This is a genomic window from Streptomyces sp. NPDC001536 (assembly GCF_042894505.1).
Lineage (GTDB): Bacteria > Actinomycetota > Actinomycetes > Streptomycetales > Streptomycetaceae > Streptomyces.
Genome location: NZ_JBIAVQ010000002.1, coordinates 629,169 through 742,692, shown reverse-complemented (window position 1 = coordinate 742,692; position 113,524 = coordinate 629,169). Strand labels below are relative to the sequence as shown.

General features: G+C 71.6%; 97 protein-coding genes, 3 pseudogenes and 1 riboswitch (2 of these 101 only partly in view). Of the genes and pseudogenes, 63 read left to right on the top strand and 37 right to left on the bottom strand.

Annotation, left to right across the window (positions count from 1 at the left end):
- The 9 genes from ACFY0U_RS08400 to ACFY0U_RS08360 form a co-directional block, all read left to right on the top strand.
- A protein-coding gene (locus ACFY0U_RS08400) for a GNAT family N-acetyltransferase (protein ID WP_388632085.1) crosses the window boundary here: on the top strand, window positions 1–2,783 show its 3' portion. It extends 28 nt beyond the left edge of the window; the window shows 2,783 of its 2,811 coding nt (coding positions 29–2,811); its start codon lies beyond the left edge, outside the window; the stop codon is at window positions 2,781–2,783.
- Between the two features lie 53 nt (window positions 2,784–2,836).
- On the top strand, window positions 2,837–3,424 hold the full coding sequence (locus ACFY0U_RS08395) for a DUF5998 family protein (RefSeq protein WP_388632082.1): 588 nt from the start codon (window positions 2,837–2,839) through the stop codon (window positions 3,422–3,424).
- A complete protein-coding gene (locus ACFY0U_RS08390) occupies window positions 3,424–4,617 on the top strand; it encodes an alkaline phosphatase family protein (RefSeq protein ID WP_388632079.1) in 1,194 nt (397 codons plus the stop codon). The genes ACFY0U_RS08395 and ACFY0U_RS08390 overlap by 1 nt, the downstream gene beginning before the upstream one ends.
- Window positions 4,618–4,660: 43 nt before the next feature.
- Complete coding sequence (locus ACFY0U_RS08385) at window positions 4,661–5,308, top strand: thymidine kinase (RefSeq protein ID WP_361482970.1); 648 nt, start codon at window positions 4,661–4,663, stop codon at window positions 5,306–5,308.
- 469 nt (window positions 5,309–5,777) lie between these two features.
- Window positions 5,778–7,091, top strand: coding sequence for a tetratricopeptide repeat protein (locus tag ACFY0U_RS08380; protein ID WP_388632075.1), 1,314 nt, complete (start codon window positions 5,778–5,780; stop codon window positions 7,089–7,091).
- Window positions 7,088–9,181 (top strand): M3 family metallopeptidase, encoded by a 2,094-nt coding sequence (locus ACFY0U_RS08375; protein ID WP_388632073.1) that lies wholly within the window; start codon window positions 7,088–7,090, stop codon window positions 9,179–9,181. Before ACFY0U_RS08380 ends, ACFY0U_RS08375 begins: the two co-directional genes overlap by 4 nt.
- Window positions 9,178–10,425, top strand: a complete 1,248-nt coding sequence (locus ACFY0U_RS08370; RefSeq protein ID WP_388632070.1) for an aKG-HExxH-type peptide beta-hydroxylase — start codon at window positions 9,178–9,180, stop codon at window positions 10,423–10,425. Before ACFY0U_RS08375 ends, ACFY0U_RS08370 begins: the two co-directional genes overlap by 4 nt.
- On the top strand, window positions 10,422–11,630 hold the full coding sequence (locus ACFY0U_RS08365) for an MFS transporter (RefSeq protein WP_388632067.1): 1,209 nt from the start codon (window positions 10,422–10,424) through the stop codon (window positions 11,628–11,630). Before ACFY0U_RS08370 ends, ACFY0U_RS08365 begins: the two co-directional genes overlap by 4 nt.
- Window positions 11,627–12,148, top strand: coding sequence for a flavin reductase family protein (locus ACFY0U_RS08360; protein ID WP_388632064.1), 522 nt, complete (start codon window positions 11,627–11,629; stop codon window positions 12,146–12,148). Before ACFY0U_RS08365 ends, ACFY0U_RS08360 begins: the two co-directional genes overlap by 4 nt.
- 45 nt (window positions 12,149–12,193) lie before the next feature.
- On the opposite strand, the gene ACFY0U_RS08355 is transcribed toward ACFY0U_RS08360, so the two are convergent.
- Window positions 12,194–12,961, bottom strand: a complete 768-nt coding sequence (locus tag ACFY0U_RS08355) for a VOC family protein (protein WP_388632062.1) — start codon at window positions 12,959–12,961, stop codon at window positions 12,194–12,196.
- A gap of 297 nt (window positions 12,962–13,258) precedes the next feature.
- Here ACFY0U_RS08355 and ACFY0U_RS08350 point away from each other — a divergent pair, with 297 nt between their 5' ends.
- The gene (locus ACFY0U_RS08350; protein WP_388632059.1) at window positions 13,259–14,116 is read left to right on the top strand and encodes a sulfurtransferase; all 858 of its coding nucleotides are present in this window, start codon (window positions 13,259–13,261) and stop codon (window positions 14,114–14,116) included.
- 171 nt (window positions 14,117–14,287) lie between these two features.
- Here the strand turns inward: ACFY0U_RS08350 and sepH are convergent, their stop codons facing one another.
- The 3 genes from sepH to ACFY0U_RS08335 form a co-directional block, all read right to left on the bottom strand.
- Window positions 14,288–15,325 (bottom strand): septation protein SepH, encoded by a 1,038-nt coding sequence (gene sepH / locus ACFY0U_RS08345; RefSeq protein ID WP_388632056.1) that lies wholly within the window; start codon window positions 15,323–15,325, stop codon window positions 14,288–14,290.
- A 595-nt stretch (window positions 15,326–15,920) separates the two neighbouring features.
- Window positions 15,921–17,240, bottom strand: coding sequence for a D-arabinono-1,4-lactone oxidase (locus tag ACFY0U_RS08340; protein ID WP_388632053.1), 1,320 nt, complete (start codon window positions 17,238–17,240; stop codon window positions 15,921–15,923).
- Window positions 17,200–18,441 (bottom strand): MFS transporter, encoded by a 1,242-nt coding sequence (locus ACFY0U_RS08335; RefSeq protein WP_388632051.1) that lies wholly within the window; start codon window positions 18,439–18,441, stop codon window positions 17,200–17,202. The genes ACFY0U_RS08340 and ACFY0U_RS08335 overlap by 41 nt, the downstream gene beginning before the upstream one ends.
- Window positions 18,442–18,605: 164 nt before the next feature.
- Here ACFY0U_RS08335 and ACFY0U_RS08330 point away from each other — a divergent pair, with 164 nt between their 5' ends.
- Both ACFY0U_RS08330 and ACFY0U_RS08325 read left to right on the top strand, forming a co-directional pair.
- Entirely contained in the window at window positions 18,606–19,733 is a 1,128-nt protein-coding gene (locus tag ACFY0U_RS08330; protein WP_388632049.1) for a ferrochelatase, read from the top strand.
- Between the two features lie 8 nt (window positions 19,734–19,741).
- Complete coding sequence (locus ACFY0U_RS08325; protein WP_388632047.1) at window positions 19,742–20,557, top strand: inositol monophosphatase family protein; 816 nt, start codon at window positions 19,742–19,744, stop codon at window positions 20,555–20,557.
- 82 nt (window positions 20,558–20,639) lie between these two features.
- On the opposite strand, the gene ACFY0U_RS08320 is transcribed toward ACFY0U_RS08325, so the two are convergent.
- Window positions 20,640–20,804: a hypothetical protein gene (locus ACFY0U_RS08320; protein ID WP_199924513.1), complete on the bottom strand. Its 165-nt coding sequence runs from the start codon at window positions 20,802–20,804 to the stop codon at window positions 20,640–20,642.
- 441 nt (window positions 20,805–21,245) lie between these two features.
- On the opposite strand from ACFY0U_RS08320, the gene ACFY0U_RS08315 reads away from it, so the two are divergent.
- From ACFY0U_RS08315 to ACFY0U_RS08300, 4 genes are all read left to right on the top strand, one after another.
- Entirely contained in the window at window positions 21,246–21,899 is a 654-nt protein-coding gene (locus ACFY0U_RS08315) for a response regulator transcription factor (RefSeq protein WP_007385219.1), read from the top strand.
- Window positions 21,900–21,905: 6 nt separating this feature from the next.
- A complete protein-coding gene (locus ACFY0U_RS08310; RefSeq protein WP_388632044.1) occupies window positions 21,906–23,144 on the top strand; it encodes a sensor histidine kinase in 1,239 nt (412 codons plus the stop codon).
- 393 nt (window positions 23,145–23,537) lie between these two features.
- Window positions 23,538–23,834 carry a DUF4193 domain-containing protein gene (locus ACFY0U_RS08305; protein WP_005481602.1) on the top strand — a complete coding sequence of 99 codons (297 nt, stop codon included), beginning with the start codon at window positions 23,538–23,540 and terminating at the stop codon, window positions 23,832–23,834.
- Between the two features lie 13 nt (window positions 23,835–23,847).
- Complete coding sequence (locus tag ACFY0U_RS08300; protein ID WP_388632041.1) at window positions 23,848–24,783, top strand: hypothetical protein; 936 nt, start codon at window positions 23,848–23,850, stop codon at window positions 24,781–24,783.
- Window positions 24,784–24,853: 70 nt separating this feature from the next.
- Here ACFY0U_RS08300 and ACFY0U_RS08295 read toward each other — a convergent pair whose 3' ends face one another.
- The gene (locus tag ACFY0U_RS08295; RefSeq protein WP_388632038.1) at window positions 24,854–25,315 is read right to left on the bottom strand and encodes a DUF3093 domain-containing protein; all 462 of its coding nucleotides are present in this window, start codon (window positions 25,313–25,315) and stop codon (window positions 24,854–24,856) included.
- Window positions 25,316–25,373: 58 nt separating this feature from the next.
- Here ACFY0U_RS08295 and ACFY0U_RS08290 point away from each other — a divergent pair, with 58 nt between their 5' ends.
- From ACFY0U_RS08290 to ACFY0U_RS08250, 9 genes are all read left to right on the top strand, one after another.
- Window positions 25,374–25,958: a PaaI family thioesterase gene (locus tag ACFY0U_RS08290; protein WP_388632036.1), complete on the top strand. Its 585-nt coding sequence runs from the start codon at window positions 25,374–25,376 to the stop codon at window positions 25,956–25,958.
- Window positions 25,955–26,506 carry a dUTP diphosphatase gene (dut, locus tag ACFY0U_RS08285; protein WP_388632033.1) on the top strand — a complete coding sequence of 184 codons (552 nt, stop codon included), beginning with the start codon at window positions 25,955–25,957 and terminating at the stop codon, window positions 26,504–26,506. Before ACFY0U_RS08290 ends, dut begins: the two co-directional genes overlap by 4 nt.
- A gap of 1 nt (window position 26,507) precedes the next feature.
- Window positions 26,508–27,275 carry a DUF3710 domain-containing protein gene (locus ACFY0U_RS08280; RefSeq protein ID WP_388632030.1) on the top strand — a complete coding sequence of 256 codons (768 nt, stop codon included), beginning with the start codon at window positions 26,508–26,510 and terminating at the stop codon, window positions 27,273–27,275.
- A gap of 160 nt (window positions 27,276–27,435) precedes the next feature.
- Window positions 27,436–28,602, top strand: coding sequence for an alginate lyase family protein (locus ACFY0U_RS08275; protein WP_388632028.1), 1,167 nt, complete (start codon window positions 27,436–27,438; stop codon window positions 28,600–28,602).
- 70 nt (window positions 28,603–28,672) lie between these two features.
- Complete coding sequence (locus ACFY0U_RS08270) at window positions 28,673–29,365, top strand: ABC transporter ATP-binding protein (protein ID WP_388632025.1); 693 nt, start codon at window positions 28,673–28,675, stop codon at window positions 29,363–29,365.
- Window positions 29,366–29,533: 168 nt separating this feature from the next.
- The gene (locus tag ACFY0U_RS08265) at window positions 29,534–32,077 is read left to right on the top strand and encodes an ATP-binding protein (RefSeq protein ID WP_388632023.1); all 2,544 of its coding nucleotides are present in this window, start codon (window positions 29,534–29,536) and stop codon (window positions 32,075–32,077) included.
- Window positions 32,074–32,760, top strand: coding sequence for a response regulator (locus ACFY0U_RS08260; protein ID WP_388632020.1), 687 nt, complete (start codon window positions 32,074–32,076; stop codon window positions 32,758–32,760). Before ACFY0U_RS08265 ends, ACFY0U_RS08260 begins: the two co-directional genes overlap by 4 nt.
- 45 nt (window positions 32,761–32,805) lie before the next feature.
- Complete coding sequence (locus ACFY0U_RS08255; RefSeq protein ID WP_046257102.1) at window positions 32,806–33,204, top strand: OB-fold nucleic acid binding domain-containing protein; 399 nt, start codon at window positions 32,806–32,808, stop codon at window positions 33,202–33,204.
- Between the two features lie 3 nt (window positions 33,205–33,207).
- Window positions 33,208–33,969 carry a DUF3159 domain-containing protein gene (locus ACFY0U_RS08250; RefSeq protein ID WP_388632017.1) on the top strand — a complete coding sequence of 254 codons (762 nt, stop codon included), beginning with the start codon at window positions 33,208–33,210 and terminating at the stop codon, window positions 33,967–33,969.
- Between the two features lie 97 nt (window positions 33,970–34,066).
- Here the strand turns inward: ACFY0U_RS08250 and ACFY0U_RS08245 are convergent, their stop codons facing one another.
- Entirely contained in the window at window positions 34,067–34,744 is a 678-nt protein-coding gene (locus tag ACFY0U_RS08245; RefSeq protein ID WP_266821273.1) for a TrkA family potassium uptake protein, read from the bottom strand.
- On the bottom strand, window positions 34,744–35,415 hold the full coding sequence (locus tag ACFY0U_RS08240; RefSeq protein ID WP_171140693.1) for a TrkA family potassium uptake protein: 672 nt from the start codon (window positions 35,413–35,415) through the stop codon (window positions 34,744–34,746). Before ACFY0U_RS08240 ends, ACFY0U_RS08245 begins: the two co-directional genes overlap by 1 nt.
- A gap of 383 nt (window positions 35,416–35,798) precedes the next feature.
- Between ACFY0U_RS08240 and ACFY0U_RS08235 the strand changes: the two genes are divergently transcribed.
- Together ACFY0U_RS08235 and ACFY0U_RS08230 are read left to right on the top strand one after the other, a co-directional pair.
- The gene (locus tag ACFY0U_RS08235) at window positions 35,799–37,847 is read left to right on the top strand and encodes an APC family permease (protein WP_388632012.1); all 2,049 of its coding nucleotides are present in this window, start codon (window positions 35,799–35,801) and stop codon (window positions 37,845–37,847) included.
- An 80-nt stretch (window positions 37,848–37,927) separates the two neighbouring features.
- The gene (locus ACFY0U_RS08230) at window positions 37,928–39,256 is read left to right on the top strand and encodes a class I SAM-dependent RNA methyltransferase (RefSeq protein WP_388632009.1); all 1,329 of its coding nucleotides are present in this window, start codon (window positions 37,928–37,930) and stop codon (window positions 39,254–39,256) included.
- A gap of 149 nt (window positions 39,257–39,405) precedes the next feature.
- On the opposite strand, the gene ACFY0U_RS08225 is transcribed toward ACFY0U_RS08230, so the two are convergent.
- The 4 genes from ACFY0U_RS08225 to ACFY0U_RS08210 all read right to left on the bottom strand — a co-directional run bounded on the left by ACFY0U_RS08225 (window position 39,406) and on the right by ACFY0U_RS08210 (window position 43,697).
- Window positions 39,406–40,965, bottom strand: a complete 1,560-nt coding sequence (locus tag ACFY0U_RS08225; protein ID WP_388632006.1) for an MFS transporter — start codon at window positions 40,963–40,965, stop codon at window positions 39,406–39,408.
- 12 nt (window positions 40,966–40,977) lie between these two features.
- Complete coding sequence (locus tag ACFY0U_RS08220) at window positions 40,978–42,027, bottom strand: amidohydrolase family protein (protein ID WP_388632003.1); 1,050 nt, start codon at window positions 42,025–42,027, stop codon at window positions 40,978–40,980.
- A 252-nt stretch (window positions 42,028–42,279) separates the two neighbouring features.
- Window positions 42,280–43,068 carry a 2-keto-4-pentenoate hydratase gene (locus ACFY0U_RS08215; protein WP_388632000.1) on the bottom strand — a complete coding sequence of 263 codons (789 nt, stop codon included), beginning with the start codon at window positions 43,066–43,068 and terminating at the stop codon, window positions 42,280–42,282.
- Window positions 43,065–43,697, bottom strand: coding sequence for a TetR/AcrR family transcriptional regulator (locus ACFY0U_RS08210; protein ID WP_388631997.1), 633 nt, complete (start codon window positions 43,695–43,697; stop codon window positions 43,065–43,067). Before ACFY0U_RS08210 ends, ACFY0U_RS08215 begins: the two co-directional genes overlap by 4 nt.
- 142 nt (window positions 43,698–43,839) lie before the next feature.
- Between ACFY0U_RS08210 and ACFY0U_RS08205 the strand changes: the two genes are divergently transcribed.
- The 4 genes from ACFY0U_RS08205 to ACFY0U_RS08190 all read left to right on the top strand — a co-directional run bounded on the left by ACFY0U_RS08205 (window position 43,840) and on the right by ACFY0U_RS08190 (window position 47,868).
- Window positions 43,840–45,471 (top strand): bifunctional 3-(3-hydroxy-phenyl)propionate/3-hydroxycinnamic acid hydroxylase, encoded by a 1,632-nt coding sequence (locus tag ACFY0U_RS08205; RefSeq protein ID WP_388631994.1) that lies wholly within the window; start codon window positions 43,840–43,842, stop codon window positions 45,469–45,471.
- Window positions 45,468–46,343 carry an alpha/beta fold hydrolase gene (locus ACFY0U_RS08200; RefSeq protein WP_388631991.1) on the top strand — a complete coding sequence of 292 codons (876 nt, stop codon included), beginning with the start codon at window positions 45,468–45,470 and terminating at the stop codon, window positions 46,341–46,343. Before ACFY0U_RS08205 ends, ACFY0U_RS08200 begins: the two co-directional genes overlap by 4 nt.
- Complete coding sequence (locus ACFY0U_RS08195; RefSeq protein ID WP_388631988.1) at window positions 46,340–47,359, top strand: VOC family protein; 1,020 nt, start codon at window positions 46,340–46,342, stop codon at window positions 47,357–47,359. Before ACFY0U_RS08200 ends, ACFY0U_RS08195 begins: the two co-directional genes overlap by 4 nt.
- A gap of 287 nt (window positions 47,360–47,646) precedes the next feature.
- Complete coding sequence (locus ACFY0U_RS08190; RefSeq protein ID WP_388631986.1) at window positions 47,647–47,868, top strand: hypothetical protein; 222 nt, start codon at window positions 47,647–47,649, stop codon at window positions 47,866–47,868.
- A gap of 270 nt (window positions 47,869–48,138) precedes the next feature.
- Here the strand turns inward: ACFY0U_RS08190 and ACFY0U_RS08185 are convergent.
- A pseudogene (locus ACFY0U_RS08185) lies at window positions 48,139–48,858 on the bottom strand (IclR family transcriptional regulator); the annotation flags it as partial.
- A gap of 184 nt (window positions 48,859–49,042) precedes the next feature.
- Between ACFY0U_RS08185 and ACFY0U_RS08180 the strand changes: the two are divergent.
- From ACFY0U_RS08180 to ACFY0U_RS08150, 7 genes are all read left to right on the top strand, one after another.
- A complete protein-coding gene (locus tag ACFY0U_RS08180) occupies window positions 49,043–49,858 on the top strand; it encodes a 2-keto-4-pentenoate hydratase (protein WP_388631984.1) in 816 nt (271 codons plus the stop codon).
- On the top strand, window positions 49,855–50,802 hold the full coding sequence (locus ACFY0U_RS08175) for an acetaldehyde dehydrogenase (acetylating) (protein WP_388631981.1): 948 nt from the start codon (window positions 49,855–49,857) through the stop codon (window positions 50,800–50,802). Before ACFY0U_RS08180 ends, ACFY0U_RS08175 begins: the two co-directional genes overlap by 4 nt.
- On the top strand, window positions 50,799–51,830 hold the full coding sequence (gene dmpG / locus ACFY0U_RS08170; RefSeq protein WP_388631978.1) for a 4-hydroxy-2-oxovalerate aldolase: 1,032 nt from the start codon (window positions 50,799–50,801) through the stop codon (window positions 51,828–51,830). Before ACFY0U_RS08175 ends, dmpG begins: the two co-directional genes overlap by 4 nt.
- Window positions 51,831–52,518: 688 nt before the next feature.
- Entirely contained in the window at window positions 52,519–53,985 is a 1,467-nt protein-coding gene (locus ACFY0U_RS08165; RefSeq protein WP_388631975.1) for a WGR domain-containing protein, read from the top strand.
- 103 nt (window positions 53,986–54,088) lie between these two features.
- Window positions 54,089–55,231 (top strand): hypothetical protein, encoded by a 1,143-nt coding sequence (locus ACFY0U_RS08160; protein ID WP_388631972.1) that lies wholly within the window; start codon window positions 54,089–54,091, stop codon window positions 55,229–55,231.
- A gap of 56 nt (window positions 55,232–55,287) precedes the next feature.
- Window positions 55,288–55,872, top strand: a complete 585-nt coding sequence (locus ACFY0U_RS08155) for a hypothetical protein (RefSeq protein ID WP_388631969.1) — start codon at window positions 55,288–55,290, stop codon at window positions 55,870–55,872.
- A 40-nt stretch (window positions 55,873–55,912) separates the two neighbouring features.
- On the top strand, window positions 55,913–56,623 hold the full coding sequence (locus tag ACFY0U_RS08150; protein WP_388631966.1) for a YcnI family protein: 711 nt from the start codon (window positions 55,913–55,915) through the stop codon (window positions 56,621–56,623).
- A gap of 111 nt (window positions 56,624–56,734) precedes the next feature.
- Here ACFY0U_RS08150 and ACFY0U_RS08145 read toward each other — a convergent pair whose 3' ends face one another.
- Genes ACFY0U_RS08145 through ACFY0U_RS08130 form a run of 4 tightly spaced genes read right to left on the bottom strand, consistent with a single transcriptional unit; the run spans window position 56,735 to window position 59,386 of the window.
- Window positions 56,735–57,580: an energy-coupling factor ABC transporter ATP-binding protein gene (locus ACFY0U_RS08145; protein ID WP_388631965.1), complete on the bottom strand. Its 846-nt coding sequence runs from the start codon at window positions 57,578–57,580 to the stop codon at window positions 56,735–56,737.
- On the bottom strand, window positions 57,577–58,326 hold the full coding sequence (gene cbiQ / locus ACFY0U_RS08140) for a cobalt ECF transporter T component CbiQ (RefSeq protein WP_388631962.1): 750 nt from the start codon (window positions 58,324–58,326) through the stop codon (window positions 57,577–57,579). The genes ACFY0U_RS08145 and cbiQ overlap by 4 nt, the downstream gene beginning before the upstream one ends.
- Window positions 58,327–58,331: 5 nt before the next feature.
- On the bottom strand, window positions 58,332–58,691 hold the full coding sequence (locus ACFY0U_RS08135; protein WP_388631960.1) for an energy-coupling factor ABC transporter substrate-binding protein: 360 nt from the start codon (window positions 58,689–58,691) through the stop codon (window positions 58,332–58,334).
- Window positions 58,688–59,386 carry an energy-coupling factor ABC transporter permease gene (locus tag ACFY0U_RS08130; protein ID WP_388631957.1) on the bottom strand — a complete coding sequence of 233 codons (699 nt, stop codon included), beginning with the start codon at window positions 59,384–59,386 and terminating at the stop codon, window positions 58,688–58,690. Before ACFY0U_RS08130 ends, ACFY0U_RS08135 begins: the two co-directional genes overlap by 4 nt.
- Before the next feature lie 29 nt (window positions 59,387–59,415).
- A riboswitch (cobalamin riboswitch) is annotated at window positions 59,416–59,600 on the bottom strand.
- Window positions 59,601–59,944: 344 nt separating this feature from the next.
- On the opposite strand from ACFY0U_RS08130, the gene ACFY0U_RS08125 reads away from it, so the two are divergent.
- From ACFY0U_RS08125 to ACFY0U_RS08100, 6 genes are all read left to right on the top strand, one after another.
- Window positions 59,945–65,428 (top strand): glutamate synthase-related protein, encoded by a 5,484-nt coding sequence (locus ACFY0U_RS08125; protein ID WP_388631954.1) that lies wholly within the window; start codon window positions 59,945–59,947, stop codon window positions 65,426–65,428.
- Window positions 65,425–67,143 carry a sulfite reductase flavoprotein subunit alpha gene (locus ACFY0U_RS08120; protein ID WP_388631952.1) on the top strand — a complete coding sequence of 573 codons (1,719 nt, stop codon included), beginning with the start codon at window positions 65,425–65,427 and terminating at the stop codon, window positions 67,141–67,143. Before ACFY0U_RS08125 ends, ACFY0U_RS08120 begins: the two co-directional genes overlap by 4 nt.
- A 2-nt stretch (window positions 67,144–67,145) precedes the next feature.
- Complete coding sequence (locus ACFY0U_RS08115; protein ID WP_388631949.1) at window positions 67,146–68,039, top strand: hypothetical protein; 894 nt, start codon at window positions 67,146–67,148, stop codon at window positions 68,037–68,039.
- An 87-nt stretch (window positions 68,040–68,126) separates the two neighbouring features.
- Window positions 68,127–68,531 carry a hypothetical protein gene (locus ACFY0U_RS08110; RefSeq protein WP_388631946.1) on the top strand — a complete coding sequence of 135 codons (405 nt, stop codon included), beginning with the start codon at window positions 68,127–68,129 and terminating at the stop codon, window positions 68,529–68,531.
- 113 nt (window positions 68,532–68,644) lie between these two features.
- Window positions 68,645–69,820 carry a pyridoxal phosphate-dependent aminotransferase gene (locus ACFY0U_RS08105; protein ID WP_388631944.1) on the top strand — a complete coding sequence of 392 codons (1,176 nt, stop codon included), beginning with the start codon at window positions 68,645–68,647 and terminating at the stop codon, window positions 69,818–69,820.
- Between the two features lie 138 nt (window positions 69,821–69,958).
- On the top strand, window positions 69,959–71,065 hold the full coding sequence (locus tag ACFY0U_RS08100) for an NAD(P)/FAD-dependent oxidoreductase (RefSeq protein WP_388631941.1): 1,107 nt from the start codon (window positions 69,959–69,961) through the stop codon (window positions 71,063–71,065).
- Window positions 71,066–71,212: 147 nt separating this feature from the next.
- Here the strand turns inward: ACFY0U_RS08100 and katG are convergent, their stop codons facing one another.
- Together katG and ACFY0U_RS08090 are read right to left on the bottom strand one after the other, a co-directional pair.
- Complete coding sequence (katG, locus tag ACFY0U_RS08095) at window positions 71,213–73,402, bottom strand: catalase/peroxidase HPI (RefSeq protein ID WP_388631938.1); 2,190 nt, start codon at window positions 73,400–73,402, stop codon at window positions 71,213–71,215.
- Window positions 73,403–73,429: 27 nt separating this feature from the next.
- Window positions 73,430–73,867, bottom strand: coding sequence for a Fur family transcriptional regulator (locus ACFY0U_RS08090; protein WP_388631935.1), 438 nt, complete (start codon window positions 73,865–73,867; stop codon window positions 73,430–73,432).
- 181 nt (window positions 73,868–74,048) lie between these two features.
- Here ACFY0U_RS08090 and ACFY0U_RS08085 point away from each other — a divergent pair, with 181 nt between their 5' ends.
- Window positions 74,049–74,672 carry a hypothetical protein gene (locus tag ACFY0U_RS08085; RefSeq protein WP_388631933.1) on the top strand — a complete coding sequence of 208 codons (624 nt, stop codon included), beginning with the start codon at window positions 74,049–74,051 and terminating at the stop codon, window positions 74,670–74,672.
- A 164-nt stretch (window positions 74,673–74,836) separates the two neighbouring features.
- Window positions 74,837–75,469 carry a sigma-70 family RNA polymerase sigma factor gene (locus tag ACFY0U_RS08080; protein WP_388631931.1) on the top strand — a complete coding sequence of 211 codons (633 nt, stop codon included), beginning with the start codon at window positions 74,837–74,839 and terminating at the stop codon, window positions 75,467–75,469.
- Window positions 75,470–75,535: 66 nt separating this feature from the next.
- Here the strand turns inward: ACFY0U_RS08080 and ACFY0U_RS08075 are convergent, their stop codons facing one another.
- A complete protein-coding gene (locus ACFY0U_RS08075; RefSeq protein WP_388631928.1) occupies window positions 75,536–76,018 on the bottom strand; it encodes a MarR family winged helix-turn-helix transcriptional regulator in 483 nt (160 codons plus the stop codon).
- A 136-nt stretch (window positions 76,019–76,154) separates the two neighbouring features.
- Here ACFY0U_RS08075 and ACFY0U_RS08070 point away from each other — a divergent pair, with 136 nt between their 5' ends.
- Window positions 76,155–76,670 carry a YceI family protein gene (locus ACFY0U_RS08070; protein ID WP_388631926.1) on the top strand — a complete coding sequence of 172 codons (516 nt, stop codon included), beginning with the start codon at window positions 76,155–76,157 and terminating at the stop codon, window positions 76,668–76,670.
- Here the strand turns inward: ACFY0U_RS08070 and ACFY0U_RS08065 are convergent.
- Entirely contained in the window at window positions 76,651–78,351 is a 1,701-nt protein-coding gene (locus tag ACFY0U_RS08065) for a hypothetical protein (RefSeq protein ID WP_388632388.1), read from the bottom strand. The genes ACFY0U_RS08070 and ACFY0U_RS08065 overlap by 20 nt on opposite strands.
- A 101-nt stretch (window positions 78,352–78,452) precedes the next feature.
- Window positions 78,453–82,502, bottom strand: coding sequence for a molybdopterin-dependent oxidoreductase (locus ACFY0U_RS08060; protein ID WP_388631923.1), 4,050 nt, complete (start codon window positions 82,500–82,502; stop codon window positions 78,453–78,455).
- 229 nt (window positions 82,503–82,731) lie between these two features.
- On the opposite strand from ACFY0U_RS08060, the gene ACFY0U_RS08055 reads away from it, so the two are divergent.
- The 4 genes from ACFY0U_RS08055 to ACFY0U_RS08040 all read left to right on the top strand — a co-directional run bounded on the left by ACFY0U_RS08055 (window position 82,732) and on the right by ACFY0U_RS08040 (window position 85,480).
- Window positions 82,732–83,121 (top strand): cell division protein SepF, encoded by a 390-nt coding sequence (locus tag ACFY0U_RS08055; RefSeq protein ID WP_046263090.1) that lies wholly within the window; start codon window positions 82,732–82,734, stop codon window positions 83,119–83,121.
- A gap of 74 nt (window positions 83,122–83,195) precedes the next feature.
- The gene (locus ACFY0U_RS08050) at window positions 83,196–84,515 is read left to right on the top strand and encodes an AAA family ATPase (protein ID WP_388631920.1); all 1,320 of its coding nucleotides are present in this window, start codon (window positions 83,196–83,198) and stop codon (window positions 84,513–84,515) included.
- Window positions 84,512–84,838 carry a nucleotide pyrophosphohydrolase gene (locus tag ACFY0U_RS08045; protein ID WP_388631917.1) on the top strand — a complete coding sequence of 109 codons (327 nt, stop codon included), beginning with the start codon at window positions 84,512–84,514 and terminating at the stop codon, window positions 84,836–84,838. The genes ACFY0U_RS08050 and ACFY0U_RS08045 overlap by 4 nt, the downstream gene beginning before the upstream one ends.
- 171 nt (window positions 84,839–85,009) lie before the next feature.
- Window positions 85,010–85,480: a DUF6099 family protein gene (locus ACFY0U_RS08040; protein WP_171147006.1), complete on the top strand. Its 471-nt coding sequence runs from the start codon at window positions 85,010–85,012 to the stop codon at window positions 85,478–85,480.
- Window positions 85,481–85,603: 123 nt separating this feature from the next.
- On the opposite strand, the gene ACFY0U_RS08035 is transcribed toward ACFY0U_RS08040, so the two are convergent.
- Complete coding sequence (locus ACFY0U_RS08035; protein WP_388631914.1) at window positions 85,604–85,771, bottom strand: hypothetical protein; 168 nt, start codon at window positions 85,769–85,771, stop codon at window positions 85,604–85,606.
- Window positions 85,772–86,009: 238 nt separating this feature from the next.
- Between ACFY0U_RS08035 and ACFY0U_RS08030 the strand changes: the two genes are divergently transcribed.
- Entirely contained in the window at window positions 86,010–86,933 is a 924-nt protein-coding gene (locus ACFY0U_RS08030) for an LLM class F420-dependent oxidoreductase (RefSeq protein ID WP_388631912.1), read from the top strand.
- A 64-nt stretch (window positions 86,934–86,997) separates the two neighbouring features.
- Here the strand turns inward: ACFY0U_RS08030 and ACFY0U_RS08025 are convergent, their stop codons facing one another.
- Together ACFY0U_RS08025 and ACFY0U_RS08020 are read right to left on the bottom strand one after the other, a co-directional pair.
- Complete coding sequence (locus ACFY0U_RS08025; protein WP_388631910.1) at window positions 86,998–87,777, bottom strand: SAM-dependent methyltransferase; 780 nt, start codon at window positions 87,775–87,777, stop codon at window positions 86,998–87,000.
- Window positions 87,778–87,816: 39 nt separating this feature from the next.
- Window positions 87,817–88,644: an NAD(P)H-binding protein gene (locus ACFY0U_RS08020; RefSeq protein WP_388631907.1), complete on the bottom strand. Its 828-nt coding sequence runs from the start codon at window positions 88,642–88,644 to the stop codon at window positions 87,817–87,819.
- Between the two features lie 73 nt (window positions 88,645–88,717).
- Between ACFY0U_RS08020 and ACFY0U_RS08015 the strand changes: the two genes are divergently transcribed.
- From ACFY0U_RS08015 to ACFY0U_RS08005, 3 genes are all read left to right on the top strand, one after another.
- Window positions 88,718–89,143, top strand: coding sequence for a winged helix-turn-helix transcriptional regulator (locus tag ACFY0U_RS08015; RefSeq protein ID WP_388631904.1), 426 nt, complete (start codon window positions 88,718–88,720; stop codon window positions 89,141–89,143).
- 127 nt (window positions 89,144–89,270) lie between these two features.
- Entirely contained in the window at window positions 89,271–90,734 is a 1,464-nt protein-coding gene (locus tag ACFY0U_RS08010; RefSeq protein ID WP_388631901.1) for a 3' terminal RNA ribose 2'-O-methyltransferase Hen1, read from the top strand.
- Complete coding sequence (locus ACFY0U_RS08005) at window positions 90,731–93,310, top strand: polynucleotide kinase-phosphatase (RefSeq protein WP_388631899.1); 2,580 nt, start codon at window positions 90,731–90,733, stop codon at window positions 93,308–93,310. Before ACFY0U_RS08010 ends, ACFY0U_RS08005 begins: the two co-directional genes overlap by 4 nt.
- A gap of 3 nt (window positions 93,311–93,313) precedes the next feature.
- Here ACFY0U_RS08005 and ACFY0U_RS08000 read toward each other — a convergent pair whose 3' ends face one another.
- A complete protein-coding gene (locus tag ACFY0U_RS08000) occupies window positions 93,314–94,204 on the bottom strand; it encodes a hypothetical protein (RefSeq protein ID WP_388631897.1) in 891 nt (296 codons plus the stop codon).
- Complete coding sequence (locus ACFY0U_RS07995; RefSeq protein ID WP_388631894.1) at window positions 94,201–95,208, bottom strand: SPFH domain-containing protein; 1,008 nt, start codon at window positions 95,206–95,208, stop codon at window positions 94,201–94,203. Before ACFY0U_RS07995 ends, ACFY0U_RS08000 begins: the two co-directional genes overlap by 4 nt.
- A gap of 118 nt (window positions 95,209–95,326) precedes the next feature.
- Here ACFY0U_RS07995 and ACFY0U_RS07990 point away from each other — a divergent pair, with 118 nt between their 5' ends.
- Together ACFY0U_RS07990 and argF are read left to right on the top strand one after the other, a co-directional pair.
- Window positions 95,327–96,550, top strand: coding sequence for an arginine deiminase (locus ACFY0U_RS07990; RefSeq protein WP_388631892.1), 1,224 nt, complete (start codon window positions 95,327–95,329; stop codon window positions 96,548–96,550).
- A gap of 82 nt (window positions 96,551–96,632) precedes the next feature.
- The gene (gene argF, locus ACFY0U_RS07985; protein WP_388631890.1) at window positions 96,633–97,640 is read left to right on the top strand and encodes an ornithine carbamoyltransferase; all 1,008 of its coding nucleotides are present in this window, start codon (window positions 96,633–96,635) and stop codon (window positions 97,638–97,640) included.
- A 3-nt stretch (window positions 97,641–97,643) separates the two neighbouring features.
- Here the strand turns inward: argF and ACFY0U_RS07980 are convergent, their stop codons facing one another.
- Complete coding sequence (locus ACFY0U_RS07980; RefSeq protein ID WP_388631887.1) at window positions 97,644–98,096, bottom strand: ATP-binding protein; 453 nt, start codon at window positions 98,094–98,096, stop codon at window positions 97,644–97,646.
- Window positions 98,097–98,383: 287 nt separating this feature from the next.
- Between ACFY0U_RS07980 and ACFY0U_RS07975 the strand changes: the two genes are divergently transcribed.
- The gene (locus tag ACFY0U_RS07975; RefSeq protein ID WP_388631884.1) at window positions 98,384–99,211 is read left to right on the top strand and encodes an enoyl-CoA hydratase family protein; all 828 of its coding nucleotides are present in this window, start codon (window positions 98,384–98,386) and stop codon (window positions 99,209–99,211) included.
- A complete protein-coding gene (locus ACFY0U_RS07970; protein WP_388631881.1) occupies window positions 99,196–101,553 on the top strand; it encodes a bifunctional salicylyl-CoA 5-hydroxylase/oxidoreductase in 2,358 nt (785 codons plus the stop codon). Before ACFY0U_RS07975 ends, ACFY0U_RS07970 begins: the two co-directional genes overlap by 16 nt.
- A 29-nt stretch (window positions 101,554–101,582) precedes the next feature.
- On the opposite strand, the pseudogene ACFY0U_RS07965 reads toward ACFY0U_RS07970, so the two are convergent.
- From ACFY0U_RS07965 to ACFY0U_RS07950, 4 genes and pseudogenes are all read right to left on the bottom strand, one after another.
- Window positions 101,583–102,004: pseudogene (locus ACFY0U_RS07965) on the bottom strand (hypothetical protein); the annotation flags it as partial.
- Window positions 101,992–102,345 (bottom strand): annotated as a pseudogene (locus ACFY0U_RS07960) (adenylyl-sulfate kinase); the annotation flags it as partial. The pseudogenes ACFY0U_RS07960 and ACFY0U_RS07965, both read right to left, overlap by 13 nt.
- Window positions 102,346–102,430: 85 nt before the next feature.
- A complete protein-coding gene (locus ACFY0U_RS07955; RefSeq protein ID WP_388631878.1) occupies window positions 102,431–103,243 on the bottom strand; it encodes a PaaX family transcriptional regulator C-terminal domain-containing protein in 813 nt (270 codons plus the stop codon).
- Between the two features lie 15 nt (window positions 103,244–103,258).
- Window positions 103,259–104,851, bottom strand: a complete 1,593-nt coding sequence (locus ACFY0U_RS07950; RefSeq protein ID WP_388631875.1) for an AMP-binding protein — start codon at window positions 104,849–104,851, stop codon at window positions 103,259–103,261.
- A gap of 323 nt (window positions 104,852–105,174) precedes the next feature.
- Here ACFY0U_RS07950 and ACFY0U_RS07945 point away from each other — a divergent pair, with 323 nt between their 5' ends.
- Together ACFY0U_RS07945 and ACFY0U_RS07940 are read left to right on the top strand one after the other, a co-directional pair.
- Complete coding sequence (locus ACFY0U_RS07945; protein WP_388631872.1) at window positions 105,175–106,401, top strand: acyl-CoA dehydrogenase family protein; 1,227 nt, start codon at window positions 105,175–105,177, stop codon at window positions 106,399–106,401.
- Window positions 106,398–106,796: a RidA family protein gene (locus tag ACFY0U_RS07940; RefSeq protein WP_384166916.1), complete on the top strand. Its 399-nt coding sequence runs from the start codon at window positions 106,398–106,400 to the stop codon at window positions 106,794–106,796. Before ACFY0U_RS07945 ends, ACFY0U_RS07940 begins: the two co-directional genes overlap by 4 nt.
- Window positions 106,797–106,806: 10 nt before the next feature.
- Here ACFY0U_RS07940 and ACFY0U_RS07935 read toward each other — a convergent pair whose 3' ends face one another.
- Window positions 106,807–106,989, bottom strand: coding sequence for a DUF5999 family protein (locus ACFY0U_RS07935; RefSeq protein ID WP_388631868.1), 183 nt, complete (start codon window positions 106,987–106,989; stop codon window positions 106,807–106,809).
- Between the two features lie 237 nt (window positions 106,990–107,226).
- Between ACFY0U_RS07935 and ACFY0U_RS07930 the strand changes: the two genes are divergently transcribed.
- The gene (locus ACFY0U_RS07930) at window positions 107,227–107,649 is read left to right on the top strand and encodes a DUF6299 family protein (protein ID WP_388631865.1); all 423 of its coding nucleotides are present in this window, start codon (window positions 107,227–107,229) and stop codon (window positions 107,647–107,649) included.
- A gap of 231 nt (window positions 107,650–107,880) precedes the next feature.
- Here the strand turns inward: ACFY0U_RS07930 and ACFY0U_RS07925 are convergent, their stop codons facing one another.
- From ACFY0U_RS07925 to ACFY0U_RS07910, 4 genes are all read right to left on the bottom strand, one after another.
- Complete coding sequence (locus ACFY0U_RS07925; protein WP_388631862.1) at window positions 107,881–108,867, bottom strand: Lrp/AsnC family transcriptional regulator; 987 nt, start codon at window positions 108,865–108,867, stop codon at window positions 107,881–107,883.
- Between the two features lie 89 nt (window positions 108,868–108,956).
- On the bottom strand, window positions 108,957–110,342 hold the full coding sequence (locus tag ACFY0U_RS07920) for an aldehyde dehydrogenase family protein (RefSeq protein WP_388631859.1): 1,386 nt from the start codon (window positions 110,340–110,342) through the stop codon (window positions 108,957–108,959).
- Window positions 110,342–111,496, bottom strand: a complete 1,155-nt coding sequence (locus tag ACFY0U_RS07915) for a phenazine antibiotic biosynthesis protein (protein WP_388631856.1) — start codon at window positions 111,494–111,496, stop codon at window positions 110,342–110,344. Before ACFY0U_RS07915 ends, ACFY0U_RS07920 begins: the two co-directional genes overlap by 1 nt.
- Window positions 111,497–111,504: 8 nt before the next feature.
- A complete protein-coding gene (locus tag ACFY0U_RS07910) occupies window positions 111,505–112,527 on the bottom strand; it encodes an MDR family NADP-dependent oxidoreductase (RefSeq protein WP_388631853.1) in 1,023 nt (340 codons plus the stop codon).
- A 391-nt stretch (window positions 112,528–112,918) separates the two neighbouring features.
- Here ACFY0U_RS07910 and ACFY0U_RS07905 point away from each other — a divergent pair, with 391 nt between their 5' ends.
- Window positions 112,919–113,524, top strand: the start of a protein-coding gene (locus tag ACFY0U_RS07905) for an MFS transporter (RefSeq protein WP_388631851.1). The gene runs 846 nt beyond the window's last position; the window shows 606 of its 1,452 coding nt (coding positions 1–606); the start codon lies at window positions 112,919–112,921; the stop codon falls past the right edge of the window.

The window sequence follows — 113,524 nt, the reverse complement described above, 5'->3', positions numbered from 1 at the left end:
ACCCCGCTCACTGGGAAGCCGACGTGGTGCTGCGCGACGGCGGCACCGCGCGCATCCGCCCCATCACCGTTGATGACGCCGAGCGCCTGGTCAGCTTCTACGAGCAGGTGTCGGACGAGTCGAAGTACTACCGCTTCTTCGCGCCCTACCCTCGTCTGTCCGCCAAGGACGTCCACCGCTTCACGCACCACGACTTTGTGGACCGGGTGGGACTCGCCGCCACGGTCGGCGGTGAGTTCATCGCCACCGTACGCTACGACCGCATCGGCACCGACGGACTGCCCGCGTCCGCACCGGCCGACGAGGCCGAGGTCGCCTTCCTCGTACAGGACGCCCACCAGGGCCGCGGCGTCGCCTCCGCCCTCCTGGAACACATCGGCGCCGTCGCCCGCGAGCGCGACATCCGCCGCTTCGCCGCCGAGGTGCTGCCCGCCAACAACAAGATGATCAAGGTGTTCACGGACGCCGGATACACCCAGAAGCGCAGCTTCGAGGACGGCGTCGTCCGCCTGGAGTTCGACCTCGAACCCACCGACCGCTCCCTGGCCGTGCAGTACGCGCGCGAGCAGCGCGCCGAGGCAAGGTCGGTGCAGCGGCTGCTGACCCCCGGCTCGGTCGCCGTGATCGGCGTCGGCCGCACCCCCGGAGGCGTCGGCCGCAGCATCTTCGACAACATCCGCGACGCCGGCTTCACGGGCCGGCTGTACGCCGTGAACAGCGCCTTCCCCGACAAGGAGCTCGACGGGATCCCCGCGTACCGCTCGGTGCGCGACATCGAGGGACCCGTCGACCTCGCGGTCGTCGCCGTGCCCGCCGAACACGTCCCCCAGGTCGTCACCGAGTGCGGCGAACACGGCGTCCAGGGACTCGTGGTGATCTCCGCCGGGTACGCCGAGAGCGGCCCCGAGGGACGCGAACGCCAGCGCGAACTCGTACGGCACGCGCGCGCGTACGGCATGCGGATCATCGGGCCCAACGCCTTCGGCATCATCAACACCAACCCCGGCGTACGGCTGAACGCCTCGCTGGCCAACGAGACGCCCCGCCCCGGCCGTATCGGCCTGTTCGCCCAGTCCGGCGCCATCGGCATCGCCCTGCTGTCCCGGCTGCACCGGCGCGGCGGCGGGGTCACCGGGGTCACCGGCGTGTCCACCTTCGTCTCCTCCGGCAACCGCGCGGACGTGTCCGGCAACGACGTCCTCCAGTACTGGTACGACGACCCGGACACCGACGTCGCCCTCATGTACCTGGAGTCCATCGGCAACCCCCGCAAGTTCACCCGCCTCGCCCGCCGCACCGCGGCCGTCAAGCCGCTGGTCGTCGTCCAGAGCGCCGGCGCCGCCCCCCAGGGCCATGCCGTACAGGCCACCCGGCTGCCGCACTCGACGGTGTCCGCCCTGCTCGGGCAGGCCGGCGTGATCCGTGTGAACACGATCACCGAGCTCGTCGACACCGGCCTGCTGCTCGCCCGGCAGCCCCTTCCGGACGGCGCGCGCGTGGCGATCCTCGGCAACTCCGAGTCACTGGGCCTGCTGACCTACGACGCCTGCCTGTCCGAGGGGCTCAGGCCGCTGACCCCGCTGGACCTGACGACGGCCGCCTCCCCGGCGGACTTCCACAGGGCCCTGTCCCGCGCGCTGGCGGACGACACTTGCGACGCCGTGGTCGTGACCGCGATACCCGCCGTGGGGGAGGGCTCCGCCGGGGACGCGGCGCTCGCCGAGGCGCTCAGCTCGGCGGCCGAGCAGGTGCCGGGCAAGCCGGTGCTGGTGGTCCATGTCGAGCTGGGCGGACTCGCGGAGGCACTGTCCGCCGCGACCAGCACGGCACCGCAGGCCGCCGTGCCGAGCGCCTCCCACCCCTTCCGCGCCCTGGACCGCCTCGCCGCCAAGGCCCCCGAAGAGGCACCCCGGAACTGCTCCCGCCTCATCCCCGCCTACCCCGCCGCCGAACGTGCCGTCCGCGCCCTCGGCGAAGCCGTGAAGTACGCGCAATGGCGACGCGACGCCGCCGAGCCCGGCAAGGTGCCCGAGTACGAGGACATCGACGAGAGGGGCGCCGCCGAACTGATCGACGGCCTCCTCTCACGCGGCCAGGGCCTGACCCTCGGCACCGACGAGACCTGTGAACTCCTCGGCAAGTACGGCGTCCAGGTGCACCGCGCCCTGCCCGCACCCACCCCCGACGGCGCGGTCGCGGCCGCCCACGCCCTCGGCTACCCCGTCGCCCTCAAGGCCACCGCCCCGCACCTCAGACACCGCGCCGACCTGGGCGGCGTACGCCTCGACCTCGCGGACGAGGAACAACTGCGGCGGGCGTACGCCGAGTTGACCGAGCTGTTCGGCGCGCCCGAGGAGCTGCGTCCGGTCGTCCAGAGGATGGCGCCACGCGGCGTGGACACCGTCGTACGGGCCGTCATCGACCCCGCGGCCGGCGCCGTGCTCTCCTTCGGGCTCGCCGGCGCCGCCTCACAGCTGCTCGGAGATGTCGCGCACCGGCTCATTCCGGTCACCGACCGCGAGGCGACCTCTCTGGTCCGCTCCATCCGGACGGCACCCCTCCTGTTCGGCTGGAGAGGCTCGGCGCCGGTCGACACGGCGGCCCTGGAGGAACTGCTGCTGAGGGTGTCCCGCCTTGTCGACGACCACCCCGAGGTCGTCGCGGTGACCCTGGAACCGGTCGTCGTCGCCCCGCACGGCCTGAGCGTCCTCGGCGCGTCCGTACGCCTCGCACCCCCGCCCGCTCGCGACGACCTCGGCCCGCGGACGCTGCCCGCGTACTGAGAACACCTCTGAGCGGTGCCTCGCAGTCAGTGGTCCCCCGTAGGATGGGGCTCATGGCCAAGACCAGTACGACGACCCAGGGGCTGCGAGCGGCGATCGAACGCAGCGGCTACTACCCGGCCCTCGTGGCCGAGGCGGTGGAGGCCGCCGTGGGCGGCGACTCCATCCGGTCGTACCTGGTCCACCAGGAGACGACGTTCGACCAGAACGAGGTGCGGCGGCACGTGACCGTGCTCGTCCTCACCGGCAACCGCTTCATCGTCAGCCACACCGACGAGCAGGCCGCCGACAGCACCTCCCCGACGCCGTACGCCACGACGTCCACGGAGTCCGTGAAGCTCGGCCGGATCTCGTCGGTCGTGCTCAGCCGGGTGGTCGCCAACCCGGAGCAGTACCAGCCGGGCACCCTGCCCCGCGAGGTCGTGCTGACCATCGGCTGGGGTGCCGTCTCCCGGATCGACCTGGAGCCGGCCGCCTGCGGCGACCCCAACTGCGAGGCCGACCACGGCTACACGGGCAACTCCACCGCCGACGACCTCAGCCTGCGCGTCAGCGAGGCCGGCGACGGCCCCGAGACGGTCCGCCAGACCCTCGCCTTCGCCCAGTCCCTCTCCGAGGCGACCGCGGACATCACCCGCTGATGGCTCAGTCCACCGCCTGGGAGCCTTACCCCGAACCACTGGCCGTCGACTCCGCACCGCTGCCCGAATACGGCAGCGGCTCCCTCGCCGACCTCCTGCCCACCCTGGCCGCCGGCATGGACGTACCCGGCACGACCGCCACCATCACCGAGCTGACCCCGGCCGACCGGAACTGCGTGTTCCTGATCGACGGTCTGGGCTGGGAGCAGCTGAAGGCGCACCCGGACGAGGCGCCCTTCCTGGCCTCGCTGCTCACGAGCTCACGCGGCGGCACCGGCCGCCCGCTGACCACCGGCTACCCGGCGACCACCGCGACCTCCCTCGCCTCCGTCGGCACCGGCCTGCCCCCGGGCGCCCACGGACTGCCCGGCTACACCGTGCGCAACCCCGACACCGGCGAACTGATGAACCAGCTGCGCTGGCAGCCGTGGACGCAGCCGCGCGTGTGGCAGCCGTACCCCACGGTCTTCCAGCTCGCCCATGACGCGGGCGTGCACGCGGCGCAGGTGTCCTCACCGACCTTCGAGAACACCCCGCTGACCAAGGTCGCGCTGAGCGGCGGCACGTTCCTCGGCCGCCTGCCCGGCGAGGACCGTATGGACCTCGCCGCCGAGCAACTGGCCGCCGGTGACCGCTCGCTCGTCTACACGTACTACGCCGAACTCGACGGCGCGGGCCACCGCTTCGGCGTCGACTCCGACACCTGGCGCGGCCAGCTCATGCACGTGGACCGGCTGGTGCAGCGCCTCGCGGAACAACTCCCGCCGCGCAGCGCGCTCTACGTCACCGCGGACCACGGCATGGTCGACATCCCCTTCGACGAGCAGCACCGCATCGACTTCGACGAGGACTGGGAGCTGCGCGCCGGGGTCGCCCTGCTGGGCGGCGAGGGCCGGGCCCGCCATGTCTACGCGGTGCCGGGCGCCGAGAACGACGTCCTGACCTGCTGGCGCGAGGTGCTCGGCGAGCAGTTCTGGGTGGCCTCCCGGGACGAGGCGATCGCGGCGGGCTGGTTCGGCCCGCAGATCGACGACCGGGTGTACGCGCGCCTCGGCGACGTGGTCGCGGCCGCGCGGGACGACGTCCTGATCATCGCGTCCGAGCGGGAGCCCAAGGAGTCGGCGATGGTCGGCAACCACGGTTCGATGACCCCTGCGGAGCAGCTGGTCCCGCTGCTCGAAGTACGCTCCTGAAGCCGTCTGCCGTCCTCTCTTGCCGAAAGGTGCTCAACTCCCCATGCCCGAGCTGGTGTTCTTCTCCGGAACCATGGACTGCGGGAAGTCGACCCTGGCTCTCCAGATCGAGCACAACCGCTCCGCGCGCGGCCTCCAGGGCATGATCTTCACCCGGGACGACCGCGCGGGCGAGGGCAAACTCTCCTCCCGCCTCGGCCTGGTCACCGACGCGGTGGAGGTCGAGGACGGCCAGGACCTGTACGCCTATCTGGTCGACCACCTCTCCCAGGGCGGCCGCGCGGACTACGTCATCGCCGACGAGGCCCAGTTCCTGGCGCCCGGGCAGATCGACCAGCTCGCCCGTGTCGTCGACGACCTGGGCCTGGACGTCTACGCCTTCGGCATCACCACGGACTTCCGTTCCAAGCTGTTCCCGGGCTCCCAGCGCCTGGTCGAACTGGCCGACCGCGTAGAGGTGTTGCAGGTCGAGGCCCTTTGCTGGTGCGGCGCCCGCGCCACGCACAACGCCCGCACGATAGGGGGCGAGATGGTCGTGGAAGGCGCCCAGGTGGTCGTGGGGGACGTCAACCAGGCGGAGGCGATCGGCTACGAGGTCCTGTGCCGTCGCCACCACCGCCGCCGGATGACGGCGGCCACGGCACGGGCGGCGGCGCTGTCCCCCGACGTGCTGCCGGTCACCACCGGCTGAGGGCCTCGCAGGGCCGTCACCTCCTCGTCCGTCCCGGCCCCCGCATGCCCTGACCGTCCCTCGAGTCGATCTCCAGCGATGCTCGCCGGATCTTCGAGAAGCCCCTCCTACGTTTGACCTGTCCCCGAAAACCCCAGGGGCCACAGTCGACAACAGGAGGTTCAGAGATGAACGCCGAGCAGATCACCGAGGTCGAGGTCGAGACGGACGAGCTGGCCGAGGAGTTCGGCCTCACGGTCTCGGGTGTGGCCTACTACGCCCCGGCCGTCTGATCTCCGACATCAGGCGACCTGCCCTCCTGGCGACCAGGCGGGCTCGCGATGGCCGCAAAGGGCGAACTCCCTTTGCGGCCATCACGCTTCGTGGCGCACACCCAGCGGATCACGACGGCCGACCACGACGGCCGATCGACGACAGCTGATCAACGACACCCGATCGACCACAGAGGACCACGACGGAGGAGCCGGCGGTGGAGAAGTTTCTGCGGACCAAGGGAAGCGTCGGCCACCTGCCCCCGATGCAGGAGCCGCCGAGGGGAACCTTCGAACCGGAACCGGTCCCTCGGTCGCGCGAACTCCTCGCCTCCTACTTCGACCTGGAGAGCCCCGGCGGCCCCCTCCACGCCCGGTGCACCGCCGACGTGGGCCGCCGCCTCGCACAGGACCTGCCCGTCCCCGTCCACCAGATCGCCTCGCTCGGACTGCTGAGGCAGGCCCTGAGGACCGAGGAGCCCGGCCGGCCCAACCCGGACGACCCCCGCGACCTGCCCGTACCCCTGCGGTCGGCCCGCTGGCAGCACCTGTGCACCCTGACCGAGAACTGGGACGGACTGTCCACCCGCGACCGGTCCCGCCTGGTGACCGCGCTGGCCAAACTCGGCTTCTGGAAGACCGTCGCGGACCTCGTCCCCGCCGACCCGACCGGCCGCGACCTGGACGCCCTGCGGCTGGCCTACTTCCGGCACAACGCCGACGCACAGCTCGCCGGGGACGCCCGGAGCGCGGCCGCCGCGTTCGTGCGGGCCCGCGGTGTCATGGAGGCCATCGCCCGCACCGAGGAGTTCGACCCGGCCGTACGGTACGGGGCCGCCGCCCACATGATCGTGCTGTGCGCCAAGGGCGAGAAGCAGAGGGCGCTGGCCGACATGCGGTACTGGCTGGCCGCCGCCGACGAGGTGGCCGACCGGGCCGGCGTCGAGATGGAGCCGCTGCACACCTCCATCTACTGGCGCGGAGTGGCCTTCATCCCCTTCTTCGAGGGCGACCACGCCGAGGTCGACCGGCAGCTGCAACTGGCCGAGAAATACGCCCTGGAGGCCGTGGCGCTCGCGGACGCCGACACCCGGCTCCTGGCGCTGGAGAACGTCCACCCCGTCCTGGAGACCTCCGGGCGCTCGGCCAAGGCCCGCGGGGACGTCGAGGGGGCGGAGCGGTTCTACCGACGGATGGCCGAGTGGGACCCGCTCGATCCCAAGGCACACGTACGGCTGGCCGACTTCCTCATGGGGGAGAACCGGGTCGCCGAGGCGCGCGAGGCGTACCGCACCGCCGCCGGGCTGGGCGCGCCGTACGCCTCCTACGCCCACTGCCAGGCCGCCCGCTGCTCCCTGCGCCTTGAGCAGCCGGACCGGGCCCACGGTGCCCTGGTGGCATCGGCCTCCCTCGACCGGCAGGCGCTGTCCCCGCTGATCCTGCTGCGCGACCTCTGCGCCGACGGCGGGCCCGCCCCGCTGCGCCAGTGGGCCGTGGACGAACTGGCCGTGCGGATGCGGGCGGCCCGATGAGTGCGAACCCGCTCCTGGAGCCGCCCGCCGCGCACGGGATGCAGCCCTTCGCCGACATCCGCCCCGCGCACTACCGGCCCGCGCTGGAGCGGGCCGTCGCCGAGCGCGAGGCCCGGGTCGAGGCCATCGCCGCCGACCCGGCGCCGCCGGACTTCGCCAACACCGTCGAGGCGCTGGAGTTCTCCGGCACCCGGGTCCAGTACATCCACGACGCGTTCACCCACCAGGTGACCGCGGGCGGCGACCCGGCACTGACCGACCTGGAGCAGGACATCGCCGTCCTGCTCTCCCGCCACGAGGGGCGCATCGTCCGCAACCGGCGCCTGGTCGCCCGTATCGACGCGGTGCACGCCGGACGCGACAAGATCGCCGACCCCCAGTCCCGGGCCCTGACCGTGCACTGGTGGCGCCGCCTGCGACGGGTGGGCGCCATGCTGCCCGCCGAAGCCGCCCGCGAACTCGGCGAGGTCAACCGCGAGCTCTCCCGGGAGTGCGCCGCCTACCGGCAGACCCTGATCGACGACACCCACCGCCGGGCCCTGGCGGTACCCGGCCCCGACGCCCTGCGCGGTCTGCCCGCCGACCGGCTCGCGGCCACGGCCGAGGAGGCCGCGCGGCGAGGCAGGGGAGAGCCCTGGCACGTCGTGCCGCTCGCCTCGCCCACCAGCCAGCCGGCGCTCGTCCAGCTGCGTGACCGGGACACCCGGAGAACACTGTTCGAACGCTCGCTCGGGAGAGGCGCGGACAACGAGGAACGGGCCGCCCGGATCGCCCGGTTACGCGCCCGCCAGGCCCGCATCCTGGGCTACCCGTCGTACGCCGCATGGGCCACCGAGGACCAGACGACGGGCACCCCGCAGGCCGTGGAGGCGATGTTCCAACGGCTGGCCGAGCCGCTCCTGCACGCGGCACACACCGAACGCCGCGCCCTGCGTGCCAGGGCCGGCCACCGGATCCGCGCCTGGGACTGGACCCACCACGCGGCAGCGGCACCTGCGGGCGACGGCGACGAAGGGCCCACCGCGGACGAACTCCGCGCCCACTTCGAACTGGACGCGGTCATCACCCGCGGCCTCTTCCACAGCGCCCGCCTCCTGTACGGCCTCGAGTTCACCGAACGCCACGACCTCACCGCCCACCACCCCGAGGCCCGCGTCTTCCAGGTCACCGACGAACACGCCGGCACGGTGGGCCTCTTCCTGATCGACGTCTTCGCCCGGCCCGGCAAACGAGGCGGCGCGTGGACGGGCATCCTGCGCCCCCAGGCCCACACCACCGCGACCCGGCCCGTCGTGGTGAACACCTTCAACCTCACCCCGCCCGGCACCGGGCGCCCCTGCCTCCTCGACATGTCCGAAGTCGTCACCCTCTTCCACGAGTTCGGCCACGCCCTGCACGCGCTGCTCTCCGACGTCCGCTACCCGGCGCACTCCGCCCCCGGCGTCCCCCGTGACTTCTCCGAGGCTCCCGCCCAGGTCCACGAGACCTGGGCGTTCGACGAGCGACTCCTTGAGCACTACGCCCGGCACCACCGCACCGGACAGCCGCTGCCCCCGGAGTGGATCAAACAGGTGAGCGAGCGGCACAGCACCGGTGGCGTGCATCTGCTGGTGGAGATCCTGGGCGCGGCCGCGGTGGACTGGTCCTGGCACACGCTTCCTGACGCACCCGGCGCACCCGGCGCACCCGAGGACCAGGGCGGGGACGCGGACTGGGACGCCGCGCGGGTCGAGGCGCGGGGCGCCGCTCGCTGGGGGCTGGACACGGTGCCCGAGATCCCGCCGCGGTACCGCTCCGGCTACTTCGACCACGTCTTCCACGGACCCTACGGCGCGGGCTTCTACGCCTATCTGTGGTCCGAGATCATCGCCGCCAACCTGGTCGAGGCGCTGGAGCGGCGCGGCGGCCTCACCCGCGCGAGCGGCGAGGCGCTGCGCCCCATGCTCGCAGCCGGCGGATCCCGCGCCGCGATGGCCATGTTCCACGAGCTCACCGGCCTGGACCAGCCGCGCATCGAGCCCTTCCTGCGTCGCCGCGGCCTGCCGGACATCGCACCGACGTCACCCTCTTCGAACAGGACCTCATCATGACCAGCACCGACTTCCTCGGCGGCCATCTCGCTCTCGCCGCAGACCACGATCCCGTCCTGCCCGCCTACGTGGCCAAGCTCCGCGCCTCCGTCCCGCGGGTGACCAGGCGGCTGGGGCAGCTCGCGGGCGATCGGACCGAGGCCGAACTGACCCTGTGGGGCCAGCGGTTCGCGGCGCTGGACGACGACGCCGCCCACCTGCTCCTGTCCCATCCGGTCTTCCCTTACCTGTGGCGGCAGTTGATGCTCGCGGCCCAGCGCAAGGACGCCGACTTCGTCCGCACCTGGTCCACGCACTTCGCGCGGTTCGTCGCCCTGGCCCACGCCACCGGCCCCGACGCGGACCCGGCGGGCACCGAAGTGCCCCTGGCCGCGCCCGCCACCGAGGTGCGGTTCCCCCAGACCCGCCATCACCTGGTCTTCGACACCCCCGTCCACCGACTCGTGATCCGCGAGAACGGCGACGGCACTGTCCGCGACGGCGCCGCGGCCGTACCCGCCCCCTACATCCACGGTGCGGGCGACCCCCGGCTGGGGAACGCCCGGCGCGTACGACGACCGGTCATCGCCGGCACCGACATCGAGATCGACAACGCCGGACCCTTCATCGCGCGCCACTTCGCCTCGATGAACTCCCATGAGCCGCAGCCCGGTTACCCCCGCTCCGACCTCGCCGTACGGGACATCGGCGAGGACGACATCACCGACATCTCCCGGGCCTTCGCCCTCATCGAGGACGTGTGGCCCGAACTCGCCGCCGAGATCCGCGCCTACACCCGGCTGGTCGTGCCCTACGCCTCCGAGTTCCACTCCTCGTTCACCGAGGCGATCCTGATGGGCGCCGTGTTCCTGTCGGAGGCGGCCCACCCGTTCAGCGCCACCCACTACACCGCCGAGCACCTGCTGCACGAGAGTTCACACCTTCGGCTGATGCTGCTCCTGGAACTCGACCCGCTGGTGACCGTCGCGGAAGGAGCCACCTTCAACTCCCCGGTACGCAAGGACCCGCGCCCCCTGTGGGGCATGCTCATGGCCGTCCACGCGTTCGCCCGCATCACCGCGTTCCACCGCCGGGCGTACGACCGCACCGGTCTGGAGATCCACCGCGAACTGACGTGGCAGAACGCGGATCTGCTCGCCAAGGGCCTGGACGAGATCGAGGGCGAGCCCACGGCGGAGTTCACCGAGGCCGGCAAGGTGCTGTGGGCGCAGATGCGCGCGGAGACGGAACCGGCCCTGCGATGACGACGACCATTCAGGCGCCCCAGGCGGGCTTCAGGGACCTCATCGGGGACCGGACGGTCCGTGTCCTGGCACTCTGCTCGCTGATCAACTCCTGTGCCTTCTTCGGCATGATGCCGTTCCTGGCGCTCTACCTCGCCGACATCACCTCGCTGCCGCCGGCCGCGATCGGCGCCTTCACCGGCTCCGTCGCCCTGGTCGGCGCGGTGGGGGCGCTGGCGGGCGGAGCCGTCACCGACCGGGCCGGAGCCGGGAGCCTGCTGCGCGCGGGCCTCGCCCTCTACGCGCTGCTGGCCGCGGCCCTCGCCACGGTCACCGCACCGGTACTGGTGCTGCCTCTGATCGTGTGCCTGGGCGGCGCGCTGACGCTGGTCGGGCCGTCCTTGAAGAAGCTGATGAGCCTCGCCGCGGGCGAGGGCGGCGAACTGGTCTTCCGCATACGGTTCATGACGGTGTCGGCCGGCGCCGCGCTCGGCCCGCTCGCGGGCGCCGCGGCCTACAGCGTCTCCCACCGGGCCCTCTTCGCCGTCTCGGCGGCGCTGTTCGCCTGCTGCGTGCTGCTGGTCCACGCGCGACGCGACTCCCTGCGGGGGCTGGACGTCCGCGTCCCGGCCGCCCGTCAGGGGCGCTGGACATGGACGCACTCCCTGCGCGACGGGCGGTTCCGGCTGGTCCTGGTCTCGGCCGTCCTGATCACTCTGGTCTTCGCCCAGCTCGAATCGATGATCCCGCTGTACCTCAAGGGGGAGTCCGGCGACCGCGCCCCGACACTGTTCGCGGTGGTCTTCGCCGTGCACGCCGTCCTGGGCTTCGCCTACCAGTGGCCGGCGGCATGGCTGGCCCGGCGCACCACCCTCCCGGCACAGGCAGGGGTGGGCTGCACCGGCTTCGCCGTCTCCTTCCTGTGCTGGGGAACCTCGGACGGCCGGCTGTGGGTCCTGCTGGCCGGGGTGCTCGCCTGGACCGTCGGGGAGGCGCTCCTGATGCCGATGGCCGACCTCATCACCCACCGTCTCGCGCCGGACGCGGAGAAGGGGGCGTTCTTCGGTGCGCTGGAACTCCGCTACCTGGGCTTCTTCGCCGGGCCGATCCTCGGCGGCGCCCTTCTCGACAGCGGCACCTGGCTCTACTTCGGTGCGATGGCGGCCCTGTCCTTCGCGGCCTGGCCGGTGCTGCGCTCCCGCTCCCTGGGTCTGGAGGACCGATGACCGTCGTCAAGCCGATCATCAACCCCGCCCTCCTGCGGTCGGTCGCCGGTCGGTTCCCCACGGGCGTCACGGTCATCACCACCACGACGCCGGCCGGCCCGGCGGGATTCACCTGCCAGTCCTTCACCTCGCTGTCCCTGGACCCGGCGCTGATCTCCTTCAACGTCTCCCGCTCCTCCGACACCTGGCCGCTGGTCCGCGAAGCCGGCGTCTTCTGCGTGAACGTCCTCGCCGCCGACCAGCAGGAAACCGCCCGCGCCTTCGCCCGCCGCCACACCGACCGCTTCGCCGGCATCCCCCACTCCTGCCACCTGGGCAACGGCACCCCACGCCTGTCCGGCGCAACGGCCTGGCTGGAGGCCACGGTTGAGGGCACCCATGCCGGAGGCGACCACCTGATCGTCATCGGCCGCGTCACGGCTGCCGCAGCGGGAGACCGCGAAGAGACACTGCTGTTCCACCGAGGTGCCTATGGATCGACCGGCTCCGAGGCGGAACGACTGAGGAGTGCGGGGTGACGGTGAGGGGCGGCCCGTTCGCCTACGCCGTCGGCCCCCCGAGCCTCAGCGAGGTCCCTGTACCACCGAGAACCGTGCCCCCTCCGGATCCGCCACCGTCGCCACGCGGCCGTGCGGGCTTTCGTGGGCCGACCGCAGGACGTGGCCGCCGAGGGCGGTGACATGGGAGACGGTCTCGTCGGTGTCGGCCACCTCGAAGTACGTCATCCAGTGCGGGCCCCGGTCGCGCGGGAGGGAGTTGCCGACGCCGTGGACGCCGGCGACCGGACGGCCGGCGACGTGGAGGGTGACGTAGTCGAAGTCGGCGGAGACCACCGGCTCCTCCTCGTAGCCGAAGACCGTTTCGTAGAACTTGGTGACGCTCGCCGTCTCGAAGGTGATCAGCTCGTGCCAGGCCGGTGTGCCGGGGACGCCCGAGATGCCCGTGCCGCGGTGCGCTCCCGCCTGCCAGATGCCGAAGACCGCGCCGGCCGGGTCGGAGCCGATCGCCAGCCGGCCCGCGTCCTCCGCGTCCAGGGGGCCGACCCCGATCGTGCCGCCGCACAGCCGTACCGTCTCCGCGGTCAGGTCGACGTCGTCCGAGGCGAGGTAGGGCGTCCAGGCGACCGGGAGGTGGCGGTCGGGCGGAAGTTGGCCGATTCCGGCGACCTCTTCGCCGTCCAGCAGGGCCCGGACGTAGGGGCCGAGCTGCTTGGGACCGGGTTGGAATTCCCAACCGAACAGTTCGCCGTAGAAGTCCTGGGTCGTGGTCAGTCCGTGCACCATCAGGCTCACCCAGCAGGGCGTGCCGGGGGTGTGCGTCTCGCCGGTCATCGTCACTCTCTCCTCGACCCCTTGCGGCGGCCGTGTCACCGCCGCACTCCGGAACCCCGTGCCGATGCTCGCACCACCGTGGCGCGGCGCGCTCCGGGCGCGCCGCCGCTGTGTGGCCCTTGTTCCGCAGAATGCCCGGTGTGCGGTTTCCCGTCCGTTTCTGCGCGATTGCCCACAGGTGTCGATCGGCTGTACAGCATGTGCCCGATCCCGTACGCCTGGTGATCGGGCCTGCCCGGCGGAGCAGAGTAGCCCGACATGGACGATGCGGCCACCCCGTACGCAAGGATGGTGGCCATGAACGCCATCATCTCCGCATCCGAACTCGCGAGCGAAATGACGGGTGAGAACCCGCCGGTACTGCTCGACGTCCGCTGGCAGTTGAGCGTGGCCAAGGCGGCCGGGGAGCCGCCCTTCGACGGCCGGGCCGAGTACGCGGCCGGGCACATCCCGGGCGCGGTCTTCATCGACCTGGACAGGGAACTTGCCTCCGCCGCCGGTGCGCGCGGCCGGCATCCGCTGCCCGATGTCGCGGAGTTCGGCGCCGCGATGCGCCGGGCGGGTGTGTCGGCCGCGGCGCCGGTGGTCGTGTACGACGGGGGACAGGGCTGGGCGGCCGCCCGCGCGTGGTGGTTGCTGCGCTGGACGGGTCACCCGGACGTGCGGGTCCTCGACGGCGGGTTGCCGACGTGGGAGGGGCCCCTCCAGTCGTCGGTGCCCGGTCCCGCGCTCGCCGAGGGCGACTTCGAACCGGTGCCGGGAGCCGCGGGGCTGCTCGACGCGGACGCGGCGGCGGCGCTGGCGCGGTCCGGGGTGCTGTTCGACGCGCGGGCGGGGGAGCGGTACCGGGGCGAGGTCGAGCCGATCGACCGCGTCGGCGGGCACATCCCGGGCGCGGTGTCCGCGCCGACGAACGAGAACGTGGGGGCGGACGGACGCTTCCTGCCCGCGGAGGAGCTGAGCGCGCGCTTCAAGGCCCTCGGGGCGGGCGACGGCTCCGAGGTCGGCGTGTACTGCGGCTCGGGCGTCTCCGGGGCGCACGAGGTGCTGGCCCTGGCGGTCGCGGGGATTCCGGCGGCGCTGTACGTCGGTTCGTGGTCGGAGTGGTCCTCGGATCCGTCCCGGCCGGTCGCCGTGGGCCCGGACCCTCAGTGACCCGGCGCGCGGACCGGCGCTGACGGGGTGCCACCTTCTCCGGAGGCGGACGCCGTCCCGTGCGGCTGACGGTCGGCTCGCCCGAAGCCGCGCCGCCAAGGATGAGGGCCCGCTGCCGAACGGCAGCGGGCCCTCATCCTCGTACGGCCGTCTTCACAGCCGTACGACCGACTACTCCTGCTTCTTCCGACGCGTGCCGAACACGATCTCGTCCCAGCTCGGGACCGCCGCGCGGCGGCCGGGGCGGACGCCGTCGGCCTCTGCCTGGCGGTCGGTGGAGCCGATGAGGCGGTCGCGGTGGCTGCCGACGGAGCGGGGCATGAGGACGTCCGCGTAGGCCGAGCCGGCGGAGGCCGCCGGGGCGGGGGGCTCCTCCGCCTCGGGTTCGGCGGGGGGTTCCTCCACGGGCGGGGCGGGCTCCGACGGGCGCTCCGGGACCACCAGGTCGCCCCGGAAGCTGGGGACCGCCTCCAGCAGGCTGGTCAGCGAGTCCCGTTCGGCCGTGGCCTCCTCGACCGGCTCGGGCGCCGGCACGGGCAGGCTCGGCCCTCGTTCGAGGGCACGGTCCAGCGGACGGTCGCGCGGCAGCCGCGCGATCCGCGGGACGAACGGAAAGCTGGGCTCCGGCACGGCGAGGTCGTCGGACTCGCCGATCAGCGAGCGCGCCTCCTCGTCGACGGCCTGGACGAGCCGCCGGGGCGGGTCGTACGTCCAGCTCGCCGAGTGCGGTTCGCCCGCGACGCGGTAGACCAGCAGCACTTCCCAGGTGCCGTCGTCGCGGCGCCACGAGTCCCACTGGACGGTGTCCTTCTCGACGCCGCGCAGCAGCAGTCGCTCCTGGACGGCCTCGCCGAGCTGGGGACCCGCGTTCTCGCCGGGGCGGCGGACGGGTGTCTTGCGTGCCCGCTCGGCCATGAACGCGCGCTCCGCGAGCACGGGGCCCTCGAAACGGCGTACGCGGTCCACGGGGATGCCGGCCATCTGCGCGACCTCTTCGGCCGTCGCACCGGCGCGTATACGTGCCTGAATGTCGCGGGGGCGGAGATGGCTCTCCACCTCGATCTCGATCTGGCCGAGGCGGGGACGGTCGCCGCGTACCGCGGCGCGCAGACGCTCGTCAATCGGAAGCGTGTACTCCGTGCTGTCCGCAGCCTTCAGCACCAGCCGTGTGCCGTCATTCGAGACGGCCACGACACGCAGTTCGGGCATGGGGACCTCCCGGGTGGTGCCTGCCGACGTCACGTGCGTCGCTGCTTCCGCTAGTCGAGTGTGGCCTGCCCGGGTGCAGCCTGCCACAACCTTGCCGAGTTGCCCGGCGTGTCGGGCACGGGCCCTGGATCGCCGTTATGGCACGGTTACCTATTCGCAACGCTAAGTGACCAACTCCGTCACCCTGTGCAACTAGCCCCCTCCTGGCGGTCCTTGGAGCCGCGGACGCCCTGGCGGGAGACCGGATCCAGGGCTCGCAACAGTACTCCATTTGGACCACGTGCGTGGATTGGCGCGCCGCCCAACTTCTGGCAACGGACGGGACTTGGCGGCCTCTCGCGCGAATTTGCGGATCTTGAACGTGGCGCACTTCACGGAATCACCAGAAACGGAACTATTGGTTTCGTGCGTACGTCCTTTTCTCGTGCAGTTGGTTGGTCAAGTACGGGAAAGGCGGGCAAGGTGACTACATGCGCGGAAGGCCCGATATCGGCGAAAAGGGTCCCCGCCAAGGCCGTTAGGGACCAAGACGTCGCGCCTCCGGGGTCACCATGGGCGGCACCACGGTCAGCGGCGCCGTCACCGGCCGACAGCGCTACGAGCCCAGCACCCGCCGCAAGTAGTCGTTCTGGAACCGGCGATCAGGATCAAGCCGATCCCGCAGCGCGGTGAACTCGCCGAAGCGCGGGTAGACCCCGGCGAAGTACTCGGCGTCGCGCGTGTGCACCTTGCCCCAGTGCGGACGCCCCTCGTGCGCGGTGAAGATGCGCTCGGCGGCGGTGAAGTACGCCTGGTACGGCGTGCCCTTGACCATGTGCACGGCGATGTAGGCGCTGTCGCGGCCCGACGCGGTGGACAGGGTGATGTCGTCGGCCGGCGCGGTGCGCACCTCGATCGGGAAGCTGATCCGGAGGCCGGAGCGCTCGACCATGGTCCTCAGTTCGCGCAGCGTCTCGGTGACGGCCTCGCGCGGGACGGCGTACTCCATCTCCACGAAGCGCACCCGGCGCGGTGATGTGAAGACCTTGTAGGGGATGTCCGTGTAGGTCCGCGAGGACAGGGCCTTGCTGGAGACGCGGGCGATGGTCGGGATCGTCCCCGGCGCCGCGCGGCCGACCCACTGGGCGACCTGGAAGACGCCGTTGGAGAGGAACTCGTCCTCGATCCAGCCCTGGAGCTGCGGCACCGGCTTCTCCGGGCCCGCGCTGCGGTTGTTGCGCTTGGTGTTGGTGCTGCCGGTGTGCGGGAACCAGTAGAACTCGAAGTGCTCGTTCTCGGCCCAGAGTTCGTCGAAGTCGGCGAGCACCTTGTCGAAGGGCATCGGCTCTTCGCGTGCCGTCAGCAGGAAGATCGGCTCCACGGCGAAGGTGATCGCGGTGACGACGCCGAGCGCGCCGAGGCCGATGCGGGCGGCCGCGAAGACCTCGGGGTTCTCCTTCTCGGAGCAGCTGAGCACCGAACCGTCGGCCGTCACCAGCTCAAGGCCCTTGATCTGGGTGGCGATCGAACCGGACTCGCGGCCGGTGCCGTGCGTGCCCGTGCTGGTGGCGCCGGAGACGGTCTGCTCCATGATGTCGCCCATGTTCGTGAGCGACAGGCCCTCCCGCGCGAGAGCCATGTTGAGCCTCTTGAGCGGGGTGCCGGCCTCGACCGTGACCGTCATGGCGTCGCGATCGATGTCGCGGATGCCGGTCAACAGTTGAGGGCGGATCAACACACCGTCGGTGGCGGCTATGGACGTGAAGGAGTGCCCGGTGCCGACGGCCTTCACCTGCAGGCCGTCCGCGGCAGCCTTCCGTACGGCGTCCGCGAGCTCCTCGACCGAGGCGGGAGTGACCTCCCGCGCGGGACGGGCGGCGACGTTTCCACCCCAGTTACGCCACGTGCCGTTCTTCCCGCTCGCTGTGCTGCTCAACGGTGCCTCCCCGACGCGGAGCCGGCCCCTTGAGCCGGCGGTACCCCAGAAAACCGACCGCGACCGCGACGGCCCCGGACACCGCCGGAACCCCGTACCCGGCGCGCGCCCCGGCCGCGTCGATGACCCAGCCGGCCGCGGAGGAGCCGAGCGCGACCCCGACCGCGAGCCCGGTACTGATCCAGGTCATGCCCTCGGTCAGCTGCGCGCGTGGTACGTGCTGCTCGATGAGGGACATCGTGGTGATCATCGTGGGAGCGATGGCCAGGCCCGCAACGAACAGCGCCACAGCCAGAAACGGCAAGTTTCCGACCAGTAGGAGGGGGATCATACTCACGGCCATCGCGCATATGCCCAGCAGCCAGCGAGGTTCGGGCGCCCCCTTGAAGTGCAGCAGTCCGAAGACGAGGCCGGCCACACAGGAGCCCGCCGCGTACAGGGCGAGCACGATGCTCGCGGCGCCCTTGTGGCCCTGCTCGTCGGCGAAGGCCACGGTGACCACGTCGACGGCCCCGAAGATGGCGCCGGTCGCCACGAACGTGGCCACCAGGACCTGGAGCCCGGGGGAGCGCAGGGCGCTGCCGCCGTCGCCGTGCTTCTCGCGCGGGTGCGGTGCGGGCTCGGTGGCGCGCTGAGCGGTCAGCCAGAAGACACCGACCGCCAGGAAGCAGGCGGCGAGCAGCGGCCCCGCCTCCGGGAACCACGCCGTGGACAGCCCGATCGAGATGATCGGCCCGAAGATGAAGCAGACCTCGTCGATCACCGACTCGAACGAGTACGCGGTGTGCAGCTGCGGCGTCCCGCCGTACAGCGCGGCCCACCGCGCGCGGATCATCGCGCCGATGCTCGGCACGCACCCGATGCCCGCGCTGAACACGTACAGCGTCCAGTCGGGCCACCTGTAGTGCGCGGCGAACAGCAGCCCGGCCGCCGAGACCAGGGCGATCAGCGTCGCCGGTCGCAGCACCCGCCGCTGCCCGTGCTGGTCCACCAGCCGCGAGACCTGGGGGCCCGCCACCGCCGCGGCCAGCGCCATGGTGGCCGACAGCGCGCCGGCGAGCCCGTACCGCCCGGTGAGCTGCGACACCATGGTCACCACGCCGATGCCCATCATCGACAACGGCATCCGGCCGAGGAACCCCGCGGCGGAGAAGCCCTTGCTGCCGGGGGCGGCGAACAGGGCGAGGTAGGGGCTCGGCACGGGGGGCTCCGGTCAGGAAGGGGTGGCTCGGCCGGTAAGGCGCGAACGCGGCGGATACAGCTTACGAGTTAGGTGACCCTAATGCACCTGGCGGGCCGGTACCGGAACTCCGTCCGGCACCCCGCCGTTTCCCGGCTGTCAGTACCGGATGACAGGATCGACCCATGCGAGACGCGCTCGATGCCACCCCCTACGACGCCCTGCTCCTGCTCTCGTTCGGCGGCCCGGAGGGCCCGGACGACGTCGTCCCGTTCCTGGAGAACGTGACGCGAGGGCGCGGCATCCCCAAGGAACGCCTGAAGGAAGTCGGGCAGCACTACTTCCTGTTCGGCGGGGTCAGCCCCATCAACGACCAGAACCGCGCCCTGCTGGACGCCCTGCGCAAGGACTTCGCCGACCACGGCCTGGGCCTGCCGATCTACTGGGGCAACCGCAACTGGGCCCCGTACCTGACGGACACCCTGCGCGAGATGGTCGCCGACGGCCACCGCCGCATCCTGGTCCTCGCCACCAGCGCGTACGCCTCCTACTCGGGCTGCCGCCAGTACCGGGAGAACCTCGCCGACTCGCTCGCGGCGCTGGAGGCCGAGGGCGTCGAGCTTCCGAAGATCGACAAGCTGCGGCACTACTTCAACCACGAGGGCTTCCTGGAGCCCATGATCGAGGGCGTCCTGACATCCCTCGCCGACCTCCCCGAGGACGTCCGGGACGGCGCGCACCTCGCCTTCTCGACCCACTCCATCCCGAACGCGTCGGCGGACACCTCAGGGCCGGTCGAGGACCACGGCGACGGCGGCGCGTACGTGGAGCAGCACCTGGAGGTCGCGCGGCTGATCGCCGAGGCGGTCCACGAGCGCACCGGCGTTGACCACCCCTGGCAGCTCGTCTACCAGTCCCGCTCGGGCGCCCCGCACATCCCGTGGCTGGAGCCGGACATCTGCGACCACCTGGAGGAGCGCCACGCCTCCGGCGCCCCCGCGGTCGTGATCGCCCCCATCGGCTTCGTCTCCGACCACATGGAGGTCCTGTACGACCTCGACACCGAGGCCAAGGCCAAGGCGGAGGAACTGGACCTGCCGATGCGCCGCTCGGCCACGGTCGGCGCCGACCCGCGGTTCGCCGCCGCGATCCGCGACCTGGTCCTGGAGCGGGCCGCCGTCGAGCGCGGCCAGGAGGTCACGCCCTGCGCCCTCGGCGCACTCGGCGCGAGCCACAACCTCTGCCCGGTCGGCTGCTGCCCGTCCCGCGCCCCCCGCCCCGCCGCCGCGGGCGCCGACAGCCCCTACGCGTGAGGAACCCCGTGACCGCCCCCCTGCACACGGAACTGCTCCGACTCGCCCAGGCGGCCGCCCACAAGGCCGGTGCCCTCCTCAGGGACGGCCGCCCGGCCGACCTGGCGGTGGCCGCCACCAAGTCGAGCCCCATCGACGTGGTCACCGAGATGGACATCGCGGCGGAGAAACTGATCACCGACCTGATCTCCTCCCACCGCCCCGACGACGGCTTCCTCGGCGAGGAAGGCGCCTCCAGCGAGGGCACGAGCGGCGTCCGCTGGGTGATCGACCCGCTCGACGGCACCGTCAACTACCTGTACGGACTGCCCACTTGGGCCGTCTCCATCGCGGCCGAGCAGGACGGCGAGACGGTCGTCGGAGTGGTGGCTGCCCCGATGCGCGGCGAGACGTACCACGCGGTGACGGGCGAGGGCGCCTGGGCCACGGGCGCGTGGGACGGCGAGCGCAGGCTGGCCTGCCGCCCGGCACCGCCCCTGGACCAGGCCCTGGTCTCGACGGGCTTCAACTACGTCCTCGAGGTCCGGGCCCACCAGGCCGAGGTCGCCCAGCGGCTCATCCCGCTCCTCCGGGACATCCGCCGCAGCGGATCGGCGGCGGTGGACCTGTGCGACGTGGCCGCGGGCCGCCTCGACGGCTACTACGAACGCGGCCTGAACCCCTGGGACCTCGCGGCGGGCGACCTGATCGCCCGGGAGGCGGGCGCCCTGACCGGTGGACGCCCCGGAGAGCGCCCCGCACGGGATCTGGCGATCGCCGGCACCCCGGGCGTCTTCGAGCCCCTCCAGCGGCTTCTGGAGGACTTCGGGGCCTGGCACGACTGACGGGCACCGACAGAGCGCACAGCAGTGGGCCCCGGTGCTGGATTCACCGGGGCCCACTGTCGTGCTCAAAGCCGATCAGACGCTAAGCGCTGACCTCCACGCCATGTTCGGCGGCGAGACGGCGCAGGTCTTCGAGCTCGCCCTGCTCCACCTCGACGAGGAAGTCGTCGCCCTCGTTACGAGCCCGCGTCAGGTCGGTCTCGGTCGCCCTTATGCGCTGCAGAAGTCCTGCGGTGAATGCGTCCATGCTGCGCCCCCTCGTCCTGGGTCGTCGTGGGTCGGTGGCACGGGGGTGTGCCGTTCGGAAGGGGCGATCACGCCTCCAGCAGATGCCCAGCGCTGCCCTGCTGGGCGGCGGCGGCGCCGGACACCCACGCCCGCTCTGCGGAAAGCGGATTGCGGTGTACCGCATGGTGCTGCGGCACATGCAGAGCGTGATCGCGGGGTGTAAAGCCGTCCTCCCCCCGCTCTCTTCCACGGAAACCTCAACCCGACGAGAAAATCTCGCATTCCCCGGCTTCACACCTGACCTTCACCCGGGCTCACACCTGGCCTTCAGACGGCCCTTCCCCGTCTTACAGCCGACTTATGGCCGAAAAGGGCAGGATGGAGGTCAACACACTCACCAAGGCCCCCGCTCGCGTGCCCGAGAAGCGCTACGCGGGTGGACACAGGAAGGACAAGCGACGTGCGCGTACTCGTCGTCGAGGACGAGCAACTGCTCGCCGATGCGGTGGCCACCGGACTGCGCCGGGAGGCCATGGCCGTCGACGTCGTGTACGACGGTGCGGCCGCCCTGGAGCGCATCGGCGTCAACGACTACGACGTGGTCGTCCTCGACCGTGACCTCCCGCTGGTGCACGGCGACGACGTCTGCCGCAAGATCGTCGAGCTCGGCATGCCCACACGCGTGCTGATGCTCACCGCGTCCGGCGACGTCAGCGACCGTGTCGAGGGCCTGGAGATCGGCGCCGACGACTATCTGCCCAAGCCCTTCGCGTTCAGCGAGCTGACGGCACGCGTGCGTGCCCTCGGCCGCCGCACCAGCGTGCCGCTGCCGCCCGTCCTGGAGCGCGCCGGCATCAAGCTCGACCCCAACCGCCGCGAGGTCTTCCGCGACGGCAAGGAGGTGCAGCTCGCTCCCAAGGAGTTCGCCGTCCTGGAGGTGCTCATGCGCTCCGAGGGCGCGGTCGTCTCCGCGGAGCAGCTCCTGGAGAAGGCCTGGGACGAGAACACCGACCCGTTCACCAACGTCGTCCGGGTCACCGTCATGACCCTGCGCCGCAAGCTGGGCGAGCCGCCCGTCATCGTCACCGTGCCCGGCTCCGGCTACCGGATCTGATCCGCCATGGCCGCCGCTCCCGCGCCTCCCGGGGCGCCTCCGAAGCCCACCTGGGACCCCCGGCGGGTCGAACCGCCGTTCCCCTGGCTGCGCCCGACCATCCGCATACGGCTCACACTGCTGTACGGCGGCATGTTCCTGATCGCCGGCATCCTGCTGCTGTCGATCATCTACCTGCTGGCCGCGAACGCGCTGAACGTCGGCAGCGACCTGCCCTTCAAGGTCGTCACCGGCACGGTGTCCAGCGAGAACTGCAACATCGTGTCCACCCAGCTGCCGGCGTCCGAGCTCAACCACGCGCTCAACGAGTGTGTGAACGAGCAGCGCCAGCACGCCCTGGACAACCTCCTCAGCCGCTCCCTCCTCGCCCTCCTCGGCCTCGCGATCATCGCCTTCGCGTTCGGTTACGCCATGGCCGGCCGGGTCCTGTCGCCGCTGGGCCGGATCACCCGGACCGCCCGCGCGGTGGCCGGCTCGGACCTGTCCCGGCGGATCGAGCTGGACGGACCGGACGACGAGCTGAAGGAATTGGCCGACACCTTCGACGACATGCTGGAGCGGCTGCAGCGGGCCTTCACGGCCCAGCAGCGGTTCGTCGGCAACGCCTCGCACGAGCTGAGAACGCCACTGGCGATCAACCGCACGCTCCTGGAGGTGCATCTCTCGGACCCGGGTGCGCCGGTGGAGCTCCAGCAGCTCGGCAAGACGCTGCTGGCCACCAACGAGCGCAGTGAGCAGCTCGTGGAGGGCCTGCTGCTGCTCGCCCGCAGCGACAACCAGATCGTCGAGCGCAAGCCCGTGGACCTCGCGGAGGTGGCCGAGCAGGCCGTCGACCAGGTGCACGCGGAGGCCCACGCGAAGGGCGTGGAGATCCGCGGCGAGCGGCAGTCCGCGGTCGTCCAGGGCAACGGTGTGCTGCTGGAGCGGATCGCGCTGAACCTCGTCCAGAACGCCGTGCGGTACAACGTGCCCGACGACGGCTGGGTCGAGGTCACCACCGAGGTCCTGCACGGCCAGGCGGTCCTGGTCGTGTCGAACACGGGCCCGGTCGTGCCGGCGTACGAGATCGACAATCTCTTCGAGCCGTTCAAGCGGCTGAGGGGCGCCGATCGCACCGGCAGCGACAAGGGTGTCGGTCTCGGTCTGTCCATCGTCCGCTCGGTCGCCCGGGCGCACGGCGGGCACATCTACGCACAGCCGCGAGAAGGGGGAGGTCTCGTGATGCGGGTCACCCTGCCGATCTGAGATCATGTCGCCGACACACGGGGATGTTCGCTTTGCGCGGAATTTTCTGGGCACTCGTCGAGCTGTCCCGTGTGTGATCGATCACAAGGGCGAATTTCCGGCCATCTACTGTCAGTGATCAAGAATGCTGGCGGAAAGCCGGGAAAGTCCGGGTTTTCGAGGGGCTTGATCACGGGAAGTACACGGTGAGACGCCTTTGAAGTGCGGCATTCGGACCGTGTACGGTCCCCTTCGCCATCCCAGCCGATCACTCAAGAGGAGTCCGGTTGGGTGTCGATTGAGTAACAGACCTTGATGTGAGGCAAAATCTCCGCCTCGGGTCGGGCACAAGTCCGGCCTCTCACGCGTTACGTGCGCTGGAGACACCGCAGACACCCAGAGGGGGAGAGCGACATGGCAACGGATTACGACACCCCACGCAAGACCGACGACGACGTCGACTCGGACAGTCTTGAAGAGCTGAAGGCCAGGAGGAACGACAAGTCGACCTCCGCCGTGGATGTCGACGAGTTCGAGGCCGCCGAAGGCCTGGAGCTTCCCGGCGCGGACCTCTCGAACGAGGAGTTGGCCGTCCGGGTACTGCCCAAGCAGCAGGACGAGTTCACTTGCATGAGCTGCTTCCTGGTGCACCACCGCAGTCAGCTGGCCCGCGAGAAGAACGGTCAGCCGATCTGCCGCGACTGCGACTGAGGACGGGTCGGCCGTGACTGGCTCGACCCCTCCCTGGAAGCGCCGCTCCCCCCTGCCGGGAGCGGACCAAGGGCCGTCCGACGGCTCTCACGGTGCGCGTGACGACGAGCGGGGCTCATCAGGTCCGGGGGCCTCGCTCGAACCCACGGCAGGCCGGGGTGACCACCCGGCGCCCGTGGACCATCCCGCGCCCGTCGCCAGGCGACGGGTCGCGGTGATGCGCGAGAAGGTCGGGGAAGGCGTCCGCAGAGGCGGTAGCCGCGCCAGGGCGGGCTTGGCGTACCTCGCCGACCGGATCATCGACAACGCCCCACGGATCCCCGTACGCGACCTTCAGACGCTTCGCAGGCAGTTCCCGGGCCTCGGGCCCGAGCAGATCGCCGACAAGCTCGTGGCGGGCGCCGCGAACGCCTCCTCGACCGTGGGGGCCGGGATCGGCGCGGCGGCGATGCTGCCTGTCCCGCCGGCGATGCCGACGGAGCTGGCCGCGGAGATCACCGGGGTCGCGGCGATCGAGCTGAAGCTGATCGCCGAGCTCCACGAGGTCTACGGCGCCCGGCCGCCGGGCGGTCTCAAGGACCGCAGCACCGCGTATCTGAACTCCTGGTCGGGGGAGCGCGGTATCGACGTGACCAAACCGTCGACGATCAACTCCGCCCTCGGCGGCCCGATGAAAGCGCAGCTGCGGCAGCAGATCATGAAGCGGATGGTCCGGAACCTGCCGAACCTGATGCCGTTCATGGTCGGCGCGGCCGTGGGCGCGGTCATGAACCGCAGAGACACCAAGAAGCTCGCGGCGCGCATCCGCGCGGACCTGCGCAAGACGCAGGTGCCCTGGGAGGCGCTCGACGCGCTCCCGCCGCTGGAGGAACCGGCGCATCCCCTGGAGATCGGGGACATCGCGAAGGAACTGGGGCGGGGACACGGCGAGGGCCGCGGCCCCCGGTAAGAGTTCCGTGAGATTCCGGGCCTCGTGAGAGAGGCGGGTCCGCCGCGGAGTGAAGCCTCGCGCGAATGTTCTAGGCGGCGTCCCGCGCCTGCTGGAGCGCTTCGGCCAGCCGCTCCGGCTCCCGCGTCGACAGATACAGGTACGGAGTCGGGTCCTCGGGGTCCGTGACCTCCACCCGCAGTGCCGTCGGGATGTAGGCGCGCAGCAGCAGGAAGGCGCGGGTGTCGGCCTTGTACGTGCGCCAGGCGCGCGCCTCCTCCGCGTCCAGTACCTCCGCCGCACCCAGCGCCGTGACCGGGATCTTCGCCTCGCCGGCGATCAGCGAGCCGCCCACCACACGGATGCGGGGCGAGCCGTACGAGCTGGCGACGACGGCCGCGGCCGCGGTGCCGCCGACCAGGCCGCCGAGCAGCGGCAGCGTGCCGAACGGCAGCAGGATCAGGGCGAAGGAGACCCCCACCAGGAACGAGATGAGCCACCACGAGCGGGGGGCGGTGAGGCGTTCTTCGTAGGGGGTGGCGGAGAGCTGCATGGAGCCAAGCTTGGCACGGTGTTAGTCACAGGCCGACGCGCGGGTAAGGTCTGCGGCTGTGAGTGGTAGTTCCGCAGCTCTTCAGCCTCCCGCCGATGCCGTGCGGCCGGTGCGTCACCCCGACGCGCCCGCACCCGGCGAGCTCCTCGGCGCGCACTACGGCCAGTGCTTCGGCTGCGGCGGCGAGCAGGCCCACGGACTGCACCTGGCGGCCCGGGCCGGCGAAGGGGTCTCGGTCACCGCCGAGTTCACCGTGCGGCCCGCCCACCAGGGTGCCCCGGGCCTCGCGCACGGCGGCGTGCTCGCGACCGCCCTCGACGAGACCCTCGGCTCGCTGAACTGGCTGCTGCGGACGATCGCGGTGACCGGACGTCTGGAGACCGACTTCGCGCGACCCGTCCCGGTGGGCACGGTGCTGTACCTGGAGGCCGAGGTGACGGCCGTCGCGGGACGGAAGATCTACTCGACCGCCACCGGACGGATCGGCGGCCCCGACGGGCCCGTCGCCGTCCGTGCGGAGGCGCTCTTCATCGAGGTGAAGGTCGACCACTTCATCGACAACGGCCGCCCGGAGGAGATCCGGGCCGCCATGGACGACCCGGACCAGGTCCGGCGTGCCCGTGCCTTCGAGGTGAACCCGTGAGCCGTGAACCCCTGAGCGTGCTGATCCGGCGCGTCGACCCCGACGTACCGCTTCCGTCGTACGCGCACCCCGGTGACGCGGGAGCCGATCTGCGCACCACCGAGAGCTGTGAACTGAAGCCGGGTGAGCGGGTCGTACTGCCCACCGGGGTGTCTGTGGCGCTCCCGGAGGGGTACGCGGCCTTCGTGCACCCCCGATCCGGCCTCGCCGCCCGCTGCGGTGTCGCTCTCGTGAATGCCCCGGGGACGGTTGATGCCGGGTACCGTGGGGAGATCAAGGTGATCGTGGTGAATCTCGACCCGCGCGAGGTGGTGCGGTTCGAGCGCTTCGACCGGATCGCCCAACTGGTCGTCCAGCAGGTCGAGCGGGTCCGCTTCCAGGAGGTCGCGGAACTTCCCGACTCGGCGCGGGCCGAAGGGGGCTTCGGGTCCACCGGAGGCCATGCCGCGGTGGCCGGGGCTAGCAGCACAAGCGGTCAGGCCGCCGACGGCGGCGCAACGGGTGGGAATCGATACGCATCGGTCGTATCCGACCGGGAAGGACAGTGACGTGTTCGGACGTCGCAAGAAGAAGGGTGCCGCCGAGGACGCGGCCGGCGAGGCCGAGCAGGTCGTCGACAGTGTCGACACTGAGGCGGACGACGAGGACGGCGCGCGTGAGCGTGTGAGGCTCGAGCCCGAGCCGCGGCCCGACGGGCCCTGGGACGACACCGAGGTGCGCGAGCCCGGCGAGGGCCGCGTGGACCTGGGCGGTCTCTTCGTGCCTGGCGTCGACGGCATGGAGCTGCGGGTCGAGGTCGCGGGTGACGCGATCGTCGCGGCGACCGTCGTGCTGCGCGACAGCGCCGTCCAGCTCCAGGCCTTCGCCGCTCCCAAGCGCGAGGGCATCTGGGGCGAGGTGCGCGAGGAGATCGCCACCGGCATCACCCAGCAGGGCGGCATCGTCGACGAGGTCGAGGGTCCGCTGGGCTGGGAGCTGCGGGCCCAGGTGCCGGTGCAGCTGCCGGACGGCACGGGCGGTTTCCAGGTGGTGCGGTTCGTCGGTGTGGACGGTCCGCGCTGGTTCCTGCGCGGTGTGATCTCGGGCCAGGGCGCGGTGCAGCCGCAGGCCGCGGGTCTTCTCGAGCAGATCTTCCGGGACACGGTCGTGGTCCGCGGCGAGGGCCCGATGGCGCCTCGCGACCCGATCGTCCTCAAGCTGCCGAACGACGCCCAGATGGTCCCCGAGGGCGTCCAGCAGCAGGACCAGGAGGGCTCCCGCTTCTCCGGCGGCATGGGCCAGCTCCAGCGCGGCCCGGAGATCACCGAGGTTCGCTGAGCCACGTAGAAGCACCAGGGCCGCATCCCCACGGGGGTGCGGCCCTTTCTCGTGCGCGGACTCTTGACGGCGCATTGGTCTGTACCTACCGTCTCCGGCCAACGCGTCTGTTCATAAAGGCGCTTCACGTTCATATACGAGAACGGAAGGCCCCCCACGCATGCGCAGAACCGCTCTCCTCGCGGCCGTCGCCGCGCTCGTCGCCGGTGCCCTCGCCTGGCCCGCCGACGCCGCTCCCGCCACCTTCGCCCACCCCGGAGTCACCGTCTCCAAGGGCCAGTTGGACTTCACCCGTGCCAAGGTCAACGCCGGCGCCCAGCCCTGGAAGGGCGCCTACGACCAGATGATGGCGAGCAAGTACGCCGATCTGAACCGCACGCCCAAGCCCCGCGCCGTCGTCGAGTGCGGCTCGTACTCGAACCCCAACCACGGCTGCACCGACGAGCGCGAGGACGCCTTGGCGGCGTACACCCAGGCCCTCGCCTGGTACATCACCCGCGACGAGCGCCACGCGAAGAAGTCCATCCAGCTGATGGACGCCTGGTCGGCGGTCGTCACGGACCACACCAACAGCAACGCGCCCCTCCAGGCCGGCTGGGCCGGCTCCTCCTGGCCGAAGGCGGCCGAGATCATCAAGCACACGTACACGGGAGGCTGGGCCGGCTCCGGGCGCTTCGCGACCATGCTCCGCGACGTCTACCTCCCGGAGGTCATCAACGGCTCCAACTCCAACGGAAACTGGGAGCTGTCGATGATGGAGGCCGCCGTCGGCATCTCCGTCTTCCTGGAGGACAAGGCGTCGTACGACAAGGCCACGGCGAAGTTCCGCACGCGCACCGCCGCCTATGTCTACCTCGCCTCCGACGGCGAGCTGCCGAAGATCGTGCCGAGCCAGAACCTCGACACCCGGGACAAGGTCGTCAGGTACTGGCAGGGGCAGTCCACCTTCGTCACCGGCCTCACCCAGGAGACCTGCCGCGACCTCACGCACACCGGCTACGGCATCTCGGCGATCTCGCACGTCGCCGAGACCAGCCGCATCCAGGGGCAGGACCTGTACGGGACCGACGTGGGCGAGCGGCTGCGGCAGGCGCTCGGGTTCCAGGCCAAGTACGAGCTGGGTACGGCCGTGCCGAGCTGGCTGTGCGGCGGGTCGCTGCATCTGGGCCTCGGGCCGGTCACCGAGGTCGGCTACAACGCCCTGCACAACAGGATTGGCATGGCCATGACTAACACGCAGGCGCTGACCGAGCGGAACCGCCCGGCCGGCAGCAACAATCTGTTCGTGGCCTGGGAGACCCTCACCCACGGGGACAACCTGAGCTGAAACCGTTGATCGGCCGGGCATCCGGTGGGGATACTGGCGCCCGGTCGAAGGCTTCACGGGGGAGCGGCAGATGAGCCAGGTGGTCACCGAGACCATGGTGCGGGTCGAGAACGTCCACAAGTCCTTCGGGCGCGGAGCCGGCGTCGTCCACGCCCTGCGCGGGGTCTCCCTGGAGGTGCCACGCGGTGAACTCGTCGCCCTGAAGGGCCGGTCGGGGTCGGGGAAGACCACGCTCCTCAACATCGTCGGCGGGCTCGACACCCCGGACGAGGGGCGCGTCGAGGTCGGCGGGCGCGATCTCGCCGGGCTCGACGAGGACGGACTGCTCGCCCTGCGCCGGGACAGCATCGGCTTCGTCTTCCAGTCCTTCGGGCTCATCCCCATCCTCACCGCCGCCGAGAACGTCGGCGTCCCGATGCGGCTGCGCCGGGCCGAGGCACGCGCGCGTGAGGAGCGCGTCGAACTGCTGCTGTCCCTGGTGGGCCTCGCCGACCACGCGGCACAGCGGCCCACCGAGCTCTCCGGCGGCCAGCAGCAGCGCGTCGCCATCGCCCGCGCCCTCGCCAACAGCCCCTCGCTCCTGATCGCCGACGAGCCGACCGGCCAGCTCGACGCGGAGACCGGGCACGCCGTGATGGAGCTGCTGCGGGCCGTCGTACGCAGCGAGAACGTCACCGCGCTGGTCGCCACGCACGACGCGACCCTGCTGGATCTGGCCGACCGGGTGCTGGAGCTGCGGGACGGGGAGATCGTCGAGGACTGAGCCGGCGGCACGGCACCGTCGCCGTGTGCCGGCCGGGTGCGCTCGGGGGCGTGCCGTCAGGGTTGTGTCAAAGACCGCCTCCGGGGTTGCCCTGGCCCCATTTGGCGGGATTGTTCGTCGTAAGGTCGACGCTGCGTAGGCAGTAGTGACCGGCAGACAATAGGACCCATGGGACGCGGCAAGCTTCGGATCTACCTCGGTGCGGCACCGGGCGTCGGCAAGACGTACGCGATGCTGTCCGAGGCCCACCGCCGGATCGAGCGGGGGACCGACTGCGTCGTGGCGTTCGTCGAGCATCACGGCCGGCCGCGCACCGAGGTGATGCTGCACGGGCTGGAGCAGGTCCCGCGCCGGGAGCTGGAGTACCGGGGGAGCGCCTTCACCGAGATGGACGTGGACGCCGTACTGCGCCGCGCCCCCGCCGTCGCCCTGGTGGACGAACTCGCCCACACCAACGTCCCCGGCTCCCGCAACGCCAAGCGGTGGCAGGACGTGGAGGAACTGCTGGCGGCTGGGATCGACGTGGTGTCGACGGTGAACATCCAGCATCTGGAGTCGCTGGGGGACGTCGTCGAGTCGATCACCGGGGTGCGGCAACGGGAGACCGTGCCGGACGAGGTGGTGCGGCGGGCGGATCAGATCGAGCTTGTCGACATGTCGCCCCAGGCGCTCCGGCGGCGGATGGCGCACGGGAACGTCTACCGGTCCGACAAGGTCGACGCGGCGCTGTCGAACTACTTCCGGCCCGGGAACCTCACCGCACTGCGGGAGCTGGCGCTGCTGTGGGTGGCCGACCGGGTCGACGAGTACCTCAAGCAGTACCGCAGCGAGCACCGGGTCTCGAAGATCTGGGGTTCGCGGGAGCGGATCGTGGTCGGCCTGACCGGGGGTCCGGAGGGGCGGACCCTGATCCGGCGGGCCGCGCGGCTGGCCGAGAAAGGCGCCGGCGGGGAGGTGCTCGCGGTCTACATAGCCCGCAGCGACGGACTCACCGCCGCCTCGCCCAAGGAACTCGCCGTCCAGCGCACCCTCGTCGAGGACCTCGGTGGCACCTTCCACCACGTCGTCGGCGACGACATACCCGCGGCCCTGCTCGACTTCGCGCGCGGCGCCAACGCCACCCAGATCGTCCTCGGATCCTCGCGCCGCAAGACCTGGCAGTACGTCTTCGGCCCCGGAGTCGGCGCCACGGTCGCCCGGGAGTCCGGACCCGACCTGGACGTCCACATCGTCACCCACGACGAGGTCGCCAAGGGGCGCGGACTGCCCGTCGCCCGGGGCGCGCGGCTCGGACGGGCCCGGATCATCTGGGGCTGGGCGGTCGGTGTGGTCGGCCCGCCGGTCATGGCCCTGCTGCTCAGCACCGTCGACCTCGGCCTCGCCAACGACATGCTGCTGTTCCTGACCGTGACGGTCGCGGCCGCCCTGCTCGGCGGACTGCTGCCCGCGCTGGCCTCGGCCGCGGTCGGCTCCCTGCTGCTGAACTACTTCTACACACCGCCCCTGCACCACTGGACCATCGCCGACCCCAAGAACATCGTCGCCATCGCGATCTTCGTCGGCGTCGGTGTCTCGGTCGCCTCCGTGGTCGACCTCGCCGCCCGGCGCACCCACCAGGCGGCCCGGCTGCGGGCCGAGTCGGAGATCCTCTCCTTCCTCGCGGGCAATGTGCTGCGCGGCGAGACCAGCCTGGAGGAACTCCTCGAACGGGTCCGGGAGACCTTCGGGATGGAGTCGGCGGCCCTCCTGGAGCGCGTCAGCGATGTCGAACCGTGGACCTGCGCGGGCCGGGCCGGGCCCGAGCGCCCGGTCGAGCGGCCGGAGGACGCGGACGTGGACGTGCCGGTCGGCGACCACATGGCCCTCGCGCTGACCGGGCGGGTGCTGCCCGCGGAGGACCGCCGGGTGCTGGCCGCCTTCGCCGCGCAGGCGGCCGTCGCGCTGGACCGGCGACGGCTCCAGGAGGAGGCCGACCAGGCCCGCGCGCTGGCGGAGGGCAACCGGATCCGCACGGCGCTGCTGGCCGCCGTGAGCCATGATCTGCGGACCCCGCTGGCCGGGATCAAGGCGGCGGTGTCCTCCCTGCGCTCCGACGACGTGGCATGGTCCGAGGAGGACCAGGCGGAGCTCCTGGCGGGCATCGAGGAGGGGGCCGACCGGCTCGACCACCTCGTCGGGAACCTGCTCGACATGTCCCGGCTCCAGACCGGCACCGTCACCCCGCTGATCCGGGAGATCGACCTCGACGAGGTCGTCCCCATGGCGCTGGGCGGGGTGCCCGAGGACAGCGTGGAGCTGGACATCCCCGAGACGCTGCCCATGGTCGCCGTGGACCCGGGGCTGCTGGAGCGGTCCGTGGCCAACCTCGTCGAGAACGCCGTCAAGTACAGCCCGCGGGGCAAAGCCGTCCTGGTGTCCGCCAGCGCCATCGCCGACCGGGTAGAGGTCCGGGTGGTCGACCGCGGCCCGGGCGTCCCCGACGAGGCCAAGGAGCGCATCTTCGCGCCCTTCCAGCGCTACGGCGACGCCCCGCGCGGCGCCGGGGTCGGCCTCGGCCTCGCGGTCGCCCGTGGTTTCGCCGAGGCGATGAGCGGCACGCTGAACGCCGAGGACACGCCGGGCGGCGGCCTGACCATGGTCCTCACGCTCCGGGCGGCAGGATCACCCCCTGAGCCACAACTGGTCGTACAACCCGAAAGGCAGGTCACATGACCCGGGTGCTCGTGATCGAAGACGAGCCGCAGATCGTGCGCGCCCTCGTGATCAACCTCAAGGCCCGCAAGTACGAGGTCGACGCGGCCCACGACGGCGCCACCGCCCTCCGGCTCGCCGCCGCCCGCCACCCCGACGTGGTCGTCCTGGACCTCGGGCTGCCCGACATGGACGGCGTCGAGGTCATCAGAGGCCTGCGCGGCTGGACCCGGGTGCCGATCCTGGTGCTGTCCGCGAGGCACTCCTCCGACGAGAAGGTCGAGGCCCTCGACGCGGGCGCCGACGACTACGTCACCAAGCCCTTCGGCATGGACGAGCTGCTGGCCCGGCTGCGGGCGGCGGTCCGGCGGGCCGAGCCGGTCGGACCCGGCGAGGACGACGTGACGACGGTGGAGACCGAGGAGTTCACCGTCGACCTCGCCGCGAAGAAGGTCAACCGGGGCGGCAAGGACGTACGCCTGACCCCCACGGAATGGCATCTGCTGGAGGTGCTGGTGCGCAACACCGGTCGTCTGGTCAGCCAGAAACAGCTGCTCCAGGAGGTGTGGGGGCCCTCGTACGGAACCGAGACGAACTACCTGCGCGTCTACATGGCGCAACTGCGCAGGAAGCTGGAGGCGGACCCCTCGCATCCCAGGCACTTCGTCACGGAACCCGGTATGGGCTATCGGTTCGAGGGCTAGTACCGCGGGTACGAAGGTGTCAGTGCACCCCGGTACGCTTCACATATGAGTGCTGTTCCGCGTTCCGAAAAGCCGGTGGGCCGGTTCCGGCGCATGCTCGACAGGCTCTCCTCGTCCCAGGAGGACCTGGAGTCGGAGGAGCTGCGGGAGGACGCCGAGACCGCAGGCTGCATCAAGATCGGTGACTGCCACGACCGGCAGATCGTGACCGTTACTGGTACCTTGCGCACGGTCACGCTGCGCCCCAGAGCCGGTGTCCCCGCGCTGGAGGCCGAGCTGTTCGACGGCTCCGCCGCACTGGACGTGGTGTGGCTCGGCAGGCGGTCCATCGTGGGGATCGAGCCGGGGCGCAAGCTGATCGCATCGGGCCGGATCTCGATGAGCCGGGGCCGCCGGGTGCTGTTCAACCCGAAATACGAACTGAGACCCCTCGGTAGGGAGTAGCCGGTGACGTCGCTCGACAAGCCGACGGAAGACACTGAGCAGCACGACGCCCGGGCGGTGACCGAGGCCGCGCTGTTCGAGGCCTTCGGAGGCCTGCGGGGCATGGTGGAGACGGTGCTGCCCGGCCTCCTCTTCGTCACGATCTACACGATCAACAAGGACCTCCACATGTCCGCGATCGCCGCGCTCGCGGTGTCGCTGATCCTGGTCGTGGTCCGCCTGGTGACGAAGGACACCGTCAAGCACGCCTTCAGCGGTGTCTTCGGCGTCGCCTTCGGTGTCGTCTTCGCGATGATGACCGGCAACGCCAAGGACTTCTACCTGCCCGGCATGCTCTACACGCTGGGGCTGGGCCTGGCCTACATCATCACCACGCTGTGCGGGGTCCCGCTGATCGGTCTGATCCTCGGCCCGGTCTTCAAGGAGAACCTCTCCTGGCGCACCCGCAACCCGGGCCGCAAGAAGGCGTACGCCAAGGCCAGTTACGCCTGGGGCGCGATCCTGCTCGCCAAGTGCGCGATCCTCTTCCCGCTGTACTGGTGGGCCGACACCGCGCAGCTGGGCTGGGTGCTGGTCGCGCTGAAGATCCCGCCGTTCCTGCTCGCCGTCTGGCTGACCTGGGTCTTCCTGGCGAAGGCCCCGGCGCCCATCGACGTGTTCGCGGAGATGGAGGCGGCCGAGAAGGCGGAGGAGGAGCGCAAGGCGGCCCTGGCCGAGGAGCGCGGCGAGACGACCGGCGCCGCCCGGCACCGGCGCGAGGCGTAGCTTCCCGTACTTCCGGTACTTCCGGTACTTCTCGTACGACGACGGAGGGCGCCCTGATCGCTCAGGGCGCCCTCCGTCGTCGTAGCGCCTGAAGACGTCAGCTCGTCGCGTCCTCGCGGCGCACCGACAGCAGGTCCTCCAACTGCTCCTCACGGGCCGGGGCGGCCACGAAGAGGAGCTCGTCGCCGGCCTCCAGGGAGTCGTCCTGGGTCGGGGTCAGGACACGGTTGCCGCGGATGATCGTCACCAGGGACGTGTCCTGCGGCCACTCGACATCGCCGACCTGGGTGCCGGCCAGGGCCGACTCCTCGGGGAGGGTCAGCTCGACGAGGTTGGCGTCACCGTGGCTGAAGCGCAGGAGGCGGACCAGGTCGCCCACGCTCACCGCCTCCTCGACCAGGGCCGACATCAGACGCGGGGTGGAGACGGCGACGTCCACGCCCCAGGACTCGTTGAAGAGCCACTCGTTCTTCGGGTTGTTCACCCGGGCGACGACGCGCGGGACGCCGTACTCCGTCTTCGCGAGGAGTGAGACGACCAGGTTGACCTTGTCGTCGCCCGTCGCGGCGATCACCACGTTGCAGCGCTGGAGCGCCGCCTCGTCCAGGGACGTGATCTCACAGGCGTCGGCCAGCAGCCACTCCGCCTGGGGGACGCGCTCGACCGAGATGGCGGTGGGCGCCTTGTCGATGAGCAGGACCTCGTGGCCGTTCTCCAGCAGTTCGCCCGCGATCGAGCGGCCCACCGCACCGGCACCGGCAATGGCGACCCTCATCAGTGACCGCTCTCCTCTTCGGGACCCTTGGCGAACGCCGCCTCGACCTTGTCGACCTCGTCGGTGCGCATCATCACGTGCACCAGGTCGCCCTCCTGCAGCACCGTCTGGGAGCTGGGCAGGATCGCCTCGCCGAGGCGGGTCAGGAACGCCACGCGGACGCCCGTCTCCTCCTGGAGGCGGCTGATCCGCTGGCCCACCCAGGAGGCGGAGGTGTGCACCTCGGCCAGCTGGACGCCACCGGTGGGGTCGCGCCACAGCGGCTCGGCACCCGAGGGCAGCAGCCGGCGCAGCATCTGGTCGGCCGTCCAGCGGACCGTGGCCACCGTCGGGATGCCCAGACGCTGGTAGACCTCGGCGCGGCGGGGGTCGTAGATGCGGGCCGCGACGTTCTCGATGCCGAACATCTCGCGGGCCACCCGGGCGGCGATGATGTTGGAGTTGTCGCCGCTGGAGACCGCGGCGAAGGCGCCGGCCTCCTCGATGCCCGCCTCGCGCAGGGTGTCCTGGTCGAAGCCGACTCCGGTGACACGCCGGCCTCCGAATCCGGAGCCCAGTCGTCGGAAGGCGGTGGGGTCCTGGTCGATCACGGCGACCGTGTGCCCCTGTTGCTCCAGGGTCTGGGCGAGAGCGGAACCCACTCTGCCGCAGCCCATGATGACGATGTGCACGACCGTCCTTCCGGTGTCAAGAGATACTGCTCAGCCCCATCAGGGTCTCAGACCGTCGCCCAAGCTACACACGCACGGTAGGACGGCGGCACCCCTGTGCACGGTTGTCCCGGTGATCGGGACGATCAGCGGCGGCTGATGCTGCGCACGCTCACCAATGTCAGGATTCCGAGGCCGACGAGGGTGGCGGCGGCACCGATCAGCTCTGCGGTGGCGTGCATGGGACCTCCAAGGGGCGGCGGCAGACGGGCTTTTGTCATATAGGCATGCGCATCCGGCCACCTGCGGAATCCGCAGCCGGGGCGCCTCGTGTTTTCACCCGGAGGGCAGAAGCGGGGTGGCGGGTGGTTGGGCACCCGTTCGAACGCCTACGATGTTCTGTCGTGTCCAAACTGACCGACGTGCCCAAACGGATTCTGATCGGGCGCGCATTGCGCAGTGACCGGCTGGGGGAAACGCTCCTGCCGAAGCGCATCGCCCTCCCCGTCTTCGCCTCCGACCCGCTCTCCTCTGTGGCGTACGCGCCCGGCGAGGTGCTGCTGGTCCTGTCCATCGCGGGTGTGTCGGCCTACCACTTCAGCCCCTGGATCGCCGTCGCGGTCGTCGTGCTGATGTTCACGGTGGTCGCCTCCTACCGACAGAACGTCCACGCCTACCCGAGCGGCGGCGGTGACTACGAGGTGGCCAACACCAACCTCGGTCCCAAGGCCGGCCTCACCGTCGCCAGCGCCCTGCTCGTCGACTACGTCCTGACCGTCGCCGTCTCGATCTCCTCCGGCATCGAGAACCTCGGCTCCGCGGTGCCCTTCGTCGTCGAGCACAAGGTGCTCTGCGCGATCGCCGTGATCGTGCTGCTCACCCTGATGAACCTGCGGGGCGTGAAGGAGTCCGGCTCGCTGTTCGCGATCCCGACGTACGTCTTCGTCGCGGGCGTCTTCATCATGATCGCCTGGGGCGCGTTCCGCGGGCTGGTCCTCGACGAGACCATGCGGGCGCCGACGGCGTCGTACGAGATCAAGGCCGAACACCAGGGCCTGGCGGGCTTCGCCCTGGTCTTCCTGCTGCTGCGCGCCTTCTCCTCCGGCTGTGCCGCGCTCACCGGCGTCGAGGCGATCTCCAACGGCGTCCCGGCCTTCCGCAAGCCCAAGTCCAAGAACGCGGCCACCACGCTCGCGATGATGGGCCTGCTGGCCGTCACCATGTTCTGCGGCATCATCGCGCTGGCCGCGGTCACCAAGGTCCGGATGGCCGAGAACCCGGCCGTGGACCTGCTCCACAACGGTGTCGCGCTCGGCGCCGACTACGTGCAGAACCCGGTGATCTCCCAGGTCGCCGAGGCCGTCTTCGGCAAGGGCAGCTTCCTGTTCATCGTCCTGGCCGCGGCCACCGCGCTGGTGCTGTTCCTCGCCGCCAACACGGCGTACAACGGCTTCCCGCTGCTCGGCTCGATCCTCGCCCAGGACCGCTACCTGCCGCGCCAGCTGCACACCCGCGGCGACCGTCTCGCCTTCTCCAACGGCATCGTCCTCCTGGCCGGCGCCGCCGGACTGCTGGTGTGGATCTACGGCGCCGACTCGACCCGTCTGATCCAGCTCTACATCGTCGGCGTGTTCGTGTCCTTCACGCTCAGCCAGACCGGCATGGTCCGGCACTGGAACCGCCATCTGGCCACCGAGAAGGACCCGGCCAAGCGCCGCCACATGGTCCGCTCCCGGGCCATCAACACCTTCGGCGCCTTCTTCACCGGCCTGGTGCTGATCGTCGTCCTGGTCACCAAGTTCACCCATGGCGCCTGGGTCGCCCTGCTCGGCATGGTGATCTTCTACGCGACGATGTCGGCGATCCGTAAGCACTACGACCGGGTGGCCGAGGAGATCGCGGCCCCCGAAGGCCCGAGCGACGACAGCGTACGGCCCTCCCGCGTCCACTCCGTCGTGCTCATCTCGAAGATCCACCGCCCCACGCTGCGGGCGCTGGCCTACGCCAAGCTGATGCGCTCGGACACGCTGGAGGCCCTGAGCGTCAACGTCGACCCGGTGGAGACCAAGGCGCTGCGCGCGGAGTGGGAGCGGCGCGGGATCGACGTACCGCTGAAGGTGCTGGACTCGCCGTACCGCGAGATCACACGGCCCGTCATCGAGTACGTGAAGAGCCTGCGCAAGGAGTCGCCGCGGGACGCGGTGTCCGTGATCATCCCGGAGTACGTGGTCGGCCACTGGTACGAGCATCTGCTGCACAACCAGAGCGCGCTGCGGCTCAAGGGCCGGCTGCTGTTCACGCCGGGGGTCATGGTGACCTCGGTGCCGTACCAGTTGCAGTCGTCCGAGGCGGCGAAGAACCGGGCCCGCAAGCGGCAGGACTGGAACGCGCCGGGTGCGGTGCGGCGGGGGCCGGCGGAGGAGCGGGCGAAGGAGGCGTCTACGCCGAAGTAGAGTGGTGGGTTGTTGTCGGCTCACCCGTGGGCCCGTTCCGTTGGTCCATCCTCACTCGATCGTTGTGGAGTCTCCCCGCCATGCAGGCAGAACCGAAGAAATCACTGGTGGGGGTCGACTACGAGGTCGAGGTGGGCCCCGTCGCGCACGGCGGGCACTGCATCGCCCGTACGTCCGACGGCCAGGTGCTGTTCGTCCGGCACACGCTGCCCGGTGAGCGGGTCGTGGCCCGGGTGACCGAGGGCGAGGAGGGCGCCCGGTTCCTGCGCGCGGACGCCGTCGAGGTCCTGGAAGCCTCCAAGGACCGTATCGAGGCGCCCTGTCCCTACGCGGGGCCCGGCCGCTGCGGCGGCTGCGACTGGCAGCACGCCAAGCCGGGGGCCCAGCGCCGGCTCAAGGGCGAGGTCGTCGCCGAGCAGCTCCAGCGGCTCGCGGGGCTCACGCCCGAGGAGGCCGGCTGGGACGGCACCGTGCTGCCGGCCGAGGGCGACAAGCTCCCGGCGGGCGAGGTGCCGCAGTGGCGGACCCGGGTGCAGTACGCGGTGGACGCCGACGGCAACGCGGGGCTGCGCCGCCACCGCTCGCACGAGGTCGAGCCGATCGACCACTGCATGATCGCGGCGCCGGGCGTCAGCGAGCTGGGCATCGAGGACCGTGACTGGGCCGGGATGGCGTCGGTGGAGGCGATCGCGGCGACGGGTTCGCAGGACCGCATGGTGATCCTGGAGCCGCGGCCGGGCGCCCGGCTCCCGCTGGTCGAGCTCGACAAGCCCGTCTCCGTCATGCGCGTCGAGGAGCACGACGGCGGCATCCACCGCGTCCACGGCCGCGCCTTCGTGCGGGAGCGGGCCGACGGCCGTACGCACCGCGTGGGCAGCGGCGGCTTCTGGCAGGTCCATCCGAAGGCCGCCGACACCCTGGTGACCGCGGTCATGCAGGGTCTGCTGCCGCGCAAGGGCGACATGGCGCTGGACCTGTACTGCGGTGTGGGTCTCTTCGCGGGAGCCCTCGCCGACCGGCTCGGCGACAAGGGCGCCGTCCTCGGCATCGAGTCCGGCAAGCGCGCGGTGGAGGACGCCCGGCACAACCTCGCCGCCTTCGACCGCGTGCGCATCGAGCAGGGCAAGGTCGAGTCCGTCCTCCCGCGCACCGGGATCACCGAGGTCGACCTGATCGTCCTGGACCCGCCGCGCGCGGGGGCGGGGCGCAAGACGGTCGGGCATCTGTCGTCGCTGGGGGCACGGCGGATCGCGTACGTCGCGTGCGATCCCGCCGCGCTGGCCCGGGACCTGGGGTACTTCCGGGACGGGGGGTACCGGGTGCGGTCGTTGCGGGTGTTCGATCTGTTTCCGATGACGCATCACGTGGAGTGCGTCGCTGTTCTGGAACCCGCTGCAAAGGGGCTATGACCCGCAGGATGTCCTCGACCTGTTTCCCGACGTCCACCGTGTGGAGGGCGCGGGTCGAGAACACCCTGTCTCAACTCCGTCAGGGACAGGTTCGGCTCAACTCGTCGAGCAGCGCGTCGGCCTCGAATGAAGTCCCCGCCGTGCCCGAGTCAGTCGGACGTCGGCGGTGCCTTCGGCGCGCGGAACAGGCAGCCGATCGCGGCGGCTAGGACGATGATGCTGACCGCGACCAGCGAGGCGGACAGGCCGTCCATGAAGGCGGACTTGACGCCGTCAGCGAGGGCCGTGCCCCGGGCACCGAGTTGATCGGCGACGTGGAGTCCCGCGGCGGCGGAGTCGCGTGCGGCTTCGGCGGCTTCGGTCGGGAGTTGGTCGAGCGAGTCGGGCAGGTTGGAGCGGTAGTGGCTGCCGTAGATCGAGCCCATGAGGGCGATGCCGACGGCGGAGCCGACCTCGCGGGTGGTGTCGTTCATCGCGGAGGCGACGCCCTGCTGGCCGCGGCCGAGTGAGCCGGTGATGGCGGCGGTGCCCACGGAGCCGGACAGGCCGATGCCGAAGCCCGCCAGGACGAGACCGCCGAGAAACGGCAGGTAGCCGGAGTCGACGTCGAGCAGGGAGATGACGAACAGGCCGGCGCTCAGCAGGAGCAGCCCGGCGGTCATGGTGGCCTTCATGCCGACTCGCCGGACCAGGTGAGGGGTGGCCTGGGAGGTGGGCAGGACGACGACGGCGACGGGGACGAGGGCGGCGGCGGCCTTGAGCGGGCTGTAGCCGAGGATCAGCTGTAGGTACTGCAAGCCGACGAAGAAGAACCCGAAGACGGCCATGAACTGCACGAGGACGGTGACGGCGCCGGCCCGGAAGCCGCGGATGCCGAACAGCGCGGGGTCCAGCAGCGGGTGCTGGTTGCGCAGGCCCAGCCAGGCGTACGCGGTGAAGGCCAGCACCGTGACGACGAGGGCGGCGATCACCACATGCTCCGTCCAGCCCTGCTCGTTGCCCTCGATGATGGCGAACACGAGGGTGCCGATGCCGACGGCCGTGCACACGGCCCCGGGTACGTCGGGCGGGGACGGGTGCTCGTCCTTGGTGTCGGGCGCCAGGACGAGGGCGGCGACGGCGGCGAGGAGGGCGGCTGCGGCGCTGGTGACGAAGATCGACCGCCATGAGTACCACTCCAGCAGGGTGCCGGCTGCGAGCATGCCGATGATGGCGCCCGCCGCGGCGAAGCCGGACCAGGTGGCCACTCCCTTGGCGCGCTGCTCGGGAGGGAAGGCCGCGGTGATCGTGGACAGGGTGCCCGGCATGATCATCGCTGCTCCCAGCCCCATGACGACCCGCCAGACGACGAGGGTGGTGGTGGAGTCCGCGAAGGAGGCGGCCAGGGCGGCGGCGCCGAAGACGACGGTGCCCGCGAGAAGGACGGTGCGGCGGCCGACACGGTCACCGATGGCACCCAGGGGCAGGACGAGAGCGGCCAGGGCGACGGTGTAGCCGTCGGCGATCCAGGTCAGCGAACTGTTGGTCGCCGACAGGTCGATGGCCAGGTCGGGCAGGGCGAGGTTGAGCGCGGAGACGGAGGCGACGACCAGGACCAGGGACAGGCACATGGCGAACAGGACACCGCGGTGGCCGGCGCGGCCGGTCGCGACGGCTTCCTGTGTGGCTTCGGCCTGATCGTCGGGCTTGCGGAGCGGGGCTGTGGACATGAGGGACCTGTCTTAGTCGGTGCCGGGCTGGACGAGCTTGAAGACAAGACGCGCGGCGGTGCGCTGGGCCGCCTGGCGCAGGCGCACCGGTGCCGGAAGGGCTGGCGACTGCGTTGGGGGAGTGGCGGCCAGCCGGGGAAACAGCGCCTCGGCGTTGGTGCGGTTGATGGCCTTGAGCGTGCCCGAGTCGACAGTGCTGTCGAGACCGTTGGCGAAGTACTGGCCGGCGGGAGTGGGGGCGAAGGGCCAGTCGCTGCCGAAGAGGACGTGTCCGGGCCGGGCGAAGGCGAGCAGGGTCGGCAGGGCGGCGGGGCTGGAGGACAGCGCGGTGTCGAAGTAGAAGGAGCGGAAGTCGTCCAGCACGTCGAGCGGGCTGCGCGAGGTGTCGCCTGCGATGGTGACGGCCATGCGGTGCGAGGAGTAGGGGACGAAGCCGCCGGCGTGGCTGAGGACGAACCGGATGTCCGGGTAGCGGCGCGGGATGCCGTTGCGGACCAGGAGGTAGGCGGCGCGGGTGGTGTCCAGGAGGAAGTCGGCGGCGAAGGCGGGAATGCCGTCGACGGGCGGTGCGGGCAGCTCCGCCGGGTGCACGAAGACCACCGCACCGCGGTCGTTCAGGGTGCGCCACAGCCTGTCCTGGCCGTCGGCGCCGAGGTAGGTGCCCCGGTTGTTGGCGAGCAGGGTGACGCCGTCGGCGCGCAGGGCGTCCAGGGCCCGCGTGGCCTCGGCGGCGGAGACGTCTGTGTCGGGCATGGGCAGGGTGGCGAAGAAGCCGAAGCGGCCGGGGTGGTCGGCGGTCAGGGCGGCGGAGTGGTCGTTGAGGCGTCGGGCCAGGTCGGCGGCCTCGCCGGGGTCGGTGAGGAAGCCGGTGCCGGGCGTGGAGACGGAGACGATCGAGGTGGTGGTGCCCAGCAGGTCCATCAGTTCCAGTGCCGACTCGGGGGTCCAGTCGGGCAGGGCCCGGCCGCCGGCGTCGGCGATACCGGCCTTGGCGAGCTCCGCCCGGTAGAAGTCGGGCACCACGTGCTGGTGGACGTCGATGCGTTGTGCCGAAGGGGACATGCACGGGGCCTTTCATGCGGGTCTGCGTGGTACGGCGGGGAGTTGTGTCATTCCGGCCGCCGACCACGCACTGCCGACCGTGCGACGAGCAGGCTATGGGTGTCGGCGCCCGGGGGGACCCAAGGAGTCCGGCGTGGCGGTGATCGAGGGCCGTTCGGAAGACCGGGAGAGAGGATCGCGGTCGGGACTGGGGAGGCGGATCGGGAACCTGGCCTGCGATGTCTGTGGCGGGTCGGCGGGCGGGACGGTCGGTCAGACGAAGGACACCGAGACCGAGCCGAGGGCTCCGAAACGGGCCTCCGCCTTCTGTCCGGCGCCGACGAAGGGAGCGGTGGTCATGGCGCCGGGCAGGATCACGTGTCCGGGGTCCAGTCCGACGCCGAAGGCGGCAAGGGTGTTGGCGAGCCAGGCGACCGCGGTCGCCGGGTGGCCCAGGACCTCCTTGCCGCTGCCGGAGGCCGCGTAGTCACGGTTGACGTGCAGGTCCACGGTGACCGCCGCGAGGTCGGGCGCATATTCCATCGGTGTCCAGGAGCCGCAGACCAGCCCCGCGGAGCTGGCGTTGTCCGCGACGGTGTCGACCAGGGTGATCCGCCAGTCGCGGATACGGCTGTCGACGATCTCCAGTGCGGGAGCGACCGCCTCGGTGGCTGCCAGTACGTCCTCGGTGGTCACCCCGGGGCCGTGCAGCGGCCGGGCGAGGCGGAAGCAGATCTCGGGTTCGACGCGCGGGGCGCAGTAGCGGGTGGCGCGTACGGCTGCGCCGTCGCGGTGGACCATGTCGTCGAGCAGGTGCCCGAAGTCCGGCTCGTGCACGCCGAGCAGTTGCTGCATCGGGGCGGAGGTCAGGCCCACCTTGTGGCCGATCACCGTCGCCCCGGTGGCCAGTCGGCGGGCGATGTTGTCCTGCTGGACGGCGTAGGCGTCGGCGAGACCGAGGCCGGGCAGCGTCGTGGAGAGCGGTTCGATCGGTGTCGCATGGCGTTCGGCCTCGCGCAGCAGCCGGGCGGCTTCCTCGCGCCGCCGGCCGGGCGGGGTCATGCCTTGCTCCTTGCCGCCATGCGCGTCGCCGCGTCGTAGACCAGCTGGGCGTGCAGTTCGAACAGCGCCACGAGGTCGACGGCGTCGCCGTTGATCTCCCGGTGGACGAACAGTCCGTCGGCGCACGCGACGGCGTAGGTCGCCAGCGTGCGGACGGCCTCCTCGTCGAGGCCGGGGAAGAGTGTTTCGGTCACCTCGGCGATCTTCGCGTGCGCGATGGCGCGGACCTGGAGGAACACCGTCCGGCCGCGGGGCTCGGTGGGACGTCGTTCCAGCGCGAGCATCAGACCCAGACGGAGGAAGTCGGGGGCGTCGACCAGTGACTTCGCCACGTTGCCCGCCATGACGGTGATCCGCTCCAGCGGGGTGCCCGTCTCCTCGCCCGGAAGCACGACCGCGGCCAGCCAGGTGTCGAAGCTGCGTTCGATGACCGCGGCGATCAGGTCGTCCTTGTCCTTGAAGTGCCAGTAGATCGAGCTGGCGGGCAGTCCGCACTTGGCGCTGACCGCCGCGATCGACGTGCCCTCGTATCCCCGCTCGCCCGCGATCTCCACGGTGGCGTCGAGGATGCGCTGCCGCGACTCCACCCCGTTCGCGCGCTTCTTGCGGGTCGTCTGCGGTCTCGTCATGGCAGGTGCCCCTCCTCTGTGCGGTTCGCGCAGGCTCTTGACCGTCTCTGACGACGAGCCTACCGTAGCAGCCGTTCCAATTGGAATGAGCGTTACAGCAAGGGCCGTGCAGTGTGAGCCGTGCACTAAGGACGACAGTGAGGTGGCCTGGTGTGAGTTCAGGGCCGGGACAGAGACCGAGAACAGTGACTACGACGTGGCGGTGATCGGTTACGGCCCCACGGGCGTGACCGCCGCGAACCTGCTGGGCGCCATGGGCCTGCGCGTCGTCGTTCTGGAGAGCGATGCGGAGATCTTCAGCCGCGCCAGAGCCATCTCCACCGACGAGGAGGTCCTCCGCATCTGGCAGCGGATCGGCCTGGCCGAGCGGCTCAAGCAGGACATGCTGACCGAACGGCCCGTCGACTTCGTCGACGCGAACGGCCGCCCGTTCCTCAGCGCCCGCCCCACCCCGCGCGGCCACGGCCATCCGCCGCAGCTGTTCATCTACCAGCCCGCTCTGGAGCAGGTCCTGCGCGACGGCGTCGACCGGTACCCCCAGGTGCGGGTGCTGCTGCGCCACGAGTGCCTACGTCTGCGCCAGGACGCCGACGGGGTGGAACTGACCGTGGTCGGTACGGCCGACGACTCCGTCCACCGGCTGCGCGCCTCCTACGTGATCGCGGCCGACGGCGGCTCCAGCCTCACCCGCGCCCAGCTCAACATCGGCTACGAGGGCAGGACGTACGAGGACCGCTGGGTGGTCATCGACACGAAGATGCTCAAGCCCTGGCCGGACCACGACAAGCTGCGCTTCCACTGCGACCCGGCCCGTCCCGCCGTGGACTGTCCGACCCCGCTCGGCCACCACCGGTGGGAGTTCCCCATCCTGCCCGGCGACGACGAGAAGCAGCTCATCACCGAGGAGGCCGTGTACCGGCTGGTGGCCCGGTACGGCATCTCCCGCGACAGCGTCGAGGTCCTGCGCGCCACCGTCTACAGCCACCACGTCCGCTTCGCCGGCCGCTTCCGCACGGGCCGGGTCTTCCTCGCCGGCGACGCCGCCCACGCCATGCCCCCGTGGATCGGCCAGGGCATGGCCGCCGGCGTGCGCGACGTGGCCAACCTCTGCTGGAAACTCGACGCCGTCCTGCGCGGCGAACTGCCCGAGACCGTGCTCGACAGCTACGAGGCCGAGCGCAAACCGCACGTCAAGGAAGTCACCAAGCGGGCGGTGTTCGTCGGCCGGATCATCACCGAACGCCGCCTGCCGGTCGCGCGCGTCCGCAACGGCGCCCTGCGGGCCCTGGACCGCATACCGGGCTTCGGCGACTGGATGCAGGACTCGAACTGGATCCCCGTCGCACGGTACGACGCCGGACTGCAAGCCCGCCCGCGCACCAGGGCGACCGGCCACCAGGTCCCCCAGCCCTGGGTCACCGGCCCCGACGGCACCCGCGTCCGCCTCGACGACGCACTCGGCGGCCGATGGCACCTCGTGCACGCCCGCACGGCCTCGCCCCAGCCCGCCTGGGACCTGCCCGGCGTCCCTTCCCTGATCGTCACACCCGTCGGCTCCCGGCCGGCCGAGGGCACCCTCGTCGACAGCGACGACGTCCTGCTGCCCTGGATGACCAAGCACGGCGCCACCACGCTCGCCCTGCGCCCCGATGCCTACGTCTACGCCGCGGCTTCCGCCGGCGCCCCACTCCCGCCCCCGCCCCTCGGTTTCACCCCCTCCATGACCTCCCCGCCCGACCGCGTCCGCCGCCCAGTGAGGACACCGGCATCATGACGATCACCCCGACCGGCCTGCCGACGATGCAGGAGACGACGTACGACATCGGCGGGCGGAAGATCTTCGCCGCTCAGACCGGAGACGGCCCGCCCGTCCTGCTGCTGCACGGTGGCGGCCCAGGAGCCTCCGGCGTCTCCAACTACGCCCGCAACATCGCGGAGTTGGCCAAGGAGTACCGGGTCATCGTGCCCGACCTGCCCGGCTACGGGCGCAGCACCAAGGGCGTCGACGGCACCGACCCGTTCGGATTCCTGGCTGACGGCATCCGTGGACTGCTCGACGAACTCGGCTTGGAGAAGGCCCACTTGGTCGGCAACTCCTACGGCGGTGCCTGCGCCCTGCGCCTGGCCCTGGACACCCCCGACCGGGTCGAGCGCATGGTCCTCATGGGCCCCGGCGGCATCGGCACCACCCGTGCCCTGCCCACTCCCGGCCTCAACAGCCTGCTGAACTACTACAACGGTGACGGGCCTTCGCGGGCGAAACTGGAGAAGTTCATCCGGAACCATCTGGTCTTCAACGCCGCCGACGTCCCGGACTCCGCGATCGACGAGCGCTACCGGGCCAGCATCGACCCCGAGGTGATCGCCGCGCCGCCCCTTCGACGGCCTTCGGGACCGGGCGCCCTGCGGACCGTGTGGAAGATGGACTTCACCCGCGACCCCCGTCTGTCCCGGCTGCCCGTGCCCACGCTGGTGCTGTGGGGAGCGCAGGACAAGGTCAACCGGCCGTCCGGTGGCCGGATGCTGGCCGAGCGGATGCCCAACTGCGACCTGTACACGGTCGCCAACACCGGACACTGGGTCCAGTTCGAGCGCGCCGAGCTGTTCAACAGGCTGTGCGCCGGCTTCCTGGCAGGCCGACGATGAGCACCGAAGCGACCACCGGCGCCTCCGTCTTCGGAGCCGTCCACCTCGGCTACATCGTCATCGAGACCAACCGCTTCACCGACTGGCGCCGGTTCGGCACGGACGCCATCGGCATGCACCACGACGCACTCTCCCACGACCTGATGCGCTTTCGCCTGGACGACCAGGAGTGCCGGTTCCTGCTTCGGCGCGGCCCCGCCGAGGACGTTGTCGCCACCGGCTGGCACATCGACGACCACACCGCCTTCGAACAGATCGAGGCCCGCATCCGCGCCCATGGCGTCCCCCTCCTCGTCGGTACGGACGAGGAGGCCGCGCTGCGCGGTGTGGAACGCCTGCTGCGCTTCCCCGGCCCCAAGGGCATCACCCAGGAGATCTACACCACCCCAGTGACGTCGTCCGAGCCGCTGCGCATGCTCGCCTCCGGGTTCGTGACCGGGGACTCGGGCATGGGACACATCGCGCTGACCTCGACTAAGCCCACGCAGATCCGCGGCTACTTCGACACCGTCTTCGACGCCCGCCTGACCGACTACATCGACGAGACCATCAGCGGCGTCAAACTCAAGATCCGCTTCCTGCGCGTCAACGAACGCCACCACTCCGTCGCCGTCGCCACCACCCGCGGCCTGCCCATCGACCCGATCCCCACCCGCGTGCAGCACCTCAACATCCAGGCCGCGAGCCTCGACGACGTTGCCCAGAGCTACCAGCGCGTGCACGAACTCGGCTTCGACATGGCCCTGTCCGTCGGCCAGCACACCAACGATCGTGAACTCTCGTACTACGCCCGCACCCCCTCGGGCTTCGAATGGGAAGTCGGCTGGAACCCGATCGTCGTCGACGAGACGACCTGGGAACCCACCACCCACCAGGGCATCAGCGTCTGGGGGCATCTCCCCGTCGGTCAGACCATCGTGGACAAGCTCAACCAGTTCCGCGTCGGCGCCCGCTCCCTGGCCCGCTCCGAGAACACCGTGCCCGCGCTCAGCGGCGCGGGTATCGCAGACGACTGATCCGGAAACGGTCACCTCACCACCAACGGCGGGGTGACCGTACTCGCCCGTCTTCCCGGCAGGGCATCCGCCGCACCGGGCCTTCGGCGGGCACTCGTCCCACAGCCCGGTCGGGGGCAGCCCACGCCGCCGCCCTGTTTTCCAGCACGGCCGGTGAGCTGTTCGCCGACAGCCCGGCGAGAGGTATGCCCCTGGGCGCTGTGCTGGGCGCTCTGCAGCTGACCGTTCTGCTGCTGACCTCCACGCCGATCCACTCGCCGAGCGGATAGGACCGGTCGCTGACGTCGATGCAGAACGCGTTGGCGCTCACGGGGGAAACGAGCCTTGTCCAGATCGTCAATGTGGCGGTGGTCTTCACCGCCATGCTGCTGCACGCCCACTGGGCGGCGCTCACGGACTGTTCGAGGCGTGCCGAGGGAGCCGGGACGGGTGTCCGATGGAGTGAGCCGTCGTCGTGCCGGGCTCAGGCCGGACCGGCCCCGATCCTCGCGGCCAGCGCGGGGAACTGAGCCAGGGCGTTGGACCGTTCGACAGCCAGCCGCTCAGCACGTGCGAACGTCTCGTCCAGCTGCGGTGCGGGGTCACCGGACGCCGGGAACAGGGCACTGGTGAAGGGCCAGTCGGTGGCGAAGAGGATGTGCTCGGTACCGGCCAGTTCCCGCACCGACTTCATCGCCTGGGGCGCCGGTGAGGGGGTGCGCCTGGTCCGTGCAGGGCCAATCCGCCGGGCCGTGCAGGCCGCCCGGCGACGTCTCAGGAAGAAGCGCCGCGCGGCGAGTTGCCCCCGCACGCAGCACACGGGACAGGCCCAGGGCGGCCGTGCGCACGGCGGGCGCGAGCTGGGCGGGGTGGAACCGGGCGCGCGGCACGGCGACCGACAGAGCGCCCACCGCCGTCGGTCCGTCGAAGACCGGCGAAGCGATGCAGCTGACGCCGAGGGCGGCTTCCTGCTCCTCGTAGGCGAGGCCGGACACCTGGATCTGCTCGATGGCGGTGCGCAGCCGCGCCGCGTCGGTGACCGAGTGGGGGGTGAGACGGGGCAGAGGCGCGGCCAGCACCTCGTCCACCAGCTCGGAGCCGGAGAAGGCCAGCAGCGCCTTGCCCACACCGGTGCAGCTCAGGGGGAGTCGGCCGCCGATGCGGGAAGGCAGCGAAAGGGTCTGGTGGCCGTGGATCCGCTCGATGTAGACCACCTCGTGTCCCTCCCGAACGCCGAGGTGCACGGTCTCGTGGGTGGCCTCGAAGAGGTCCTGGAGGAACGGCAGTGCCGCCTCCCGCAGGTCGAGCCGGCGCGGCACCAGCGAGCCCAGCTCGAAGAGCCTGCCGCCGAGCCGATAGGTCTCGCCTTCGCGTTCGAGCAGTCCGAGGCGAACCAGATCGGCGCAGAGGCGGAACGCCGTCGTCTTGGCCAGCCCGGTACGGGCGGTGATTTCCGTGAGACGGAACGCGCCCCCGTCCGGGCGGTAGCAGTCGAGGACGGCAGCCGCCTTGTCGAGCATGTTCCCCAGCGCGCTGTTCCGTGTCATGGAACATATTTTGCCCCTGCTCGATCCGCACACCTATACCTGTCGTGGATCGACGGACGGCCACCGCCGCCTCTCCGACAGCCCCACGTCTTCCCGCCCCGGAGGTAACCCGCATGTCCGCTCCGCACCGCCGTACCAGTCCGCTTCGGGGGCGACCGTGAGCGCCCACGCATCCGCCGACGCCGTGACCAAGGCGGCGGACGTCCTGGAGGAGGCCGCCCGCACCGGCGTCCCGTGCGCCCCGGTGCGCTCGCTCCTGCCCGAGGCGGATCTCGACGCCGCCTACGCGGTGCAGCGCCTGCACGTGGAACGCGGTGTCACCGCCGGCCGACGGCTCGTGGGCCGCAAGATCGGCCTGACCTCGCCCGCCGTGCAGCGGCAACTGGGCGTCGGTCAGCCGGACTTCGGTGCCCTGTTCGCCGACATGGCGGTGCCCGAGGGAGCGCCGATCGCCCCCGGACGGCTGCTCCAGCCGAAGGTCGAGGCGGAGGTCGCCCTGGTGCTGGGCGCGGACCTGCCGCACCGCGACCCGACCGTCGCCGACCGGCTGAGGGCCACGGCGTTCGCGCTGCCCGCGCTGGAGATCGTGGACAGCCGGATCGCCGACTGGGACATCACCATCGTCGACACCGTCGCCGACAACGCCTCCTGCGGCCTGTACGTCCTCGGCGGCACCCCCGTGCCCCTGGACCGGGTCGACCTGCGTGCCGTACGGATGACCCTGACGAAGAACGGCGAGACCGTCTCGCAGGGCACCGGCGCCGACTGCCTGGGCAGCCCGCTCACCGCCGCCCTCTGGCTCGCCGCCACCCTCGCAGGCCTGGGCGACCCGCTGCGGGCCGGCGACGTCGTCCTGACCGGGGCGCTCGGCCCGATGGCCGTCGCCGCCGAGGGCGACGAGTTCACCGCGCACATCGAAGGACTCGGCACCGTCACGACCGCGTTCGCCCTCATGGAAGGAGCCGGAGCATGACCACCAAGGTCGCCGTCATCGGATCGGGCAACATCGGCACCGACCTGATGATCAAGATTCTCCGGCTCTCCGACTCCCTGGAGATCGCCGCGCTGGCCGGGATCGACCCGGAGTCGGACGGCCTGACCCGCGCCCGCCGTCTGAAGGTCGCCACCACCCACGAGGGCGTGGACGGCCTGGTGAAGCTGGACGCGTTCGCGGATGTGGAGATCGTCTTCGACGCCACCTCCGCCGGCGCCCACCGCCGCCACGACGAGGTGCTGGGCTCGCTGGGGCGCACGGTCGTGGATCTGACGCCCGCCGCGCTCGGCCCGTACGTCGTCCCGCCCGTCAACGGCGACGCCCACCTCGACGCACCGAACGTCAACATGGTCACCTGCGGCGGTCAGGCGACCATCCCGATCGTGGCCGCCGTGGCAGCCGTGACACCCGTCCACTACGGCGAGATCGTCGCCTCGATCTCCTCGCGCTCGGCCGGACCCGGCACCCGGGCCAACATCGACGAGTTCACCGAGACCACCTCCGCGGCCATCGAGAAGGTGGGCGGCGCCGCCCGGGGCAAGGCGATCATCGTCCTGAACCCCGCCGAACCCCCGCTGATCATGCGCGACACCGTGTACTGCCTGGTCAGCGAGTGCGACGACGCCGCGGTGACCGCCTCGGTGGAGGACATGGTCTCCCGGGTCCAGGCATACGTGCCTGGCTACCGCCTCAAGCAGAAGGTCCAGTTCGAGCGAGTTGCCGACGACGACCCCCTGCGCTCGCTGCTCCCCGCCGCCGCGCGGCCCGCCGGCGCCGCGAAGGTCTCGGTCTTCCTGGAGGTCGAGGGCGCCGCCCACTACCTGCCCGCCTACGCCGGCAACCTCGACATCATGACCTCGGCCGCCCTGCGCACCGCCGAACGCATGGCCGCACACCGCACCACGGAGGTGGTCTCCCGATGACCGCGCACCAGCCGCCTGCCCTGTACGTGCAGGACGTGACCCTGCGGGACGGCATGCACGCCGTACGCCACCGCTACACCGTCGACCAGGCCCGCACCATCGCCGCCGCCCTGGACGCCGCCGGGGTCGCCGCGATCGAGATCGCCCACGGCGACGGCCTGTCCGGCTCCAGCATCACCTACGGCGTCGGCGCCCACACCGACTGGGAGTGGATCGAGGCCGTCTGCGACAGCGTCCAGCACGCGGTGCCCACCACACTGCTGCTGCCCGGCATCGGCACCCTGCACGACCTGCGGCAGGCCCACGCGCTCGGCATCCGTTCGGTCCGCGTCGCCACCCACTGCACCGAGGCCGACATCTCCGCCCAGCACATCCACGCCGCCCGCGAGCTGGGCATGGACGTCGCGGGCTTCCTGATGATGTCCCACATGGCCGAACCAGCCGAACTGGCCCGCCAGGCCAAGCTGATGGAGTCCTACGGCGCCCACTGCGTCTACGTCACCGACTCCGGCGGCCGGCTCACCATGGACGGCGTCCGCGACCGCGTCCGCGCCTACCGCGACGTCCTCGACCCGGCCACCGGGCTCGGGATCCACGCCCACCACAACCTCGGCCTGGGCGTCGCCAACTCCGTCGTCGCCGTCGAGAACGGTGTGACCCGCGTCGACGCCTCCCTCGCCGGTCAGGGCGCAGGGGCCGGCAACTGCCCGCTGGAGGCGTTCGTCGCGGTCGCCGACCTGATGGGATGGCAGCACGGCTGCGACCTGTTCCCCCTGATGGACGCCGCCGACGACCTCGTACGCCCCCTGCAGGACCGCGAGGTGCGGGTGGACCGCGAGACGCTCACCCTCGGCTACGCCGGCGTGTACTCCAGCTTCCTCCGACACGCTGAGGCCGCCGCTCGCCGCCACGGCCTCGACACCCGGGCGATCCTCGTCGAAGTCGGCCGGCGCGAGATGGTCGGCGGCCAGGAGGACATGATCACGGACGTTGCGCTCGACCTCGCTGCGGCCGGTCCCGTCGGCTGACCGGGATCGGTGCGGCACCTGCGCTGCTCGCTGGCTCGCGCGGGGCACGTGCTGCCCGCTGACCGGCCCCACGATGACGCCGCCCTGCTACTGGCTCGCACCCGTAGCCTCGGGGACGACCAGATCGCCGACTGGGACCTGGACGCCGACCCCGCAACCGTCGCCAGGGCACGATCGCGTGTCACCCGGCAGCTGACCGGCCTGGGGACTGGAGGACCTCGGCTTCACCGCCGAACTCGTGGTCGGCGAACCGGTCACCCATGCCATCCGCTACGGCAGACTCCCCATCCGCCTGCGCCTCATCCACGACCGCACCCTCCTGTGAGAGGTGTCCGACGGTGCCGGCACCGCCCCTCATCTGGGCCGGGCCCGTGCCATGCCCGGCACGGCAAGACGGCCTGGGCCGAGCTGGGCGAGACCGGTGACGCCCAACTATCCGGGTTGGCCTCGGCGCTTCAGGGACCTGTGTGTTCTCCCGATCTGGCACGTAGCGACGTGTTTCCGATGACGCGTCACATGGAGCGCGTGGCGATTCTGGAGCCTGCCGCCAAGGGGCGCTGAACCGCGGTCCTGAAGCACCCCGACCCCCGGATCCCGTCGCGGGCGGCGTTGTCAGTGGTGACCACTAGTTTGGAATCACTGGGGATCGGCCGCGGCGGTCGACCGGGGTCTTGGGGAGGGGTGTGCTGTGTCCGCTGGGCAGGGGCGACAGTCGGGGAGCACGACGTATCTGGAGCTGTCTCAGGAGAGCGGCGGTGCCCACAAGTTCTATGAGGTGACCGTCGAGGGGACCACCGTCTCCGTGCGGTACGGGCGGATCGGTGTGGACGGGCAGCGGCAGACCTCCGCGTTCCCGACGGTGGAGAAGGCGAACGCGGCGGCGGCGAAGAAGATCGCCGAGAAGGTGCGGAAGGGGTACGCGCCGGCGGTGCAGGGGCAGCGCGCCGCACGGCCTGTGACCCGCCGTCAGGTGACCTCCGCTCCGTCCACGGCGCGGGCGACCGCCCCGGTGCTGTGGCGGTTCCGTACGGGCGCGTCGGCGTTCGGCATCCATGTGGACGAGGACCGCTGCTGGGTCGGCAACCAGCAGGGCCATGTGTACAACCTGAGCCACGACGGCGAGGTGCTGGCTCACTACACCCTGCCCGACGGGGTCAAGTGCCTGGTGGCGGACGACTTCTGGATCTACGCGGGCTGCGACGACGGCCAGGTGTACGACCTCTCGGCGAAGGTGCCGTTCGCCGCCTACGAGATCGCCGCCGAGGTGGACATCTTCTGGCTGGACATCCACGCGGGCGTGCTGAACGTCTCGGACCGCAACGGCGGTCTGACGGTCATCGACCACGAGGACGAGCTCCAGTGGTCGCGCAACTCCTCGGGCCAGCAAGGGTGGATGGTGCGCGCCGACGACCACGCCGTGTACCACGGGCACAGCGGCGGTGTGACGGCCTACGCGGCGGACGGCACCAGCCAGCTCTGGCACACCGCGACCAGCGGCAATGTGCTCTTCGGCTGGCAGGAGGAGGACGCGGTCTACGCCGGGACGGGGCGGCGGGTCGTGCAGCGGCTCGCGAAGTCCTCCGGGTGGGTCGAGGCCACCTACCAGTGCGACGCCGCGGTGTACTCGTGTGCCACGTCCCCCGGCGGGCGGTACGTCTTCGCGGGCGACTCCTCATCCTCCGTCTACTGCTTCACCGCCGACGGCACCCGGCTGTGGAAGCTCGGCACGGGCGGCGGCTCGGCGCTCTCCATGCAGTACCACGACGAGAGGCTGTACATCGTCTCCACGGACGGCTCGCTCGCCTGCATCGACGCGAGCGAGGCCGCGATCAACGCCGCCCAGTCGGGCACCGTCCCGGTCGCCGCGGACGTCAAACTGGCGGCAGCCCTGCCGACGTACGCCCCGCTGACCACCGCCGCCTCCGTCGCCACGGTCAGCGCCGTGCCCGCGGCGGGGAGCGGAGTCGTCGTGGAGTGCGTCGAGCAGGGCGGCCGCGTGCGGGTGCACGTGGTCTCCGAGGGCTACGAGCCGAGTTGGAACGTCCAGTTCCCGCGTGCGATACGCCAGCCCGGCGCACGCTATGTCGTGGACGCGCTGCACTCCTCCTCGGGCGGCTTCTACCGGGTGCGCGGAGAGATCCGGCGTCTGGTGTGACGGGCGGTGCGTCGCGGTCCTCGCCGGACACACGGACCGAGTTCGCTTCGCCGACAGGTCCAATCCGTCGCGCGAACGGTTCTTTCCTGTAAGGCTCGGTCCTGTGACGTACGTAGTGACCGTGGACACCTGCATCCCGGAGGGCACTCCGGAGATGGACCCGCTGCAGCGCGCCGGAGCCGTGGCGCTCGTCGAGGACGGGTTCGATTCCGTCCGGGCGATCGAAGGGCCCGACGGCGTGGCAGTCGAACTGCTGGACACCATCGTGGCCGTCCACCCCGGTGGGGCACTTCTGAAGGTGATCGTGGACGCTCCGGCACTCGAGTTCGCCGAGGACTCGGTGCGGGCGCTCGTGGACGAACTGCTGGAGCGGTCCGAACTGCTGGCGGACTGGACGATCGAGCGATGCGAGGTGGAGCTGCACCAGGACCTGGCGAGGAAGAGCCTCGACGCGGCCGAGGGTCCTGATGCCCCGCCCGACGATCCCGCCACCCGCAAGGCGCGGCACGCCGAGAGCGCCCCGCCGGAAGGCGCCGAGGAGGGGTACGACGGCGAGGCGAAATCCGCCGCGGTGCGGAGCCGGATGCTGGGGGTGGCGGCCGAACTGCGTTCTTTCCCACCGGCCGTGTTCGGTGCACCCGGTGAGGAGGGCGACGGAAAGGCATACGGCGAAGCCGAGTTCGCCGTACCGCCGGCGAGCGCCGCACTCGCCGCCGGCGCGCTGGTCCACGCGATCGACATCCTGGTCGACGAGTTGTTCGAGGACGTGCAGGTCCTGACGCAGGAGGACGCCACCGTCGCGGAATGCGAGGGCCCCCTGTGGCACTTGGAGCGGCTGCCCGACCGGTACGCGCTCCAGTACGACGCCCGCTTCGCCCGTCGCTTCCTGGTGACGGTGATCGCGATGACCACCCGCTTCACCGACGGGAGCTTCGAGCGGCTCAGCTGTGTCGCCGAGGAACTCGCCCTGCGGTTCCTGCTGAGCCAGGCCATCGTGACCCTGGAGCTGCACGGGCTCCTCGATGACGAGGTGTCGGCCGCTCTCGACGCGTTCGCCGGGAACGTGTACGAGGACATGGACCACGAGTGGCTCTACGACGGCGCGATGGACGGGATCGACGAGTCCGCCGTGGGGGTCGGGCTCGGCGGGGCGCCCGTCGCGTTCGGCTCGTGGTTCACCCCGTTCGACGAGGACCGCTACGTCCACCCGTCCGCGACGGACGAACCCGAGGCGGCGGCGCGGTAGCGCGCGGGTACGGGCGGTGGGGGAGAGGCTTCGGTCGCATGGCAGCATCGGGTGGCATGAGTGCGTCCCCGGGAGTGCGGAGCCTGCGCGCGGCGGTGTTCGCCGTGTTGTGTGTGCTGCTGGCCACCGGGGGACATGTGCTGGCCGTGGGGGTGGCGCCGCCGGTGTCGGTGCAGGGCGCCGGGGGACTGGCGGTCTTCGTGGCCGGCCTGCTGCTGGGCGGGCGTGAGCGGTCGCTGGTGGGTATCGGGGGCGGGACGCTGGCCGCCCAGGGCGGGCTGCACGTGGCGTTCGGTGCCGCCCGGGCGCATGCCGGGATGGTCACGCAGGGCATGCGCATGGCTCCGCACACCCATGCGGCGGTGCCCCACGCCACCGCCGCCCATGTCGGGGCGGCTCTCCTGCTGACCTGGTGGCTGCGGCGCGGTGAGGCCGCGTTGTGGTCGCTGCTGCGATGGGCGGTCGCCTTCGTGCCGGGGCTCGTCGCCTGGTGGCGGGCGGCCCGCGGCTTCCGGGGCGTGCCGAGCGGCCTGGAACCGTCACGTCGGGTTGGCGACCGGGCGTGGTCGCCGCGACAGGTGTGGCTGCGCTACGCCGTTCGCCGGCGCGGGCCGCCCGCCGGGATGTCGTACGCCGTCTGAACCCCGACATCCCTTTTGCAGTACGGAGAGCCACTCAGCCATGTCCACCACCCTGCGCCGCGCCGGCGCCGTCACCGCGCTTGCCGCGGTCGGAGTCCTCACCGCCGCCGGTGCCGCCTTCGCGCATGTCACCGTCCACCCGGAGAGCTACGCCAAGGGCGCCACCGACGGCACCCTGACCTTCCGTGTCCCCGACGAGGAGGACACCGCCTCCACCACCAAGGTGCAGATCTTCCTGCCCACCGACCACCCACTCCTCGGCGTGCTCGTCGCGCCGCGGGACGGCTGGAGCGCGAAGGTCACCGACACCAAGCTCAAGACGCCGGTCACGACGGACGACGGCACCATCACCGACGCCGTCTCCGAGATCACCTGGACCGGCGGGAAGATCGAAGCCGGTCAGTACGAGGACTTCGACGTCGCCTTCGGACAGCTGCCCGACGACACCGGCCAGTTGGCCTTCAAGGCCCTCCAGACCTACTCCGACGGCAAGACCGTCCGCTGGATCGAGGAGGCCGCGCCGGGTGACGAGGAGCCGGAGAACCCGGCGCCGGTCGTGAGGCTCACCGCCAAGGAGGACACCGGCGCCACCGCTGCCGCTCCGGCGACATCCAAGGAGACCGCCGCGGACAGCAGCGACTCGACCGCGCGCGGGCTCGGCGCGGCCGGGTTGATCGTGGGCGTGCTCGGGCTGGCGGCGGCCGCGTTCGCCGTCGTGCGGACGCGGTCCGCCGGATCCCGGGGAGCGTAGGGCGCCTGCCGGGCCCTGCTCAGTCGGCGGAATCCCTTCGACAGAGCAGGGCCCGGCGCAACGGCCGATGCGGCCACCGACCCTCCGCGCCGCACCGCCGTTGCCGCGCCCTCACCGGGACGCGGCGTCACGCACCACCGCGGCCAGTTCGTCCGGAGTGCGCGGTCCCTGGGCGTCGTCGGCCAGCAGCCCTTGGTCCCGGAGCAGTCGGGCGGCCGCGATACCCCAGGGGAGCCGCAGCCCCGCCTGCCGCAGCAGTTCCGTGCGGGCCAGCATCGAGGGGGCGGGGCCGGTGTGGGCGCCGGAGGGGGTGAGGAGGGCCGCGTCGTCGGCCCAGCGCAGGGCGAGGTCGACGTCGTGGGTGGCCATCACCACCGTGGTGCCGGAGGCGCGCAGCTCGTCGAGGGTGGCGAGGAGCCGCTCCTGGCCGTCGGGGTCGAGCCCCGCGGTCGGTTCGTCCAGGATCAGGACACGGGGCCGCATGGCTACGGCACCGGCGATCGCGGTCCGCTTGCGCTGGCCGTACGACAGGAGATGGGTGGGCCGGTCGGCCAGGGCCGTGATGTCCAGGGCGGCGAGCGCCTCGTCGACCCGGGCCCGTACCTCCGGGTCGGGCAGCCCCAGATTCAGCGGCCCGAAGGACACGTCCTGGGCCACGGACGCGGCGAACAGCTGATCGTCCGGGTCCTGGACCACCAGCTGGACGGTCGTCCGCAGCCGCGTCAGGCCCTTGCGGTCGTGGCGGACGGACCGGCCCTCCACGCTCAACTCGCCCGTGCGCGGCCGCAGTCCGCCGCTGAGCAGCCGCATCAGCGTGGTCTTGCCGCTGCCGTTGCGGCCCAGCAGCGCGAGCGCGCGCCCCTCGCGGATCGCGAAGTCGAGGCCGTCGAGCACGGTCGGCCCGTCCTCGTACGCGAAGGAGGCGCCCCGCAGGGCGACCAGAGCGGAGTCGCTCATGACAGCGGCCTTTCCAGTACGAGGGTGAGGGCGGCCAGGGTCACGAGCAGCGCGACACTGGCGGCCGTGAAGCGCGCGGAGACACGGGCCTCGGGCACCAGAACGCGCAGCGTCCCGTCGTACCCGCGCCCGGCGAGCCCGTCCTGGAGCCGCGCCGCCCGGCTGAAGGCCCGTACGAACGCGGTCGCGCCGAGCCCGGCCAGCGAACGCCACTCCGCGGACCGGCTGGTGTGCCCGAGCCGCGCGGCCTGGGCCTCGCGGATGCGGCGTACGGAGTCCAGGAGCAGGAAGCTCATGCGGTACGTCACCAGCGCGACGTCCACGACGGGTGCGGGCACGCCGGCCTTCACCAGGCGCGGCAGCAGGTCGGACATGGGCGTGGTGAAGGCGAACAGCAGCACCCCGAGGGAGGCGGCCGACGTACGCAGCAGCAGTTCCCCGGCGCGCACCGCGCCACCGTCCGCCAGTGCCACGAACCCGTCCGGCCCGCCGACCTGGACGAGCAGGGTGAGCGCACCGGTGACGCAGAAGCCCAGCGGCACCCGGTAGGCACGCCACAGCCGGCGGCCGGGCACGCCCGCGGGGCCGAGCAGGACGACGAGTGCCGTCACCAGGACCAGCGCCGCGCCGGGCCAGGGCGGCAGGGAGATCGCCAGGACGGTGAGTCCCAGTCCGAGCACGGCCTTGTCCACGGGATGGCGGTGGCGCCAGCGGCTGCTGTGCGCCGCCGCGTCGATCGGCAGCACGCGGGTCAGGCCCGGTCGGCGGCGGGCGCGTCCTGGGCGGCCCGGGCGTCCAGCCGGGCCAGGGCCCGCTCCTCACCCTGGCGGCGCCCCCGGTGCAGGCCGAAGTAGTAGGCGAGGACGCCCGCGCCGAGGGCCGCCTGGAGGGCGAACAGGGCCGACTCGATCTCGCCGGACGGCGGCTCGTACAGGGGGGAGAACCAGGGCTCGTAGTCCGGCTCGATCTCGGTGATCGCGGTCTCGGCCTCGGCGTCGGCCCCCGTGAAGGGCTCCTCCTTGTGGTCGCCGAGCCCGAGGGCCAGCGGCAGCACGGCGAGCGCCGCGACGACGAACAGCAGCAGGGCGTTGATCTTCGCGTTACGGCTCATCGGGCCACCGCCTCGGTCTCGGTCTTCTTCGTACCGGTCAGCAGCACTCCGAGCCGCGTCAGCTCGCCCTTGCTGGACTGCACCAGCAGCCGCATGACGAACACCGTGAGGAGACCCTCGCTCACCGCGAGCGGGATCTGGGTGACGGCGAAGATGGAGCCGAACTTGCCGAGCGCGCCCAGGAATCCGCTGCTCGGGTCCGGGAAGGCGAGCGCCAGCTGCACGCTGGTGACGCAGTAGGTGGACAGGTCGGCGACGAACGCGCCGAAGAACACCGCGACCATGAGCGGCACGTCGTAGCGCCGCAGCAGCCGGTAGACGGCGTAGCCGGCCCAGGGTCCGACGATCGCCATCGAGAAGACGTTGGCGCCCAGTGTCGTCAGGCCGCCGTGGGCGAGCAGCAGCGCCTGGAAGAGCAGGGTGATGGTGCCCAGGACGGCCATGATCGGCGGGCGGAACAGGATGGCGCCCAGTCCGGTGCCGGTGGGGTGCGAGCAACTGCCCGTCACCGAGGGCAGTTTCAGCGCGGACAGGACGAAGGTGAAGGCACCGGAGGCGCCGAGCAGCAGTGTGCTCTCGGGGTGCTCCCTGACCTCACGGGTGAGCGACCGTACTCCGTGGACGACGAACGGCGCGGACGCGACGCCCCAGGCGACCGCGTGCGCGGGGGGCAGAAAACCCTCGGCTATGTGCATGGCTCAACAGACCCTCTCCAGCACCTCGTGGATGGTTGACGCGCCTTGGCCGGTCTCCTGGCTCACGGGTTTCACCGCCCGTACTCCGCCTTCCCGGGTCACAAGGACCCAGTGGCTGCCCGTGAGGGCCGGAGCCGGACTTCCCGATCACAGTGGCGAGGGCCGCACCGGCATCACACCGGATTTCCCGTTCACCAAGGCGTGGTGACAGTAGTGCCCCTGTAAAGGGGCTGGCAAGCGGCTCCGGGGGGCGCGCGGACGGCGCCCGAGGACTCACGCCGGGCGCACGCGACGACCAGGGCGGGGTCGGCTCCGAGGGAGGTCGAGGACCAGCCTGCGGACGCCTCAGCGGGTTCGGGCGGGTTTCGCATACGATCGATGGACGAGGCCCCGACATATGTGCAGGATGCACACTTGCACAGAAGTTAGGTAAGCCTTACCGTTCACAACCGCACCACTCAGGGCCCTGGCCGGATCACCGGCCCCGCCCACGGCGAGCGCTTCACCGACGCAGCCTGGCCGTCCGATGCCGGAACTCGCCGCACCCAGGACCCCCACGTGACTCACAGCACCTTCGGTCTGTACGACCCTGCCCTCGACCACAGCGACTGCGGCGTCGGCTTCATCACCCGGCTCGACGGGACCCCGAGCCATGACGTCATCCGCAAGGGCGACGAAGCGCTCCGCGCCATCCCGCACCGCGGCGGCAAGTCCGCCGAGGGCGTCGGGGACGGCGCGGGGGTGAACGTCGACCTCTCCGTGGAGTTCTTCGGCGCGATCACCGGCGAGGAACTGCGCGCCGGGCACTTCGGCGTCGCCAACTGCTTCGTGCCGCTCGACGACGCACGCCGTGCCGCGGCGGCCGAGCTCGTGGGCCGCAGCATCGCCGAGCAGGGCTTCGACGTCCTCCTCGTCCGCGACGTACCCGTCGACCACACCGTCGCCTGCCCCGCCGCCGAGCAGTACCAACTGCCCATCGTGCAGTGGGTGTTCCGCGCGCCCGGCGACTGGGAGCGCGCCGAGGTCGACTCGGCCGCCAACCGCGCCCTGCTCGCCGTCGAGGCCGTCGCCTACGCCGACAGCGACACGTACGCCGGGCTGTACCCGCTCTCCCTCAGCGCGCGGACCCAGGTGCTCAAGGGCCGGCTCAACTCCGGTGAGATCGTCGGGTACTTCCGCGACCTGTGCGACCCCCGGCACTCGGTCCGCTCGCTCTACTTCCACACCCGGTTCTCCACCAACACCGAGCCGCACCCGACCATGGCCCAGCCGTTCCGGCTCATGGCGCACAACGGCGAGCTCAACACCGACCGCAAGAACCGGCTCAGCGACGAGGCCCTCGCACGGGCCCGGACCCGGAGCATCGTGCGCCCGCCGGGGCAGTCCGACTCCAGCCGGCTCGACCAGACCCTCCAGAGCCGGGTCTTCGACGACGGCCTGGACCTCGTCGAGGCCGTCGTGTCCCTCATGCCGCCCGCCTGGGAGAACGACCGGACGCTGCCCGCGGCCACCCGGGACATGCTCGAGTACTTCTCCCTGTACGAGGAGAAGAACGACGGCCCCGCGGCCCTCATCTTCAGCGACGGCGACGCCGTCGGCGCCCGCCTCGACCGGCTCGGGCTGCGCCCCCTGCGTACCGTCGAGACCGCCGAGTACCTGATGGTGGCCTCGGAGGCCGGCCAGGTCGCCTTCCCCGACGACGAGGTCGTGCACCGGGGCCGGATCGAGGCCGGCGGCATGCTCGTCGTCGACCACCGCACCGGACGCCGGATGCGCACCCGCGAGGTCCTGGACGCCCTCGCCGCGCGCCGGCCGTACAGCGAACTGCTCACCTCCGCCCGGGTGAACCTCGACGACCTGCCCGCCCCCGACTACTACCGCGGCACCACCACGCTCGGCTACGACGGCGACCTGACCCTCGCCGGCCGGTACGTGGCGTACTCGCTGAACCAGGAGAGCTTCCGGTTCATGCTCGACCCGATGCTCGCCGACGGGTCGGAGCGGATCTCGGCGATGGGCTACGGCAACGCCATCAACGCGCTCAGCGACACCGAGGGCGGCATGGCGAAGTACTTCTCGCAGCGCTTCGCCCAGGTGACCAACCCGCCGCTGGACAGCATCCGCGAGGCCGACGGCATGAGCATGCGGGTCGCGCTCGGTCCGAAGCCGGACGGGACCCTTCACGACAGCGGCCGCCAGCTCGTCGTGTCCTCGCCCGTGCTCGGGCACCTCGACATGGTCCGGCTGCGCGACCAGCGGATCGTGCCGCTGGAGCGCTTCGACATGCTTTACGACCCGGTCGCCGGGGACGAGACCGCCAACGCCGACGCCCTGCGGAGCGCGCTCCAGCGGCTCTGCGACGACGTCGAGCGGTTCGCCTCGCAAGGGGGCGGCATCGCCGTCCTCACCGACCGGGCCGTCTCCTCCACGCGCGCCCCGCTGCCCGTGATCCTCGCCGTCGCCGCCGTCAACCAGCGGCTCATCGAGACCGGGCTGCGGCTGCGGGCCTCGCTCGTCGCCGAGAGCGGCCAGCTGGCCTCCTCGCACCACGTGGCGACCGCGCTCGGCTTCGGCGCCTCCGCCGTCTACAGCCTCAGCGCACGGCTGCGCGCCGAGGAGAAGTTCCCGAGCGCACCCGCCCCCGCGGGTGAGGTGACCGAGACCGACCGGGCGTTGGCGAAGTTCCGCAAGGCGGCCGAGAAGTCCCTCGCCAAGACCATGGGCCGGGTCGGCCTGTGCACCGCCGAGAGCTACATCGGCGGCGAGTTCTTCGAGCCGAACTACCTCGACACCCGCGACGACGTCTTCGCCCGGACCTTCCCGCACATGGACGCCCCGGTCGGCGGCGTCGGGTTCGCCCGGATCGCGCAGGCCGCCACGGACTGGCACGAGCGCGCCCGTACGGTCGAGAGCGAGCAGCAGATCCCGCTGCTCGGGCTGTTCAAGGAGCGGTCGGACGGCGCCGGGCACTCCTTCGGTGTCACGGCCGTGCGCGGCTTCGGCGACATGGTCGAGGAGCGGCCGGAGTTCGGGAAGCCCGAGGACTCCGACGCGCTGCGGCTGCTCACGCTCGGCCAGCTCGACGACGCGTTCGGCATCACCGACGCCGCGTACCGCAACACCGGGTACGACGCGCTCAGTGACGCCGAGATCGACGCGTTCCGGATCACCCCCGGATACCGCGCCTTCCTGCGGACCACGCACGAGGAGCGGTCGCGCCGGCCGGCCGCGCTGCGGGACGTGCTCGCCCTGCCCGCCGACGTCACCGGACTGCGTACGGCCGAGGACTTCGCCCGGGAGCTGGGCCGGTTCTCGACGGACGGCAACGCGAGCGTGACCGTCCGGGGCGTCGTCGTGTCCCGCACCGACGAGGGCACCTTCCGGCTGCGCCTCGCCGCACCGGACCTGGAGCGCCACACCGCCCTCGCCGAGGGCCTCGCGCACCTGGGCGAGCAGATCCTCGCGGTGACCGCCGACGGCATCGAGGTCACCGGCCCCGTCGCCCGACTCCTCGCCAACGCCCCCGACAGCGTCCCCCTCGACGACGTCCAGCCCGCCCACGAGATCACCCGCTCCCTCGCCTCCGGCGCCATGAGCCACGGCGCGCTCGTGGCCACCGCCCACGAGGCCGTCGCGCACGGCACCAACATGGTCGGCGGCATGTCGAACAGCGGTGAGGGCGGCGAGCACCACACCCGGTACGGCACCATCCGCGGCTCCCGGATCAAGCAGTTCGCGTCCGGCCGGTTCGGCATCTGGGCGGGCTATCTCGCCGACCCGATGCTGGAGGAGCTGGAGATCAAGATCGGGCAGGGCGCCAAGCCCGGCGAGGGCGGTCAGCTGCCCGCGCCGAAGGTCACCGTCGACATCGCGGCCGCGCGCGGCGGCACCCCGGGCATCGAGCTCATCTCCCCGCCCCCGCACCACGACACGTACTCCATCGAGGACCTCGCGCAGCTCATCCACGACTGCAAGGCCGCCCGGGTCCGGGTCATCGTCAAGCTGGTGTCCTCGGAGGGCATCGGCACCATCGCGGTCGGCGTCGCCAAGGCCGGCGCGGACGTCATCAACGTCGCCGGGAACACCGGCGGCACGGGCGCCGCCGCCGTCACCAGCCTCAAGTACGCGGGCCGTTCGGCGGAGATCGGCGTCGCCGAGGTCCACCAGGCGCTCGTCGCCAACGGGCTGCGGCAGAAGGTCGTCCTGCGCTGCTCCGGCGCGCACCAGACCGGCGGCGACGTCGTCACCTCGGCGCTGCTCGGCGCCGACAGCTTCGAGTTCGGTACGACCGCGCTGATGATGCTCGGCTGCGTCATGGCGAAGAACTGCAACGTGAAGTGCCCCGCCGGCCTCACCACCAACCCCGAGGTCTTCGAGGGCGACCCGCGCGCGCTCGCCCAGTACCTGCTCAACATCGCCCATGACGTACGGCAGATCCTCGCCCGCCTCGGTCTGCGCTCCCTGCGCGAGGCCCGCGGCCGCACGGACCTGCTCCAGCTGCTGGACCACCCCGCGAGCGTCGGCCGCCTCGACGTGCGCCGGCTGCTGGCGAGCGTGCCGGAGAAGATCGTCGAGGACCCGGAGTACCTGGAGAAGGACTTCACCACCGACGACGCCCTCATCGAGCGCGTCCGGGCGGCGCTCCTGGAGCGGCGCGAGCCGTCCCTGCTCGTCGAGGGCATCCGCCTCGGCAACAGCGACAAGTCGGTGGGCGGACAGCTGAGCATCGACATCGAGCGGCTGCTCAACCATGAGGACGCCGCCGACGTACCCGCCGTCACCAGCGACGACCGCGGCCGCCGCCGTCTCGTCGACGACGCGGTCCGCATCCGCACCACCGGTTCCGCCGGACAGTCCTACGGCGTCTTCTGCAACGACGGCATCACCCTCGAACACACCGGCACCGCCAACGACGGCGTCGGCAAGAGCCAGAGCGGCGGCCGGATCATCGTGCGCGCCCCCGGCGGCGGCAGCGCCGAACGCGGCGGCAACGTGCTGATCGGCAACTTCGCGCTGTTCGGCGCGACCGGCGGGCGGACGTTCGTGCAGGGCGAGGCCGGTGACCGGTTCGCCGTGCGCAACTCCGGCGCGACCGCGGTCGTCGAGGGCGTCGGGGACTTCGGCTGCGAGTACATGACCGGCGGCACCGTGCTCAACCTCGGCGGCTTCGGCAAGGGCCTCGGCAACGGCATGAGCGGCGGGTTCCTGTACCAGTACGACCCCTCGGGCGAGCTGGCCGGACGGGTCAGCGCCGACTCGCTGCTGGTGTTCCCGGTGACCGACACCGCGCGCGGCGCCTTCCACGAGGAGGCCGTACGACTGCTGCTGGCCTGGCACGTCGAGGCCACCGGCTCCGAGCTGGCGGCCCGGCTCCTGCACGACTGGGACACCGAGCGGCAGCACATGTACTGCGGGATGCCCCGCGCGCTGCTGCTCTACCAGGACTCCACGGAGATCCTCGCCGCGGCGACCCGCTCCCAGCTCCTGGACGAGCTGGCGACCTCCATCGCGACGGACAAGCTCCGCGCGTTCAAGGTCGACTACCGCGACCGCCGCACCGTGCTCGGCGGCCGCGCCCCGGCCTTCGGCGACCAGGGCAGCGACGACATGTTCTCGCTGCTGTCCTCGTACACGGTGCTCGGCGTCGCGCAGGACCTCGCCCTCCAGCGGGTGCCGGGCGCGAGCGGACCGGAGGACCCGCGCATCGCGGAGGCCGTGCGCAACCTCGTGCTCACCGAGGACTTCTTCGTCAAGCAGCGCGTGGTGAAGTACCTGCGCGGCACCCTGGACCGCTTCGACGACGGCGAACTCGCCACCCTCATCGCGATCAAGCGCCTCGACGACTACAAGCGCGCGCTCAAGCAGCGCAACAACCTCAGCGTGGACGCCCCCGGCACCTACGGCTGGATCGTCCACCAGACCACCAAGAACGCCGGTCGCGTCCGCGCCGCCCGGTTCGACGAACTGCTCGCGAACGCCGCGCTGGAGGACATCGCCTCCCGCCGCGCCCCGCAGGCCCCGACCGAGGCGGTGACCGCATGACCGTCATGCCCCCGACCGGATCCCTCATCCCGGCCGACGCGCCCTTCTCCGCCCAGCAGGAGTCCTGGCTCGCCGGGTTCATCGCCGGCATCGCCGCCGCCGGACGCCGGGACAGCGCCGGCGCCGACGCGCCCGCGGCCACCATCGACGTGCTGATCGGCACCCAGACCGGCAACGCCGAACTCGTGGCCGACGACATCGTCGCCGGCGCCCGTGCCCGCGGCCTCGGCGGAAGGGCGGCCGCCCTCGACGACGTCACCCCCGAGGCGCTCGCCGCGATGTCCCACGTCATCGTCGTCACCTCGACGTACGGCGAGGGCGAGATGCCCGACAACGCCGGGCTGTTCTGGGAGGCGCTCCAGTCCGACACGGTCCCGCGCCTCGAAGGCGTGCGCTACTCGGTCCTCGGGCTCGGCGACCGCGGCTACGACGACTTCTGCCAGGCCGCGAAGCTCATCGACACCCGTCTGGAGCAGCTCGGGGCGACCCGGCTGCACGAACGCGTCGACTGCGACGTGGACTTCGAGGAGCCCGCGGCGCAGTGGACGACGGCGGTGCTCGACCTGGTCGCCGCCGAGACCGGCGCCAAGGGCACGGGCGGCGCCGCGGAGGCACCGAAGAAGCCCCGCTCCCAGTGGAACAAGCGCACCCCCTACCCGTCCCGGCTCGCCACCAACCGGCTCCTGTCCGCCCCGCACAGCGCGAAGGAGATCCGCCACTACGAGTTCGACCTCGGCGACAGCGGCATCACCTACGAGGCGGGCGACGCGCTGGCCGTCGTACCGCTCAACGACCCGGCGCTGGTCGGGGAGTTGCTGGCGCACCTGGGCGCGAGCGACGACCAGGAGACCGCCGAACTCCTGCGTACCGAACGCGAGATCCGCATCCCCTCCAAGGAGTTGATCGCCGACCTCGTGGAGCGGGCGCCCGCCAGTGAGCTGGCCGCGGTCGTCGCGCACGGTGACCGCGGCGACCTCGACTCCTGGCTCTGGGGCCGGGACCTGCTCGACCTGCTCCGGGACGCCGGGTCCAAGGCACCCTCGCTCGCCGAACTCCTGCCGTTCCTGCGGCCGTTGCAGGCCCGCCAGTACTCGATCTCGTCGAGCCCGCTCGCCCACCCGGGCAGCGTCCACCTCACCGTGGCGTCCGTGCGCTACGACAGGTACCAGGGCGTGGCATCGACGTACCTGGCCGATCGGGTCGGCGCGGACTCGACCGTGGGCATCTACCTCCAGCCGAACGCCTCCTTCAGCGTCCCGGCCGACGACGACGCCCCGATGGTCATGATCGGCCCCGGCACGGGCATCGCCCCCTTCCGCGGCTTCCTCCACGAGCGGGCCGCGCGCGGCGCCTCCGGGCGCAACTGGCTCTTCTTCGGGGACCAGCACCGTGAGACCGACTTCGTCTACGAGGACGAGCTGACCGAGCTCCGACAGCGCGGTGTGCTCACCGAGTTGGACCTCGCGTTCTCGCGGGACCAGGCCGAGAAGATCTATGTGCAGACACGGATGCGGGAGCGGTCGCGCGAGCTGTACGCGTGGCTGGAGGAGGGCGCGCACCTCTACGTGTGCGGCGACGCCTCCCGCATGGCGAAGGACGTGGAGACGGCGCTGCTCGGTGTCATCGCCGAGCAGCGCGGACGCGGGGACGACGACGCCGCGGAGTACCTCGCGGATCTGCGCCGGGCCAAGCGCTACGTACGGGACGTGTACTGAGCATGACGGACCAGCACGGTTGCGCGTTCGACGGCTGCTGCCCCAGGCGGAACACCGGCGCACGGCTGATCGACCCGCGCATGCCGGAACTGGCGCGCTGTCTGACGCTCTTCCGGTACGTCCAGGCCGTCACCGGAGGGCCGGTCGCGCGGATCGACCAGGCCGGCAGCTACGCGGTCCCGAGCCTGCGCGGTGACGCCTTCGCCGTGCACCCGGGCGAGATCGCGCTGCGTCTCGACGCGGGCGGTGTCGACACGGCCGTGCTCGCGCGGGACGAGGGCTCGGTCGCCGTGCGCCTGCTCGACGCGGCGGGCCGGATCGTGCACGAGGGGCGGCTGCTCTCCGACGGGGACCGGCTGCTGGCCGGGCTCACCGCCACGGTCGACCCCGGGGCGAGGCCCGGGGCGCCCGCGCGGGTCCCCGACGTACCCGCGTGGGAGAACGGCGACCAGCTCGCCCAGCTCGACGCGATCCTCGCGGACGGCGGGCTCGCCCGGCGCGCGGCGTTCGACCGGTACCGGGGCGAGCACCGGGACATCGACGTCGATGTCGTGCCCGCGGTGCTCGACCACGTCTGCTCCGTCGGACTGCCGATCGGCGTCGCGGTGTTCGCCCCCTCGGCCATGCAGGCGTGCGGCGGCCGGGTCCATGTCACCGACCGGACCGCCGGCGGGCGGGTGTTCGCGGCGGTCGCCGAGAGCTCGGTGGAGATCGACCTCGCGGGCGTCGAGGCCTGCCGGCTCGTCCGCTCCACGGCGGCGCACGGCCCGACCTCGGCGCTCGAACTCGACGACACGGACGGCCGCTGTGTCGCGGTCGTCACCCAGTTCGGGATCGTGGGCGAACAGGTGCACACGGCGTGGGAGCACCTCGCGGCGTCCCTGCCCGACGCCTAGCCGGGTGCCACCGAAATTCAGGATCAACTTCCTTTGCACTCAGATAAGTTCGGGCGCGACCAGTTGTTCGAAGAGAGGAACGCTGTCTTGCGCACGACCCATCGCCGACTGACGTCCGTCCTCGGGATCGCCGCGGCCTCCGCGTCGGCGCTCGCCCTGGGCATCGCCCCGGCCCAGGCCGCCGGCAATGTCTTCGAGGCCTCCAACTCCATCATCTCGTCCGAGGTGACCGCGAAGACGTACTTCGCCGAGGACGGCGAGATCCTCACCGCCCTCGACATGGACAAGGACGGCCACGGCACGGCCGCCCAGTGGCGCTACAACTCGAGCTCCGCCACCCACTCGTACTACAACGGCTACGGCTACGCCGTCGCCCACGACTGGAACCTGTCCTTCGCGGAGGGCACCACCCTCCAGATCCGCGCCTGCCTCCAGGACGGATCCAGCGGCACCCCGTACGACTGCGGCGGCTGGGAGTACGCCAGGGCCTGAGCACCAGGCCCGGCGGCCGCACGGCAGTGAAGGGGCGGGCCCGCGGGCCCGCCCCTTTCGCGACCGCTTAGGGTCGAGGGCGTTCCGTCCCTCGTCGAGCCGGAGGTCGCCGCATGCGGATCTCGCAGCGGGCCCAGTCCGTCGCCCCGTTCTACGCCATGGAGTTCGGCAAGCACGCCGCCGCCCTGGAGGCCCAGGGCCGTCACGTCGTCAAGCTCAGCCTCGGCGAGCCCGACTTCGGCGCGCCGCCGGCCGTCGTCGAGGCGATGCGCACGGCCATGGACGGACGGCCCATGAGCTACACCGAGGCGCTCGGGATGCCCTCCCTGCGGCAGGCGATCGCACGGTTCTACGGGGAGCGCCACGGCGTCGACGTCGACCCGGGCCGGGTCGTGGTGACCGCCGGGGCCTCGGCGGCCCTGGTGCTGGGCGCGGCCGCGCTCGTCGACCCCGGGGACGAGGTGCTGATCGGCGACCCGTCCTACCCCTGCAACCGGCAGATCATGGAGAGCTTCGGCGCCCGGGTCACGCTCGTCCCGACCAGCGCGGCCTCCCGCTTCCAGCTGGACGCGGCCTCCGTGCGCTCGCACTGGACGGACGGCACGCGCGGGATCATGGTCGCCACCCCGTCCAACCCGACGGGCACCTCGGTGCCGGGCGACGAACTGGCCGCATTGTGCGACCTCGCCCGGGAACGGGACGCCTGGCGGATCGTCGACGAGATCTACCTCGACCTCGGCGACCACGACGACCAGGACCGGCCGCCGCGCAGCGCGCTGTCGTACGACCCCGACGCCGTCGTCATCAACAGCTTCTCGAAGTACTTCGGCATGACCGGTTGGCGGCTCGGCTGGTGTGTCGTCCCCGAGGTCCTCGTACCGGCGCTGGAACGCCTCGCCCAGAACTACTTCCTGTGCGCCTCGACCCCCGCCCAGCACGCCGCGCTCGCCTGCTTCACCCCCGAGTCCCTCGCCGTCTGCGAGGAGCGGCGCGCCGAGTTCGGGCGCCGGCGCGCGCTCGTCCTCGACGGCCTGGCACAGCTCGGACTGCCGGTGCCCGTGCCCCCCGACGGGGCGTTCTACGTCTACTTCGACGTCAGCGGCACCGGGCTCACCTCGTGGGAGTTCTGCGCCCGGGCGCTCCAGGAGGCGCATGTCGCGCTCACCCCGGGCCGGGACTTCGGCGTGGGCACGGCGGAGACGCACGTACGGCTGTCGTACGCGGCCTCCGCCGGCGAACTGCGCGAAGGGATCGCCCGGTTGGGGAAGTTCGTGGCGGCGCTGCGGTAGCGGGTCGCTTCACGGAACGCACACAAACCTCTCCCCTTAGCTTTAAAGTTCAAGCGATAGGCTCTTCGCCAGTCGAGTGGGGGCGACGGAGCCCACGCGCCGCGCTGCTCACTTCCCCCACAGGCACAGGAGAGTCGTGTGAGCGACGGCGACGTAGTGGTGATCGGCGGCGGCTACGCGGGAGTCCGCCTGGCGAAGAAGCTGGACGCGACGGCACGGGTCACGCTGGTGGACCGCAAAGAGGTCTTCTTCCACCGCATCGCCTCGCTGCGCGCGGGGATCCGGCCGGAGTGGTCGGTGACGCCGTTCATCCCGTACGACCGGCTGCTGAAGGGCGGCCGGGTGGTGCTGGGCAAGGCGCTGCGCATCGACACGGCGGCCCGGCAGGTCGTCCTGGCGACGGGGGAGCGGCTGCCGTACGACGTGGTGGTGATCGCCACCGGCGCCGACTACCCGGAACCGGCCCGCTTCAACGGCACCACCCCGGACGAGGCGGTCAAGGCCTTCGCCGGGCATCAGCAGGCGGTCGCCCGCGCCGGACACATCCTGGTCGTCGGCGGCGGGCCCTCCGGTGTCGAGCTCAGTGCGGAGATACGGCTGGCCCGACCGGACGCGCGCGTCACGCTGGCCCACTCCGGGTCGGCGCTGCTGCACGGCACGGGCAGTGAGCGGGCCGGGCGCAAGGCGCTGGCCTGGCTGGAGGCGCGGGACGTGGAGGTGCGGCTGAACTCGTTCATGTCGCCCGGCTTCGACTTCGGCACGTATCGCGACGCGCACGGCAACGTAATGGAGGCCGACCTCTCCTTCTGGGCCACCGGCACCACACCGAACACGCTCTGGCTACGACTGGGCGGCCACGGCGACTGGCTGAACCCCTCCGGGCACGTCAAGGTCGACCGCGCGCTCCGGGTCGCCGGGCATCCGGACGTCTTCGCGGTCGGCGACGTCAACGACGCCACCGAGCTGAAGATCACCCCCGCCGCACTCGCCCAGGCCGACCTGGCCGTCCACAACATCCGCGCCCACCTCCAGAGCCCCGGCAAGCACCGCAAGGAACCCCGCTTCTACAAGCCGATCCAGCGCATCCCCCTCATCGTCCCCTTCGGGGCGGCCGACGGCATGACCCTCCTGCCGGTGCCGGGCGGGGAGAGCGCGGTGCTCGGAAGCCGGACCTCGGTGCTGGCGAAGGCGAAGACGCTGATGACGCCTTATATGCGGCGGCAGTTGGGGTATACGGCGGCGTGAGGTGACGGAGGTGGCTGAGGGGCTCGGTGGGGCAGTGGCTCAGCCTTTCGGGACGCAGGGCACCCGCGGAGAAAACGGGGAACGCCCCGGCCGACCCGTGAGGGCCGGCCGGGGCGTCCCGGTGAGCGGATCAGGCTCGGATCGGACTCAGACCAGGTCGAAGCGGTCCGCGTTCGACACCTTGACCCACGCCGCGACGAAGTCCTTCACGAACTTCTCCTTGGCGTCGTCGCTCGCGTAGACCTCGGCGAGCGCGCGGAGCTCGGAGTTCGAGCCGAAGACGAGGTCGGCACGCGTACCGGTCCACTTGACCGCACCCGAGGCGTCGCGGGCCTCGAAGTGGTTCTGGTCCTCGGAGGTCGACTTCCACTCCGTGCCCAGGTCGAGCAGGTTGACGAAGAAGTCGTTGGTGAGGACACCGGGGGTGTCGGTGAGGACACCGAGGGACGTCCCGCCGTGGTTGGCGCCCAGGACACGCAGACCGCCGACGAGGACGGTCAGCTCGGGGGCGCTCAGGCCGAGCAGGTTCGCCTTGTCGAGCAGCAGGTACTCGGCCGGGAGGCGGTTGCCCTTGCCCTGGTAGTTGCGGAAGCCGTCCGCGGTCGGCTCCAGCGCGGCGAACGACTCGACGTCCGTGTGCTCCTCGGTGGCGTCGACACGGCCGCCGGTGAACGGCACCTCGATGTCGTACCCGCCGTCCTTGGCGGCCTTCTCGATCGCGGCGGCACCGCCGAGGACGATCAGGTCGGCCAGGGAGACCTTCTTGGCGCCGGAGCCCGCGTTGAACTCGGACTGGACACCCTCCAGGACCCGCAGGACCTGGGCCAGCTCGTCGGGCTGGTTGACCTCCCAGCCGGCCTGCGGCTGAAGGCGGATACGGGCGCCGTTGGCACCGCCGCGCTTGTCGCTGGTGCGGAACGTGGACGCGGACGCCCACGCGGTCGACACCAGCTGCGAGACGGTCAGACCCGAGTCGAGCAGCTTGGCCTTGAGGGCCGTGACGTCGGCGGCGTCGATGGGCTCGCCCTCGGCCTGCGGCAGCGGGTCCTGCCACAGCAGGGTCTCCTCCGGGACCTCCGGGCCGAGGTACAGGGACTTCGGGCCCAGGTCACGGTGGGTCAGCTTGTACCAGGCGCGGGCGAAGGCGTCCGCGAACTGGTCCGGGTTCTCGTGGAAGCGCTTGGAGATCTCGCCGTAGATCGGGTCGAAGCGCAGCGAGAGGTCGGTGGTGAGCATCGTCGGCAGCTTCTTGGAGTCGCTGTGGGCGTCGGGGATGATCGCCTGCGCGTCCTTGGCCACCCACTGGTTGGCGCCGGCGGGGGACTGGGTCAGCTCCCACTCGTAGCCGAAGAGGATGTCGAAGAAGTCGTTGCTCCACTGGGTCGGCTTGGTGGTCCAGGTGACCTCCAGGCCGGAGGTGATGGCGTCGCCGCCCTTGCCGGTGCCGTAGGTGCTGGCCCAGCCGAGGCCCTGGGCCTCGATCGGGGCGGCCTCGGGGTCGGCGCCGACGTTGTCCGCCGGGCCCGCGCCGTGGGTCTTGCCGAAGGTGTGGCCACCGGCGATGAGGGCGACGGTCTCCTCGTCGTTCATCGCCATGCGGCGGAACGTCTCGCGGATGTCGCGGGCCGCGGCGATCGGGTCCGGGTTGCCGTTGGGGCCCTCCGGGTTGACGTAGATGAGGCCCATCTGGACGGCGCCGAGCGGGCTCTCCAGCTCACGGTCGCCGGTGTAGCGCTGGTCGTCGAGCCAGGTGGTCTCGGGACCCCAGTAGACGTCCTCGTCGGCCTCCCAGACGTCGGCGCGGCCGCCGCCGAAGCCGAAGGTCTCGAAGCCCATCGTCTCCAGCGCCACGTTGCCCGTGAGGATCATGAGGTCGGCCCAGGAGATGGACTGGCCGTACTTCTTCTTGACCGGCCACAGCAGACGGCGGGCCTTGTCCAGGTTGCCGTTGTCCGGCCAGCTGTTCAGCGGCGCGAAGCGCTGCTGACCACGGCCGCCACCGCCGCGGCCGTCGCTGATGCGGTAGGTGCCGGCGCTGTGCCAGGCCATCCGGATCATCAGCGGGCCGTAGTTGCCGAAGTCCGCCGGCCACCAGTCCTGGGAGGTGGTCAGGATCTCGGCGATGTCCTGCTTGACGGCGGCCAGGTCGAGGTTGCCGAACGCCTCGGCGTAGTCGAACTCCTCACCGAGCGGGTTCGCGACGACCGGGTCCTTCGCGAGGATCTTCAGGTTGAGCCGCTCCGGCCACCACTGCCGGTTTCCGCCGCCCTGGGTGGGGTGTGCGGCGCGCTCGTGCGCGACCGGGCATTTTCCTTCAGCGGCGCTGTTCTCGGACATGAGGGGAATTCCTTCCGGGTTTGGTGCTCAAGCCTTGCGGGCGGTGGAACAGGTGGGGCACAGGCCCCAGTAGATGACCTCGGCCTCGTCGATCGCGAAGCCTCGGTCGTCGGAGGCGGTCAGACAGGGGGCGTGTCCGACCGCGCAGTCGACGTCGACGACGGCCGCGCACTCCCGGCAGACCAGGTGGTGGTGGTTGTCGCCGACCCGGCCCTCGTACCGGGCGGGGCTGCCCGGTGGCTCGATACGGCGGACGAGTCCCGCCGCGGTGAGCGCGTGGAGGGCGTCGTAGACGGCTTGCACTGATATGTGGCCGACCCGGTCCCGGACCCCGGAGGCGAGGGCGTCGACCCCGAGGTGGTCACCGGCGCGGACGGTCTCCAGGAGCGCGACGCGGGCGGCCGTCACCCGCAGGCCGGCCCCCCGCAGATCTCCTGCGGTGGTCGGAGGCTGCGGTGAAGTCATGGGGCCAACCTACCCCCACAAACACGAATGGTTCAAGAAATGGATTCGTTCCAACTCTGTGTCCTGTCGTGTCGCCCTGTGTTCGCCTTCCCGACCCGCGCGACGTCCGGATTGAGTGGGAGCTGGGGAGATCCCCGTACTCGCACGGGAGACCCGGGTCCGGATGCGAGGATGTGAGGCCATGACGGCAGGGTGGTGTTCTCGCACGGTACGGGCCGCGGTGTTCGCGGCCGCCTGTGTGCTGCTCGCCGCCCTGGGCCACGTCCTGATGTCCGGGCAGCACGTTCCCGCCGGGGCTCTGGCCGCGGGAGCGGCCCTGACCGGGGTCGCGGGCTGGTCCCTGGCGGGGCGTGAGCGCGGGCTTCCGACGGTCGTGGCCGTCGCGGTCGTCGCGCAGACGGCCCTGCACCAGGGGTTCTCCCTCGCGCAGTCGACCGTCCCGGCGTCCATGGACATGGGCTCCTCGCATACGCACTCCATGGACTCCATGGATATGGCGCACATGAGCGCGGGCCACACCGGTACCGAGGGGTCGTCCTCCCTCGGCATGGTCACCGCCCATCTGCTGGCCGCCCTGCTGTGCGGGCTGTGGCTGGCGTACGGGGAGCGGGCCGCCTTCCGGCTGCTGCGGGCCGTCGCCGGATGGCTGGCGGCACCGCTGCGGCTGCTGCTCGCCGCCCCCGTCGTGCCGCACCGGCCGCGCTTCGGCCGGCCCCGCCGTCGCTCGGAGCGGGAGCCGCGGCTTCTCCTGCTCGTCCACGCGATCACCACCCGGGGTCCGCCCGCGGGGACCGCTGTCGTCTGAGGACAGCTGGTACCCGGGGCGGCCTGTGCGCGCCCCGGGTTTCGGCCGTACGCCCGCAACGGTGCCGTACGGCCGTGTTCCCGTTCCACCGGACCGCGGTGCGCGCCGATGCGTACCGCCGCTCCGGACTTCCGGATTTCCCGGATGACCGAGAAGGACACCTGGTGATCACTTCTGCCCTGCCCGTTTCGCGTGACGAACACGACCGACGTGACCAGTGCGAGAAGCGCGCGGCGCTCGACGAGGCGGCCACCGCCTGGGCGCTGGCCGCCCGCGGCGGTGACGCGGCCGCGGTCGAGCACTTCGTCCGTGCTCTGCACCGCGACGTGACGCGCTACGTCGCTCACCTGTGCGCCGACCCCCAGGCCGTGGACGACCTGGCACAGGACACGTTTGTGCGGGCGCTCGGCAGTCTGCACCGGTTCGAGGGACGCTCCTCGGCCCGGTCCTGGCTGCTGTCCATCGCCCGCCGCGCCGTGATCGACGGCTACCGGGGCGCCGCCGCCCGGCCCCGGCTGTACGACGTACCGGACTGGGAGCCGGCCGCCGAACTCGCCCAGCCGCGCGGTCTGCCCGGCTTCGACGACGGCATAGCCCTCCTCGACCTGCTGACCGCGCTCCCCATCGAACGCCGCGAGGCCTTCGTCCTCACCCAACTCCTCGGCCTGCCCTACGCGGAGGCGGCCGCCCTGACCGACTGCCCCGTGGGCACGGTCCGCTCCCGAGTGGCCCGCGCCCGGGAGACACTCCTGGCACTCCTCGCGGCCGCGGACGGGCCCGCGGTGCTGGTGGCCTGAGCGCGGGGACGGGTGCGGATGCCGGCCGGCATCCGCACCCGTCCCCGCCTCGTTGGCCCGAGGCGGCTACTCCGGAGCCGCGTCCTCGGCGAAGTCGGGTACCAGCGCGCCCATCGCCTGGCGCTGGGTGGGGCCCATGATCCGGGCCAGTGCCTCCTTGACCGTCTGTGCGAGGACTCCCGAGGCCTCCTTCAGCAGGCCTCGGGCCTTCTCGGTGAGGGCGACCTCGATGCCGCGCTTGTCTCCGCAGACCGACTGGCGGGTGACGAGGCCGGCGTGCTGGAGACAGGCGATCTGGTAGGTGAGGCGGGTCTTGGGGCGGCCCAGGAGTTCGGCGATCCGCGTCATGCGCAGACCTTCCGAGGGGTTCTCGGCCAGCAGGCACAGGACCAGGAACTCGTCGTGCGAGACGTCCAGCCGCTCCTTGACCACGGAGCGCAGCTCCTGCTCGACGGCTCCGGTCGCGGCCAGCATCAGCATCCAGGCGTGCAGCTCTGCGGGCAGGAGTCCGCCACCTGCGGCGGAGGGGCAGTCGGAGTGGTCGGCCATGACGCCCAGTGTACCTGTTGTCCAATTTTGGATGAGGGGGTTGTTCATATTTGGATGACCCGCTAGCGTGAGGTCATTCAAATTTGGATGACCCTCTGCTCCCCTGCTCCGGGCATCAGCACGAAGGAGACCCGTCATGACCGTCGCCGTGGAAACCGGCCTCTGGCAGCTCGACACCGCCGCCTCGACCGTCGCGATCAAGCACAAGTCGATCTGGGGCCTCGTCACCGTGAAGGGCGCCTTCACCACCGTCACCGGCCAGGGCGAGGTCCGCCCCGACGGATCCGCCGTCGGCACCCTGACCCTGCCCGTCGCGTCCCTGGACACCAAGAACCCCAAGCGCGACACCCACCTGAAGGGCCCGGACTTCTTCGACGCCGACAACCACCCCGAGCTCACCTTCGCGGTCCGCAGCGCGGAACTCCGCGACGGCGACAAGGTCCACGTCATCGGCCAGCTCACCGCCCGCGGCATCAGCCGCCCCCAGACCTTCATCGCCCGCCTCACCGGCGCGGACGCCGACGCCCTCACCCTGGACGCCGAATTCTCCGTGGACCGCAATCAGTTCGGGATGGGCTGGAACCAGCTCGGCATGATCCGCGGCCTGACCACGGTCACCGCCACCCTCCGCTTCACCCGGACGGCAGCCTGACGTACACGCTCGACAGCGTCTGCGGTACGGCGCTGAAGGCCCGCAGCCGGATGCGCGCACCCGCGCGCGGGATCCCGTACCTCCCGGCGGGCGGCCGGAGTTCATAGCGCGCCGTGGCATGGGCGGGCAGGGTGACCGGCCCCCGAACGACCGTCCAGTACTGGCTCATGCCCTGCCCCACGGTCAGCATGAAGTGGGGCGTCAGGGCGCTGTCGGCGGTGTTGGTGACCCGGATCGTCAGCCGGGATTCGGCCACCGGCCGGGCCCGCCGCAACCCGGTGACCTGCATCCGCAGCGGCGGCGTACCCGTCACCGCCAACGCCGCGCTCACCAGGGCGGGCGCCAGCACGAGCAGGCACACGGCGATCCGCGCCGGCCGGGAGCCCAGCCGCAACCCCGGCTGCCAGGCGCCCGCGAACTCCGCCGCGGGCGCGGTGACGGCGGCCGCCAGCCACAGCGGCGTCATCATCAGGTAGTAGCCGTCCTGCGAACGCGTCGCCAGGAAGAAGGCACACCACGGCAGCACGGTCGCCGCGGGCCCCAACCGCCGTACGAACAGCACGAACAGCACCAGCAGACCCGCCGCCAGCAGCAAGCTCGCGTGCCCGTACCAGTCCAGCCGGTCGCTGCCGCCCGTGAGATAGACGGACACGTCCACCAGGCCCTGGCCGTGCAGCACCGCGCCCTGCGTCAGCGGCAGGGCGACACCGGTGAGCCAGGGGCCCGGCTCGCTCACGAGGAAGTACGTGTTGATCAGCAGCCACACCCCGGCGGCGACCCCGACGATCCGCAGCACCACCATCCCCGCGGCCCGGCCGCCCAGCTCCCCGCGGCGCACCGCGTAGATCCCGGCCAGCAGGAACGGGGCGAGGAACCACGGCAGTTGCTGCGCCGCGCACGCCGCCCCCAGGCACACGGCCCGCGCCACCCCGGCGGCGCCCAGCCGGCCGCCCCGTCCGATCCGCGGCCAGCGCACCACCACCGGCACCAGCAGGGCGAGCGCGAGGATCGCGGGATAGCCGAGCCGGCCGTACTGCGGCAGCATCGCGAAACCCAGACACACCATCGTCGCCGCCGGCCGCCACGGCACCGGCAGCATCCGCCACAGCACCACCGCGCCGACGACCAGCGCACCCGTGCTCACCGCCGTCGCCGGGGTGCCGCCGTGGCCCAGCCACAGCAGCGGCGCGGTCAGCAGCGGGGCGAGCGGGGGATAGCCGTACGTGAAGTCGTAGCCGCCGGTCACCGTGGGGGTGAGGGCGACGCCGTGACCGAAGAGCCAGGGCCACGACTGACCGTAGACGGGGTGCCCCGCGACCAGTTCCCGGGCGGCCTGTGTGGTCAGGAGCGCCTCGTCACTGCCCTGGTGGAGCACCGACCAGGCGCACAGGGTCAGGGTCACGGCCGTCACCAGGACGCACGTGTCGACGCGGGCCAGCGAACGCGTCCGGCGCACCACCGGCGCCAGCACCCCGCACACCAGGATCGAGGCGTAACAGACCGAGATGACCGCGGCCACGGCGACCCGGTGCGAGGCCGCCTGGGTCCACACCGCGCGCGTCCCGATGAGGAGGCTGATGTCGGCGAGCAGGGTCAGGACACGGTGCCACTGCGCGGGGGTCTCCGGGCTGGTGGCGGACACCGCCGACGGTGTCCGTCGGCCGGGTGTCACCGGCTTCAGTTCTGCCAAGTGCACGGCACCGGACCGTAATCGCGCCCGGTGAGCGAGGTGAGGGTGGAGGTGAAGAGTCCGGTAGGAGAGGGGTAAGAAAGCAGGGTTTGTCAGTAGACGTCCCGCACGTACCGTTTCGCCGCCGCCAGTTGCTTCACATACGCCGCCGCCTCCTGCTCGCCCAGCCCGCCGTGCGCGACCGCGATGTCCTTCAGCGCCCGGTCCACGTCCTTGGCCATCCGGGAGGCGTCACCGCACACATAGAAGTGGGCGCCGTCCTGGAGCCAGCGCCACAGCTCGGGGCCGTGCTCGCGCATCCGGTCCTGGACGTAGACCTTCTGGCGCTGGTCGCGGGAGAAGGCGGTGTCGAGCCGGGCGAGGGTGCCCTCGTCGAGCAGTTCGGTCAGCTCCTCCTCGTAGTAGAAGTCGCTGGCCCGGTGCTGCTCCCCGAAGAACAGCCAGTTGGGCGCCCGGTGCCCGAGCGCGCGCCGCTCCTGGAGGAAGCCCACGAAGGGCGCGACCCCCGTGCCGGGCCCGACCATCACCATCGGCGTCGCCGGGTCGGCGGGCGGCCGGAAGTGCGGGGAGGCCTGCACGAAGACCGGCACCTCGGTGCTCGCGTCGGCGTCCGCGAGGAACGGCGAGCAGACCCCGCCGCGCGGTGTGCCGCGCAGGTTCTCGTACCGCACGACGGACACCGTCAGCGAGACCAGGTGCGCGTCCACGAGCGGACTGGAGGATATGGAGTACAGGCGCGGCTGAAGCTTCTTGAGGACGCCCGCCCAGTCCCGAGCGTCCGCCCGCACCGGGTGCTCGGCGAGCACGTCCACCGCCTGCCGCCCCCAACTCCACTGCGCCAGACCGTCCTTGTTGTCGGGCCGCAGGAGCTTCTTCAACTCCCGCCCGTCACGGACGCGTTCGCTGACGAAGCGGAGGAAGTCGGGGGTGATACGGGTGATGTCGAGGTGCCGGTGCAGCGCCTCGGCGAAGGGAACGTCGCCGACCCCTTCCATGTCCACGGAGGTTGATCCGTCGACCCCGGTGACCGCCAGCCACTCCTCCACCAGGGCGGGCGAGTTGACCGGCCGCACACCGAGCGCGTCCCCGGCCTCGTACGTCAGCGGGGTCCCGCTCGTGTCGAAGGTGAACCGCCGGACCTCCTTGCCCGCGCCGGCCCGGCTGAGCAGCCGGTTGCCGACCAGGCGGGCGGTGGTGGGGGCGGGCCTGGGGGAGCGGGCCGGCCTCTTCGGCGCCTCGGTCGTGGCGGTGGGCGGGGCGCTGGTCGCGCTTCCCGACGTACTGGTCGCGCTTCCCAGCGCGGAGAGCACCTCGTCCAGCCAGGCGTCCGCGGTCGGCTCGAAGTCCGGCTCGCAGTCGGTGCGCGGCGCCAGCCGCACCCCGCCCAGCTCGTCGAGGCGGGCGTCGAGCCGTCGTCCGTGTCCGCAGAAGTCGTCGTACGAGGAGTCGCCGAAGGCCAGGACGGAGTAGCGGACCCCGTCCAGGCGCGGGGCCTGTTCGGCGGTGAGCCGGTCCCAGAAGCCGGAGCCGTTGTCGGGCGCGTCGCCGTCCCCGAAGGTGCTGGTGACCAGCAGCAGGTCGGCGCCCTTGGGCAGCGCGCCGGGGTCGGTGTCGTCCATGCCGACGAGCACGGGGCGGTGCCCGCTCGCGGAGAGCCGGTCGGCGACGGCACCGGCGAACTCCTCCGCGGTCCCGGTCTGCGAGGCCCACAGCACGACCACCTCACGGCCGGGCTGCGTCCGGGGCGCCTGGGCCGTGCGCGAGTACATGCCGGCCAGCACGCCGTTGACCCACATCGCGTGCTCGGGGCTGAAGGGGGCGTCCGGGGGCAGCACCGGGACGCCGGGGGCGCCGGAGTCGATGCCCGCGAGGAAGCCGGTGAGATACAGGCGCTCCTGCGCGGTCAGGACGGGCGGCGGGGCGGGGTCGAGGCCGAAGGGGTTGGCGCCGGGGGTGACGGAGGTGGGGACGATGACCTCGGGCGCCGACACCGGCGCGGGTGCGGCGGAGACCCGGGTCAGCGACACCGCGCACACCTTGAACTCCGGCTGGAAGGAGATCGGGTCCACCGCGTCGCTGGTCACGGCGTTGACGCTCAGATACTCGCCGAAGAGGTCGTTCCAGTGGAAGGGCGCGAAACAGCCGCCCGGCCGCACCCGGTCGGTGACCACCGCGGGCAGCACCGCCCGGCCCCGCCGCGAGGCCACCTCCACCCGGTCGCCCTCGGCGATCCCGAGCGCCCCGGCATCCTCGGGGTGCAGTTCCACGAACGGCCCCGGGTTCAGCTTGTTCAGCTTGGCGACCCGGCCGGTCTTGGTCAGCGTGTGCCACTGGTGCTGCACCCGCCCGGTGTTCAGCACGAAGGGGAAGTCGTCGTCCGGCATCTCGGCGGCCGGTATGTGCGGCCGCGCGTGGAAGACGGCCCGTCCGCTCGCGGTGGGAAAGCGCAGCCCGTCGCCGTCGACGTACCGGATCGGATTGCGCGCGGGCCCGCCCTCGGCGGCCGGCCACTGCACGGGCTCGGAGCGCAGCCGCTCGTACGTCACCCCGCGCAGGTCCCACCCCGTGACCGGGTTCCAGGCCCGCCGGATCTCCTCGAAGACCTGCTCGGCACTGTCGTACGAGAACCCCTTCTCGTACCCCATCTCCCGGGCGACGGCCGCGATGATCCGCCAGTCCGCCATGGCCTCGCCGGGCGGGTCGGCGACCGGCTGGGTCAGGGTGAGGTCGCGCTCGCTGTTGACGAAGACGCCCTCGCCCTCGGTCCACATCGCGCCGGGCAGCACGACGTCGGCGTAGGCGTTGGTCTCCGTCTCCCCGAACACGTCCTGGGTGACGACGAACTCGGCGGCTTCCAGGCCCTCGATGACGGTACGGCGGTTGGCGACCGAGGCGACCGGGTTGGTGCAGATGATCCAGCAGGCCTTGATCTCGCCGTCGGCCATCTTCTGGAACATCTCGACGGTGCCCTTGCCCACGCCGTCCTTGCGGACGGTGCCCGGCGGCAGCTCCCAGAGGTCCTCGATGAACTCCCGCTCGGAGTCGACGAGGACGGACCGCTGACCGGGGAGACCGGGTCCCATGTACCCCATCTCGCGGCCGCCCATGGCGTTGGGCTGGCCGGTGAGGGAGAAGGGCCCGCTGCCGGGACGGCAGATGGCTCCGGTCGCCAGATGCAGGTTGACCAGGGCGTTGGTGTTCCAGGTGCCGTGCGTGGACTGGTTGAGGCCCATGGTCCACAGGCTCATCCACTCACCGGCCGAGCCGATGAGCCGCGCGGCCTCGCGCAGGTCGTCCTCGTCCAGCCCCGTGATCCCGGCGACGACGTCGGGCGCGTAGTCGGCGAGGAACTCCTCCATCGCCTCCCAGCCCTCGGTGTGCGCGGCGATGAAGTCGGGGTCGGTGTGCCCCTCCGCGACGAGCAGATGCAGCAGACCGTTCAGCAGCGCCAGGTCGGTACCCGGTTCGACCTGGAGGAACAGATCGGCCTTGGCGGCCGTCGCGGTGCGCCGGGGATCGACGACGATCAGCTTCGCGCCCGCCTTGACCCGCTCCATCATCCGCAGGAAGAGGATCGGATGGCAGTCGGCCATGTTCGACCCGATGACGAGGAAGGCGTCGGCCCGGTCGAAGTCCTCGTACGAGCCGGGCGGCCCGTCGGCGCCCAGCGACAGCTTGTAACCGGCCCCGGCGCTGGCCATGCACAGCCGGGAGTTCGACTCGATCTGATTGGTGCGGACGAACCCCTTGGCGAGCTTGTTGGTGAGGTACTGGGCCTCCAGGCTCATCTGCCCGGACACATAGAAGGCGACCGAGTCCGGCCCGTGCTCGTCGATGATCGCGCGCAGCCGCCGCGCGGTCTCGGCGACGGCGTCGGCCATGGGCGCGGGCACCGGCTCCGCGCCGCGATCGTCCCGGACCAGCGCGGTGGCCAGCCGCCCGGGCGCGGAGAGCATCTCGGCCGTGGTGGCGCCCTTGGTGCACAGCCGCCCCGCGTTCGCCGGGTGCGCCTTGTCACCGGTGGCCTTCAGGACCGTGCGCCGCCCGTCGGGCCCCATACCGACGTCCAGCACGATGCCGCAGCCCACTCCGCAGTAGGAGCAGACCGAGCGCACCTGGGACGTGGGAGTGGTGGGGGTCACACGGATCCCTTTCGGCGGTCGGCTCTTGCTCCCAGAGCGTACGAATCGCCCATTACGCCGATGTCACATGGCTTGATCATGAGGAGTTACGTCGGACACACAGCCGTTCGTGGCGCGATGTGAGGGTCCGGGTCTGTCGCGGTCCGTGTCGCTGTTGGGCCGAACGGGTGACTTGGCGTAAGAATTGGCTGGTGCAGGCAATGAAGGCGAGCGAGTCCGGGGGGAACCGGTGAGCAGGTACGACGTCACCGATGAACAGTGGGAAGGGCTCGCCCAGGTCGTTCCGTTGCGCGGCCGGGATGCCTGGCCCTCCGCGGTGGACCACCGGGTGCCGCCCGAAGCGGTGACGGAACCGCGCCGCCGCTTCGTCGTGCTGAGGGTCAATGTCTTCGGCGACGCCCGCGAGGTCGCCGAGACCCTGATGGCGGGCATCCCGGTGCTGCTCGACCTGACCGGGGCGGAGGGCGAGGTCGCCAAAAGGGTCCTCGACTTCAGCACGGGAGTGGTCTTCGGCCTCGCCAGCGGCATGCACCGCGTCGACCGCAACGTCTTCCTGCTGACCCCGCCCGGCACCGAGGTCAGCGGCCTGATGGAGACCGCCGGCGCGCCCAGCGCCTGAGCCCGGTCCCCCGATCGTAGGAAGCGGCCGTCGGCGGAACGGTTCGCCTGGGGACGGAGGCCTACGGTCCGGATATGTGCGTGACTTCTGTGCCGGCGGGTTCCGCGGCTCAAGCGGCTCCGGAGACCGCCGGCGACCACCGGGTGCCGGGCCAGGGACGGCCGACAGGTGCGACGGAGCGTCCAGGGACGTCCGGCGAGGGGTCTCGGGAGCCGGCGGGCGCGAGAGGTGCGGAGGTGTCCGCGCCGTCACCCGGCATCCGGGTCGCGGCCGGTCATCATCCCGGCCGACCTCATGTCAGCGAGCTGCGGCTGTCCACCTTCGCCTCGCATCGGCGCGCGAGCTTTCCGCTGGGGCCGCTCACGCTTCTCGTCGGGCCCAGCGGATCCGGCAAGTCGAGCGCGTTGCGGGCGTACGAGGCGCTGGCGCGGCTGGCCGCAGGGGCGGAGCTGGGGGAGGTGTTCCCCGATCCGCTCGCGTGTGTGCCGGAGCGGGCGCGGCCCGACGCGCAGCGGCGGCGCGGGTTCCGGATCGGGTGCACGACGGACGGTCCCGAGGGGCCGGTCCGGCTCGACGTCGCCGTGCAGGCCGAGCCCGAGCTCCGGGTTGTGGGGGAACGGCTGACCGTCGCCGGACAGGTCCTGCTGGAGACGGCGCTGCGCGACCCCTCGCGACGGGCCGTCCAGGCCGCCTGGCACACGGCCGGCTCCGCGCCGGTGACCCGCGCCCCGCTCCCGGACGACCGGCTCGGCACCGCGCTGCTCCCGCTGCGGGTGGCCGGCAAGACCGACGGCCAGCGCCGGGTGCTCGCCGCGGCCGAGCAGACGGTCGTGGCCCTGCGGTCCGTGTTCGCCTGCGATCCGCGCCCCGACCGGATGCGCGTCCCCGTGCCCACCGGCTCCGGGCGCCTCCTCGGCGGCTGCGACAACCTCGCCGACGTGCTGTGGCGCACCCGCGCCGAATGCGGCCGCCGCCACGCGCAGTTGGTCGCGGCGGTGCACACCGGATGCGCGGGCCCGGTGGCGGACGTCCTCGCCGAAGTCCTCCGGGACGGCACGGTCCGGGGCCTGCTCGACCGCGGCGACGGTGTCCGTACGGAACTCGCGCGGCTCGGCGACGGCGAGTTGAGGTACCTCGCACTCGCGCTCGTGCTCTTCACCGGACCCGGCGTCCTGGAGGTCGACCCCGCCGGCGAGGTGCCCGCGGCGATGCAGACGCTCACCGTGCTCGCCGACGGGTTCGACCGGCGACTGGACCCACGGCAGCGGGACGAACTCCTGCGGCTCGCGGCCCGGATGTGCGACCGCGGACACATCCGCCTCCTCGGCACGGCGACCGACGCGTCCTGGGCCACCGGGGTCGAGGGGCTCACGGTGGTACACCTGGACCCGTGACAGACCCTCTCGATGTGGCGAAACTCCAGCGCAGGCTGGCCGAGTTCGCGGCGGCACGCGACTGGCAGCCGTACCACACCCCCAAGAACCTCGTCGCCGCGCTCAGCGTGGAGGCCTCCGAACTGGTCGAGATCTTCCAGTGGTTGACCCCGGAGGAGTCGGCCCGCGTCATGGACGACCCCGACACCGCGCACCGCGTCACGGACGAGGTGGCCGACGTGCTCGCGTATCTGCTCCAGCTGTGCGAGGTGCTGGGCATCGACCCGCTGGCGGCACTGGACGCGAAGATCGACCGGAACGAGCGGAGGTTTCCGGCGCCGTAGCAATCTCGGCCCTCAGGGAGCAGCTCGGTCCGTTTTCACTCTCCGCAGTCAAAAACCGGTCCGACATCGATTCGTTGTCCACAGATTTCCGCCTTCCTCTGGCTTTTCGTCCCGCCGACCCTCACTCTGGGTAGTGGACAACGGAGTTCGGGCGGCGGACGGGGGCAGCGCATGGACGCGGTGCGGCTCATTGTGACGAGCAGGCGTGCCCTCGCGGGGAGCGGCGAGGCGCCTCAGGTGCTGACGGAGGTGTGGCAGGCGCAGGCGCTGGCCCAGGCGATAGGCAGCAGGCTGGCGGTCTCCGGCCCGCCCCGACTGCGCGGCGAGGCACTGGGGTTGACCGAGCTGGCGGGCAGAGGCTGCGGTGTCCTGGACCGTCCCGACCTGGACACCGCCGACCTGCGTGCCGCCCAGCTCACCGAACTGGGCGACGCCCGCCAGGTGCTGCTCTGCCTCGGCGGCCTGCTCGGCGAGGTGGGCATCGCCCTCGTCGGCCTCGCCTGCGCGGCGGCCGACGAAGGCACGTACTGGCAGTGCATGGAGGCGATCGACGCGGCGGACGAGTCCCGGGACCGGGTCCTGGAGATGCTCAGCAAGCTGGCGGACCGGGATCAACCACTACCGGAACGGGAGGCGGGGTGAGCGCTCAGGTGTCCGCGGGCCGGGAGGTCTCGGGCGCTCCCCTCGACGGGCCCTGGGGTGAGCGACCTCGGGGCCTCTCGCAGCGGCCCTCGCTCTGACTCCGGAGACCCCGGCGCGCCGCCCTCAGCGGCCCTCGGCCTCGTCCCCACCCCGTCCCGCCGACTGGAGGTCCGCGTCCAGGGCGGAGAGGTCCGCGGTGAGCGACGCCATCAGCTCTTCCATCTGCTGCAGCAGCCCCTTCGGCTGACCGGTCGGCCCGGCCCCCTGCTGCGGGACGGATTCTTCGGACATGACGGCCTCCTCGGCCCAGGCCTCCACGGGAGGCCGACACGGATGACGCCCGGCGCTGACCGGCCGGCGCGGGCGCCGGTCGGTCCGGCTCCGCCCGAGCAACGATCATCACCTTCGCCGGGTCACTGGCCCGGGCAGTCCCCGTGTGCCGCGTTGACGGAATTTCACCCGACCGGGCAGGGGAGGGACGGCAGGGGCGGGTGGGGTTGACCGGCCGGGTGGCGTGCAGGATGGAGGTATGGATCTTCGCATCTTCACCGAGCCCCAGCAGGGGGCCACCTACGACACCCTTCTCACGGTTGCCAAGGCCACCGAGGACCTCGGCTTCGACGCCTTCTTCCGCTCGGACCACTATCTGAAGATGGGCTCCTCCGACGGTCTCCCCGGCCCCACCGACGCCTGGATCACCCTCGCCGGCCTCGCCCGTGAGACCAAGCGCATCCGCCTCGGCACACTGATGACCGCCGGTACCTTCCGGCTGCCCGGCGTGCTCGCCATCCAGGTCGCGCAGATCGACCAGATGTCCGGTGGCCGTGTCGAACTGGGCCTGGGCGCGGGCTGGTTCGAGGAGGAGCACAAGGCGTACGGCATTCCCTTCCCGAAGGAGAAGTTCGGCCGCCTGGAGGAGCAGCTGGAGATCGTCACCGGGCTCTGGGCGACCGAGGTCGGCGAGACCTTCGACTTCCACGGCAAGTACTACGACCTGACGGACTCGCCCGCGCTGCCCAAGCCGGCCCAGGCGAAGATCCCGGTCCTCGTCGGCGGCCACGGCCCGTCCCGCACTCCGGCGCTGGCCGCGAAGTACGCCGACGAGTTCAACATGCCCTTCGGCTCGGTCGAGGACAGCGAGCGCCAGTTCGCCCGGGTGCGCGCCGCCGCGGAGGAGGCCGGCCGCAAGGGCGACGAGCTGACGTACTCCAACGCCCTCGTCGTCTGCGTCGGCAAGGACGACCAGGAGGTCGCCCGCCGTGCCGCCGCGATCGGCCGTGAGGTGCCCGAGCTGAAGAGCAACGGCCTCGCCGGCTCCCCGGCCGAGGTCGTCGACAAGATCGGCCGCTACGCCGAGATCGGCTCCCGCCGTATCTACCTCCAGGTCCTGGACCTCCACGACCTGGAACACCTGGAGCTCATCTCGGCGCAGGTGCAGTCGCAGTTGTCGTAACCCCGGGAGACGACCGACCGTCGGACGGGGCTCCACGGCCCGGTCCGGCGGATCGTCCGTCCCGTCAGGGCTTGAGCCCGACCCCCACGTACAGGGGGATCTCCTCCCCGCCCTGCGGTGCGCCGAGTCCGGGATGCCACCGGGCCGCGAGCACGACCCCCGGGTCCACCAGTTCCAGCCCGGTGAAGAATCCGGCGAACTCCTCGCGCGAGCGCACCTGGGCCGCCGTACCGCCCTTGCGGTACACCTCCACGACCCGCTCCCAGGTCTCCGGGTCGAAGTCCCCGGTGGCGTGGGAGAGCGTCAAGTAGCTGCCGGGGGCGAGGGATTCGACGAGTTCCCGCACGATCCGGACCGGCTCGTCCTCGTCCGCGACCAGGTGCAGCAGGGCCACCAGGGACAGCGCGATGGGCTGGGTGAAGTCGAGGGTCTCGCGGGCCGCCGCGAGGATCTTGCCCGGTTCCCGTACGTCGGCCTGGACGTAGGAGGTCTTCCCCTCCGGCGTGCTGTGCAGCAGAGCCTCGGCGTGCCGCAGGACGATCGGGTCGTTGTCCGCGTACACCACCCGGGCGTCGGGGACGATCCCCTGGACGATCTGGTGGAGGTTCGGCTCGGTCGGGATGCCGGTGCCGATGTCGAGGAACTGGCGCAGGCCCCGCTCGGCCAGCAGCCGGGAGGCCCGGTGCATGAACGCGCGATTGGTCCGCGCCATCTGACTCACGGCGGGGAAGTGCGAGGTCACCTGCTCGGCCGCCGCCACATCGACCGGGTAGTTGTCCTTCCCGCCGAGGAAGTAGTCGTACATGCGGGCCGAATGGGGCTTGCTGGTGTCGATCGTGCTCACAGTCGTGGATCCTCCCTCGAACGCCCGGTCGATCGGAGGCTAGCGAACATTTCCGATCGCCGCCGCCACACCCCGGTACGCCTCCAGCGCCGACCGCGGTTCCCGCCCCAACAGCCCGCGCAGGGCGCTCTGTTCGACACCGCTCCCGTCCAGGAACCCACCGGCGATCGCCGAGTACGTCCCCACGAGCATCGGCACCTGGTACGGCAGCGCCGCACCGCCCGCGATGATGGCCTCGCGCGTCGCCCCCAGCGTCGACGGCGCGTACACACCCCCGACCGCCCCGGCCAACTCCGCACCGCCCAGCGCCCGTTCCCCGACCAGCTCGTACACCTTGCCCGCATGCTCCCGCGGCGCGCTCACCACCCGCGCCGCCACCGCCGCGAGGTCGGCCCGCGCCACCGCGGCCAGCCGGCCCTCGCCCAGCGGGGCCGCGATCGTCCCGTCGGGACCCGGGGCGGCGATGTCCGCGAGGAACTCGGCGTAGAGGCCGTTGCGCAGGACCGTCCAGGCCGACGACGAGCGCCGCAACCGGCGTTCGGTCCAGCGGTGGGCCAACGCGTACGGCAGATGGTCGCCGTCGCCGCTGAGGCTGGTGTAGACGACGTGCCCCACCCCCGCCTTCTCGGCCGCCGAGATCGCCGCGTCGTGCCGCGCGCGGACCACGTCGTCCTCCCCGTACCCGGCGGAGATCAGCAGCAGCGTGTCCACGCCGGTGAAGTCGAGCGAGCCCGGGTCGTCGAAGTCGACGCGCCGCTCACCCGCCGACCGCGGGGTACGGCTGCCGAGGACGACATCGCCCCGTCCCGCCAGTTCCCCCGCGACGAGCCGCCCGAGCGCACCACCCGCACCGGTCACCAGAATCATCGGAATTCCCCCTCCTGAGCTGTGTGTTCCCATCATGGGAAGGCACGGCCCGCCCGCATAAGGAGGCACATTCATGTCAGCAGGGCACACCGCGGTAACCACCCCCGCCGGGCCAGGCGAGCCGGTGATCGTCTGCGACACCCCGCAGGACGAGTGCGGCGTCCGGGACGTCCTGGACCGCCTCGGCGACAAGTGGTCGGTGTACGTGGTGGTCGAACTCGCCTCCGGCATACGGCGGTTCAAGGAGCTCCAGCGCGCGATCCCCGGGAACATCTCCCAGCGCATGCTCACCCTCACCGTCCGCCGTCTGGAGCGCGACGGCCTGGTGAAGCGGACCGTGCACCCGACGATCCCGCCCCAGGTCGAGTACGAACTCACCGACCTCGGCCACAGCCTCACCCATCTCGTCAAGGCCCTCGCCGACTGGTCCATCGCCCACCGCCCGGCCATCGCGGCGGCCCGCGAGGCCTGGGACGCGGGGGACGCCGGCGGGCGATGAGCGGTGGCTGCGGCGGGCGATAAATCGAGAGTGCGTACGGGGCGGCCCGAGGTACGTTGAGCAGGCCCACCGCAGCTCAGAACGGCGAGAAGCCGCAGCTCAGAAGGATCCCAGAGGTGTAACCACCGTGTTCCTCACGATCAGTACCACCGGCACGCCCGAACGCCCGGCGACCGACCTCGGCTTCCTGCTGCACAAGCATCCCGAGAAATCGCAGGCGTTCTCCACGTCCTACGGCACGGCACACGTCCTCTACCCCGAGGCCGACGCCGAGCGCTGCACTGCGGCGCTGTTGCTGGAGGTCGACGCGGTGGCGCTGGTCCGGCGCGGCAAGGGCAAGGGCCGCGGCGGCGCTCCTGACGCGGCGCTCGCCCAGTACGTCAACGACCGGCCGTACGCCGCGTCCTCGCTGCTCGCTGTCGCGCTGAGCGGGGTGTTCTCCAGCGCCATGCGCGGGGTGTGCAACGCCCGCCCCGAGCGGGCCGCACAGCCGCTGCCGCTGCGCATCGAGGTGCCCGCGCTGCCCGCCCGGGGCGGCCCCGACCTCGTACGCAAGCTGTTCGAGCCGCTGGGCTGGACGGTCACCGTCGAACCGGTCGCGCTGGACGCGCGGTTCCCGGAGTGGGGCGACTCGCGGTACGTACGGCTCGTGCTGGAGTCGGAGAACCTGACCCTCGCGGCGGCCCTGCGCCACCTCTACGTCCTGCTGCCCGTCCTCGACGACGCCAAGCACTACTGGGTCGCCTCCGACGAGGTCGACAAGCTGCTGCGGGCCGGTGAGGGCTGGCTGCCCGACCACCCCGAGCAGAAGCTGATCACCAGCCGCTATCTCTCGCGCCGCTGGTCGCTCACGCGCGCGGCGAACGAACGCCTCGAGCTGGTACGGCTCGCCGAGGCCGACGACAGCGAGGTCGAGGAGATCGACAACGCCGTCGAGGCGGAGACCGAGGACGAGGAGAGGCCGACCCCGCTCGCCGTGCAGCGCCGGGACGCCATCCTCGCCGCCCTCCAGGCCGCCGGCGCCTCCCGGGTGCTGGACCTCGGCTGCGGGCAGGGCCAGTTGGTGCAGGCGCTGCTCAAGGACGTGCGGTTCACCGAGATCGTGGGCGTAGACGTGTCGATGCGCGCGCTCACCATCGCCTCCCGACGGCTCAAACTGGACCGGATGGGGGAGCGGCTGGCGTCCCGCGTCAAGCTCTTCCAGGGGTCGCTCGCCTACACGGACAAGCGTCTCAAGGGCTACGACGCCGCCGTGCTCAGCGAGGTCATCGAACACCTCGACCTGCCACGGCTGCCCGCCCTGGAGTACGCGGTCTTCGGCGCCGCCCGCCCGCGGACCGTCCTCGTGACGACCCCGAACGTCGAGTACAACGTGCGCTGGGAGACCCTCCCGGCCGGCCATGTCCGCCACGGCGACCACCGCTTCGAGTGGACGCGGGAGGAGTTCCGGACGTGGGCCGCGGCGGTGGCCGAACGGCACGGGTACGACGTGGAGTTCGTACCGGTCGGGCCGGACGACCCCGAGGTCGGACCGCCCACCCAGATGGCTGTTTTCCATGCGGTGACCGAGAAGGAGGCGAAGGCGGCATGACCGAGAACCAGACCCAGGGGCGCGTGCTGCCCGTCACCGACCTCTCCCTCGTCGTCCTCGTCGGCGCCTCCGGCTCCGGCAAGTCGACGTTCGCCCGGCGCCACTTCAAGCCCACCGAGATCATCTCCTCGGACTTCTGCCGCGGCCTGGTCTCCGACGACGAGAACGACCAGGGCGCGACGAAGGACGCCTTCGACGTGCTCCACTACATCGCGGGCAAGCGGCTCGCCGCCGGCCGCCGTACGGTCGTGGACGCGACCAGCGTGCAGTCGGACTCCCGGCGCCAGCTGATCGACCTGGCCAAGCAGTACGACGTGCTGCCCATCGCCATCGTCCTCGACGTGCCGGAGGAGGTGTGCGCCGAGCGCAACGCGGGCCGCACCGACCGGGCCGACATGCCGGTCCGGGTCATCAAGCGCCACATCCGCGAACTGCGCCGTTCCATCCGCCACCTGGAGCGCGAGGGCTTCCGCAAGGTGCACGTCCTGCGGGGCGTGGCGGACGTCGAGAACGCCACCGTCCGCACCGAGAAGCGCTTCAACGACCTCACCCACCTGACCGGCCCGTTCGACATCGTCGGCGACATCCACGGCTGCGGCTCCGAACTGGAGTCGCTGCTGGGCAAGTTGGGCTACGTCGACGGCGTGCACCCCGAGGGCCGTACCGCGGTCTTCGTCGGCGACCTCGTGGACCGCGGCCCGGACAGCCCGGGCGTGCTGCGCCGGGTGATGTCGATGGTGAAGTCCGGCAACGCCCTGTGCGTGCCCGGCAACCACGAGAACAAGTACGGCCGTCACCTCAAGGGCCGCAAGGTCCAGCACACCCACGGACTCGCCGAGACCATCGAGCAGATGGAGGGGGAGTCCGAGGAGTTCCGCGCCGAGGTGCGGGAGTTCATCGACGGACTCGTCAGCCACTACGTCCTCGACGGCGGCAGGCTCGTCGTCTGTCACGCCGGTCTGCCGGAGAAGTACCACGGCCGTACCTCGGGGCGGGTCCGCTCGCACGCGCTGTACGGCGACACCACCGGGGAGACCGACGAGTTCGGCCTGCCGGTGCGCTACCCGTGGGCCGAGGACTACCGGGGCCGGGCGGCCGTGGTCTACGGCCACACCCCCGTCCCGGAGGCGACCTGGCTCAACAACACCATCTGCCTGGACACCGGCGCCGTCTTCGGCGGCAAGCTCACCGCGCTGCGCTGGCCGGAACGGGAGCTGGTCGACGTACCGGCCCAGAAGGTCTGGTACGAGCCGGTCAAGCCGCTGAAGTCGGAGGCGCCGGGTGGACACGACGGCCGGCCGCTGGACCTGGCGGACGTGCACGGCCGCCGTGCGGTGGAGACCCGGCACCAGGGCCGTGTCGCGATCCGTGAGGAGAACGCGGCCGCGGCCCTTGAGGTCATGAGCCGTTTCGCGGTGGACCCGAGGCTGCTGCCGTACCTTCCGCCCACCATGGCTCCGACGGCGACCTCGCAGGTCGAAGGCTACTTGGAGCACCCGGCCGAGGCCTTCGCGCAGTACGCGGCGGACGGGGTCGCGCGGGTCGTGTGCGAGGAGAAGCACATGGGCTCGCGGGCGGTGGCACTGGTGTGCCGGGACGCGGAGGCGGCCCGGAAGCGCTTCGGCGTGGACGGCCCCACGGGGTCCCTCTACACCCGCACGGGCCGTCCGTTCTTCGACGACGAGTCGGTGACGGAGGAGATCCTGGCCCGGCTGCGCTCGGCGGTCACCGAGGCCGGTCTGTGGGCCGAACTCGACACCGACTGGCTTCTGTTGGACGCCGAGCTGATGCCGTGGTCGCTGAAGGCGTCGGGGCTGCTGCGTTCGCAGTACGCGGCCGTCGGCGCCGCGTCCGGGGCGGTGTTCCCGGGTGCGCTGGCCGCGCTCGAGGGTGCGGCGGAACGGGGCGTCGAGGTGGGGGAGCTGCTGGGCCGCCAGCGTGAACGTGCCGCGAACGCGGCCGCGTTCACCGAGGCGTACCGCCGCTACTGCTGGACCACCGACGGCCTGGACGGCGTACGCCTGGCCCCGTTCCAGATCCTCGCGGTCCAGGGCCGCAACCTCGCGTCCCTGCCGCACGACGAGCAACTGGCCCTGCTGGACCGTCTCGTGGAGCACGACGGCACCGGACTGCTCCAGACCACCCGGCGCCTCTACGTCGACACGGCCGACCCCGAGTCGGTCCGGGCGGGCGTCGACTGGTGGCTGGAGATGACCGGCCGCGGCGGCGAGGGCATGGTGGTCAAGCCGCTGGGCGCGGTGGTGCGGTGGGGGTCCCCCCGCTCGAGCGAAGCCGAGAGTGGGGGAGGGGAGGGGCGGCTGGTGCAGCCCGGCATCAAGTGCCGTGGCCGTGAGTACCTCCGGATCATCTACGGCCCGGAGTACACCCGCCCCGACAACCTGACCCGTCTGCGCGGCCGTTTCCTCAACCACAAGCGCTCCCTCGCGATCCGCGAGTACGCGCTCGGCCTGGAGGCACTGGACCGCCTGGCCGAGGGCGAGCCGCTGTGGCGGGTGCACGAGGCGGTGTTCGGGGTGCTGGCACTGGAGTCGGAGCCGGTGGACCCGCGGCTGTGACGGTCAGCCGACCAGTCTCAGCCGCTCCGCGTGCACACCCACCCGGACGCTCTGGCCCCAGGTCAGCTCCAGGGCGTCCGACTCCATCCCGTCCCCGAACGCGATCAGCCGTTCGGACTCGACGGTGAGGTGCAGCGCGGCCGGCGCCGGCAGCTCGCCGGCCACCAGTGAGGTACCGGTGGCCGGCGAGGGCCAGGCCTCGCGGACGAACCACAGCAGGCGGTCCTCGGTGGGGCGGGGCAGGGACAGCCGGCTGCCCCGTTCCTGCCACACCGACCGCACCCACCCCGTCGCGCCCGTCCCCGTGCCCACCAGCACTCCGGAGGAAGCCTGGGCCTCGGCGGCACCCCCGTGGTCGTCGAGGCCCAGGCGGTAGCGGGCGGTCTGGTGGCCCGGGGCGCCCAGGTAGATCTCGTTGAGGGCGACCAGGCGCTGGCTGTCGTCGGCGACCGCCTCGACCATGGTGAGTTCGTCGACCGGTGGGGTGCCGGATGTCAGGAGTTTCGCGGCGTCCTGGGGACGGTGGCGGACCAGCACGCCCGGATTGCGGCCGGGGTCCGTGTCGATGCCCACCACCGGCTGCCCGGAGAGGTACTTGGCCGCGTTCGCCACGAGTCCGTCCTGGCCGACCACGACCACCACGTCCTCAGGGGCGAACAGGAAGCGGTCCAAGTCGGCGCGTTCCACCCGGGACTGACGCCAGGTCAGAGGGATCGCCGCGGTCACCTCCGCCAGCGCTCTGCGCGTACGGCGGTGGCGTTCGGCCACCTCCTCGATGTCCCGGCCGCGGGAGGAGAGGAAGAAGGCGGCCTGGCCGTGGGTGCCGTGGTGGGCCACCAACTCCTCGTACTCCGTGGTGCGGTGGACGAGGACGACGCGCGGGGCGAGGCTCATGCCTGTTCCCGGGTGCCGCCCAGCTTGGCCAGCAGGCCGGTCAGGACGTCGGGGGAGACGGTGAGGTTCTCGATGTGCGGCAGGTTCTCCGCGAGCCGGGCCCCGGTGAGCGCGTGCAGCACCGCCACGTCCACGTCCCCGTGCACCCGCAGCCACGCCTCCTGTGCCTGCGCCCGCGCCTCACCCACGGCCCGCGCCCCCTCGGCCTCGGCCCGGGAGAGCCGCACGGCCCGCGCCGCCTCGGCCTCCGCCCGTACCGCGTCCGCCGCCGCATGCTCCTCCGCCTCGCGCCGGGCGTTCGTGCCGCGCTGCTCGACCAACTGCTCCTCGCGCCGGGCGAGTTCGATCTGGCTGTCCAGCTCGTTCTCGGCGATCGTCCGCTCCCGCTCGACCGCCACCGCCCGTCGCTCGTACGTCGCCCGGTCCGCCTCCTGCTGGATCTGCTCACGGGCGGGGGTGCGCAGGGCCCGCTCCACCTCGGGTTCCGGTCGCAGCGCCACCACGCGGACGGCCACCACCTCGATCCCGGTGGCCGGCAGCCGCGGTTCCGCCGCCAGCCCCGCCGCGACCCGCTCCCGTACCGCCGCCACCCCGTCCACCAGCGCCGCCGACAGCGACGTACGGGCGACCACGTCCAGCGCGTGCTGCTGCGCCGTCTCCGTGAGCAGTGTGCCCAGTTGCTCCAGCGGTGTGCCGCGCCAGGCGCCCGTGTCCGGGTCGATGGAGAAGTCCAGGCGGGCCGCGGCGAGCGCCGGGTCGCTGATCCGGTAGGTCACGGTCGCCTGCACCGTCACGTCCTGGAAGTCGGAGGTGCGGGCGTGGAAGGTCATCGCCAACTCCCGGTCGTCGACCGGGACTTCGGAGAGCGCGGCGGTCAGGGCACGGAACCAGAAGCTCAGGCCCGGCCCGTCGTGCAGGAGCTTTCCGCCGCGGTGGTGCCGCACATGCGCGGTCGGTGCGCCACGCAGATGGCGCCAGCCCAGGCGCCGGGTGATGTCTGCCACGAGACCCTCTTTTCGTCTCGACGACGATAACCAGGTGACGCGTTTATCGTCAAGAGGACGAGAAAGGGAAGTGGTCAAGCGGGGGGTGAAGACGGTCTTCGGTGGTCAGGATGGAGTCATGGGATTCCATGTCGACTCCGAGGCCGGGCGGCTGCGCCGCGTCATCCTGCACCGGCCGGATCTCGAGCTCAAAAGGCTCACCCCCGGCAACAAGGACGCGCTCCTCTTCGACGACGTGCTGTGGGTGCGCCGGGCGCGCGCCGAGCACGACGGGTTCGCGGACGTGCTGCGCGACCGCGGGGTCACCGTCCATCTCTTCGGCGACCTGCTCACCGAGGCCCTGGCGATCCCGGCGGCCCGCACCCTCGTCCTGGACCGGGTCTTCGACGAGAAGGAGTACGGCGTCCTGGCCACCGACCACCTCCGTGCCGCCTTCGAGTCGCTGCCCCCGGCCGAGCTGGTCGAGGCGCTCGTCGGCGGCATGACCAAGAGGGAGTTCCTGGAGGCGCACGAGGAGCCGGTCTCCGTCCGCTTCCATGTGATGGACCTCGACGACTTCCTCCTCGCCCCCCTGCCCAACCACCTCTTCACCCGCGACACCTCCGCCTGGATCTACGACGGCGTCTCCGTCAACGCCATGCGCTGGCCGGCCCGGCAGCGCGAGACGGTCCACTTCGAGGCGATCTACCGGCACCACCCCCTCTTCCGTGACGAAACGTTCCGCGTGTGGAGCGAGGGCCAGGCCGACTACCCGTCCACCATCGAGGGCGGGGACGTCCTCGTCATCGGCAACGGCGCCGTCCTCATCGGCATGAGCGAGCGGACCACGCCCCAGGCCGTGGAGATGCTCGCGCACAAGCTGTTCGACGCCGGGTCCGCGCAGACGATCGTGGCGCTCGACATGCCCAAGCGGCGGGCCTTCATGCACCTCGACACCGTGATGACGATGGTCGACGGCGACACCTTCACCCAGTACGCCGGGCTCGGCATGCTCCGCTCGTACACCATCGAACCGGGCGTCGGCGACAAGGAGCTCAAGGTCACCGACCATCCGCCCGAGCACATGCACCGCGCGATCGCGGCCGCCCTCGGGCTCAGCGAGATCCGCGTCCTGACCGCGACCCAGGACGTGCACGCCGCCGCGCGCGAGCAGTGGGACGACGGCTGCAACGTCCTCGCCGTCGAACCGGGCGTCGTCGTCGCCTATGAGCGCAACGCCACCACCAACACCCATCTGCGCAAGCAGGGCATCGAGGTCATCGAGATCCCGGGCAGCGAACTGGGGCGGGGGAGGGGCGGACCGCGCTGTATGAGCTGTCCGGTCGAACGTGCGGCCGTATAGTCGCACAGGGGATCGCATAGAAATGCTGGACGTCGTATAGACTTCCACAGGTCCGTGTCACTCGTATCCCTGGAGCGCCCCCATGGCGACCGTCCCGACCGCCCTCGCCGGGCGCCACTTCCTCAAGGAGCTCGACTTCACCGGGCCGGAGTTCCTGGCTCTGATCGAGCTGGCCGCCGAGCTGAAGGCGGCGAAGAAGGCCGGGACCGAGACCCCGTACCTGCGGGGCAGGAACATCGCTCTCATCTTCGAGAAGACCTCGACGCGCACCCGCTGCGCGTTCGAGGTCGCGGCCGCCGACCAGGGTGCCTCCACCACGTACCTGGACCCCTCGGGCTCGCAGATCGGGCACAAGGAGTCCGTCAAGGACACCGCCCGTGTGCTGGGCCGGATGTACGACGGCATCGAGTACCGCGGGGACAGCCAGCAGAAGGTCGAGGAGCTGGCCGCGTTCGCCGGCGTCCCCGTCTACAACGGTCTCACCGACGACTGGCACCCCACCCAGATGCTCGCCGACGTGCTGACGATGACCGAGCACAGCGGCAAGCCGGTCGAGGAGATCGCCTTCGCCTACCTGGGCGACGCCCGCTTCAACATGGGCAACTCCTACCTGATCACCGGCGCCCTGCTCGGCATGGACGTCCGGATCGTCGCCCCGAAGACCTACTGGCCCGCCCAGGACATCGTGGAACGGGCCCGTCAGCTCGCCGTCGACAGCGGGGCCCGGATCACCCTCACCGAGTCCCTGGAGGAGGGGGTCGCGGGCGCCGATTTCGTCGCCACCGACGTCTGGGTCTCCATGGGTGAGCCCAAGGAGGTCTGGGACGAGCGGATCGCCGCGCTGTCGGCGTACGCCGTGACCATGGACGTCCTGCGCGCGACGGGGAATCCGGATGTCAAGTTCCTGCACTGCCTGCCGGCTTTCCATGACCTGGGGACCAAGGTCGGGCAGGAGATCTACGACTCCCATGGCCTTACGTCGCTGGAGGTGACCGACGAGGTGTTCGAGTCGGCGCACTCCGTCGTCTTCGACGAGGCGGAGAACCGGATGCACACGATCAAGGCGGTCCTGGTGGCGACGCTGGCGTGACGGTTACGCGGGCTTCCACTGCGGCGGTACCACCGGCAGCCTGAACCAGACCGCCTTGCCGGACTCGGTGGGGCGGTGCCCGCAGGACGAGCTGAGGGTGCGGATCAGCAGCAGACCGCGCCCGTGCTCCTGCCAGGGGTCCGGCTCGGTGTCCACGGGACGGGTGAGGTTGCCGGGCGGCGCCGGGTCCGGGTCGTGGACCTCGACCTGGCAGCCGCTGGGCAGCAGCTCCACGACGAGCTCTATCGGGGCGTCCCCGGCGGTGTGCTCCACGGCGTTCGCGACCAGCTCGGCCGTCAGCAGCTCAGCGGTGTCGCTGTCGGCCCCGTGCTTCAGCTCGGCCAGTGCCGTGCGCACCAGCGCACGGGCGACGGGCACGGCCGCTGCGGAGTGCGGCAGCGCGATGCGCCAGGAGGCGGAGGCTGAGGGGCGATCTTGCAAGGCGGTTCCGTTCATGAGCAGGCTGTCCTGCTTTCAACCTTATGAATGGTACGGCGCCGCCCGGCAGAGGCATCCGACGGGCACCGTACGGGACCTTAGGCCCCGTTACCGAGCGGCTTACCCCTCACAACGGCTTGCCTCGCACGGCTGCTCCCGCCGTAGCGGCTCTGTCGAGGAGCCGTGACAGATGTGACCGGTCCAGGTCACATCCGTATGGTGCTATCGCGCACTCGTGACGACAGTCAAAGATGGGTGATAGCTTCGAAGGGTAGAGCGCACCTCGTCTGGGGAGGCCGCACCGCATGAGTCCCTTCACCGGCTCCGCCGCCCGCACCGACCACTGGGAACATCTGCGCGTGGAGGTCGCGTCCGGCGTCGCCACCGTGACCCTCGCCCGCCCCGACAAACTCAACGCGCTCACCTTCGGCGCCTACGCCGACCTGCGCGACCTGCTCGCCGAGCTCTCCCGGGAGCGGTCGGTACGCGCCCTGGTACTGGCCGGCGAGGGCCGCGGCTTCTGCTCCGGCGGCGACGTGGACGAGATCATCGGCGCGACCCTGTCCATGGACACCGCCCAGCTCCTCGACTTCAACCGGATGACCGGACAGGTCGTGCGGGCGGTACGGGAGTGCCCGTTCCCGGTGATCGCGGCCGTGCACGGCGTGGCGGCGGGCGCGGGAGCGGTACTGGCCCTGGCGGCGGACTTCAGGGTGGCCGACCCCACGGCCCGGTTCGCCTTCCTCTTCACCCGGGTGGGTCTGTCCGGCGGCGACATGGGCGCGGCGTATCTGTTGCCGAGGGTGGTCGGGCTCGGCCACGCGACCCGCCTGCTGATGCTGGGGGAGCCGGTCCGTGCGCCGGAGGCCGAGCGCATCGGCCTGATCAGCGAGCTGACGGACGAGGGCGGCGTGGACGAGGCGGCCCAGACGCTGGCCCGCCGCCTGGCCGAGGGTCCGGCACTGGCGTACGCCCAGACGAAGGCACTGCTCACGGCGGAACTGGACATGCCGTTGGCGGCGGCGGTGGAGCTCGATGCGTCGACCCAGGCTTTGCTGATGAACGGCGAGGACTACGCGGAGTTCCATGCGGCGTTCACGGAGAAGAGGCCGCCCAAATGGCAAGGACGGTGACTATGGCACGGCTAGGGGCGCGGGGAACTGCGCGACCAGCCACAGACGGCCGCCAGTCGCCCCCTTTGCTTAGCCACCCCCTACGAGTCGCGATCATCGGCGGTGGCCCCGGCGGCCTGTACGCGGCAGCGTTGCTGAAACGCCTCGACCCGGCCCGGGACATCACCGTCTGGGAACGCAACGCCCCCGACGACACCTTCGGCTTCGGAGTGGTCCTCTCCGACGAAACCCTGGGCGGAATCGAGCACGCGGACCCAGAGGTCTACACAGCCCTGCAACAGCACTTCACCCGCTGGGACAACATCGACATCGTCCACCGAGGCACCCGCCACACCTCCGGAGGACACGGCTTCGCCGCACTCGGCAGGAAACGCCTCCTGGAGATCCTCCACAACCGCTGCCGCACCCTCGGCGTGGACCTCCGCTTCCGCACCGAAGCCCCACCCGACCTCGCGACGACCCACGACCTCGTCATCGCCGCCGACGGAGTCAACAGCACCACCCGCGAGACCCACGCCCAGGCGTTCCGCCCCCATGTGACCACCCACCACTGCCGCTACATCTGGCTCGCCGCAGACTTCGCCTTCGACGCCTTCCGCTTCGAGATCGCCGAGACGGAACACGGGGTGATGCAGCTGCACGGCTACCCGTACGCGGCGGACGCCTCGACGGTGATCGTCGAGATGCACGAACAGGTCTGGCGGGCGGCCGGCTTCGCGGACCTGGACGAACAGGGGTCGGTCGAGCGCTGCGCCAAGATCTTCGCGGACGCGCTCGGCGGCAGGCCGCTGAGGTCCAACAAGTCGGCCTGGACCACCTTCCGTACGGTCGTCAACGAACACTGGTCCCACGGCAACACCGTCCTCCTCGGCGACGCCGCCCACACCGCGCACTTCTCGATCGGCTCGGGCACCAAGCTCGCGGTGGAGGACGCCCTCGCCCTGGCCGCCTGTCTGGAGGAACAGCCCTCACTGGAGCGGGCGTTGACCGCCTACGAGACGGAACGCAAACCCGTCGTCGCCTCCACCCAGCGTGCCGCCCGCGCCAGCCTGGAGTGGTTCGAGAACCTCGCCCGCTATCTCGACCAGCCGCCCCGCCAGTTCGCCTTCAACCTGCTCACCCGCAGCCGCCGCGTCACCCACGACAACCTCCGGCTGCGCGACGCCCGCTTCACCGGCGCCGTGGAGCGGGAGTTCGGCTGCCCACCCGGTACGCCCCCGATGTTCACCCCGTTCCGGCTGCGCGGCCTGACCCTGCGCAACCGGGTCGTGGTGTCGCCCATGGACATGTACTCGGCGACCGACGGCCTCCCCGGCGACTTCCACCTCGTCCACCTCGGGGCGAGGGCGCTCGGCGGCGCGGGTCTGGTGATGACCGAGATGGTGTGCGTCAGCGCGGAGGGCCGTATCACCCCCGGCTGCACCGGCCTCTACACCGGCAAGCAGGCCGAGGCGTGGAAGCGGATCACCGGCTTCGTGCACACCCAGGCACCCGGCACCGCGATCGGCGTCCAGCTCGGCCACAGCGGCCGCAAGGGCTCGACCAAGCTGATGTGGGAGGGCATCGACGAGCCGCTGCCCGACGGCAACTGGCCCCTCGTGGCCGCGTCCCCGATCCCGTACACACCCGCCAACCAAACCCCGCACGGGCTCAGCCGTGCCCAACTCACCGACCTGCGCGAACAGTTCACCGCAGCCGCCTGGCGGGCCGCCCGCGCCGGCTTCGACCTGCTCGAACTGCACTGCGCGCACGGCTATCTGCTGTCCGGTTTCCTCTCCCCGCTCACCAACCGCCGCACGGACGCCTACGGAGGCTCGCTCGCGAAGCGGCTCCGGTTCCCTCTGGAGGTCTTCGACGCCATACGGGGAGTGTGGCCGGAGGAACGGCCCATGACGGTCCGGATCTCCGCCACCGACTGGGCGGAGGGCGGCACGTCCGCCGAGGACGCCGTCGAGATCGCCCGTGCCTTCGCCGCGCACGGCGCCGACGCGATCGACGTGTCGACCGGGCAGGTCGTGGCGGACGAACGGCCCGAGTACGGGCGGTCGTACCAGACGCCCTTCGCGGACCGCATCCGCCATGAGACCGGGCTCCCGGTGATCGCGGTCGGTGCGATCTCCTCCTGGGACGACGTCAATTCCCTGATCCTGGCCGGGCGTACGGATCTGTGCGCCCTGGGCCGCCCGCACCTCTACGACCCGCACTGGACGCTGCACGCGGCGGCCGAGCAGGGGTACGAGGGGCCCGGCGTCGGCTGGCCGGACCCGTACCGGGCGGGCAGTCGCCGACCGCAGACAGGACGCACGGACGCCCCCAAGCCCCGCCTGACGCTGGGGACTTGAGGGCGTTCGAGTGAAGGTCGCTACGGGAGCTAGACCATGCCCGCCGTGAGAGTTGCCCCGTCCGCCGGGTCGACCAGGATGAACGCACCGGTGCGCCGGGAGACCGCGTAGTCGTCCACGGCGAGCGGCTCGGCCGTGCGCAGCGTGACTCGACCGAGGTCGTTCGCGCTCAACTCCCCGGCGCCGTCGAGGTCCTTGACGATCGCCTTGACCGTCCGTGTCGTGTGCCGCACCAGCGCGCGGTCGCCGACCCGCAGCGGACGGTCGGCCAGATGGGAGACGGCCGCCCGACACCGGCGGTGATCATGTCGCCGCGCGAGACGTCCCCCTGGTCCGCGAGACGCACCGCGATCGACCGCGGCGCGTACGCCACCTCGGCGGGGACGCCGAGCACGTCGATGCCGGTGATCTCGGAGCTCGCGCCGGAGGGGCGGACCGTGACCCGCTCGCCTCGTGCCGCTTGCGGACGGCCTCGCGGCTGTCGGCGTAGGGCGCGATGACGGGGACGACGGACAGCACGCCGTTGCGCGCGAGGACCTCGGACACCAGCCCGATGCGCTGCACGTTCGTGGTGCGGTCCGCCCGCGAGAAGCCCAGCCCCGCGAAGAGGAAGCGGCGTATCTCGTCGCCGTCGAGGACCTCCACCCGGTGCCCCTCGGCCTTCAGCCGCTCACCGAGACGGCGGGCGATGGTCGTCTTGCCCGCGCTCGGCAGCCCGGTGAGCCAGACCGTGGCTCCCTGAGCCCTTGCCGTGGTGGTCATGCGCAACAGTCCTCTTCCTTGCCTTCGGGCGACCTGAGGGACCCTAGGTAAGAAACTTGAGAAGAGGGGCGGAGGAACCTGAGGGTTCCCTTAGCCGCCTGTGTTGTGCGTGCGGTCACACCCCGGCGAAGCCGGCCCCCGCGTCCCGCAGCCGCCGGTGCAGTCCCCGGAACACCGCCGCCGAGCGGCTGCCCGGCCAGTCCTCCGGGAGCAGCCGGGCGGGCAGGCCGGGATCGGCGTAGGGGAGATGGCGCCAGGAGTCCAGGGCGAGGAGGTAGTCGCGGTACGCCTCCTCGGGCGGGGTGTCCTCGCGCTGCTCCCACTGCGACAGCACGCGCGCGTGGCGGTCGAGGAACTCCTCGTGCTCCTTGGCGATCGCCGCGAGATCCCACCAGCGGGCCACGGACTCGGCGGTCGGGGCGTAGCCGAGGTGCTCGCCGCGGAAGAAGTCGACGTACGGGTCGAGGCGTAGCCGCTGGAGCACGTGCCGCGCCTCCTCGTACAGCCGCGCGGGCGCGATCCAGACGCCCGGTGCCGCGGTGCCGAAGCCGAGACCGGCCAGCCGTGAGCGCAGCACATGCCGCTTCTGCCGCTCCGACTCCGGCACGGAGAACACGGCGAGCACCCAGCCCTCGTCCTCGGGCGGCTCGACGGCGTAGATGCGCCGGTCGCCGTCCTCCATCAACTGGCGGGCGTCCGGCGACAGTTCGTACCCGGCCGCGCCCTGTATCGTGCGGGCCGGCACGAGCAGCCCGCGCCGTTTGAGTCTGGACACCGACGACCGCACGGAGGGGGCGTCCACGCCCACCGCCGCGAGCAGCCGGATGAGCTCGGCGACCGGTACCGGGCCGGGCACGAAGCGGCCGTAGGCGCCGTAGAGCGTGACGATGAGAGACCGTGGTGCATGCTGGTCGGACACGTTGATCATCTTAGGTCGTCGGCATCACTGCTGGTCACCCCCGGTGCGCAACCTGAACCTCTGGAGCTTGCCGGTCGCCGTGCGCGGCAGCGCGTCCAGGAAGACGATCTCGCGCGGACACTTGTACGGCGCCAGCTCCGCCTTCACGAACGCGCGCAGCGTCTCGGCGTTCCGCTCGGCGCCCTCCTTGACCACGGCGTACGCCACGACGACCTGCCCGCGTGCCTCGTCCGGCCGCCCCACGACCGCGGCCTCCACGACGTCCGGGTGGCGCAGCAACGCGTCCTCGACCTCGGGGCCCGCGATGTTGTACCCGGCCGAGATGATCATGTCGTCCGCGCGGGCGACATAGCGGAAGTAGCCGTCGCCCTCACGGACGTACGTGTCCCCGGTGATGTTCCAGCCACCGCGCACGTACTCGCGTTGCCGCGGATCGGCGAGATAGCGGCAGCCGACGGGCCCGCGTACGGCGAGCAGACCGGGCTCTCCGTCGGGCCGGTCCTGCCCCTCCTCGTCGACCACGCGCGCGTGCCACCCCGGTACCGGCACCCCGGTGGTCCCCGGCCTGATCTCCTCGTCGGCCGCCGAGATGAAGATGTGCAGCAGCTCGGTCGCGCCGATGCCGTTGATGATGCGCAGCCCGGTCCGCTCGTGCCAGGCCTGCCAGGTGGCCGCGGGGAGGTTCTCGCCGGCGGAGACACAGCGGCGCAGGGAGGTGATGTCGTACCCGTCCAGCTCGTCGAGCATCGCGCGGTAGGCGGTCGGAGCGGTGAACACGACGGAGACCCGGTGGGCGGCGATCGCGGGCAACAGCTGCTTGGGACCGGCCTGTTCGAGCAGCAGCGCGCTGGCGCCGGCCCGCATCGGGAAGACGACGAGCCCGCCGAGCCCGAAGGTGAACCCGAGCGGCGGGCTGCCGGCGAAGACGTCGTCCACATGGGGGCGCAGCACATGCCGCGAGAAGGTGTCGGCTATCGCGAGCACATCCCGGTGGAAGTGCATGCAGCCCTTGGGGCGCCCGGTGGTGCCGGAGGTGAAGGCGATCAGCGCCACGTCGTCGGCGGCGGTCTGCACGGCGGGGTACGGCGTGTCCGGGGCCGTCCGGTTCAGCAGGTCGTCGGGCGCGTCACCGCCGTACGCCGTGATCCTGAGCCCCGGTATCTCGGCCTTCGCCAGGTCGTCGACCGCCCGGATGTCGCACAGGGCGTGCCTGACCTGCGCGATCTCGCACATCGTCGCCAGCTCGTGCGGCCGCTGCTGTGCCAGTACGGTCACCGCGACCGCGCCCGCCTTCAGCACCGCCAGCCAGCAGGCCGCGAGCCAGGGCGTGGTCGGGCCGCGCAGCAGCACACGATTGCCGGGTACGACCCCGAGGTCCCCGGTGAGCAGATGCGCGAGCCGGTCGACGCGGGCGCGCAGGGTGCCGTACGTCCAGGTGTCCCCGGTGGGGGTGTGGAACACCGGGTCGTCGTCGGGTGGGCCGGTCAGCAGCTCGGCGGCACAGTTCAGCCGATCGGGGTACCGCAGTTCCGGCAGATCGAAATGGAGTTCGGGCCACTGGTCCGGGGGCGGGAGATGGTCGCGCGCGAAGGTGTCGACATGCGCCGAGAGGTTCATGGCGGTTCGCCCCCTGCCTGGTAGGGCTGCCTTGTGGGCTTCGTGGGTGGCCTAGGGCCTGCCCGGCGGACCATGCCGGCGTCGCGGGGTCTGGCACGCACATCTGCGGCGTTGTCGTCGGTTGCCGACGCTCCGCGTCGCCGCCCTCCTCCGCCTTGCAGCTGCACGCACCAGACCCCGCTCGGGTCGGTCGGCCCGCACTGTTCGTCGCGGCCGGCCTGGTCCGCCGGACAGGCCCTAGCACAAGGAGCGTATCGTCTTGGTGACGGCAGTCAATGGGACGCGATATCGTCGAAGGGCCCAGTGGAGAGAGGGGACCGGCAATGCCCGCATTCTCGCTCGATCCGGCACAAACCGCCTGGTGTGCGGAGCTGCGCGCCCTGGCCGCGGAGCGGTTGCGTCCGCTGGCGGAGAAGGGCGAGCCGGGCCGCGTCAACCGCCCGCTGGTCGCCGAACTCGGCCAACTGGGCCTGCTACGACGACTGTTCACCTCCGGCGCGCTCGACCTGTGCCTGATGCGGGAATCCCTCGCATACGCCTGCACGGAGGCGGAGACCGCGCTCGCCTTGCAGGGACTGGGCGCCCATCCCGTACACGCCTACGGCACCCCGGCCCAGCGGGACCGCTGGCTGCCCCCGGTGAGCGAGGGTCGCGCGGTGGCGGCGTTCGCCCTGAGCGAGCCGGGTGCCGGGTCGGACGCGGCGGCGCTGGGGTTGCGAGCGGAGGGGGACGCGGCGCCCGGCGGCGGGTCGGGCGCGGGCGACCCCGGCGTCGTGGCCGGTGTCGGTGCCCGGCCGGAAGCGGCGGCCCTCGGTGCGGAGCCCGACGGTCCCTCACGTTGGCGGCTCACCGGGGAGAAGTGCTGGATCTCCAACGCCCCCGAGGCCGACTTCTACACCGTCTTCGCCCGTACCACCCCCGGCGCCGGCGCCCGCGGTGTGACCGCCTTCCTCGTGCCCGCCGATCGTCCCGGACTCACCGGTACCGCCCTCGAGATGCTCTCCCCGCACCCGATCGGCGCCCTCGGTTTCGACGCCGTGCCCGTGACCGCCGACGACGTCCTCGGTGAGCCCGACCGGGGCTTCCGGGTGGCGATGGGGACCCTCAATCTCTTCCGTCCCAGCGTCGGCGCCTTCGCCGTCGGCATGGCGCAGGCGGCCCTGGACGCGACCCTCGCCCACACCGCTCAACGGGACGCGTTCGGCGGCAAGTTGAGGGACCTCCAGACGGTCGCCCACCGGGTCGCCGAGCTCGCGCTGCGCACCGAAGCGGCCCGCCTCATGGTGTACGCGGCGGCGACGGCGTACGACGAGGGCGCCCCCGGCGTCCCCAAGCGCGCCGCGATGGCGAAACTGCTCGCGACCGAGACCGCGCAGTACGTCGTGGACGCCGCCGTCCAACTGCACGGCGCCCGCGCCCTCCAGCGTGGCCACCTCCTCGAACACCTCTACCGCGAGGTACGCGCACCGCGCATCTACGAGGGGGCCAGCGAGGTCCAACGCGGCATCATCGCCAAGGAGTTGTACGCGGAGACGGAGGCGCCCCAGTGAGCACCGAGCGCGTGAACCCGCCCCATCTCTCCCCACCCGCCGGCTTCTCCCACGCCGTCGTCGCCACCGGCACCCGCGTGGTCTTCCTCGCCGGCCAGACCGCCCTCGACACCGACGGGAAGGTCGTCGGGGAGGGGCTCGTCGAGCAGTTCGAGAGGGCGCTCACCAATCTGCTGGGAGCACTGACCGCGGCCGGCGGCACCCCCGCCGACCTCGCCCGCGTCACCGTCTATGCCACGGATGTCGCCGACTACCGCACCCGAGCCGCCGAACTCGGGGGCGTCTGGCGGAGGTTGGCGGGCCGGAACTACCCCGCGATGGCCGTCGTCCAGGTCGTACGCCTGTGGGACGAAGAGGCGCTGGTGGAACTCGACGGCTTCGCGGTCCTGCCGTAGGTACCGGGAGTCAGGCCGCCATGGCCAGTCGCTCGACCGGGCCCACGGCACTTCCGTCCGGCCGCAGCTCACCCGTGTCGTCGAAGACGATCGCCCCGTCGCACAACAGGCTCCATCCCTGCTCGGGGTGGGCGGCCACGACATGCGAGGCGCGGGCGTCGGAGGAAGGGCACGAAGGCTGGTGGGAACACATGGCGCACCTCCACATCGGAGGACGATCCGTACGGATCGTCCGTATGGATAGACCATGCTCCCGCCGGGAACTCATCGGAACGGCCGGACGCCAACCGTGACAACACGCGGACAACACCAGGACCGATCCACGATGACCGCCGCGGACTCGCCACCGAAGGAGTGACGATCACGCCCGACGGAGCGCCCGACCGGTACGAGTGGGGAATCCTGTTCCGCTCTCCCGGAAGGCATCCCCATGCCCGTACGCCCCGCCATCGCCGTCTCCGTCGCCGCGCTGCTCCTGATGGCCGCGGCCCCCACCGCCACCGCGGACCCCTACGAGACGGTCACCGTCGACCCGGCCGGCCGCATCGCCGCCGACGGCACGGTCACGCTCTCCGGTACCTACCGCTGTCTCGGCAACTCGGGCCCGGTCTTCGTGAGCTCCTCCGTGGGCCAGAAGTCCCCGTCCGTCCGCCACGGCATCGGCGGCACCCAGGCCGTGTGCGACGGCGCCGAACACCGCTGGGAGAACACGGGCAAGCCCACGCCCGGAGCGCTCGAGCCGGGCGCGGCCCACGTAGAGGCCACCGTCATGGAACTCGCCCCCCAGGGCGGCCTGCCCCTGCCCCGCTTCCACGCGTCCCGGCAGCAGGACGTCACGCTGACCGAGGGCTGACCGCCAGCCAGGCGGTGAGCGCCCACCGCCAGTGAAGCGTGTGCAGTGGCCCCGAACCGGCCCTGCCGCCGTGCGATGTCCAGCGCGCGTACGCACAGCCGGTGGTGGTCGCACCGGCCGCGCCCCCGCCCGAACGGCGCCCGGACCGGTCTCCGAGCAGCAGCCGGTCCCGCGCGGCGGCCCGGTAGCCGCCCACGACATGCGGCTCGGGTTCTGCCTCGGCGGTCCGGTTCAGGCGTGGCGGGCCGTCGGTCCCGGGGGGCGGATCGGGCCGACGGCCTTGAGGGTTCGTAGGACTGGGGCTGTTTCCAGGGTGCGGATGGTCTTTACCGCGCCCAGGCCGTGGGTGAGGTACTGGTAGAGGGCCGGGGTGTCCGGGCAGAGGGCGTGGGCCACGAGGTTGGTGGGGCCGGTGGTGTGGGCCACGAAGGCGAGTTCGGGGTGGTCGGCGAGGGCGGTGGCGACCTCGTCCAGATGGGCCGGGGCGACCGCCATCCACAGCAGGGCCCGGACGCTGCCGCCCAGCAGCGCCGGGTCGATCTCGATGTCGAAGAAGACCGCCCCGCAGGCGCGCAGATGGTCCAGCCGGCGGGAGACCGTCGCCGGGGACCAGCCCGTGTCGACGGCGAGCTCGGCGACACCGGCCCGCCCATCCCGTCGTAGCGCGTCCATCAGGGCGTGGTCGGCGGGGGAGAGCTGCACCCGGTCGTGGCGCTCGGGCGGCCTCGCCCCGGCCAGCATCCGCTGCTGCCGTGCGGTCAGGGCGTTGGCGCTCATCCGCCACGGGGTGCGCCAGCCCAGATAGGTGTGGAGCAGGTGGTGGGCCGATACGGCGGTCAGCCCCACGCTCGGCGGCAGTTCGTGCAGCAGCAGCGAGTGCCCGTGCGCCATGCCCAGCGGAGTCTCCAGCACGGCGACGATCTCGGTGCCGCCGCCGGTGAGGTAGACCCAGGACGTGTCCGCGCGGCGCACCAGGGCGTGGGCGAGGTCCAGGGCGGTCTCGGGCTCGGCGGTCAGCCGCAGCAGCCACTGCTCATGGCCCGTCAACTGCGGGTCAGGGAGCCCCACGACCCGTAGCGCCGCCTGCTCGCGCAGCCGCTCGTAGCGCCGCGAGACGGTCTGCGGGGACACCTCCAGGACGGCGGCCAGCTGGGTGAAGGAGGCGCGTCCGTCGATGTGCAGCGCGTGGATCAGGGCGCGGTCGAGTTCGTCGAGCATGCGCACACCATCCTTCACGCGGCCTGGGGCGGCAGGGCGGGACACGGCCGCCGACGGGGACACAGCGCCCTCCCCGCCGGCGGGGTCGGTCAGTCGCGGATCACCGACTTGCAGCGCATCAGGAAGCCGGCGAGATGGTCGTCGTGCGGCAGGCCCGACTCCATCCGGTACGTCGGATGGTCGCCCACGTACACGTTCCCGATCGAGGGCTCCTCGACCAACTCGGCCACCAGCCGGTCGTCGTGCGTGATCGCCGTGAGGACCAAGGAGTCCCGCAGCGGCCCGGCACCGGCCTCGCGCGTCCAGGGCGCGACCCACACACAGGGGAACGGCAGCTCCACCGCCGTCTGCGGCGCGCCGGGCCCGTCGAGCTGGTGGACGGCGGCCCGCAGGACGGCGCTGCCGTCGCCGAGCTCGTCCAGGACGCCGTCACCGCCGAGCCACGCCCTTGCCCCCTGAGCCCGGTGCAGCAGATGCGCTTCGAGCGCCTTGGCGGTGGCGAGCGGCTGGACGGGGAAGACCGCGGCCGGGTCCTCGGGCGGCAGGCTCGGTACGGCCGCCAGCCGCTCGGCGAGCGCGGCGCACAACGGGGCGGGGTCGCCCTCCACGAGGACGGCCGTCGTGTTGACGCAGCCGGTGCCGCCGTGACCGCTCACCGAGGCGACGATCGTGTCGAGATGTTCCCGCCAGTCCACCTCCCGGGTCAGCAGGACCTTCGACCGGCCCGGACCCTGCGGCAGCACCGAGGGATCTGCGGCGTACTTGCGCACCACGTCCTCGCCGCCGTACACCAGCCCGAGATCCGCGCCCCGCAGCAGCGCGTCCGCAGTGGTGTGGTCGGTCGGCAGCAGCGCCACCTGGTCGTCACCGAAGCCGGCCGCGCGCAGGGCGCCGACCAGCCGGTGCGGGGTGAACGGCTCGCGCCTGGACGGCCGTACGGCGACCCGGTAGCCCAGCGCGAGCGCTTCGGGCCACAGACTGTGCGGCCCGGGATGGTTGCCGGCCGCGTGCACCGCGAACACGTTCCCGCGCCGCACCCACACCGCGCGCCCGCCGCGGGTCAGCGGATCGTCCCACCGGTGCACCGCGCCCGTCGGCCGCGCCTGCTCCACACTGTGGTGGGCCTTGCGCAGCCGCGCCGCGATGGCCGTGACGGTGGCCCGCACCACGGAGATCGGCGTGCCGCCGACCCGGCTGACCCGGTGGGCGTACGCCTCGGGCGTCAGGCCGTCGAGTGTGCCGCTCTCGAAGAGGTCGGCGGCCCGGCCGATCATGCCGATCCGCTCGTCGGGCAGCGGGGACACGGCCCGGTGCAGGGCTTTGAGCGTCCGGTCGACGAACAGGGGTGGTACGAGGCTGAGTTCGGCGCTCTCCCGGCCCGCGACGTCGGTCACGGACAGCCGGTTGCGGGCCCGGTAGGCGCCCAGGGCGCCCAGGGCGTCGAGCGGGACCACCTCGGAGCCGGTCCCGGCCATCAGTACACGCCCTCGATCACGGCCTCGTTCTCGAAGGTCGCCACGGGCGCGATGTCGGCCACCGCGTCCCCCACCTGCCCGTCGAGCGGCTCGATCCGGGTCGCCGTGTCCCGCTCCAGGTTGTTGGGCAGGAAGAACGACTTGCTGACGTGGTGCACCAGCACCCGCCCGCGGTCCCCGTACCCGACCGGGCGCAGGGTCCCGGGGTCGACGACGGAGAACGTGACGTACGGGCTGTACGGGTCGAAGACGCACCCCGCGTCGTCCGGCAGCCCGGGGCGCTCGCCGGCGAAGCCCAGGATCATGGTGCTGCCGTAGTTCCCGCACAGGACGGTGTCGGGGAAGACCTCGGTCTTGTAGAGGTACCGGGAGTCGGGGTCGAGCTGCGTGCCGCCCCAACGGATCGCCCGTACCTTCTCGTTGACCAGCTCGGCCAGGTCGTCCCGGCGGGCGATGCGTTCGAGCAGCGGCGGAGTGACCGTCAGGACGCCGATGTCCTGGGTGCGCAGCACGAACGCGGCCTGGTCGACGAGGTGTTCGGCGTAGGCGTCCGCGTCGGCCCGGCGTCCGGCGGCGATCAGCTTCTTCACCCATCGGGGGTCGAGGTCGAGGGTGAAGCCGTACCGCCCGTGGGTCGCTGCGGACCTGCGGAAGTACTCGCCGACGATGTGCGGACCGGTCGGCACCAGACCGAGCCAGTCGACATCCCGGGGGAAACCGTGGGCGTCGAGGTTGAGGTTGCTCCAGTGGAGCATCCGCTCCAGCCAGTCCCGCAGCAGGACCACCCGCTTGGGCGCGCCGGTGGTGCCTCCGCTCTCGAACACCCCCACGACATCGGGGTGTTGGCCGTATCCGCGCGGTACGAGGTCCTGTGCGGGCACGTCCCGCAGCGCGGCCGTCAGCGGCGGGAACAGTGTCAGGTCCGCGTGGGTACGGATGTCGGTGAGCGGGTCGAAGGGCAGGCTCTTGGCCTGCTCCAGCCAGAACGGCGACCCCGTGTCGGGATCGAAGTGCCACCGCATCGCGGCACGGATCAGTTCGTCCGGCTCCGGCCGGACATCGAGGGGGAGATCGAGGATCTCGGTGGCGGAACGCGGCACGGGGACTCCTGACTCGATGAACTCGACGGACACGTACGGGGGTTGGCGGCTCACGGCTCTCCTCACAGCTCCACGACGACGGCGCCGACGTGCCGTCCCTCGATCACCTCCAGGAGGGTCCGCGGACCGTTCTCGATGCCCTTGACCCGCACATGGGGGAAGGTGATCTCCCCCGCCCTGAGCCAGGCGCCGAACCGCGCGGTCCACTCGTCCTTGTCGTCGTAGTCGTCGGAGCTGAAGCCGCGCATCTCGATCCGCTTGTGGATCAGCGGCAGCGAATCCAGCTCCACGGGCGCCGCGGTACCGGGGCCGCCCGCGTCCAACTGGCCGGACAACGCCCCGACCAGCACGAACCGGGCACCCGGACGCGCCGCCTCGACGGCCGCGCGCAGCTGCTCCCCGCCCACGTTGTCGAAGCAGACGTCGATCCCGTCGGGCGCCGCCTTCGCCAGCTGCTCCGCGAGCGGGCCCGCACCCCGCACCACGACGGCGTCGTAACCGAGTTCGGTCCGCAGCCGCTCGGCCTTCCGCGGCGAACCGGCGCTGGCGACGACCCGTCCGGCCCCCAGCCGGCGCGCGATGAGTCCGGCCATCGAACCGATGCCGCTGCCTCCCGCGGTGACGAACACCGTGTCCCCGGGCCGCAGTCGCACGCCCCGGGTCAGTGCCGCGTACGCCGTCCAGCCCTGTTGCAGATGGGCGACCGGATCCGGCAGCACCGCGGGGTCGAGACGGGTGCACTCGGCGGCCGGGACCACGGCGTACTCGCGCCAGCCCAGCCAGTGCGAGACCAGGTCGCCCGGTGTGAGGCCGCTGTCCTCCGGGGCCTGGACGACCTCGCCGATCGCCGCGCCGACCAGCGTGTCCCCGGCGTCGAGCACCGGGAAAGGGGTGTCCTGGGTGGCGCCCGCGATGAGGATGCGCAGGGTGGCGAAGACGTGGAAGAACCGGTTGCGCACCAGCACCTCGCCCTCGCCGGGCGGTACGACGGGACTCTCGACCACGGCGAAGTGCTCCGGCCGGGGCAGCCCGGTCGGCTTGGTGAGGAGGCGGACTTCTCGCTGGGTGGCGGGCAGGGCTGCCATGCACGCTCCTGAACAGGGTGAACGTAAGGGAGTGGACACCCGGAGCACCGAGGGCGGCCGGGGGACTCCAGCGTGAAGTGATCACGTACGGCCGCTCCAGTCGTGGTGGCGTACTGGAGCATTTCTTCCATGGCGGGCGTCCTGGTGAAGGAACCTCACACCGCGCGTCCGATGCCCCGCACGGACGACGCCGGTGCCGACGAGGTGCGTGCCCGTGGTGGCGGTGGCGGAAATCGACAGTGCGGGCGGCCCCGATGGAAGGAATCCACCATCTCCCGGCGCCGGCTGGAGCACCCCCTTCTCCCCCGCCCACGCTGAGTCGTGGTCGGTCCCGACGCCCCGCCGACCGGGGCCGGGCCGGCGTGTCGACAACGGTGGAGAGGAACTCCCGATGACTGCTGAGCGTGTGCTGACGCCGACACCCACGGCGTACCGATGGCGGTGGCTGGCGCTCACCGCCCTGCTGCTCGGTGAGGCGATGAACCTGCTGGACGCGACCATCGTGCAGGTCGCCGCGCCCAGGATCCACGCCGATCTGGGCGGGTCGGTGTCCGACATCCAGTGGTTCACGACCGCGTACACCCTGCCGTTCGCGGTGCTGCTGATCACCGGTGGCCGGCTGGGGGACATCGCGGGCCGCAAGCGGCTGTTCGTGATCGGGGTCACCGGCTTCATGGTCGCGTCCGCCGCCTGTGCCGCGGCGCCCTCGGTGGGGCTGCTGATCGCCTTCCGGGTGGTGCAGGGGGCGGCGGCGGCCGTGATCATCCCTCAGACCATCGGTCTCATCAAGACGATGTTCGCCGGGCCGGAGATGTCCAAGGCGCTGGGCAGCATCGGTCCCGTGATGGGCCTCGCGGCCGTCTGCGGGCCGGTGCTCGGCGGGGTGCTCACCCACGCCGACCTGTTCGGTTCCTCGTGGCGTGCGGCGTTCCTGGTGAACGTGCCGGTGTCGCTGCTGGTGCTGGCGATCTCGCCCAAGCTGATGGAGAACCGGGCG

What these genes read in the sequence shown, in the direction of transcription:
- ACFY0U_RS07935 (WP_388631868.1), bottom strand. Translation starts at nt 106,989, where the DNA reads ATGTGTTCCCACCAGCCTTCGTGCCCTTCCTCCGACGCCCGCGCCTCG.
- ACFY0U_RS08360 (WP_388632064.1), top strand. Translation starts at nt 11,627, where the DNA reads ATGACCGTCGTCAAGCCGATCATCAACCCCGCCCTCCTGCGGTCGGTC.
- ACFY0U_RS08225 (WP_388632006.1), bottom strand. Translation starts at nt 40,965, where the DNA reads ATGTCCACAGCCCCGCTCCGCAAGCCCGACGATCAGGCCGAAGCCACA.
- ACFY0U_RS08365 (WP_388632067.1), top strand. Translation starts at nt 10,422, where the DNA reads ATGACGACGACCATTCAGGCGCCCCAGGCGGGCTTCAGGGACCTCATC.
- ACFY0U_RS08035 (WP_388631914.1), bottom strand. Translation starts at nt 85,771, where the DNA reads ATGTCCGAAGAATCCGTCCCGCAGCAGGGGGCCGGGCCGACCGGTCAG.
- ACFY0U_RS08350 (WP_388632059.1), top strand. Translation starts at nt 13,259, where the DNA reads ATGAACGCCATCATCTCCGCATCCGAACTCGCGAGCGAAATGACGGGT.
- ACFY0U_RS08260 (WP_388632020.1), top strand. Translation starts at nt 32,074, where the DNA reads ATGACCCGGGTGCTCGTGATCGAAGACGAGCCGCAGATCGTGCGCGCC.
- ACFY0U_RS08040 (WP_171147006.1), top strand. Translation starts at nt 85,010, where the DNA reads ATGGACGCGGTGCGGCTCATTGTGACGAGCAGGCGTGCCCTCGCGGGG.
- dmpG (WP_388631978.1), top strand. Translation starts at nt 50,799, where the DNA reads ATGACCGCGCACCAGCCGCCTGCCCTGTACGTGCAGGACGTGACCCTG.
- ACFY0U_RS08135 (WP_388631960.1), bottom strand. Translation starts at nt 58,691, where the DNA reads ATGAGCCGTAACGCGAAGATCAACGCCCTGCTGCTGTTCGTCGTCGCG.
- ACFY0U_RS08265 (WP_388632023.1), top strand. Translation starts at nt 29,534, where the DNA reads ATGGGACGCGGCAAGCTTCGGATCTACCTCGGTGCGGCACCGGGCGTC.
- ACFY0U_RS08190 (WP_388631986.1), top strand. Translation starts at nt 47,647, where the DNA reads ATGCAGAACGCGTTGGCGCTCACGGGGGAAACGAGCCTTGTCCAGATC.
- ACFY0U_RS08130 (WP_388631957.1), bottom strand. Translation starts at nt 59,386, where the DNA reads ATGCACATAGCCGAGGGTTTTCTGCCCCCCGCGCACGCGGTCGCCTGG.
- ACFY0U_RS08155 (WP_388631969.1), top strand. Translation starts at nt 55,288, where the DNA reads ATGAGTGCGTCCCCGGGAGTGCGGAGCCTGCGCGCGGCGGTGTTCGCC.
- ACFY0U_RS08150 (WP_388631966.1), top strand. Translation starts at nt 55,913, where the DNA reads ATGTCCACCACCCTGCGCCGCGCCGGCGCCGTCACCGCGCTTGCCGCG.
- argF (WP_388631890.1), top strand. Translation starts at nt 96,633, where the DNA reads ATGGCGACCGTCCCGACCGCCCTCGCCGGGCGCCACTTCCTCAAGGAG.
- ACFY0U_RS08275 (WP_388632028.1), top strand. Translation starts at nt 27,436, where the DNA reads ATGCGCAGAACCGCTCTCCTCGCGGCCGTCGCCGCGCTCGTCGCCGGT.
- ACFY0U_RS08000 (WP_388631897.1), bottom strand. Translation starts at nt 94,204, where the DNA reads ATGAGCCTCGCCCCGCGCGTCGTCCTCGTCCACCGCACCACGGAGTAC.
- ACFY0U_RS08270 (WP_388632025.1), top strand. Translation starts at nt 28,673, where the DNA reads ATGAGCCAGGTGGTCACCGAGACCATGGTGCGGGTCGAGAACGTCCAC.
- ACFY0U_RS08145 (WP_388631965.1), bottom strand. Translation starts at nt 57,580, where the DNA reads ATGAGCGACTCCGCTCTGGTCGCCCTGCGGGGCGCCTCCTTCGCGTAC.
- ACFY0U_RS08305 (WP_005481602.1), top strand. Translation starts at nt 23,538, where the DNA reads ATGGCAACGGATTACGACACCCCACGCAAGACCGACGACGACGTCGAC.
- ACFY0U_RS08370 (WP_388632070.1), top strand. Translation starts at nt 9,178, where the DNA reads ATGACCAGCACCGACTTCCTCGGCGGCCATCTCGCTCTCGCCGCAGAC.
- ACFY0U_RS08070 (WP_388631926.1), top strand. Translation starts at nt 76,155, where the DNA reads ATGACCGTCGCCGTGGAAACCGGCCTCTGGCAGCTCGACACCGCCGCC.
- ACFY0U_RS08175 (WP_388631981.1), top strand. Translation starts at nt 49,855, where the DNA reads ATGACCACCAAGGTCGCCGTCATCGGATCGGGCAACATCGGCACCGAC.
- ACFY0U_RS08385 (WP_361482970.1), top strand. Translation starts at nt 4,661, where the DNA reads ATGCCCGAGCTGGTGTTCTTCTCCGGAACCATGGACTGCGGGAAGTCG.
- sepH (WP_388632056.1), bottom strand. Translation starts at nt 15,325, where the DNA reads ATGCCCGAACTGCGTGTCGTGGCCGTCTCGAATGACGGCACACGGCTG.
- ACFY0U_RS07975 (WP_388631884.1), top strand. Translation starts at nt 98,384, where the DNA reads ATGAGTCCCTTCACCGGCTCCGCCGCCCGCACCGACCACTGGGAACAT.
- ACFY0U_RS08020 (WP_388631907.1), bottom strand. Translation starts at nt 88,644, where the DNA reads ATGATTCTGGTGACCGGTGCGGGTGGTGCGCTCGGGCGGCTCGTCGCG.
- ACFY0U_RS07990 (WP_388631892.1), top strand. Translation starts at nt 95,327, where the DNA reads ATGGGATTCCATGTCGACTCCGAGGCCGGGCGGCTGCGCCGCGTCATC.
- ACFY0U_RS08210 (WP_388631997.1), bottom strand. Translation starts at nt 43,697, where the DNA reads ATGACGAGACCGCAGACGACCCGCAAGAAGCGCGCGAACGGGGTGGAG.
- ACFY0U_RS07980 (WP_388631887.1), bottom strand. Translation starts at nt 98,096, where the DNA reads ATGAACGGAACCGCCTTGCAAGATCGCCCCTCAGCCTCCGCCTCCTGG.
- ACFY0U_RS07925 (WP_388631862.1), bottom strand. Translation starts at nt 108,867, where the DNA reads ATGCTCGACGAACTCGACCGCGCCCTGATCCACGCGCTGCACATCGAC.
- ACFY0U_RS08075 (WP_388631928.1), bottom strand. Translation starts at nt 76,018, where the DNA reads ATGGCCGACCACTCCGACTGCCCCTCCGCCGCAGGTGGCGGACTCCTG.
- ACFY0U_RS08120 (WP_388631952.1), top strand. Translation starts at nt 65,425, where the DNA reads ATGACCGTCATGCCCCCGACCGGATCCCTCATCCCGGCCGACGCGCCC.
- ACFY0U_RS08005 (WP_388631899.1), top strand. Translation starts at nt 90,731, where the DNA reads ATGACCGAGAACCAGACCCAGGGGCGCGTGCTGCCCGTCACCGACCTC.
- ACFY0U_RS07910 (WP_388631853.1), bottom strand. Translation starts at nt 112,527, where the DNA reads ATGGCAGCCCTGCCCGCCACCCAGCGAGAAGTCCGCCTCCTCACCAAG.
- ACFY0U_RS08195 (WP_388631988.1), top strand. Translation starts at nt 46,340, where the DNA reads ATGAGCACCGAAGCGACCACCGGCGCCTCCGTCTTCGGAGCCGTCCAC.
- ACFY0U_RS08355 (WP_388632062.1), bottom strand. Translation starts at nt 12,961, where the DNA reads ATGACCGGCGAGACGCACACCCCCGGCACGCCCTGCTGGGTGAGCCTG.
- ACFY0U_RS07955 (WP_388631878.1), bottom strand. Translation starts at nt 103,243, where the DNA reads ATGATCAACGTGTCCGACCAGCATGCACCACGGTCTCTCATCGTCACG.
- ACFY0U_RS08330 (WP_388632049.1), top strand. Translation starts at nt 18,606, where the DNA reads ATGCGAGACGCGCTCGATGCCACCCCCTACGACGCCCTGCTCCTGCTC.
- ACFY0U_RS08320 (WP_199924513.1), bottom strand. Translation starts at nt 20,804, where the DNA reads ATGGACGCATTCACCGCAGGACTTCTGCAGCGCATAAGGGCGACCGAG.
- ACFY0U_RS08245 (WP_266821273.1), bottom strand. Translation starts at nt 34,744, where the DNA reads ATGAGGGTCGCCATTGCCGGTGCCGGTGCGGTGGGCCGCTCGATCGCG.
- ACFY0U_RS08115 (WP_388631949.1), top strand. Translation starts at nt 67,146, where the DNA reads ATGACGGACCAGCACGGTTGCGCGTTCGACGGCTGCTGCCCCAGGCGG.
- ACFY0U_RS08215 (WP_388632000.1), bottom strand. Translation starts at nt 43,068, where the DNA reads ATGACCCCGCCCGGCCGGCGGCGCGAGGAAGCCGCCCGGCTGCTGCGC.
- ACFY0U_RS08390 (WP_388632079.1), top strand. Translation starts at nt 3,424, where the DNA reads ATGGCTCAGTCCACCGCCTGGGAGCCTTACCCCGAACCACTGGCCGTC.
- ACFY0U_RS08220 (WP_388632003.1), bottom strand. Translation starts at nt 42,027, where the DNA reads ATGTCCCCTTCGGCACAACGCATCGACGTCCACCAGCACGTGGTGCCC.
- ACFY0U_RS08090 (WP_388631935.1), bottom strand. Translation starts at nt 73,867, where the DNA reads ATGACTTCACCGCAGCCTCCGACCACCGCAGGAGATCTGCGGGGGGCC.
- katG (WP_388631938.1), bottom strand. Translation starts at nt 73,402, where the DNA reads ATGTCCGAGAACAGCGCCGCTGAAGGAAAATGCCCGGTCGCGCACGAG.
- ACFY0U_RS07930 (WP_388631865.1), top strand. Translation starts at nt 107,227, where the DNA reads ATGCCCGTACGCCCCGCCATCGCCGTCTCCGTCGCCGCGCTGCTCCTG.
- ACFY0U_RS07970 (WP_388631881.1), top strand. Translation starts at nt 99,196, where the DNA reads ATGGCAAGGACGGTGACTATGGCACGGCTAGGGGCGCGGGGAACTGCG.
- ACFY0U_RS07945 (WP_388631872.1), top strand. Translation starts at nt 105,175, where the DNA reads ATGCCCGCATTCTCGCTCGATCCGGCACAAACCGCCTGGTGTGCGGAG.
- ACFY0U_RS08295 (WP_388632038.1), bottom strand. Translation starts at nt 25,315, where the DNA reads ATGCAGCTCTCCGCCACCCCCTACGAAGAACGCCTCACCGCCCCCCGC.
- ACFY0U_RS08085 (WP_388631933.1), top strand. Translation starts at nt 74,049, where the DNA reads ATGACGGCAGGGTGGTGTTCTCGCACGGTACGGGCCGCGGTGTTCGCG.
- ACFY0U_RS08015 (WP_388631904.1), top strand. Translation starts at nt 88,718, where the DNA reads ATGTCAGCAGGGCACACCGCGGTAACCACCCCCGCCGGGCCAGGCGAG.
- ACFY0U_RS07920 (WP_388631859.1), bottom strand. Translation starts at nt 110,342, where the DNA reads ATGGCCGGGACCGGCTCCGAGGTGGTCCCGCTCGACGCCCTGGGCGCC.
- ACFY0U_RS08310 (WP_388632044.1), top strand. Translation starts at nt 21,906, where the DNA reads ATGGCCGCCGCTCCCGCGCCTCCCGGGGCGCCTCCGAAGCCCACCTGG.
- ACFY0U_RS07950 (WP_388631875.1), bottom strand. Translation starts at nt 104,851, where the DNA reads ATGAACCTCTCGGCGCATGTCGACACCTTCGCGCGCGACCATCTCCCG.
- ACFY0U_RS08395 (WP_388632082.1), top strand. Translation starts at nt 2,837, where the DNA reads ATGGCCAAGACCAGTACGACGACCCAGGGGCTGCGAGCGGCGATCGAA.
- ACFY0U_RS08255 (WP_046257102.1), top strand. Translation starts at nt 32,806, where the DNA reads ATGAGTGCTGTTCCGCGTTCCGAAAAGCCGGTGGGCCGGTTCCGGCGC.
- ACFY0U_RS08230 (WP_388632009.1), top strand. Translation starts at nt 37,928, where the DNA reads ATGCAGGCAGAACCGAAGAAATCACTGGTGGGGGTCGACTACGAGGTC.
- ACFY0U_RS08200 (WP_388631991.1), top strand. Translation starts at nt 45,468, where the DNA reads ATGACGATCACCCCGACCGGCCTGCCGACGATGCAGGAGACGACGTAC.
- ACFY0U_RS08375 (WP_388632073.1), top strand. Translation starts at nt 7,088, where the DNA reads ATGAGTGCGAACCCGCTCCTGGAGCCGCCCGCCGCGCACGGGATGCAG.
- ACFY0U_RS08105 (WP_388631944.1), top strand. Translation starts at nt 68,645, where the DNA reads ATGCGGATCTCGCAGCGGGCCCAGTCCGTCGCCCCGTTCTACGCCATG.
- ACFY0U_RS08050 (WP_388631920.1), top strand. Translation starts at nt 83,196, where the DNA reads ATGTGCGTGACTTCTGTGCCGGCGGGTTCCGCGGCTCAAGCGGCTCCG.
- ACFY0U_RS08030 (WP_388631912.1), top strand. Translation starts at nt 86,010, where the DNA reads ATGGATCTTCGCATCTTCACCGAGCCCCAGCAGGGGGCCACCTACGAC.